Below are 111500 nucleotides of genomic sequence, written 5' to 3'. Positions count from 1 at the left end.
TGCAGCCGCTCCTAAGAAACGCTCATGTCGGTCAGCGGGTGGGGGGACCGGCGAGGCGCCAAAATGCTCATACCGCTCTTCCGGGTTGGCTGTCACTGCTTCAACCCAGGCCTCATCTCCCAGCCTATTCTCGATGTGAAAATCGGGTGATTCTTTAGGCTGGGTGACCAAGAGTCCCTGTTCACGAAAAATCGCTAATAGGTGGGCTTCCCAGAGGCGGGTGTGAAAATTCTCAGTCTGGCAATCGGGAACCCAATTTCTGTCTGGGGATGGCAGTGCGAGATACAGTTGATTCAGCGCCCACGCCCCAATACGGCGGCTTGGATCAAATAGTGATTTGAACACCACGCTTGGTGTGCGCTTACCCATTCTGCTTAGAGGAGCACGTCGTCGTTCACCTGAAGGGAGTGGAAGCGGATGGGCTTGGGTATAGAGAAAATGGCTGATTGAGGCGCGGGCTTCAGACTCGCCAGTGGTGCGCTCACTATGGCTGAGGAGCACCCACACGCTATCGACACGACGCCGCAAGGTGACAATTCCGAAGCTGCCGGAATGGATATTTCGGGTTAGAGCGGCACAAGAAATTCCGTCCTCACTAAGCCATGCCCCTACTGGCGGGCTGTCCCCAAACCCCAACCCTCGTGGAAGCGACAAAGCGATTAGATCGAACATCGGCGCAGCAATTTCTTTCATTCGCTGATCTCGGCAGCCGTCAAAATGCATTCCATCAATGCCTCGGAGCGTGCCCGCCGGCGATGGCATCGGTGGAGGTACCTATTGAAGAAGGGGGCCTTGTTCCACCAGGACATCTCGGTTGGTGAAGATGGTCTCAATGGTTGCAGCCTCGGCAGCCACATGAGTCTTTCGCGTGATCTCTTCAAGGGCCAGTTCGAGCCGGTAGTCTTGGAAATACTCGTACAGCTTTTCAGAGCTCTCGGATATCTCCTCCCCACCATTCTTCGCGAACAAGATGTGGATGATCGCTGCGAGTGGGAGAGAGATGTCGAGATCCTTCTCTTCTGCATCTGAATCCGAGTTCAAACCGTCGAAATACCTCTCCAGATGACTCTGGAGCTCCTCAAGCCAGAACTGAGATAGGTTGCTTGGAAGGGAGCTTTCAGGCCCGGTCAGAAGGACTTCATCTCTGAATAGAGCCAGCAGATTGGGGTTTGCCATGGAGGACCTCACGATTAGATTTGAGAGCAACTGGTCAGCATAGTCCACCTCAAGATGACCACCTCCTTGACGCCCATCCTGGTGCTCCTGAGCATCAGACGAGTGAATCGCCCCGAAACCTGTAGATATAAAATGACCGCTTCTCGCCGTTAGCTGCCTTTCTTGAAGGACAGCTTTGGGTCGATAGCGGCCTTCGTGGAGGTTGGTGTCTACGGGGTCGGTTTAGTCAATCTGAATCTCCGGTTTCACCTCCGTGAGGCCGGCCATCGTCATGCATCAGATCTTGATTGACACGCGTGCCGCTTTGGATAGCCTTGCAATTGAGGGCTGCAACTGCGCATTTGTCGGGCCTGGGTACCAGCATGAGCCCCCCGCAATTTTGGCAGCAGAGGAAGCTGGTTCCTCTGAAGTAGTGACGGCGGGCATTGCCAGTCGGATTCTGAACCCAAGGTCGCCAGACTAGGAGCTAAAGGATCGCTGCGACTACTCCTCATCCCTTACCGAAAAGTCACGCGTCGGTCGTAAACGGCCCTTTCCAGGCCAATCAACTTTTGTGATTGGTGAGTAGGGATTTCTCGGCTTTTCTGTGAAAAGCACCCCTTCATTTCACAAAAAAAATGGCGAAGATTCCAATTTCACGGGGTCTGGCCTATCACCTATTTTGTGAACCTACACGCATTGAGATCGGTACGAAACGGCGAAAGATATTCTGCGGAAGAACCGGTAGCGCGAGGAATTACTGCCTTGTAGCAGTGACGATAAAAGCGTACTCATCCCCATTTTCGTTGGATCTATATTCGCGCTTACCGCCTATTGGGAGAATTTCTGTCCCTTTGTACATATAGCCATCAGTATGAGGGTAATCGACGGTAAGATTACCAAATTTGTCGCTCTTCATTTCCTTCAAGCGTACGTAGTTGACGTCCATGGTCAGACGGATGTCTCCATCACTCATAACAACTGGCGTAAAATATGCGGTTGTGCCTAGTTCCAGGCGGCCGAGTCGCGCTTTATTCGTACCAACTAGCTCTCTGTATCTCATGTACTGAACGTCTTTATAGGGAGCCTGGATACCGTTTTCAGTAATCGCGTGTGGCATAGCTACAAGCTCACCATTGCGATAGAGCTCAGTGCGTATGTTTATCGATTCTGCGGATGCATGGATCGAGAATGCAGCCACAGCTGCGAAGATAAATGCTTTCATGAGAACGCTTGCACACTCAAATTAACCGAGATTCAACCACCCCGGCTTGAGGCCAGGGTAGGAGAAGAAATTGACCACTCGCATTTCTATCCAAGCCGAGGCAGGTCACGCAGCAAAGCTTTGAGTTCGTGCCACGGATGCTGTGCGCTTTCGGTTTCGTTCGAGCACCCTTCTTCATGAGTGAACGATTCGGCTGCCTGATCTACAGCTTGGCTGGAGTGGCAACCCTGGCAGCAGATAATCGAGTACTCGATAGACCATCTTTCGCCGAAAGCTTCCAGATCTTGGTCTAGCTGACTGTAATTCTCGTTCTCGCTCATTCCTACCTCACGTTGTGGGCGTGAAGCTCACGCCTCTCCTCAGACCTGGCCATTCGCTGGCCCTGCAGGAAGTGTAACTGGCCGAGAAGGATTTCTCACGACCAATCAGGGTGATTGGGATCAGCCAACGACTTGCCGGCGACTACCATCTCCTTAGCCTGGTCAGCACACACTCAGCCTCCATATTGCCCTGCCCTAAAGGCGCACCCGCTGAGGAGCGGCCGAGGATCAACCCTCCCGCCCCTCAGCCGAGACATCACTCGTTGGCTGCGTAAATCGCCTTACGAAGCCACTCGCCTACTGCGGCCGATCGAGATCCTCTCCGGGCATCGATGTGCCGTCCCCTGAAAGTGCCCCACGCTCGATAAACTCGCCCGTCGACTGCGACCCAGAACGTGACCTGATCTTCGTCCACCTGCCGATAAATTGCTTCTGGTACTGCGTTCATAATCGGACCTGCTTTGTGTATGAGGTCCTAGAATGGCGTCACGACCATTGGCAGTGGCAAGTCATGATCGGAACTGAAGAGCGTACTCCAGAAGCTGCGTATTCATTGCATCTCGGTTTTCACCGTAGTGAGCTTCCCGGTGGCAATTCGGGCAGAGTGCAACGCAGTTGTAGACGCGGTCCGACACGTCGGCACCTAGCACGTGATGCACGTCCAGGAAGCCTCGGAAAGTTCGACTCTCGTCGCATCTCTCACATCGGTACCGAGCTCGCTCTAGCACCGCGAGGCGCACCCGAGGATCTCGCTTCACATGCGACCGAAGAGTGCTCACCCTCTCCCCCTCGTCCCGCCCTAAAGACGAATAATCCGGCGTAGGACAATCGTCGAATGTATCGTCAAGGCCCGGCGAAAACGCGTCTGTAGGGATCAGCTTCGCGAGATCGACAACCCCTGGCCATTGCCACAAGACATCAGCTACCTGGTGGGTATCTGGCAACCGATCATCCTGTAACCACAGCGTTGGACTTGTTCCGTTCTGGGCATGGTTCTTCTTGATGCGGCCCTTCAGCCCCAGACGCAAGAGCTCATCGCTCACTTCCCGCTGACGATTCCAGATCGGATGCAAAGCACCTAGCGGGATAAGAGCCGCATAGGCCACCGCCTCGCCGTCGCGCTGAAATAGCATGGCGTGGCTCATGCCTTGGGCGAGGTCTCTCCCCACCACGTGCTCCAGGGTGGCGTCCCAGCCGCCAGGCCGTAGGTGGGCGGTCAACTGAGCAGCTGAGTACTTTTGCTCGTTCGGGTTACGACCATCACGGCGCCAGCAAAGGCGCACCCGGGCTTTGACATGCTGTCCTTCGTGGGTGTTGAAAGCGACAATCCGCTGGGATGCTGAGCCAGTTGGAATTCGGCGATCCTCGACAACGTTGAAGCCGCAGGCCTCCAAGAATGGCCGCACAGCGTCGCGAGAGCGCTGTTCTGCCGCGAGACTTTCCGAGCCCCGGAATTGACGGGGTGGTGAATTGGACAATTCAACTCTCCCTCGTAGCACGCGGCCGCAGTCCAGCTTATCCCTCTGCGCTGGCGGCCTGAGCTGCGCTTAAAATGGATCAGCCCCGGATTTCCCGGGGCTGAGTGTAGTCGACTTGGAACAACGGATGGTCAGCCCTTAAGCGGCACCCTGCTGACCTGCACACCGGGGCCTACTGCCGACTCAACCGGTTTGGCACGCCCGAAGTGATACTCAGCATACTGGCTGCTGCCATCCTGGATCACGCACACTGCCAAAATCCGCCACCCTTCATCCAGCAGGCGCTGCGCCTGAGTCTGACCATTCACTTGCTTCAACTCGGTTACATCTTCAATTGCCATCGGAGCTGCTCCTTGCGTGGATGATGGCTCAGTGTAATCACTGATCCGGCTTACTGTCCTCCTCCAATTCAGACATTGTTGCGCGCCCATGGCCGGGTAGCCCAATGGGGTATTGGGGGCAATCGTCCTTCATGATCCATATTTGCTTCGTGAACGACTGCTGCTTGAAACCACGAGGCAGCCTGTTTCCAGGCCCCAGCCTCGTCAGACGCCATTCCCACGCTTGTTTTCTCGACATGGTTCGTTGAACCTCTGCGTGGAGGTGCTGAGTAGCGGTGCGGATGCTTGCGATGAGTTGGCGGCCGATGTCCGCTTGTGATTCTGGCTTTACCGCTGGCGCTGCAACAGCTACGCGATGCGCTTCGGTTGATCGGCATGTCTTGCAGGTGACTCCATTGGGGTTTCTCGTCGACACCAGGTTGTGGTTGTTTCGACCGCAGGCGACTTGATCCTCGCCGGTTCCGTAGTGGGTGACCATCTTCTAGCTTGCTCGATAGGAAGGGTTACTTGGTGGATGTGTGCGGACCTCTAAGCGAGGTCCGGATGCTTCGTGCGTTAACTGGCTTTTGGCTTCGGTAGTCTTTGCGCAACTTCCTCTGGGGTAAGGTCATCCAGAGGAACAAGACAGGTCGAGCCACGACAAACCAGAATCATACGGACACCATCTGCTGACACACCCTTGTAATCGTTATGCGTACGGCGATAGATCAGGTCCAACTGTGCTTTGGTTGCGGTTGTCATGATCTACACCCTCAAGCCGCAGCCTTATCAGCCTGGGCCATGATCGCTTTGGCTGCATGGTTGATCATGTACAGTTGTGCGTAGAGGCTGTCACATGTCTCCGTAATGCGGTGCTCGTACCACTCTTCACCCAGGCACAACGTTTGACAATTGTCTCTCATGTAGATGTGAGCTTCCTCGGTGAAACCGATGTTCTCCGCAGCATCAAAGAGGTTGTCCCAGTGCATCCATCGGTCATCACCGTTCGATAGGTCACGACGATGGGTCAGGGTCAGAGCGCGGAATTCAGCCCAATGCCCACCTCTAACCAGGTCAGAGTCCTGCGCCCACGCTGGAAGAGTTTCCCAGATTTCCTCTGAGCAATCGTTGTGCAGCTCCCGGCAGATGCTCGATACCAACACCTGACGGAACAGGTCCGTGCTGAACACCTGCTTCTTGTGGGACTCATGTAGCTTGGTGTGCAAGTAATAGGTGACGTCATCGCCGGCCAGGAAATTCATTCCATAGCCCAGGCCAACACTGAACGTCAGATGGCCGATGTCGCCGACTACCGCGATACCGAAGCGGGTCATCATGATGTCGAATGCATAAGCCGTGGTGCCCTCAGCCTTGCAACGCCAGATCTCTGCGTCGTCCTGCTTCACCAGACAGGTGTATTGATGGTTCTTGAGCTTCTCGGCCGCACGGGCTTTGCGCTCGTCCTGGGTCTGCTGGCGCTGCTCAATGTAAGCAGCTCGGGATTTTGCAACATCCATCGTCGTCCATTCCCTGAAAGGGTGATTGAGTGCCACAGAAGTTAAACTATAGGGCAACAATTTGCAATGATAGGTTGTACCCTACGTTAACCTTTTTTCATCGCCATCAGCTGCTTTTTCGCTGTAGCTCCGTGTCCCTCGACCGGAGAGCTCACCGAACAGGTGGGTGACAAAGGGTCAACGACCTCTGATCTCCGTACACAAGCTTTGCTCTTCAGATTTTGGTGATAAAGTCATTTTCCTGAACCACCGGGGGCAGTCCGTATGACCCTCACTATTGATGCGAATGGCGGTCTTCGAGAATCCTCCTTTGCGACCCACAATGACGTTGATATGGAAGTGCAATGAAACGAATTGAAGAGCAGGAGCCACCGCAGAATTCAGTATCATTCCGCGAGATCTATCCAGCGATCGCAGACTCGATGGTTCAGACCTACTCCAACATTGCCGAAGACGCATTCGCTGGTTTTCTCGATGAAAAAGCGTCCCTTGCCGCATCAAAAGCATCGAGCAACAGCGAGAGAAGCAAAGCTTTTGGCATCAAAACCATCGTATTTGCCGCGATGGCCATAGAGGCGGCGGCCTTCGAATTTTTGCCTCCTACCCTGCTTCGTCAGGAGGACAAGGGTGAAATAGACAGCTGGGGCCTGGTACGCAAGTGGGTGAAAATGCCCGAGCGGCTTGTCGGTCAGCCGCTTGAAATAAAGGGCCCAGCAATCAAAGGGCTCGAAAATCTTGTGAAAGCACGTAATAGATTGGTGCATTACAAGTCAAAATGGGAAAATGACAAAGGTACTGTCAGGTTGGCCAAGGCGAAAGAGTGGGAAAAGTTTGAAACTGAACAGGTACCCAACGCCTTCATGACCCTGGTGCTGCTCTCCCTCGAACTGAACGCATCACCGTGCGGAATTTTTGGAGGCTTTCCGTACCACGATAGGACCATTTGCCCGCCCGGTTTCAAAAGTCGCCATACGCCACATCTCGGCGTAATGGAAGTCATTGACCGGTGTCTCGCGATCCATCACGAACATCACAAGAGGGCTTGAAGTGTACGCTCTGGCGTATACCCACAACCCGGGTATTCCCGTGTCCGAAGCTCAGCGTCTGCTCAGCAGCCCAGTGGCAGTCGAATGGTTTGCCAACATCATCAACCAGCAGGCCGGACGTCTCTACCTGGATAACCTGCGGGACTTCTGCGACATCTACTGCATAGCTGCAGCCGACTCAACTGCCTACCGTGAGCCTATCTGTGGCCGCCGTCGATAATCTCGATCAGACCTTCGACCCGATGCGCGACTTCTTCCATCGTCGCCAGGCCGCCCTGCTCGATGATCAGGCGGTCGGCGTGGAGCTGATGACCGAACGCAGCGTCGTATACCCAGGCACCTTCCTCGACCCTGCGCCGTCTATTACTGCCACCATCGAGCTCCACTCGCGGCCGGTTGGCGAGATCTGCTATGGCGTCAGCCCGCTGCTTGATCGCGTCTACCTTGATGACCTGGTGATCACCAAGGCATCGAAACGCCGTGGTCTGGGCCAAGCCGCCCTGTGGCAGCTGTGGTGCACGCACCGGCTGCCGCTCACTCCTTTATCTCAGGCATTGGGATCAGGACTATTTTGGGCCACAGTGCGCCGGCGATTTTCCGCGGCTGGCGCCACCATTACACAAGATCTGCGGAATGAAGAACAGGACGCCGAGCAATTGCGTTGGCAGAACCTGGTACCGGAATCGGCTATGGATCGGTCCATTCGCCGATATTGGGAATGGGTGGAAGCAGAGCATGCAGCTGGCCGCCCGGCCGGACCTGGTGTGCGATGATCGGTCCCCGGACCTAAGGGAATTCCGCCTTGCATGTCACCGTTTCCACCGGCTGCTGCTGTCCAAGTCCCGACCCTTTCAGATTGCCAACCTGGAGCTGGCCATGCACCTGATCAACTACTGTCGTCTCTTCCTCCAGCGCCGCAACATAACCCGCCTCGATGCGCAGGCGATCGGACTGCAGCTAAGCACTCTGCGCAGCGAATCAACTCGCGGACATTTCGTCTTCCCAGGATTGAACATAGTTGCAGCCATCGTGCAGCACGGGCAAAAAGTCGGCTGGATTCGCTACTGCGTCAGCCCGCTGAATGACCGTGTATACATCAGCGAATTTGAAGTTGCCTACGACCAGCAACGCCGTGGTCTGGGTCAGGCAACCCTGTGGAAGCTCTGGCAGCAGTACCAAGTACCGCTGTCCCCTATGCACGAAAAGGGCTCGTCCATTGGATTCTGGGCCAAAGCACGCAAGCGCTTCGCCGCCGCTGGGGTCGAATTGACCCCGAACATCAGCACCGCCCAGCATCCCGGTGAGCAGCAGCGATGGCAGCATCTGATTCCAGAATCTGAGTTCGAACGGTCAATGCGTGAAGCGATGGCCTCACCAGAGTGGCCAGCCATAAAGGCGCGGTTTGATGCGGAGTACGGCCCACACTGGGAAGGCTGACCCCGCTCACAATTGTGAATCTAGTTGACACAAGTGTGAGCGTAGACCCGGGGCCGAAGGTGCAGCTATTTTGCGATGATCTTTCGTTGCGCCAGCGTGGCAAAAATTGGGATTATCAGCCTCGCGACTGGAAGCATGAACCCACTAATTATAATAGCGCACAAAAGCACGAATACTTTGTCTTCGTACATGCCTTTTAGAGCGGACGAAACAAACAACGGCAGCAAGATTGCGGGAAGCATATAGACTACCGATGCAATCCAGCGAGCTTGAATTCTTTCCAAATATAAAGTAACAACAGCAGCAATGAGATTACCTGTTGTACCCATCAGAATATTGTCATCGCCCAGCAAAGACATGGCAATATGCATACCAGCAACATAGGAAATCGTTGCCAGAAAAAAAGCTAAGAAGCTTACTTTTCTTTCGCTCATGATGCTTTACTCTTGTGAGCCGGTGCAGATTGCCGTGAGGCATAAAACCACTACCCCGAGACCTAAAATTAAAAAGGTAAAAAATGCGATCCCAACGGCCATCTTATCTAGCATTGACACGCTGCTATCCAGTGGAAATTTTAGATCTTCGGACGCGGCAATCAATGCAAATGCAGCCGGTATAGTCAGAAAAATCAGGATAGCAACCATCAAGCCCGCAAACCATGCTGCTGCTCGAAATGCATCATTCCCTAGCTTAAAGCTCACACCGAAAGACCAGGCCGCGGCGATCAACGAAATGCAGTTGATCCAAAGCGCCGGAGTAACATCTGTGTAATTATGTGTGATAATTCGCGCCCAAGCATACCAAACTGGCGGTAAAGCAATCATTAAGGCGATAATCGCGGCGATACCCGCTAATACTCCCAGCCCAATCAGAACGTAAATTACAGATGTTCCCATAGCTGCAAGAACGCTAGGGCTCTGATTATCGTCAACCTTGAGTTGTTCATTCATCATACTTTTCCTAAGTGAATTACCTGCCCTGCAGCTAGGCTATCGCCTATCAACTATGCCCTTTTTTTATACTCACCAGAGTGAATACCGGCTTTGCAAGAATGGAAATGACACCTACAGAGATAAGTACAAGAGGAGTCGGCACTCCTACCAGATGCGAACCAGCAATAACCTCTACCAAACTTTCAAATGGAAGGTCAGGATTAGAGGGCGGAATGAGCTGCAGTTGGATTCCAGCTATCAGCCCAAACATTGCGGGGAAAAGCCAGCCCCCGTAGTAGTCGGCGAGGTCGCGCAACGCTACGAAGAACAAAATAATTGCAATTGCAGGCCCAAAGATGAAAACCATCAGCAGGCTAATTAAGATCCCCATATCAATCTTACCTTCAATAAATGTACTGATCTGGCCATCGGTTCATCCGGTCATCCGACCGCCCACCTCAAGCCTGATTGCGATTCATAACGCGTATGCATAATACAGCACAAGAGAGAAATACATCAAACTAGATCGATTGCCTGGGAAGGCACGATGCCCCGACCACCCCATGCCATACCCCACCAACCATCCATGCATGGCTGCACCGCTGGCTAGCTGGCTGTAGACGATTTGCGGAGCTCCCAACCTGTACCAGGTCAAGCTAAAGGGCACCATCTTGGAGGAGCTGTGACCAGAGAGCCTGTTCGATAAACTCGCCGTACCTTTCAGCAAGCTCTGCGCAGCCATTTCGGCCCAATTCTGTTGCGGCGCCACTCTCGTCATAGGCAATACCAGAAACCACGCGGAACTCCATTTCCCGGTACCCCGTGGCATCCCAGTCACTTGACCAGATACTTGGATTCGATACCGCTTCGATGATCTCAGTAATCTCACACTGGATCACGCATCCCTCAGCGTCGATATGGACCTCATACACGTCGACCTCCCAGCCTGCTCAAAGAAGATCTGTGTCTGTCTCCAGGCTGATTCCTGCGGCAGGCTTGTCATCACGAAGACCGATGAACACCGGGTGCCGTACCTTCCCGGCGGGGGTGAGCTCGGCAAATTGCACTTCGCAGACCTGCAGCGGCTCCAGCCAAACTACATTTTTGCCCAGTTGTGGCGGATTGCACGATGCAGAACTCTCTCGCGCCAGATGCACAAGGGATGCGCTAAGGATTTGCGCGCTGATTCTGTCGATGCCAGAACTCACACGGCCGGCATACACCAACCGCCCGTCGTCATCATGAACACCCAGCAGTAAAGAGCTGATACCGGCAGTCGACCTGGTCAGACCGACAATCACAAATTCTGCCCTGTTCCAGCACTTAAGTTTGATCCAGGTACCGTCCCGCTCGCCCGTGTAAAGGCTGCCATCGCGCTTTCCAACGATGCCCTCAGTTGCATGCGAGCACAGTTGGCAAGAAGCTGCAGTGGATAAGCATCGAGCGATGGACTGAAACGGATTTGTTCTAGGGGGCAGTAATCCAGCAATGCCTCAAGAGCCTGCCGCCGGAGCTAAAGCGGCTCACCACGCAAGTCCGCTCCGTTGAGGTAAGGCATATCAAAAATTGCGTAATGGAGATCGTCGGTTTGTCCGGAATCGAATGCAGGCTTCAACATGTGGAATGCCGGCATGCCGTCCTTTTGCTGGAACACCACCTCGCCATCCAACCAGGCCGAGTGGACTGGAAGCCGCGAAAGGCTTTTGGCAATACGTCGAAGCTTCTTTGTCCAGTCGTGGCCGTTCTTGGTGAACAGCTGGACGATCGGTCCATCAATCCGAGCGAGGAATCTATAGCCGTCTAGCTTCAGCTCGAAGTGCCAGGCCCCGGCCGGCGGCTTAGTCACCATGCGCACCAGCTGCGGGTTCATCCGCTCAGGCATTGGAGCTTTCTTGCCGGCCATGACAATCTCGCCTCACTGAACCTTGATTTCCAGTTGAGTGTTCAGCGGGCGGAAAGATCCGGCGTTGTAACCCAGTGGGTAGCTGCTTGACCTCCCCCGGGGGATGAGGGCTTTCCTGGTCGAAGGTTCTAGTCGAGCGACCTGCGGCTGAACCAGCTTTTTGTCCGCCAACATAGTCGCCTCACGAGCGACGGATTGCTGAACGAACGGCCACCGGCAATCCGTACAAAACAGCCTCCTACACCAGCGCTGTGTCGCTGGTACAAGTTCGACGGTGTGAGCGCCTGATGCAACTGGATCACTATTTCGGAACGAGCAGGGACGCGCTTGGGAAGACCTGGCCATGGGTCGGGCCCGTCAAACCAATCAGAAAGGCTACCGTCTGAGTTCACTGCCCCCAAAGACACGATTTCTACCTCATGGGGGCTCATATTGGTCACCCAAATTTCTTCATCCTTGTCTCGAAATCCGAGGGATACCTTTACAGAGGTACGACCCCGCCAAAGGGCCAGTATTGAAAGGGCTAAGCCCGCGTACGCTGGGATACGTGATCCCCAATCAATCTCATCCATGTCACTTTGTCCTGCTCAACCCTGGGGGAGCGAAAAGCGTCCCTATCTAAGTCCTCGGCCCCGACTTTTGATGGCCAGGGCTTGGGGTGCAGCTTGAATTACAGCTCTAACCGAAGGCTACTGCGGCACTACGACGATTGGCTAGGAAGCCTAGGAAATCAGCTATCGAGAGCCAATGAGCTTCAGCCATCCAAATTTCCTTTTCTAGCTCGCTCTCCACGACCTCAGCGATGCGGTCCTGATCATCAAGCATGTCCTGTTCGGTCCACCCAAAGGAGACTTGGATGCGACTGCAGCAAAACCCGCAGCTGCAAATACCGCGACTGCTCGTACCGGAACAAACCGCCACAACTCCAGCGCAGAAAATGCAGAGACAGTTGGGCATTTGCTGATTCCCTAGCTGATCGTAGCAGCGTCGCGTATGCGAACCACACACTCATGAATTAAATTGCGCTGAGGGTCGTCGTAGCCGAATTCGTTGGCAAAAGTCGAGTAAGAGTCGCCACGCCCATTATCCTGTAACCACTGCTCATATTCTGCAGCGACCCGGATAGCTTTGAGACGAAAAGCAACGGCCTGTGCTTTCCTCGCCTCCTCTGCTCTGTGCTGACGGATGAGCTCTTTTTCTTGGGTGCTTAGCTCTTCAAATTCATTTTTCATCGGGGTGTCCTCGGTCTTTTCCCTCAATCCTAGGAATCAGCAGTTTTCGCTGCCGCCCGCAGCACCGCTACGCGCTCTGCCCAGTAATCGGGGGTGAATGCCGAAGGCTCCCTTAAAGGGGTCATGGGATGTCTCCTCAAAGGTACTGGTACTGCGAAATGCCCTTTCAGGCCCGTGGTTTGCCGTGGGATTCAAGCGCGTCAGCGAGCTGGATGAACGCATCCGCAAGGCGCCGCATCTGGCCGATTTCCCCCTCCAAATCACCGTCGTGATAGCGATATTCCAACGTGCTACCGAATGGCCCGGTGGAGGGAAAAATCCCGCCATAACTCAACTGCTCATTGACGTGCTTTTCAGCCTGAATGATCCGCTCGCTCACATTCGCTTCTGTTGCCATGCTCATCTTCCTACCTGGATTCTTCTTCAGAGTGCAACTAGCAAGCTGAAGGCGCAGCAGATTGTCCCATTTATTCGGACTTGATCGCCGCACTGCATTTCGGACACTTCACCGGCACCAGTATGGGTGCCCACTCGTGGGAGCATTCTGCGCAGGTGAAGCGGGAGGTGTTGATCGCATAGCCCTGCTGTTCCAGCGTTGGCGCGGAGGCGAATTTGCCACCTTTGCGGTGCAAGACACGCCGATTGCTGTACTTCTCCATCACCCGCTCCTTGATAGCTGCTGCACTGGCCGATCCGGCGCTTTACGGCCAAAGCCCGCGACATTCGCGGGCTGATGGTGCAGCGGATAACTCCTAGCAGTGAAACACAGGTATGTCGATGTACACTGGGACGTTGATCGCTGCTTGGGTCTGCTCAGCTGCTCCACACCAGCCACCCTCTTCGTCACTCCATGCAGAGCGGTCAAAATCGTAGATCATCCCCTCCTCGAATTTGCGATCAGCATCACAGAAACCGACCAGCGACCCGTCAAGCAAGAACGCGATGTTGTATGAGTCGATGCGCAGGGCCTTGTCAGGGTGTAGCGCCAGCAACTCGCTATACGCAGCCGTAGCTTTTTCGAAGGTCAGCATGAGATTTTTCCTTGTTCAGTTGCGGCAGCGGCCTGGGCACGCTCTTGATAGTCATAAGCTTGGTGCATCAGCAACTCGGCAATCTGCTGACCCTGTTCACGCTCAGTTTTGTCATCAGTCCACTCAAGCAAACGCAGGTGGTCGGCGGCTTCTTTCAAAGCTACGAAGCGGGCGTACAGTTCATCTGGGGTTAAGCGCTTGGCCATAGGATATTCCTTGAAGGCCCGGCAAATCGGGCTAACAGGTGATCAGCTCTAAATCTGAGATAAAGATTATCCTATAGGACAACTTTATTCAACATTTTGTTATCCTATACGTTAACAATTTCACTTGCTGATCGCGCAGTTACCTCCACTCTTCACTCAGCGATGGCCGCCAGCTATCTACCGTGGCTCGGCGCGTTCAATGACCGCCAACCGATCAGCCGGATAGCGGCGCATGAAATCACCGCTCGCTTCAGCTGGCGCGTCTAGCCAATCGCGATACAGGCCCCGCGGCAGAATGACCACCATCCGTTTTTCGTCGTCGGGCCGGTGATAGTTACGCATGAATGCATGGGTATCAGCGTTAACCGTCAACATGGTGTACGAATGAAGCAGCTGGCTCGTTTCAGGGTCACGCCACTCCTCCCACAGCCCTGCAATGCCCATAATCTCGCCGTCAGCCCGGGCGATCCGAGTGGGCACTGCACGCCCCGATCGCCAGTCAGGCTCATAGATCGCGGCCGCAGGAATGATGCAGTGCTGAGCACGCCGCCACGCATTGCGAAAAGAGGGCTTCTCAGCCACGGTTTCGGACCTGGCGTTATAGGTGCGCCTGGCTATCTTGGTGTCCTTGCTCCAGCTGGGTATTAACCCGAACGACCCAGTGAGCATGTCCAACTCCGCTGGCTCATCATCCTGTCCAACCATCTCACCAGCTCGGCGTAGAAACGGACCGATGTAGCCTGGCCATAGGTCCAGTTTCCCCTGCTGATCGTCCTCGATGCCGAAAGCCGCTGCGAGTTGGGTTGGCGTCGGCGCCTCGTAATGACTACACATACCAGCCTCTCCTGTAAGCATTGTCGATTTGAGCGTGGCGGTACCAAGACTGGCAGTAGCTCCGGGCCCTATCAATACGACCGCCCGTGAGGCGACTCTACGCCTTGTGGAAAGGCCTTTTGTCGCGGCTACTCTAGCCGCGCCGTACAGCCTGCATTACTGTATATACAAACAGTACAGTCGGTGCTTCCATGAATGTTGTATCAATCCAGCCCCTTCGAGGCTCAAGCCAATTGCTTTCGGTGCTCGCCGGAACTGCTGCGGGCGGCTTTCCATCGCCAGCCTCGGACTATTATGAGCCCCCGGTCTCCCTGGACGAATTGTTGAACATCCGGGCACCGCATGTATGGATCGTACGTGTCCAGGGCGAAAGCATGCGTGATGTAGGAATCTACGATGGCGGGGTCTTGATCGTCGACCGATCGATCACGGCGAGAACCGGCCAGATCGTTCTGGCCTACGTGGATAACCAACCGCTGGTGAAACGGCTGGCCAAAGCCCCCGATGATCGTTGGCTGCTGGAATCGGCTCACCCCGACTACAAGACAATTACCCCAGAGCAGTACGGCTCGATTGAGGTGTTCGGCGTCGTCACGTGGGACTTAACCCAGCATGCGAGTTGATGAGCGTAGACCCGTCTTCGGGCTGGTCGATGTGAACGCGTTCTACTGCAGTTGCGAGCGGATATTCCGTCCCGAATTGCGGCAGCGTCCAGTCGTGGTTCTTTCGAACGCAGATGGTTGTATCGTGGCCAGGACTGCCGAGGCCAAAGCCCTCGGGCTGAAGATGGGTGACCCATACTTCAAGGTCCGCGGGTTCCTCGAACAAAACGGCGTAGCCGTGTTCAGTAGCAATTACAGCTTGTACGGCGAACTCAGTAACCGCGTAGGCCTGGCTATAGAGTCTTTGGTACCCGCTTGGGAACGGTATTCAATTGATGAACTCTTCGTACAGCTCGATGGCATCCCTGAGCCGATCATCGAAGTAGGCCGGGCAATTCAGGCCCGCGTGCTGCAGTGGACCGCCCTGCCAGTCGGCGTGGGTATTGGGCATACTAAAACACTGGCCAAAGCTGCGCAACACGCCTCAAAGGTGTGGAGGGAAAAAACAGGCGGCGTCGTTGACCTGCGCAAGCCTGAGGCGGTTGAATGGCTGCTGCGACGAATGCCGGTTGAGGACGTATGGGGGATAGGTCGCCGTATGCGCGACAACCTGGCTCGTGATGGCATCAGCACCGCGTGGGAGCTATCCCAAGCTGATGCGCGGTCAATGGGCCGTAAGTACAGCATCGTGCTAGAAAGGACCATCAGAGAGCTGCAGGGCGAATCGTGCATGGAACTGGAGCAATCAGCGCCCGCGAAGCAATCCATTTGCTCCAGCAAGATGTTTGGTCAACGCGTGCATACCCGCAAGGGACTGCAGGAAGCCCTAGCGACCTACATTCACCGTGCCGCTGAAAAGCTGCGGAAACAACGCTCCCTCTGCGGAGCTTTGCGCATCGGCATTCAGACGTCATTCCATGGCGACGGACCGAAGTACGCTAATGCAGCAACTATCATCCCAGCCTACCCAACAGATGATGTCCGCCAGCTCACCAGCTGCGCGCTCCGTGCCTTGGATGGGATCTACCGGCCGGGCTATGCATACAGCAAGGCAGAGGTCCTTCTAATGGATTTGCGCAAGCGAGGGGAGTACACGCAGGATCTGTTCACCCCCAGTCAGCCGGAGCGCACAGATGCATTGATGGCCACCATGGACAAAATCAACCGGCGCTGGGGGCATGATTGCCTGCGGACCGCTGCGGTGCCTCTGACCCCTGATTGGGGTATGCGCCGAGCACTCCTTAGTCCCAGCTACATGACCAGTTGGGAACAGTTATGGAAAGTACAATGCCGCTGAGAGCAATTGCTATTGCTGGCGTGATGTTTCTCTACCCTCGCTAGTAAGGACACACACCGTACCATTTTATTGCGCGGACAAAAAACCCGGCCACGTGGCCGGGTGGGTATTGCGTTGGTCTGGACCCCGCCACACCGCACGTTGCCGGCGTAGACGGGAGATGGAGTCAATAACCGTGACGTTTAATGAATCCGGTTACGGATTCTATAGTGGGTTGAGCCAGCTGATGGTATGCAAGAAATTCAAACCCTTCTAACTCCGTGTCCCATTGTGCCAACTGATCGGAATCGAACGACCAGCGCTTGCCACCGTAGGAGAATTCCGTCCAACCATCGGTCTCCTGAATTTCAGAGCGAGAATCCGTGGCAGACGTCTGTTGGCCGCTGATAGCAACCGCTTCAATCACCTCATAACTACTTCGGCATTCATCCAGTTCTTTCTGCGTCATAATGGCGTCACGTACTTTGTCACCACACTGGTAGGTCACTTTGTATTGCATATGGAAATTCCTGTTTAGACGGCGCGACGGAAGCGTACAAGCTGCACAGGCAAATAGCCCAAGCGGTAGCTGTCACCAAACAATGACGTACCCATGAAACCACCACGCTTGATGTCCGAATTGCAAACAGTGCGTAGTTCGCCGTTATGGAAAACTGTGTCTCCAGAGCGGATCATGTTGATGTGAGTATTAATAGTGTCGTAGCTGGTCATGGCGCCTGCCTTTTGGTGGACCGTTCGTTAATGGGAAACAAGAGCCTGGTCAGATAGCGGCTCGTCGAGCCTCAGACATCCAAAGATTTCGAATGCATTTACAGTCAATTGCTTTGTCGTGCTCACCCTGTTTTTTCAATAGAATTAGTACTCGATTCACACGACGGGCATGCTTTACGAAGTTGCTCACATAAGCTTTCATCTTTGCTCCCCTTACAAGCGCTACGCTTAATTCACTTCGGTCAAATCGAAATTCACACCGCCCTCATGGAGCAAGTGAAATACTTCGCAATATCGGTCGTTTACTTCCGCATGAGTCTTACCGAAATTCGCCGCCAACTTACATTTGATGCGTGCCGTTCTTAAGGGACCTTGAACTTTTGAAGCTGGAAGCTCTTCAAGTGCTTGGCCCAGCGAGTCAGCAGCGGCTTTACGATATGACAAAGTTTCTACTTCGTTTGAGAAGACACTTAATGCATCGTGACTCAGAGGGAGTGGCTCAAAATGCTCGCGAACCGAACGGGGTACGTGCTCCATTATCCTGGGATAACGATCTCCGATTAGACCTTGCTCTTTAAGAACGGATTGAACATGCATTTTCTCAGGAATGGTGCAGCTGGTTTTAATCGCAATGAAACCGGTCATGGCATACCTCGATGTTGTCCTAATGCCATGAGATGAGTCACACCCAGCATGAAGATCAGCCTCTCGCCCTAATACTGGAGAATGCAGGATCGGCTTTACCCGTTTGCGCGGCCCCAGAATCACCCCATAAAAAAACCCGGCCAGGCCGGGTTCAAGGTTGGTGATGACTTATGCCGCAGAGGCTACCCGACGCACCGGGAGCAAGCCGCGTGAATACGGCATGCCGACAAATACTGGATTTTCTACAAGCTGGCGCCAGGTAGTCGCGTCATCGGCCAAGAATTGGTCATCAGCACGCATCTTCTCGCCTGGCGTGAGCAGGCGATACCCAGTTGCCCGGATTCGATCAGCACAGGCAGACAGTGCTGCAAGCACATCGGCAAGACGGACAAATTCACCGTCCTCAGCTTGAAATTTTTCAAGCGCTGCAATGTACGCCGGCAGCTCATCCAGCTGGCCCCTCAACGAAATGCATTCGGCCGCGAGTTCGTTGGCACTTAATGCACCAGGCTCGTTGCGCTGTAAGGCCCCTATCGTGATCAGAGCCTCACGGAACTGGTCAACGTAATGCTCAGTGCTGGTCGCCGGGAATTTGTTCAAGAGGCACTCGTCGTCGATAGGGCCGCCTGCTTCCCCGTCCTCTTCCGACGATTCCCCGGGAACCATGAAGAATGCGTGCTCCACTGCACCCAGGTAGTCCGCGAAGCGCTTGATGTTACCCAGATTCGTCAGCAGCACACCCAAAGGGTGCCCATGGTGCAGGCCGATGACGTCGTATATGCGAGCCATGTCGCGCTGCTCTACTGTCGGCATGGCGGGAGCCCTCAGATATACCTCTCCACCGCCCTCCTCGTCCGTGATTTTGCCGTGGGCAATCAGCAGGACCTGGCCTGCTTGCTCCAGCGCTGCGATGCCGCCCTCCAGTAGCCATTCAAGCTGAAGGCCTTCCACATCGTCTGCACGGGTCACAGCGACAGCTTCAACCCGCACAGCATTGTCGCGGCACTGAGCACCTGAACCAATCTCCAGGAGCTGCTCACCTTGTTCGGTGACCTGCCAAAGGGCCGGGCTTCGCTGTACTCGCTTGAGCAAGCCCAGTTGGGTGAGAACATCAAACCACGGGGTTCCGATGTCCGCGTCCTGTCCATCGCTGGCGCATTCTTCGAAACGCTGCAACTTACGGATGACCAGGTAAGCGAAGGGTGGCAGGCTTGCGTGCTGTTCAGGGGTGCTCATGCTGCTGCCACCTCGATCGGTTGTGTAAGCGCTTGCTGAACTGTCTGGACGATGCGAAGCAGGTACATGTAGTCCGGGTTAGGCTCGGTAGCTCGATCGACGGGGTAATGCCATTCATCACCGAACAGAAGGGATAGGAGATCGGAATGACTCCAGCAGTCCCGCAACGACTCAACATCGCGGAGTTCGTCGAGCCGCCGGTACAGCGAACGAGCCTCTTCAGCGTCGAGATACCCCAGCTCCCAATCGGTACCGCTGCGCTCCCGCCGGCGATCGATGATGCACCTTGCAGAGAGCTGCTTGAGCGCCTTTGCGCTGAAACGGGTGCTACTCAGGCCTCGGTTTAGGCAATTCAGGATGTACTCATCACCACACTTTGCAACGAATTCAGTCACCGTCCTTGAACCCATGCCACCCCAGTAGGCAGTCCAACTCTCCCCTGCGCAAAGAATGGTGAGGTTACCCTGACAGCTGACACTATCTGGGCCGTCATCACGTGGAGACACACGGCTGCCGAGGTCCTCCAGAAAGACGGTGATCGGGTCAAGGTTTACACCTCCCCTGATGACAAGCTTTGTCACCACAGAACGCTCTACAGCTAAGCTCATGGCTGATGATCCATCGGCACTTTGATTCACCCCCATACAACTCTCCCTTATTTAGATTCATAACGCGTATACATAATCTATATGGAGATGCTCTGATTGCCTAGGCCCAACTGAGCCATGCTGGTTGTCTGTTTTTAGAGCCACGCTCTGGTCTGGTGTACTGCCAGAGCCCCGACTGGGCGGGCTGGTGGTGCACTGGATTCCGAGGTCCTGCGCAAGATCAATCGTGTAGTGGCGTTCTTGTTCCGTGGCTACGCCATCAGCCGCTCGGCCACTGCCCGACCCTCGGCCGTCAGGTGATACCAGGTGCCAATACGCAGAAACGCCGGCTCCCAGCGCAAGTAGCCTCGCTCGCTCAGGCGCTCGGCGACCGCAATGCGCACCGACTGACCATCCGGCCCGCCGATGATCAGCTCACCGCCAGAGTCGACGGCCAGACGCAGGGCTTTGATCTGCGCAGGGGTCAGGGGCGATTGGGTACTGGTAGCCATGGGGGCATTCCTCGGTATCGGGGGGTAGGGTTCGCTTACACGACGTCGATCGGGCCAAAGTCGCTCGGCTCGCCCAGCTGATGCTGCACATTCATCGCCAAATAGCCGGCCAGCGCTTCCGCTGCCTGGCGACGCGCCATGATCAAGCGCCCGCCTTCTTCCGGCTCGACGCCCTCCAACGAACTCAGGTATGCATATCGCGCCTGACGGTAAACATTCAGCTGCTGCAGGGCGTAGCCGTCCAAGGTGAAGGTCAGCGGCTCAGTCAACAGGGCCGGAGGCTCGGTACGGATGTACTTGCGTGATTTGGCCATGGGTGATTCCTTGGATGATCAGGGGGTGGGTTCAGGCGTCACACGCAGCGCTCGGTGGTTACGGACGCAAATGCTGCAGGCGCTTTCTGGCGGTCAGCGCCAGTTCCAGCTTGAGGTCGGGCAGGTCATCTTCATCGATCCTCCCGGCCGAGCAGCAATCAGTGATGAGGTCGTCGGCCAAGCGCGCCCGCCCCTCCAGCTCACGCTCATCTACGGCCTGAGCAACGGCCTTGATAGCCTGGCGAATGGCGCCCAAGGCCGCGTCACGGTTGTGGGGAACATTGAGACTCATCGTGGCACCCTCGATCACAAATGGAGGCGGGCCCGTAAAATCGCACCTGGCACTACGGACTATAGGCCCAGTTTACTGCAAAGCCCGCGACTGGGGGGGCTGTGGGAACGGCGGCGGTTTGCTATCAAATGGGAAGTTCTATTGGTGTCAGCAGCCGCAGATGGCACCAGGCGATGGCGGTTACAGGCCGATAGGTTTAGCTCGGCTTTGGTCGCCCCGGCGAGCCGATGCTTGGCTGGGAGACGTAGCGTGATCTGGGAGGAATAGCCGCATTGGGGTGGACTGTCCTGTGTGGGTATGGCTGCTCTGTGGCTCAGGCTATCTCAGCCCAGCGGCTGGCTGGGGTTGGGCGGTGCTTTATTCCTTTAGTCAGCGCTTCGCACGTCCAGCTGCCCTGCACGGGCCGCACCGAGGTCAATCCCCAAGATTCGTGATGCGTCGAGAATCGCCTGTTCGGCATGGCAGGCATCAGACATTTGGACGGGCCGATCTCCACCTTCAAGCGGCAGCCCTGCGGCCTGCCGAATCATCTTGATGGCAAAGCGCAGGCTGGCAGCGCCACTTTTCAGGCTGTCAAAAGGTACGGTGAATTGCTTGCTCGGGGCGTGGTAATTCATCGGTGTTGTCCCTGCTATTCAGGCTTGTTGGTCTGAGATTCGATAGAGTCCAGGAATGCGCGAGCGCCGGGCGATGGGGTTTCAATACCTTCCATGAGCTTGAATCGAGCCAGCGACTCAGGGGTAACACCAAAGCTTGGCGGCTGACAAAGCATGACAGTCTCAAAGGGCTTGAATTGGCTGTGGTCGTAGGGCTTTACGGCATTGGCCAAGCAGAACTCGTCCATGACAAAAAATGCAGCACCCGCCTTTTTGCCTTTGAAGAAGCACCCCCGTGGCAGTCGGTCGTTCGGCCGCAGCCGCTGACGCCATTCATCGAAGGCGGAGGTTTTCTTGATATGGCGTAGCCTCTCATGTGCAGCGGCAGTCAGTTCCTGCTTAACGGTGATGGATTGCATGGTTATCCTTCTGCGCCATGGCGCAGAGCTTCGTTATCAGCCTTGAGTTGATCAATCTCTGCAAGCAGGGCCAGGATGGCAGGCGCATTGGCTGCGGCGTAATATTCGGCCAGCTTTTGCGCATCTTCTTCTGCATCCCACTGCGCAGTGTTTACCGTCAACACCTGTGACTTGTCGTCATCCACGCTGACCTGGCCAACACACCAATTGCCCGTTACTTCCTCGCCATCTTCGCTCCCTTCCGGCCAGCACCCAGTCATGCAATCCCAGCCTTTTGTCGCTTCGGCCAGCGCCCTGAGTTTAGCTTTATCGACGATCACGGTTTGCTCCATTTTTCGATGATTTTTAGGCAGCGCTTACAGGTCACCTGATCCTTATACTGCGTCAGTTGCGCATCGCCGACTTCGGTGCCGCACATCAACTCCTCTGGTATGTCTTGGTCAGCCTCTGTGCCGCCGTCCCACTCGTTGTAATGCAGCTTCAGCTTGCTCATGGCTCGTTTTTCCTAAACACGTGGCTTTGACATCAGTGCCAATAGCGGATGCCCTTCGCTGGCACCGCAGGACGATCGTCAAGCCGAACGCTGAATGTCATTCACTGGATTTTTCTTGTTGTGGAACCTGCTGAGCAGGTTGAGGCTGATAAGCCTCGTTCTGCCATTTTTGCACCATCTGAGCCGAGTCGCCCCAGAGCCACATAACACCCACTACCAGCGGGAGCAGCAAGGTTGCCCTCAGCTGCTTATGGAAAAGGATTACATCAAGCATCATGCCGAGGCCCAAAGCGAAAGCGGCAATAGCCCAAACGCGGTCAACGAAAAAATCTATTACTGCCATTCCAATGCATCTCCACTTGCCCGATTTTCGCGGGCGCCAAAATTGATTCGTTTTCTGTTTTCTCGTCACCGGAAACGACGATACAGGGGAAATCGGTTGGACCAGTCTCAGAGCGACTTAGCCAGCCCCTGTTCATCATGTCTGGCCTTTACGTGGTCGCTCATGCGATCCGCCTGTTCATTCGCTGGGTCATAGTCTTCATGGTCCAGCGCCTTTGAAACGTAGTCCCACATGGAATGGAAAAGCGCATGCTCCGCCTCAGGTCTCCGAAGCGCTGGAGAGGCCGATCCCATGATTTTCCGTACCAACACAGCGGCTTTGCAGAAATCGCCTGCGGTAGCGGCCTCAAGGCGAGCTTCCCAAAAGCGCTAATTGGTCCAGTTGAGCCTCGCCAAAGCAATACGAGAATTACTAACACGTATGTATAATACCAGAAAGGTAAATTAAGCACCTCCCAGGATCGCCGGGGAGGCTGTGCTGACTTAGCCGCAGGGGCGACGACGACACGACCGACGAAGACCAATGCATTGTTAGGTCCCGTGTACCACCTAGTTCAGCGTCGTCGAAAAAAAAGGCCACCTCGTGAGAGGTAGCCTTCGTTGGGTTAAGCAAAAAGATCCGGGACCGTCGAGTTTTGAATGGCTGACTTAACCTTCATCGACTCCAGGATCTGTTCGTGCTCGGCGTTGCTGATCGAATGATGCCGTATGTAGGAACGCAGATCGGTACCGGCCAGATCGCGCTCCATGCGTTGCCAGAATTGCGCTCGGCGGGCCATTGCGTCGTACTCAGCAGCCTTGCCCTTAGCCAATTTGATCATGCCTTTGTTCAGGTAGAACTTGGCGCTGTCAGTCGGCGCCAGGTTTTTTGCCAAGGCATAGAACGCCTCATCGAACTCGCCTACGAAGCAAATTGCATCTGCCGGGTCGACTTCCATTTCGTCTGCTTCTTCGTAGTAGACGATGTTGCGATCCTTGCCCTCAAAGCGGTCACGGATCGTGCGCATGGCCGGACGTTCAGGGTATCGGTGCTTGTTGGTGGCTGCGAGGTAAGCGTCCTGCAAGCCCATCTCCTGCGCAGGGCTCTGCCAGTCATCGAACTTGAACCAACGCTGTTCTGGGATAACGCCTTTCTCCGTGGGTGCGACATCATCGATCAGGTAGCGCTTCCCTAATACCCGGATCTCATACCACTCCGACAAAGCAGGGAAGGCATGGTCGAAGCCGTAGCTCAGTGACCAGGCGAAGTCGATGGCCAGCAGGTTCTTCGGTGTGATGAATTGGAAGGTGCTCCCACGAAGGGTTTCGTTGGACTCCGTCTTTTCCAGTTCGCCGCGGAACATCCGCGCATCGTGCTCCTCTGCCCGCTCTTCCTCCAGCACATCCAGAGTCAGCAGGTACCGCAACAGCTCACGGCGCATCTCTGCGTTGTACGCTGTTCCTGTGACGTTGATGTAGCCGGCGTCCGAGGTTGTACGCCCGATCCAGTCTCGACGCCCCATGTCCCAGCGGGTGTTGATGAGATGGTTTCGGAAGCGGTTTATCCCGGCCATGTGCCCGTGTTTTTCGGGCGCAGACGCAATCATCGCCTCCATGGACTTGTCGCGTTCGCCGGTGACAGTGCACCAGGCACAGCCAAAACGTGACCCACACGCCGCCTTGTTACCACCGTCGCCGGTGATGATCGCGCACGTGCCTTCATTGGCTTCCTTGTAGAGCTCCAGGCACCAGTCGAAGTTGTCGACGAATGTCCGATAAGGACCACCGCGCTTCGCCTCGCAGGCCATGAGGAACTCCCACACCTCCTCCATCTCCCAGTCGGCGATGATCGAGCAGTTATACGAGCCATGCTCATTCAGCACCAGCCGCCCGGCCTCCTCCTCGCCTCGTTCTCGCATGTTGGCGGCACGGGTTTACACCTCAGCCCTGACATGATGAGGGGTTTGAGGATTTAGAGGCCGAGAGTTTCCTTGCGCGTCTCGGCCATCGATCCAATCAGCAGGTTCAGGGCAGAACATTCCTCGGCACTTACCAGGGTAGGATGGAGGGTACGCACGCGGTCATACAGCGCCGAACGCTGCTCAATCACTGCCATGTAGTCAGGTGCCTGGCCGAGAGCTGCGATTGCCTGATGCAGCGCGATCAGGTCCGCCAAGCGGGAACGCTCAAAGCTGTCAGGCGCAGCGGGATGATTATTAGACTGCATATATTCTCCTGCCTAATCATGGAGCCGTACTCTGGGCTTGTGTTGAAGCGGGGGAATTTCGTTATTCGGTCGGATTTACGACCAGCTCTACACCGCCATCCCATTCTGCCATCACCTCTGCACCACACCCAGAGCACACCGTCGACACTTCGGGTGCAGTCTCTTCTAGCTGGAGCTTGCCGTCATTGCCGCACTGAGCGCAGTGATATACATACAGGACAGTCAGCGTGGTGGTCATGGTCTGATTCTCCTAGTTGAATTACGCGTATACGCCAAAGATGCCGGTAACCAGCAAAAGCCACCAAATACCGCCGTATAACGCGAGTCGACTCTTTATGGCAAGTTGCGCATTCCGGTTACCGCCCGACCTGTATCTCGCAGCGACACTTTGGGGCCAAGGCTATGACCCCGAAGACATTGATAAAAAACCAGCTCTGGTCGGTGCCACCATGTGCCGCTGAGTATGCAGCGAGCTTGCTGACGAACCACGCCACAGCACCAAGCCAAGCCGCCCATGCGTAAAACCGCAAGGCACCTTTTTGAGCTACCTCCAATTTCGCTTCTCCTGAATGGACCAATGCGAGATGCCCCCTGGTAATTGGACGTGAAAGACGCCCTGCTTCTACAGCCCTGGCCCAGCATGCTGAGCTTGAGCGTGACTCTCCTACATCAGACTTCGGTGCTGCCGAGCCACTGGCCACCAAGGTAGCCATCGGCGCCGTCCCGGGTAACAGCTTCCTGCTCCCGGGCAACAGCCGACAGCTGCTCATGCGTCCAGCCGGATGCCGGGGCTGTCACCTTTGCCAGCACGTTGCCGGCGAGAGAACGGATTTCTAAGTCCAGGTGCTTCCCAGTGGTAAACAAATCCGGCTCTCCTGGCAGCTGATCTGTAATGAAATTCAACATGTCGGTTTCCTTTCGTTGGGGAGGTTCAGGAATCGCAGCTGAAACGGGGCTGGGCTTGGGCATACCTAGGCGGTTCTCTATGATTCTAAGCTGCCAGCCAAAAGTGAAAGCAGATTGTCTTTTTCGGCAATGTCGCTCGGCTGCGATTTGACGATTTTCTTCAGGGCTGCGCGATGCGCGAGCGATCTGCAAACCACTTCTTGAGCATGTTTCTTCGTGTTGCTCAAAACAACTTCACGCCGAAGCGCTTCACGGCCCCGCGCCCAGCAGGCAAGCCGATGTGCCCAGTTCCGGTAATGCGTCATCACCAAGGCCATCTTGTATGCAGCTACTGCGTTGCTAACCTCGCCTTCGACTGGATCGGTGGTGGTGTCATCCGCTTGTAACCAAGGCATACAGATTCCTACCGCTTCCGATTGAGCAGAATGACAGTGGCAGAAAGCTTCTCCATCAGTACGACCGTCATGCTCAAAGCCTCGGTCATGTCAGGGACGTTGAAGCACGTGTTACCAGCAAGGTTGTCAAAGTCGTACTCAGTGACATCAACACCGCCAATCCCGAAGGTAAGCGACACGTCACCGCCTTCTGCCCCTTTCATATCAACAGAAAGATACTCGTCACCGCGAAGGCGATAGGGCCATACAAGGGCTTCAATCTGGCCCTGCATATCAGCTCTGGCCAGCGCTGCAAGCTCTGTAGCCCAGCGATCAACCTCGGGAAGAAAGGTGCACCAGCTTGGGCCTACGTCGCTCAGTACATTGGTATTTGGCATGCAGCGTTCCTGATTATGTCCTGGGCTCGAACATCGCCCCTTCTAATGCCGCTGCCCAGCTCGATGGCTGGGCTTGGCGTGTACTTGGGCAGCGTTTTCCTCAACCTTCGTTGTGTCTGGTGAGGGCCACAGCTTTAGCCGTATCGAACATGCGTAGCAATCACGCCGGCTACAGCAACAGCCAATACCAAAAAGAGTATGGTAAGGGGTAGCCAAGAGCCATTAGGGTTTAGCCGTATACGTGTATGCTTCATCGGGGTCTCCTCGAACTTAGTACGGGTAGCCCCGTACCAAGGAGCTGATATTAGAGTTTTTCTTCAGCTTTCTTAAACTCGTCCAGTTTGAGTCGAGCAGCTGCGTAGAAGCACAGAGCGCAAAGGGCCCCCGTGCCACCCGCAAAAACTGCAAGTGACTCGATCGCCGCGAATGGAGTGCCGGCCAGGGGATGGAACGCCTTAGCAATCACTGCCATGCCTCCGGAAGTCAGGAGTATCCACGGCGCGATCCGACAGATCGTAGTCAGGCCGGCCTTGTGCTGTTCAATAGCCGCCTTTTGCTCAGATTCGATGACCCTTGCTGCAGCCACGTTGACATCGAGCTGCAGGCCCCAAGCATGCTGGAGGACAGAGCAATTGTCCTCGGCAACCTTCGCTGCGATCTCGCAGGGGATCCGACCCTTACTTGCTACAGCTTCCACGACCGCCTGCTTCCAATTGGCGAACTCATTCATCGGTAAATTCCTTCAACGGGTGTTGACGCCAAGTCGATCAGTCTCTCGACATCAGCAAGCGCGGTGTATGTTGCGCATGATGCTCGTAACTGAATCGTAACACGTACGCGTAATACTGGTAAATGAAGACACTATGATGCAAACGTATCGCGTGAGGAGAGAGCTGCTTTTTCACTGATAGCTGCTCGCACAAACAGTTGACCGCCCGCCAAGGCCCCAGTCCGGGTAACCAGAGCAGGCCAAACATAAAAAACCCCAGCCTTGGCCGGGGTGGGTGATGCGTTTACTGAAAGCTGATCACACAACAGGGGTACTCGTCAGAGCTGCGTGCGGTGATGGCTAACCGGAAAAGACCCTGAACATCTGTCAGCCGGGGTTTTCCCTTGATCGAGACCAGGACCAGCAGCCGCGGGCTCACTGGCGAGCAGCCAGTTCAGCGGCCCGTGCGGCGGGAGAAGGCGTTTCTTTGATCAGGCGGGCAAGGAAAGCGGTATAACTGGCCTGCTCGTTGATGTGCATGATGTGCTCAATGAAGTCTTTTCGCTTCCGCTCCAACCACTGCTCAGCAGCGACAGGCTCGCAAGGAAGGCGCTGCGTGTAGATCACGTAGTCGTCGAGAGCAACCTGTTGTGGCCAGGTCAGTTCGGATACGTTGAGGTTGTGCATGTGGCATCTCCAGGAGGATGTAGGCTTCGTACCTAGGAGATGCTCAACAGCGAGTATGAAGGCAGCAGCACATGACTGCGCTGGACCTCCCCTTACCCGCTTACGTCGTCATCACTCATCATCGTCGAAGTTGTACATGCCCGGCGCCAGGTTCTCGAAACGGGTGTACTTGCCAATGAACGCCAGCCGGACAAAGCCGATCGGACCGTTACGCTGCTTGCCGATGATGATCTCCGCCACGCCCTTGTGCTCGGTCTCGGGGTGATACACCTCATCCCGGTACACGAACATGATCACGTCGGCGTCCTGCTCGATCGCACCGGATTCACGCAAGTCGGAGTTCACCGGGCGCTTGTTCGGGCGCTGCTCCAGGGAGCGGTTCAGCTGCGACAGGGCGATGACAGGGCAGTTGAATTCCTTGGCCAGCGCCTTGAGGGAACGGGAGATCTCGGAAATCTCATTGGTCCTGTTGTCGCCGGCAGAGCCCGGGATCTGCATCAGCTGCAGGTAGTCAACCATGATCATGCCAATCTCGCCGTGCTCACGGGCCAGGCGGCGTGTGCGTGCTCGCATTTCCGAGGGGCTGATGCCGGCGGTGTCGTCGATGAACAGCTTGCGGTTGTTGAGCAGGTTCACCGCGGAAGTCAGTCGCGGCCAGTCATCATCGTCCAGCTGGCCAGATCGCACCTTGGTCTGGTCGATGCGGCCGAGCGACGACAGCATACGCATGATCAGCGATTCACCTGGCATTTCGAGCGAGAACACCAGCACCGCCTTCTCGGACCGCAGCACAGCGTTCTCCACCAGGTTCATGGCGAAGGTGGTCTTGCCCATCGATGGCCGGCCGGCCACGATAATCAGGTCGGCCGCCTGAAGGCCGCTGGTCTTCTCATCTAGGTCGGTGAAGCCGGTCGACACACCGGTGATGTCGCTGTCGGAGTTGAACAGCGTGTCGATGCGGTCGATGGCCATGGTCAACAGGTCTTTGACACCTACCGGGCCGCCAGTTTTCGGCCGGGCTTCAGCGATCTGGAAAATCTGCCGTTCGGCCTCGTCCAGGATCTCCGCAGCATTCCGCCCTTCCGGATTGAAAGCACTGTCTGCGATGTCCGTGCTGATGCTGATCAGCTGGCGCAGGGTCGCCCGCTCCCGGATGATCGCAGCGTAGGCCTTGATGTTGGCCACCGACGGAGTGTTCTTGGCCAGCTCCGCCAAATAGGCCAGCCCGCCGACCTGGCTACTCAGACCCTCCTTGTCCAGACGCTCGTGCAGCGTGACGATGTCGAAAGGCTCGTTCAGGTCCGCCAGCTTGGCGATGGCGCGGAAAATCAGCCGGTGATCATGCCGGTAGAAATCGCCGTCGGACACCTGATCGAGCACGCGCTCCCAGGCGTTGTTATCGAGCATGAGACCACCGAGCACGGACTGCTCAGCCTCGATCGAGTGCGGTGGCACCTTCAGCGAGGATGTCTGTAGGTCGAGCTGCTCTGGTGCGTAATCGTCGTTCATGTGCATCTGATTCCGTCAGTTGGGGGCGCTATCGAGTGGAGTGGTAACAGGAGGCTTCACGGGGGCTTTCTCACGCCTTTTCGGCGCCGCCCCCTGCCCTTCCCCTCAACCTTCTTCGCAGCCCCTTCTACGAGCTTCTGGACAGGCATACGGCCAAGTCGCGGATTGGGGTCAATTCTCTCAACCCCCATTTCTTGATCGGTGAAGTCGTGGGTACCCGGCTCCAAATTGACGAAGCGTGTGTATCGCCCCTCGAAGCCGAGCCGGACGAAACCGGTGGGGCCTTCTCGCTGCTTGCCGATGATGATCTCGGCGGTGCCAGCAAACCGGGAGTCGGGGTTGTACACCTCATCCCGGTACACAAACATGATCACATCAGCGTCTTGCTCGATGGCGCCGGACTCGCGCAGATCGGAGTTCACCGGGCGCTTATCCTTGCGCTGTTCCACCGAGCGATTGAGCTGCGAGAGAGCAATCACGGGGCAATCAAATTCCTTGGCCAAAGCCTTGAGTGACCTGGAGATGGCCGAAATCTCGTTGGTCCGGTTGAGACCGCCGTATCCGGGGATCTGCATCAGTTGCAGGTAATCCACCATGATCAGGCCTATCTCGCCGTGCACACGCCGAAGCCTCCGCGTGCGGCTACGCATCTCCGAAGGGCTCAGCGCCGGCGTGTCGTCAATGAAGAAGCGATCGTTCTTGTTGAGCGCGTTGGCAGCCTTGGTCAGCTTGGTCCAGTCCTCGTTCAACAGCTTCCCGGATCGGACTCGCGACTGGTCAATGCTACCCATCGAGGAGAGCATGCGCGTTAGCAGGGCATCGCCAGGCATCTCCATGGAGTAGACCACGACCACTTTTTCCGACCGCAGAACGGCCTCTTCCACAATGTTCATGGCAAAAGTGGTTTTGCCCATGGATGGCCGGCCGGCCACGATGACCAGGTCAGCAGGACGCAACAGGCTCAGTTTGCTATCGAGGTCGACGAAACCTGTCGATTGGCCCAGCGACTCAAGCCCTGACTCATGGGCGGTTTCGATCTTCTCGACGGCCTTCCTGAGCAGGGTTTCGATGCCAACCGGACCGCCCTCCTTCGGCCGTTGACCGGCCACAGACAGCATTTTCGCTTCGGCATCATGCACCAGATCTTCGGCGGAGCGGCCGGCTGGAGAGTTGGCGCTCTGCTCGATCTCCTCGCACACACCGATGATCTTCCGGAACTGCGAACGCTCGCTGACTACGCGAGCAAAGGACGCGATGTTGGCGACGGACGGGGTGTTATCGGAAAGCTCTTTCAGATAGGCCAAGCCACCTGCATTGGAGAGCTCACCTGCACGCTCTAAGGCCTCCTGTGCCGTGACGACATCAAGCGCCTGCCCCTCTTCAAGCAGCCTGGCAATAGCCTTGAAAATGAGCCTATGGTCAGCGCGGAAAAAATCAGATACGACGACCAGGTCAGAGACTCGGACCCAGGCACGCGGGTCATTCAGCAATCCGCCTAGAATGGCCTGCTCGGCTTCAACAGAATGCGGCAGCTCCCGGTTAGGGGGCTGTTCGTATTCAGCTGCTAGATGGATATGGTCGTTCAAGCCTCAGGCCTTACTGGTGAAAATGCTGGGTTGGATCAAGCCGCCAGCGGCAATGAGCCCCTATTGGAGGTCCTGGTCTGCGGCTGACAGCTGGGTTTCGGTCACGATGTTCGTTGTTTGGGGGCCTAGAACGCAACTACCACGCGCTGGGTGGCCGGCCGGATCAGAACGTAACTTCGATCATGGTTGCCCGGCCGGAGCGGGTTTGAAAGTCGCAAAGGCCCAGCTGCACGAGCCGCGGCTGCCGATGAGCGATGCAAGTAGCGACTTGGGCGCGAAATGCCGCCAACTCAAGCGGGAGCACTGCTCGACCAGTAGCGGCCTGGATCTTATCGCGGAATTCCTGCAACGCCGCCTCCAGGCAAGCATCATTGCCGGCCTGGCCTGAAGTTTCGGCACTCGGTGTTGGGATCGACATTCAAACTCTCCAGGATGGGGCCATGACAACGCCTGAGCTGACATGCACAGTCGCGGATAACGGCCGAAAGGCCGTAACACGTAACTATAATCCTGAAAGATTTACTGAATGTCAAACGACATGGAGGGTCAGTGGGGCGAAGTGTAAAGCACTGAATATCCTATGATTTCAGCGAAACCATGAGACCTTCATGACTGCCGAAAATACAGAACAAGGGAGGGTCAATAGCTCTTACGCCAATTCGCCATCGAGCTCTTTTGCATGGCTGCCCAGCAGCTCCTGGATGTCCGCAGTTATGCCGGTCTCGGTCTCGAAGGTAGCCGCGGGCACGACCCAACTGTACTGGGGCCCTGCCAGCAGCCGTGCTGTCTCTTTGTTCGACAGGGTTGATCGCCAGCGCAAGATCAAGTACTCCTCGACTTCCTTTCTCCCAAACGGGATTGCGCAGAAGGACAGCTCGTAGTTGCTCGAATATGTGCTGACCAAGCCCTTTTTGTCGCTGGCGCAAAGGCCAAACAAAGCGCAGGTTTTTTTGGCGAATGAATGATTTTTAAAATTCGTTAGGTCTCTCATCCTGGCGCGAAGTGCCGAACTCTCACCCACGTACACTGGGGTTTTTCCCTTCCAAATCACGTAGACCCCTGCGTCACGTGTGATGTCCTTTTTCCAGCTGGTGTCGCCAGCCAGTACACGCCGAGGTGCAGCGATGATCGCAGCCTCGTAGTGACGGAGTAACTTCTGGGTATTCAAGTGTCTCAGCTCCTGGTGCCGCTCTCTTGGGGGCCCAGCATCCTCAGCCGGCAACCCCGCCGAATACTGACTGAAAAGGGCGCGAGATTCACTACCGATTCGGCCCCCTCCCCGCCCATCGAGCGCTCAGGCCCCGAGGTCAGCTCATTTTAATTTCGTTCCGACTACGACTTCTCTTTTGACGCCACTTTCGGAGCACAGAAAATACATCACAAACCATCCCATGCCAGATCAAACACATGACTGTCAGCACGAAATAGTCCGACGGTCCCTCTAAGACCGCCAAACTTTGTGGGTAGAACGACTCAGCCGAATTGAAAATCTTGCCAATACCTGAAACCAGTAGCAAAAGCACTACTAACACTGCTGCGGAGCGTAATAGGCTCAAAATAGTTAGCAAAACAAACATCGTCAGCGCTTTGAGCGTGACGATAGTGAAGAAGCGGGGACGCTCACAGACACCGAGCCAGTTTGTCTTCCACCCAGGTGCATCATTTTTGAGTTTTCTTTTCATATTGACTCATCCTTCGCTTGGGAGGGTCCCGCATCTGCGCGACCAGCGTCACAGCATTCCTGGCCATCTACGCCTGAGGCTGCTGCCCGCTTTTTCTTGAATCCAAACCCATGCCCTGTAGCTAGGTGTACAAACGGCAGTGCTGCCCAGTACCCAACCACAAACGATGCAGCCTTTGCGGTGAGGCCGGGCAACGTATATGCGAACGAGCTCGCTGTAAAAGCTGCGATGCAGACGGTGCCAACTACATAGTTGCGACGAATCTGATTTGTGGTGGGCTGCCGGCAGGGCGTAATCATGGTGCCGCCCCCTCGAACGCTGCAGACTGACGATCAACTAGCGCGCAGCGCTCCTTGACCCTGTCCAGATCCCTAACCCGGATTTCCTGCGCGCTTCGGTTGGCATTCACCAGCAGCCGAGTCGCGCATTTTGAATCCATGGTCACCGCCTGAATTTCTTCAGGCGTCGCAGAGGAGTATCCAGTTCTCAGGTTGCTCAAACCAAGGCCTTTGTAGGCCATCGGCCCACCAACCAGGGCGAGCAACGCTACTCCCCAGTAAATCGTTCGTTTTCGAATCCTATTTTCTGTAGTCGCCACGGATCACCCCACATGGATTTCTGTCCGGAGAGAAAATACCACATAACGCGTACAGATAAGACACCAGTATTGATATGATCCTGCGTCCTGGCCGCTAGGCCTTAGACAAAAGGACACCAAAGAGAAATGAAATGGGACGACATGAACAAGCGGCAACAGTGGTGGATTACCGGCTTTGTGGCTTTTAAGCTCTGGAACCAGTGGCACCTCGTGATGATTTGCGCATTGGCAACGATAGCTGCGTTCTACTACCCAATGGTTCAAATCCGGGAGATGTACGGGAACATCGCGTCAGCAATTTTTTACGCCGCAGCCTATTTTCTCTGCGCCAAGCACATCGGCTTTTGGATCATCAACCCCATTTGCGGACTGATCAGCCTCAAGGCCGTAAAGCGAGCGTACGGCCCCCTCACCCGCCGCAATGTTCGGGACTGGGTCGTAGACTGGTGCTACCAGCCGGCCGGGTTCGCTGAAGGTTCACCACTGGACATTGCACAGCTCGCCCGTGCAAACGGAGAAGGCAAGTAAACACGGATCGGTTTACCCGCTCGGTCTCGACTCCCAGACTAATCGAGACCGAGCTTTATGAAGCTCATCACTATTCAAGCGGCTGCCACACATTCTCGCAGGCGCCCCGGCTCGCCCACTCTGCAACCAAGGGACGTCGGTCAATCATCGTCCTTGGCAAGGCCATATTCGCTATGCGCAGGGCCGGGACCCCCGCTAATGTCGTACAGCTCCTCTACCGTGAAGATTTGGCCCTTATCCCCGAACAGCTCATCATCACGATTGCGCGTAACTGCTGCGCCCGTCTGCGATTTGGAGCACCACACCGCAATATCACGGATGAAAAAACCCGCAGAGATAACGCCGAAGATCAGGAATGTGAACAGGACGCCCTTCGTCACGAGCACCAGTGCTCCTACGGCCAGGAACGCCAGCAGCCCTTTCGGAACAGTGTGATCAGGATCTCGGAGATGGCTCAGGCTGCAGCCAAAAGACAACATCACGAGTGCCCCGGCGAGAGCCACGCCGATTTCCGCTTCTGCACTCCTGTCGATAGTCCCCCAGACACCCGCTCCTACGGCCCCTGCAATTGCGGCCAGATGGCGCACCAGCGCCAGCGGAGTGCGACGAATCCTATCCTCAATAGCCCAAAGAGCGCGTGTTGGCGCCATCATCTGCGGTGCCCGGACCATACCGGCAAGTCTATCCACTGCGGCCACCATCTTGCGGACTGTCGTCTGACTCACCACCGGCATGGCAGCGAGATCCTGGATCAGCTGCACGCAACGTTTGAACTCTGGCCCTGCCCGTTTAACCGAGCCTGGGTTGAAGTCGGCGAGGTCGATGCTGCCGGCGTACAAACCAAGGTAAACAGCGATTAAGGCCTCGGCTCGTGCCACCTGTTGTGCAACAATTTTATTCAGATCCATCGCTCGTCCACTCGATTGCCCGCGCTGCCTACACGCTACAGCAGCATCTGAATTTGCAACCTCAACAACCAGAGAGCCCAGCTCGATGGCTGCGCTTGGAAGCACCTGGTGATTGCTCCTATTTCAAGACCCTGTTCAGACCGTCACGCAAACACCGGGCTTGATCTTCATAGCGATCGGAACGGGTCAGAACCTGCCCGCTCGCAAGGGTGGTTTGCCATACGCAGTCCCCTGAGTCGACCTCGTCCACCAGCAGCTCAAGCATCTGGCCGCTGTCGATCTGCACACTGTAAACCAGCTCGAAACCCTCTAATCCTTCATGCACGATGCCCATTGGTCGCTCACTCCATAGTTTCGGCAACGCTGCCTTGACGCTTAGTTCGCGTTCTCACTTGATCAAGGATCTCAGCAGCTGCAAGCTCTTTTGCAGCTTTTTTTCCGCCGGCGACTGTTTTGGCCATGAACTCATCCCCCCCAAACGCGATACACTCACATCGTAACCAGGGAGAAGATATGTAGCCTAATATGTCAATCAATCATGACTTATTATAGTTAATTCGTTTCATGCCGTTTTCGCAAATCTCTTTCGAGATCTATATCAGCTCACACTGCATGAGTAACTGGTTGCTATCCGGCGTGCCGGCGATTGTCATGCGTGGTCGCTAGGAGGTACTGCTCCAGTCGCACACTCTACACTGTGCAGTGCACAGTGTAGAGTGTGACGAATAGAAGCCACTACCGAGGGGCACGACTTGGCTGCAAGCCCCGTAATCACTGGCCTGTTAACCTCATTTTTGACTTGTAAACCACTGTGGTTTACAGTGAAAAAAAGTAGTTAACAAGAGGCCAGAGCATGCCGAATTTACACGAAGAAGCTAAGGCCTACATTGAGTCCATTTTAGGTGTGGCAGCGCAGATGACACCGGTGCCACTCCGGGTCCCGTACACCATCCGAGACAGCTACAAGACCTACGAGCTGAGCATCCCAATGGGGAACAGTTCGCCGCTCAACATGATGCTGCTGGTTTCCCGTGATGATGTTGCGTACCCAGGCATCGTGAAGCTACAGAAGCACATCGAGCTGGTGCGCAACGTCACCAACCAGGTAGTGGTGTACGTCTGCTGGTCCTTGTCGATTCCAGACCGCCGCAGCCTGATCATGCACCAGGTCAATTTTATCCAGCCCAGCTTCCAGATGTTCATACCGGAGTTGGCGCTGGACCTGCGTGAAAGCTTCCGTCAGCGGCGAGAGCAGAGCGAGTTAGCCGCCCTCCTCCCCGCGGCCCAAGCCATGCTTCTCTCGTGCCTCTATGCCGGGATAGCCGACGAAGCCTACTTCACCACGAACGCTCTCCTCGGCGATCTCGGCTACAGCCGCGTGACCCTCTCGAAGGCAGTGGATCAACTGACATCGCTGGGCGTAATTACACCGGCTAAAAGCGACCTTCCCTGGAAGACCTACGCTTTCAACGGATCGCCTGCAGAGGTGTTCGAAAAGGCCAAGCAACACCTACGGTCCCCCGTCAAAAAAAGAATAGGTATTACCCGCAATTCGTTCCCCATGATGCCTGGCGTGTTCATCGCTGGAGAGACTGCCCTAGCCAAGTACACGATGCTGGCGGAGCCAAAGCAGGCCGTATGGGGCATGACCAAGTATGTGTTCAAGAACATGCTGGCGAACCATGCGTTCGAGGTGATCGAGGCAGTGGACGCGATCGAAGAGTGGGTGGAGATCTGGGCGTATCCGTCGCTCACAGAAAGAGAATACATAGCAGATGCAGCGTCGCTGTTTCTGAGCCTGGAAGACAACGCAGACGAACGTATCCAGATTGCACTGGATGAACTTAAGGAGCAGGTCAATTGGTTAGCGTGAAGGGTTTAGATTTGTTCGCAAAGCACTTTCGCGATTTCCGCGATAGCTACGTCCTGATCGGTGGCGTTGCCTCTGCTCTGGCGATGGAAGATGCGGGAGAGAGCTTCAGGGCCACGAAAGACCTAGACATCGTGCTCGTGATTGAGGCTCTGGACTCCTCTTTTGTAAACAGGTTCTGGGAGTTCATAAAAGCCGGAGGCTATGAGATCAAACAAAGAGGCGGTGACAGGCCCGTATTCTACAGATTCCAGAATCCCTCCGATGAAACCTTTCCGGTCATGATCGAACTCTTTTCTCGTGCACCTGAAGGCCTGGAGCATGTAGAAAACGCAACACTGACCCCAATCCCCACCGATGAATCGGTTTCGAGCTTGAGCGCAATCCTGCTCGATGACGACTATTACGGGCTGTTGCGATCCGGCCGCCATCAGCGCGAGGAGCTGACCTACATCAGTGCTGATCGTCTCATCCCCTTCAAAGCTAAGGCCTGGCTCGACTTGTCTCAGCGCAAGGCGAACGGAGAAGCGGTCGACTCACGAAATGTCAGGAAGCATCGGAACGATGTCTTGGCCCTCGCGGGCCTGCTGACTGGAGAGGTGATCGAGTTGCCCGAAAGCATTGCCGCGGACATGGGGAGGTTCCTTGAGCGCCTGGCGGTCGAAGAGATCGACTTCAAAGCGCTAAAGATTCGAGGTGACCTCAAGACCATCATCGGTCGTATAGCAGAATCCTTCGGCCTTAAGCCGACCTTATAATCCAGCTAATTCCGCGAAGCCTTTTTCAGCGCCCGGCCCCAGTTCGGGCGCTGCGAATGCGACGACCGCGTTGATGAACTCCGTCCACTGATCAGGTGTGAAGCGCATCGGTTATGCAAGGCCGACGATGGGCTCCGCAAGGTATTGAGTCCAAGGTGGACCTGGCGGTTGAGAGGTGCATGCACTTGAATGAGGATTCAGCAGTAACCACTCACGGTTTAATGTTCTTGCGTGGGACCGCGGGTGTACGCAGAGCCGGATTCATTGTGTTTTGAATGGCGCACTGGAAAATAAAGAACCACAGGAACCCGGATACAAACACACAAGCTGCTATGAAGGCTAGCTCGGCGTCCAGTATGCCGGTGATGTTATATTGCTTTAGCACTATGGATCCCAGGACAATCCCGGTGCAGTACAGAGCGCCTGTAACCTGGTTCCCCAAGAAGCCAAGAATTCCGCTGAATGCATTATTTGCACTTAGCAACACTGCCTTTAGAATTGTCCAGGCAAGAAGAGGAAGGACAACTTTTACCATGATTAAAAATAGTGTAGCTGAAGCAAATAACTTCAACGGCCTTTCTGCCCACGGCTTGATAGTGCCGTCGTCGGCAACACCAAAAAACAAGATTATATTCAGACCAATTGCAAAGAGGCAGCAAACACCTAGGCGCATCATTTCGCGCTTCAGAGGGGCCATCATTATCACCGCGTGGATTTTTTTTGCGATGCGTCGGTTTAGTGACTTGATCATTGGTATTAGGCTTCCTTTGCTCTCGTAGCTATTAATGATTTTTTGAAAATTTTCGCTCTGCCAAAGTTAATTCGGCTTATCACTTTGGTCGCACTGGGCGACACCGGTCCCAAGCCGATCAGTTTTGTATCTCTGAGTATGACTTTCCCAGATTTCCTGTGAAAAGGTCTCCTTCGCTACAAAAAAAATCAGGGATTCTGGCCTATCACCTATGTTGTGAACCGACAGGAGACATATTGTCCTCCCCGTGCACTCCCGCTTGCTGCAGGCTCCTGGCTACATACCTTGCGTGTGTCCGAATGCGAGGAAGCGTTGGCGGGCCTCTTGCGACGAATCTTCAAGGTGCCACATAGAGCTTTGCGAAACGATATAGGCCGAAGTTTCCTCCTCCCATAGCACGGCAAAGGCGGTGGTCGAAATGAGTAAGCCGTCGCATTTACCGTCCATGACAGCGTTCTGCAGGGCGCTCCTATGACGCTCAATAAAGTCCAAATTGAACATGCCGAGGACAGCCTTAGCATGAGCTTTTGTAGGTACGCTAAGCACTTTCCCTACAGGTACCAGCTCGTCCAGATTGAGAGCAATGACCCCGCCATTATTGAACGGTGCCAGTTGCTTAGCAGCATGGCTTACACGCTTTCGGACCCCATTCTCTGACCAGATCTTTTTGCACGCTATCGGGTAGTCACCCATGCCGAAGTCAACCTGAATGTCTGGTTCTGCAGCCCTCGCCGTGAACCCGCGTTTTTTCAAGTCGGAGAGCAGAACAAGCTCCCAGAGAGCGTCCTTCCCTTGGTGGGAATCACTTCGATCGTCAGGCTGCATTACACCGCCGGCCATTCGATTTAGAGCCTCTTGAATTCCTTGTTCATCTGGCAGATTAGTGACTGCATCAGCAAGTCGATTTACGTACGCCGCTTCCCATACGACCCGGTCGTCCGGTTTTACCTGGTCAGCCCACGCCCGACTCAGCCTGTCCGCCTGGCTGAGCAACTGCGAAAGCGCACTGCCAGACCTCAACTTGACACTTCGCTGTTCCAATACTTCTCGCACTCGCTGAGCCTTTGCAGCAATTTCTTCATAGGTGTCTGTCCAAGCCTTACTCACAACATCGACGCTCTTCACTGCTCGAAGCTCCTTTGCAAATGGCTGGTGCCGCTATCACCAGAGAGAGAATGGCCCCTCACCCTGCAGCACTGTGCCAGAGAGCTCGCCAGCTCGCACGCTCCGCAGGCATTGGTGGCTCTATTCTCCTTGCTAGGTGCCCAGGATGGATGTGGAGAAACGGAGAACGATTCGCAGATAAAGAAGCCAGCAATGTTCATTTCACCAGGTGTTGATCTTGGTTTGCTGACCCGGCCGATACGCATCACTGATTTCATCTGCATGATTGCACGAAAGGGTTCGAAACCCTGCGTGGTCCAGGTCGACCGTCAAGCTGCTCTCTGTGAAAGTCTTCTCTACGTACTTCTGCGCCCAAGCCCGACGCTGCTCCGGCGTCCTGGTGGCACACGGCCGCTCGTGGCGGCTTAGCCAGGCCTTACATAGCCGCTGCATATCGCGATTGTGCTCTGTGACCAGTCGATACTTAGCGCCACAGTGCGAGCACTGAGCGGTGCCAGTGTTATGTGCCATAAGTCAGTTCCGAGGGGCCGTGTTGCTGATGATACGGATCCTGACGCAGGATCTCTCGTACCGCACGGGTCCGCGAGGTTTCAAATGGGTTATCCGGCGGCGCTTGCCGCAAGTCCTTAGCAGCGACGCTGATTTGCTTGATGCGCGACCTAAGCCAGTTTGCATCTGCGGTGTAAATGGCATTGGGATTGTTGATCAGCAGGGCACGCAGTTTATCGCCCAACTCGGCGTTGATCACTACTCGCCCCAGCAAGTGGAAGTCGTGATGGTGCAGGGTTGCACAGTCCTCAGCCCCCATTGCAGCTAGGTTGGACGGAATGCCCGCGCAGAATTGGTCGGTCTGAAAAATCCGCTTGGCATGCGCCAGCATCACGCCGGCGGACAGCTCCCCACGCTGCAGGGGAATGATCACACGAGCGCCGGCCGTGATCCACGTGCGAACGCGCTCGGCGTGCACAGCCCACAAGTCGAGGGTTGCCGACTGATCGCCGATGACGTCCGGCGCCACGATGCTCAAAGCCCAGGGGTAGTCTGTCCGCGCCAGTACACATTCGTAGGCGAAAAACACTTTCTCCCAGCTCACGAGCTCGCCCTTCTGGAATGCAGAAAAGGCTCCCGAGTCGATGAACACGGAGCCGCCTGCATCCAAATGTCGAGGAAGCGTCCGAATGAGTTTAAGGGTGTCCAGCAGTGTGGCAACAACACCTACTGGGACACCCTCATCAACGGCGGCCCGCAGGTCCTGAGAGCTGGACATCCCCGAGTAATAAGCAACGTTCCAGGTCAACGGCATGATCTTCCACCCCTGATGCGCACACGAAATCCGCGCCGCTTCCACGCCATCGACCCAGCTCGATGGCTGGGGATGCGTGGTTCAGGATCTGACCTAGATTCGCTTCGCTGATTGGAAGTAGACGTTGAAGACCTTGGATGACGCCTCGCTGATGGCGTAGTTGTAGCTGGGTGCGATCACTCGACGATAACCACCTGGCCGGCGTTATCGTGGTAGGTAACCCGCCAATTAGGCTGCTGGTCCATGTTGAGTCCTCTGCGTGCGCTGGCGCTGTTTATCTGACCTCTACCCACGCCCTGGCGGTGTTTCACGCCCGGGCGCAGAGAGGAACATCACTGAACAGAGAGAGCGGCCATGGCATCGAGCAACGCGCTTTTAACCTCGTCGGTGTCACCCTCCACCGATACGAAGGCGACGCTGTCCAGCTTCGCATATGCCTGGTGCATGGCTGCCAGCGCTTTGGGAGCGGATGTCACGGCGCGTGTGCAGGTATCGGCAAGGAGACGCTCCTGGTCAGGGTCGGCAGCCCGCACTGTAAGGTGCACGATGTAGTCTTCGTCGGCCCGGTCCATGCTCGGTACTTCGGCATGACTGTAGAGCTTGGAATCGCTGACATTTGCACGCTCGGCCGCCGGGAAATTGATCTGCAGCGCTTTCGGGCCCATGCCAGCTGCCAACGCGCTGGCCTGAAGCTGTTCCGCCAGCATCAGGCCTTCCCATGCCCCCCGCACCCACTCAACCGCGTAGCGGCCATTACGGTTGCGCTCGATCAGCATGTAGAAGGTGTTGTCATTGCCCGAGTAGCCAAAACGCTCGACGGCGATTGTCTTGATGCCCTGCTCAAATCCTGCACGCTTGTGCTCAAGCGTCTCCCGCGGATATACCTGATCCATCTCTATCACCTGTCCTATCTGGTTGGGGCCGCGAAGCTCGCGCCTAGACTGACGTTCGCCCGCACGATGCGGGCCTAGAGCACCTTTACGCACCCTTCACTTCCGCGTAATTCCACTCCACGTGCTCGAAGGCAGCCTGCTTAGCTTCGTATTCGATTTCGGCCTGGGTGGCGTTGTCTTCGACCTCGAACTCGAACTCCACTTCGGAGCCCTGAACGTCGGTCTTGATGGAACCTTTGTAGGTACGCATTGATTTGTCCTGGTAGATGACTACAGGCCAAAAGATTAAACCATAAGACAACCTTAAATAAAGGTAATGTTGTCTTATACGCTAACTTTATCAACGATTGAGCGTGCATTCTGAACCCTGGCAACCAAGGCAGTACAGGTGTAAGACACATCGCTATTTGAGAACTACATCGTTAAATGAGAAATCACCATCAATGGATGAGAAAGACGCCCCGCTCGCTGGCGAGCCCGAACGCGCATGGCTCAGCATTCACGTCAACCAGGGCGATTTCTCAATTACCGATGGAGAAGCCTGGGTTTTTCTCAACGATCGATGTTTTATACAACAGGGAGCACCGCACATGGCAAGGATTGAGCTTGGGCGATCGAGGGACATCGGCAGACCGCCATTTCGATCTGCCTGCGTGATCATAGGGAAGAACTCGTCATACCGGCATGAGGAACGGTCTTATGCCTCAAGCTTCATGTGGAACAACGAGCCATTTCTTGAACCGTGCCGGCGCCCCAGCATAGAGCGCGTTTGGCGGAACATCCTCGGTCACCACACTGTTGGCGGCTACCACGCTGTTGTGTCCGATGCTGACACCTGGAAGCACCACACTCCCGGCCCCGATCCAAGCATTGTCGCTTACTGTGATCGGTGCGGTGTAGTCGTTGCTCTTACGACGCTCTGGATGAACATCGTGACTGGTGGTGCACAAGCGCACCTGTGGACCGAGCATGGCGTGCCGGCCGATGCGAATGGGTGCCTCGTCCAGGAACACGCAGCCGCTGTTGATGAAGGCGCCCTCCCCCAGTTCCAGATTGCCCCGTTCGAAGTAGAACGGCGGACGAATGACCACCTTGCCTTCGGTTCGGATGCCCACCTTCGACATGAGGCGGTTGGACACCTTCTTGCCGAGATCGTGAGTGTCGAGGAGTCGGATGTACTGACGCGGAGTCAACGAACGTTTGAGTTTGGCGATGAGTAGGAGCACGCGAAGGATCCGAGGTCCGAAAATGATGTAGGAGCACAAAGTATCGGCAGGGATGCCCATGACTGAAGCTGCAGGTGAAGGTTGGGCACGTTGAGACTTGTGACGTCGTTCGAGGCTATTCCCCTTCGCCCTCATCCACCTCTCCGCCAATGGCGCCAAGGGTACGCAATGTGTCCAGGCGGAACCGATGGCCGCATTCGATGCACTTGACCAGGCTTCGGCTCACGATGATTCCGCTGTCGATAGACACGGGGGGCTCGCCCCATCCGGCGCCCATGATGTGCTTTTCAACCAGGTCGAACTGGTATCCCTCGTGGCCACCGCATTTTGGGCAACCTCGCTCGGTGTCGTACTGCGCCATATGTGGCGTCCTCGAACTGGTGAAGTGGTGATGCATGTTTCAGAGTGAGAGAGGTATTCAATCCAGGCCACGTAGACTGGCGAGCCCATAGTCATCGCGCAGGATCCGCAACTCTTCCTTGTCCATCTCATCCAGGGCAGAGCAGTTTGCATCGTCTAAGCCCTGCCGCTTCAGCAACGCAGCAGCATCGCCTCTGTCGTAGATGTAACGCGAGAGATCGGCAGCAGCGAGGAGAATACCGGTCTGCAGCTGAGTTGGTTTATTACGGGGTTTGCGGGGAGTCGGGGCCATGTGTAGGCTCTCCATCTTGATGAGCGGGCCTGGGTGCTAGGCACATGTGCCTAGCATGCGGCGAGTGCGGCGGTAGGCACATGTGCCTATTTACAGATGCATTGCTGGCGCCAGCTCGAACCAACAGTGCTGGCCAGCGCCCCATGATCAGCCGGTCAGTACATGGCCGATCAGCCCCCCAAATGCACCTGCCACCACGGTAAGCACCACCACAAGCGGAACGCCAAGTATGCGTACGCTCATCACTTCTCTTAATCCCATTTTGGTTGGCGCTGGTACTTTGGTGCGGTAAATGCTGCAATCGATCATGTCCAGGCGATCCACGACATTCAGGTTACAAGAGACCCGAGCAAAGCGCGGATCGTCGCCACATACATGCTTGAGTAGCTCCAGGACAGATGGAGTGACCGCGAAAGCGGCATTGGCGGCAGCGCCAAGCTCAAGGATAGAGACGACGGCACAGAGCCCTTCAAACAGGCCTCGGACATCATCGACAGACGTTAGGGTCAACGGACCCTCATAGCCTGGACCACCGGGGAACGGCGTAGACCCGACAACGAGATTTTCTGCAGGTGTGATCTGTTTCATGCCTTCGCCAGGGCCTCCACCAACAGCGATTCGAATTCGTCCACGGCCAGCGCTTCCCAGCGGTCATCCACCAGCTGCTCGTGGTACCACTTGAGTCCGGAGTAAGTAACACGCACGCACACACCGCCCAGCATCACGAGCGGCTGCTGGCGCACTGACGCAGGCAGGAAGAAGGCTGGGAGGTCGGCCACGGAAGCGCTGATCGCCAGGTTCTCCATCGCCTCACGCAAGGCAACGGCGCTGATCTTCTTGGCCTGCACCTTGGCGGCCAGGGCAGTGCGCAGGGTCTCGACAGCAGCGCAGGAGCCGCGATCATCCCCATTGCAGCGCGCAACAAAGTCGTCAAGCCACAGCAGCGACTCTTCAACCTCGCCAGCACTGGCGGCCGTTGGGATGGCATCGCTGCCCTGGTGCTGAGCAGCCAGCTCCTGTCCTTGTTCTGTGAGCCATACAGCTACCTGGTCGGCGCTCATGATGGCCAGGGTTTCCGAGCACTGATCACAGCCCAAAATCAGCTGGCAACGAATGTCGCTCGTGCGCAGACGGCCGTGCTGTGCATCGCTGATGTTCTTGTTGTGCGTCTGCCAAGTCAGGGACTTGCTACCGCACTCGCGGCATTCGGTGATCTTAGTGATGCTCATGCTTTGCCTCCTGCAGGCGTGCGGCCTCTGGCGGCAACTGCGCCAGCAGGTCATTGATGATTGTCTTTCTATGGGCTCGGCCCAGCTCGGAGACTGGGCATAGCGTGCGGTGATGCGCACGTAGGCGACCTACACGTCCGAAACGGGGGCGCGATGCCGCCGCTAGGCAGTCCTTCCAAAGATCTGGATCTGCGTACATGAAGTATCCAGGCTTGGCCGGGTTGGCCACACAACGTCCACCCTTTTGCCGGTACGATTGGTACGCCCGGGCAAAGCGAGACTTTTGCACCTCATCCAGCCGACGCATTTCCGCCTTGATCTCAAGGTCGAGCGTGAACCCCTTTACCGGCGCCATGGCGCAGGTAGTGCCGAAGTGGCGAATCTCGTTGGTCTCGCAGTCCTCAATCCAAACCACGCGCTTGAGACCCTGCTTGCCGCAACATTCACAGTGAGATTTGTCGTCGTTGATTCCGAGGAATTTGAAGCGGCTCATGGCCAGCGGGTCCGTTGAATGACTGAGCCACAACATTAAACTATAGGACAATCTAAATCAACAAAGATTGAACTATGCGACAACTATTTTCGGGAAATTTCGTATTCGCCTGCGACCAGAGGAAGTCAAGACAGTGGGCAACTCGGCCCCCTCAGCTCATCCCCCCGATTTACCCGCTGTGCTAAGCACTTGGCCGACTGCCAACATTGCAGCTGACCTAACTTCGGTCGGTGCCATGCCGTTTACACGGAGAAAAGTCATCAGCGCTTCCAGCGCCTCTGCACCGCCTGCGATGCCAAGCGCTCTTGCTGCAGCAATGCGGGTAGCGGGATCGCTTCGACCACTCTGCAAATGGTCGGCAAGGTGTTCGAGCGCGGAGTGGGCTTTATCAGCTGGGATGTTCAAGGTTGCCATTAGGGATTCCTATTTTACCTCGTGGACGAAGTGCTTCCGTCGCGACGCCTTCGGCCAAGCATGTGAGACGGCTCATGCGTGCACCGATCAGTGAGAAGCCCTGAACGCTGTCCAGGGCTTCAAGCGCCTGCCTTACTGGTTAAACGCCTGGTCAAGCACTGGCCGCGACTCGATGATCGCGGTGCCCAGTTCGTCGACGGTCGTAGCGCTGGTCAGTCGGTCCTGGACTGCAGACAGATCGGTCAGCAGTTCATCGTTACCACCTTCCTTGTAGAGCGTGTGCTGCAAGCCTTCGAAGGTACGCTTTACCTCGCGGTGCGTGTCCTGGAAGTTGTGTTCACTATTGGAGAGGGTTGCCTGAGACCAGCTGGTGAGCGGGTTGTGGCGAGCCTCCACCTTGCCGGCACCGAACATGCGGTCATAGGAACCCTGCACGAAGCCTTCAATCAGAAGGCCGTTGTTTCTGTCATCCATTTTCTACATCTCATCGTGATGACGTGATCTTCACGTCGTGGTGAAGATGCCAGGCGAACCCAGCATCGTTTTTGCCAATCAGTGGCAGCACTGTATCGGCGGTCTCGAAAGTGTCTACAGCCAAGTGTGCACCGCTCCGCTGGCGCCTAACCCGCGGATTAGCCGGTGCCGTGGGCCGATCATGATCATTGTGTCGCCAGCTGAGATACGCTCAGGCCTACCGCGACTGGCCGGACCCAGATGGGCATGCTGCTCAGCATGAAAGTCTCGCCTTGGGCGGCCAGCAGCAAAGTGGTGCCCATAACATGGCCGATCGCTTCAGCTGCCTTCGGGGGAACTGCGTTGCCAATCCGTTCGCGCCAGGCCTGATCGCTCAACCCGTCCAATTCCAGTTGCTCCTCTGGCTCAAAAAGGCTCTGGATCGCCGCCAGCTCCAAGGTCGTGAATGGCCGGTGCCAGGTCCCGTCGAGCGACTCGATGACGCAGGTGAGCTTCTCGTCAGCGCCTGGGAGATGGGTGTCGGCAACGTCCCACCGCCCGTCGTCATGCTGACTGCCCGCGGCGCCCTGCACCGGTACCACGCCGTAGTGCCCGCCAGGCAGATAGGGTTCGCCATTTGTGCGCATCTTCGCCGCTCGGGGATCAGCGACACTGAATGTGCCTTGCCCTGGGCTCTTGACGCCAATGATGGCGCCGCTGGTGTCTTGCCACCGGCGAACACCGTACTGCTGATACTGCAGGGCGCCGGCCCGGGCACGCGGGTCTGCCACCGAGAACGCCCCGTTTGTTGGGTTCGATCGTCCAGCCACCGTGCTCATACTTTCGTTCCAGCCATGCACTCCCATGTATCCCGCCCGATACCCTGGGACGATGACCAGGTCGCGCAGATATCCATCTTGTATCGCCAGGTTATTGAGACTGCGCCAGTCTTTCCCCGCCTCGACCAATGCCAGGCGGACCCAGGTTTTCCATTGCAGAGCTGGCACCCGGTGCATTGGTCCGGCTCGCTCGATGTCGCCGGCAAGAGGCATGCGGCTGAGGATGTCGCCTACAGAGCGCAGGCTCTTTTTCTCTGGTTCGTAGAGGAATGGCGGGACCTTCTCGACATGGCGAGCCACCAACAGGAATCGCTTACGGCTTTGAGCCAAGCCGCCAATCACCCCGCAGTCATGGGTGGTTTCGGCGACAGCGTACCCATAGTGGCTTAGCAAGGCGCCAATCTGGTCCAGCAGGTGCCGGCCGCGGTTGGCCAGACGCGGGACGTTCTCGAATACCAGCATCGGCACCGGATCATCGCGCCAGGTCTCCGCCATCAGCCAGATGCAACGCAGGGTGAGCTCGTTCAAGGCCTGGTACTTGGGGGTGGCGCTCATCTTCTCGGACAACAACCCGCTGGCGCCCTTGCATGGGGAGCTGATGAAGACGGTATCGGGCCGGCGGTTCTGGGCGGCACGGCGGATGTCATCTGGCGTTGCTTCCTTCCATCCGGCTGGCGGCTCCTTGCCGTGAAACCTGATGTACTGCTCGCGAGTGAAGAGATCCAACTGCGTGCCCTCAACACCGGTCAAACGCTTGAAGTCTGCAAGGCCGGCCGGATCAACGTCGACGCCTCCCAGGCACTCCCATTCAGCCTGCATGTTGCCGACGATGGGCTTCGCCTGGTTGAAGCCTTTGGCACCACCGCCCAAGCCGCAGCAGAAGTGGAAGTGAGTGAGGATTTTTTTGATCAGCATGCAGCCGTCCTAGAAGAGTTGTGTGGCGCCCGCCAGGTGGATCGATTCCCCTGGTTTGTGTACTTACAGGACACCGAAATTAAACTATAGGACAACCTTCATCAATGATTAATTAAACTATACGACAATTTATTTTGCTGACTCCCGGCGTCGGGCGAGCCGGCCGCCCCTTCTGCTGGGCCTAAAAAACTCCGGCCAAGCATGGCCGGAGTGGGTGTAGCGTTCATGCGGCCGGGCAGCGTGCCAGGCCAGAGTGCAGAGCATTCCATCCGATACCTAAAAGGGCGGGTTCCGCAGGTAGTCGCAGTACTGCGCGTCCAGCAGTGCGAAGGGTGAAGGCTCAATCGCAACCATGGTCCATTTCCCATCGACACACCGCCCCACCTCCCCGTAATGGAGCCCGGGCAAGGAGTAGCTTCGCTCGATCGTCGCCCAGTCCTCGGGGTACTGCACTTTGAAGGCCTCCTGGAAAGACCTGTTGCCATAGCTGCCCATGCTGGTTACGACAGCAGAGAACTTCTCGTCCCGGTCGGTGATCAGCTCGATTGAGCTGGCCATCAATCTGCGTGAAGCCTGTTCGTTGGGTGTGCACATCCATGATCTCCGTTGGCTGGCTTCTGCCAGCAGCAGGATTGAATCGGTGCGAGGCCAACAGCGCTATCGCGTTCACTGGTCAACTCGTTATGGGAAACACCTGCAGATAACGAAGCCCAAACCAGCAAGGCACACTGAACAAGAGGGGGGGATCCCCAGTACCAATCAGCGACTAGCTTTACCGCTGCCCCCTATTCTTCTCGATCAAGATCAGGGGTTCTGTACGTCTTCCAATGCAGCACCGTGTATCGACCGAGTTTCACCTTCGTCTCGGTGACCACCTGGCCAAAGGCGTAGTTGCCGATCTCAGTCACCCAGACCGAGATTAGGTTCTGCCCCAGTCCAGCGCCGAAAATCCGCTGCAGCAGCGTTCGCCGGGGTGATGCTTCAGGGAGTTGGGTTGTACTCATAGAACACCTCAATTGCCGGTTGTACCGATGGCGCCGAAATGTGCCATCGCTAGTGCCTGTTGCCGAACCTTCAATCCGTGCCCGGAAACACTGGGCTGGCGCCATCCGAAATGTGCCATCGTTAGTGCCTGGTGATTCGTATGGCACATTTGGTCAAGTCAGAAGCTGGCAGGCCTGCCCAAACTGCCGCCTGCACGAAAGGAGTACATCTGTACTCCTAGCGCCAGCAGCTGACCAGTCAGGTACCTGATCGCTCAAAGGAACACCGTAGGGGCATGTTCCTTGGCCTTTCCCCTTCTCTGCCGCTGGGAGCCCTTTTTCTGTTCGGTCTTGCGGCCGTTACCAGGACTGCTCAGGTTCACGCCGTAGAGCTCGCACAAGCTCGCAAGCTGCTCGGCCGGTATCAACCGGTGCATATTGCTGAGCCGCAGCAAAATGGCCTTGGGCGTGCGCCTGTGAGCCGTGGCCAGGGCGTCGATCGCGGAACCGTCACGGTAGCCCGCAACAAGCCGCTGATCTTCCTCGTCTGTCCATTTGCTGCCCTGGGCGGTCGACTCAGCGTTCCCCCCGGTACTGCTAGGAGCAGGAGTCTGCTGCTGGAACTGCTCAGCTGCCCGGGCTGGCGCTGGCGGCGTCTGCGCAGGTACCGCAGGGAGTTCCGAATCAAGGACCGTTGAGAGCATGGACAACCACCTGGTGCGATCAGTGTCGCGTGAGTGGTGGAAACCAACGCTGCCGATCACCACCATTGGGTTCACATTCAACGCTGCTGCGATCTGCCAGGCGTGGTAGTTGTCCAAAAGGTCCTTGCCGGTACGCCAGCGGGAGAACTGAGTCTGGCTGACACCGAGAAACTCAGCGGCTGAGACGTCCCCGTGGAACCCTTTGACCACTTTGAGCTGGTCGAGCCAATTAGCGGCGGTCTTGACCAACTTCACATGCGGACTACTCGTCTGGTTCGAGAACGGCGTCGACCGCTTGGCTCGCTGGGACAACGAGGCAGCTCCGGCGGCCGCGGCCAAACGCAAGTTTGCAGTGAGCGGCACGCGCTCATCGCCGCACTCGATGCCGGCTTCGTCCAAGCCCGCAGACAGATTGATCAGGATCGCGATGGATCGATTCGTCATCTCATCTTGTTTGGCCATGCCCCCTCCCCTGGATCCGCTGAGGATCGCTTCATGAGACCCTGGGATACCGAGGGCCGTCCTTCGAACTCACATGATAATGGCAATTGGATTCCGAACACGTATCTATACTTGGCAAGATGGTGATCAGCGTGGCCCTGGTTTTAGACATTAAAAACTGTCGCAGGCTATTCAAAGCTGTCGCGGGAGACCTTGGTCACGACGTGCGCAACCCGTAGCTGATCAGCGGTTAAGCTCGCGGCCGGCGTAACTCCCTATGGCCACCGGCGCGATGGCCACGTCTCACGGAAAGACACCAGGTGCCAGGCCCCCCCACGCGCAGCTCTGCGACAGTTTTAATTCTCTGATGATGAGCGTCGAAAGTGTTCCTGCTCTTACTGCCTAAGCCCTGCAGGTGCTTAGCTTGGTACTATGATCTGATTTCTCTTAGCTAAATCCGCAAAAAGTGGCAGCGCAGACTATCCTTAAGAACTGGCAAAACAGCTTGCATAGATAGCACCACTGGCGTGTAGCAGCGTTGGATCAGAGGTCCTTCGCTGTCTCCTCCCTATTTATTCAAGAAGACCGCTATGAACGTCACCGACCGCCTGAAGTTCTCGCCCTATGCTCCTGTGCGCTATCAGAAAGAGATCTGGTGGATCTTTGCGGTGGAAGCTGCTCGCGCCAGCTGCGTTCTAAAGGATGGGCGCATTGCGTACCACCTAATGGATAAAATTCAAGATGAGCTAGTTGAGCCGGCCTTGCGGGTTGGGATGGAGCAGCTTAGGCAGGAATTCCCAGGCTCGGCTGAACGTGGCCATTTGGCGTGCGCAATCGGTGCAAAGATGGCGGAGATGCGTCATTGGGTGCCGCTTGCCGCTCAGTTCTTCAATTGCGGACGCCAGATATTCGACCTTACAGATGAAGTGGTCGAGATGCTGGAGCAAACGGATTTCGGCGACTGTACGCTCGAAGGTTGGCACCCACCTTATGAGGCGTTCTTTGTTCATTTCGGCAAGCGGGATGCTATCCGTCTCCCTTGGGGAGAAGATTTTGAGTATCTAGATGGTGCTTTCGTTGCAATGACCCCATACGATGAACAAGGCAACGTGCGTTTGAAACTCGGGTTCTCGACGTGCAAGAAGGGTGGTGAAGGTGTGATGTCGCCGGGCTACTTTATGGATTTCACACCGGAGGAGCAGGCTATGCCGGTGGCGCTGGCCATTGAGCATGCTATCGCCCGTCGCGCCAGCAACTTTTTAGATCAACTCGATGACTCCGAGTCAGCTAAAGCGCTAAACGCTCATCGGCGTGCTGAAATCAATGACTGCGGAGAAATCTTAAAGCAGGCCTCAAGTTTGATCGTGAATGTCTTGTTCTACCTGGAGTCGCTTGGTACTCAGCGGCGTCTAGAGCCAGGTCGAGACGCCCCAACTGACTACACGGTACGTTGGGAGCAGTCCAACCCAAGACAACGTGAGAAGTTGAAATCAAAATTGCTGTCCGAGGGCTATACGGCGGTATACCTACTTGGCCGAGAATTCTCATCCTCTAATACAGCTGCGCACGGAGGCCACCGTCGCGCTCATTGGCGGCGGGGCCACTGGCGACGCCAACACCACGGTCAAGCCAACAGTCTTATCAAACGGAAATGGATAAAACCGCAATTAATCGGCGCTAGCTCCGCGGATGATTTAACAGGCCACATCTATGTTGTCGGCAACCCTGAAACCCCCGACACACAGCACTGATCCACAGAATGTAAGCGACTGGGGCTTTGCTCGCCGGTGACTGAAATACCTTGACTACCAGCAGCAAAGCGAGCATCACCCCACCAGCGACCATAACCAGTGAGCTAACAGGCAGCCTTCAGTAGGGCGCCGGCAGTGACCAACCTGCGTCACTCGATTTGAGCCTGAGTAGAGTCCGGGGTGCGGCGGCGCGGGCGGGTGACTACAACTGATCGAGCTATATGTTGCGACAGTTTTAATTCTCTAAGTCCAGCCCCAACATCTGGGCTGCGCGTCAAGTCCATTAAACCGTGCGGAGGACTTTAACGACAAAGCCCGCCAATGGCGGGCTTTGAGGATTGCGCGGGTGTCAGTGAGCTGGGTTGAAGATCAGCACGCCGATCCCAAGCATGAGGAAGGGCAAGCCTATCGCTCCCATCACCGCAGCCGCATCTAGCGCGAAGTACTGCTCACACGCAGCGCCCGAAATCAAAAAGCCCAGCATGAGCACCGCTAGGGCGGCGAAACCCCTGACGAAAACCACCACAGCTATGCCAGGTTCATTCGGGGAGGCCGGCGCCGGCCACCCCATCGCTGACTACTCGGCGTAGGCGTCCAGTTGCTTCTTCAGCTCCAAGCGCTGAGCATTGAGCATCTGGTTGAGCTGATCCGCTTTGAACACATCGAAAGGTGCCCGCAGGAAAGCCATCACCTCGATCGGTGCCGATGTCTTGCGTTCGACCTTGCTCGGCTGATCAGTCGTCGAACTGCTGGGCAGGCCAAGCATCTTGGTGCAGCCGCTGCTCGTGTAGTCGTAGCAGCCGACCTTCGCCTCACTGGCCAGTACGGCGCTGCGAAACGAGACACTGGGGAAGATGGTGGGAATACCAATCACACCAATCATGATGAGAATCAGGCCCAGCGCGCTGCCTCTGAAGGCTTGCAGGGCGCCCCCCATGATGCACATGAAGCTGAAAAATGCGCAGATGAACGACAGCGATGGCGGAACAACCAACCAGGAAGCGTTGTGCAGGTCCTCGGCGCTCACAGGAGCCTTGAAGTTAAGGACGGCGGTACTGATTGCCGCAAATACGACGTACACAACCACCGCGGCCATGAAGAGACTGGCGAAGATCAGTGATCCCTCGCCGGCGTTACCCGGTGTTGGATCGAAGTAGTCATTGGAAGAGTCGTGGTCACTCATGACGCTCACCTGCCTGGTTGGTGTTCGAGGAAGGCTGGGCTGCAGCTTCAAGTCCATGCGGATGATGTTCTTTCAGCACAAGCCGCTGCTCATCAAGCATCTGGTTAAGTCGATCCGCTTTAAACACATCGAAGGGAGCTCGAACGAAAGCTAGCAACTCGATCGGCGCCGAGGTCTTGCCCTCGATCTTGCTAGCCTGGTTGGAACCAGTGCTGTTAGGCAGCCCCAGCATCTCGGTACAGACACGGCTGGTGTAGTCGTAACAACCCACCTTCGCCTCACCCGCCAGAACAGCGCTGCGGAACGAGACACTCGGGAAGATAGTGGTGGCGCTCACACTCCCGGCAATGATCAGTACCAGGCCGAAGGCGCTGCCCACAAAAACGCGGAAGGCTCCAATGACGAACGCGAAGACGCTGGCACTGGATGCGATGAACGAGATGGTTGGCGGATTCACCAGCCAAGAGGCATACCTCAGATCCTCGGGGCTGACAGGAGCCTTGAAGTTCAGAACGGCGGTGCTGATGACAGCAAGTACGGTGTACAGCACAAACACGGCAAGGAACACTCCCACGACTACCAGGGCCCCATTGCCGGCCTTACCAGGTGCGGGTGCGGATTCGAATTGGTCATTGGAAGAAACGTGGTCACTCATGATGCTCACCTGTTTGGTGTGTAGTTAGGGGTGTAGGGAGGGTGTAGGACTGGTTCATCAAACCCTTGTGGATCTCTTCTGCCAGTTCCAGGCGCTGCCTATCGAGCATGTGGTTGAGTCGATCCGCTCTGAACACATCGAATGGCGCTCGAAGGAATGCCATCACCTCGACGGGGATGATTAGATGTCGAGCCGCTCGACCTGACTGATGAAGGCTGGCTGGACTGCTGGACAGGCCCTGAATGTCGCTGCAGGTATGGTTGGCGTACTCGTAACAGCCAATTTTCGCTTCCCCCGCCAGTACGGCGCTGCGGAAGGAGACGCTTGGAGAAGATGAAACGCCCGCAACAAAGCTGACCATGAGTACGCCCAGGCCGAGGGTCATCGGCCTGATCATTTGCATATAGAGCAGGAGCCACAAGCCGGACAATGCGCCGAAGATCGCGGTGTAAATGGGTGGGGAGAAGACCAACCAGGTTGCATGCTGAAGCTCCTCAGCACTCACGGGCACCTTGAAGATCAGAACGCCTATGCTGACTGCCGCAATCACGACGTACAACACCACCAATCCAAGGAACACCGACCTGAATGTCAGCCTCCCCTCGCCGGCCGAATCTGCTGCGCGAGCGAGGTATTCGCTGGATGAATCGAAGTCACTCATATTGCTCACCTACTGTGTTCGAATTCCGGGTATGGAATGGTCCTGAGCTCTAAAGCTTTAGGTCCCTGCGGATCTCTCGGGCCGACGGCATTGCGCGGTACCGATGCACGGAAACCCCCACGGCCCTCATCAGTTCGTCACGACGACGGTCCTTTGCCTTGGCCTTCGAGCTGTTGTGCGTGGAGTCGTCGACCTCGACCAGCGCCACCGGCTTGAGCTTCTTGTCGCAGAGCAGGAAGTCGCAGCGGTTGTGGGCCACCACATACCGTGCGTGGTTCTTGTCGGTCATGGCGGTGGCCTTCACCTTGATGAAGGCACCGAACACGACCTGGGGAGCGATGACCAGGTCGTTGCCAACTGCCTCCCTGAGTCGCCAGAAAAAGTCCTGCTCGCGCTCGGTGAGCAGGGGGATGCACTGGTAGTGCTTGGTTGAGTAGCCTTTGCGCCCCTTCAGCATCTTGAGGGCGACATACCCCATGGCGCAGACCACCAAGATCGGGACACCCAACCCGTCCAGGCCATTGAAAATTGACATCTTTCCTCCTGATTAGATTCTTTACGCGTACCAATACGCTTGCTGGTTAAAAAATGGCGAGTAGTCCGCCTGTGATGTTGGTCAAGTAAATCTAATTACGCATCCAAGCCGGGAGGAGCACCTCCGCCCCGTTCCTTCAGCAAACCTGCCCTGGGTATTGCTCGTTGGGCGTGAAACCGTTAGGGTGATTCAATCCCTCCTGGCGACACTCTCGTGTCGTGCACCACCTCCCTCCTGACCTCCTGTATCCGAAGCAAGTCACCTGCCTGCATTCATGCGCGCCGACTTGACCAATCATACAAACGAACCATTTGAAGCCTGCCCGCCAGGCACGTTCATGAGCGCCAGCGAAGCCGCTATCCGTGGTCTTCCAAAAGGTGTCCGGTGACCGCCGGCAGCTGATGCGAGGGCTCGACACTCACAACCCGCTTGCCACGTCGAGAACCCCGGCCTTTCCCGTCGCCCGCGGCTTCCGCCTCCTTCACCGCCCGAGCGGCCATGCCCTCATTGACCATGTCCAGGATTTCCTGAGACATCCGCTGCTGCACAATGCGAGAGTTCCCCATGCGGTAGTTCGCGTCGGTGCGCTCGGTATCCGCAGCCTTCGCCCACTCCCTCAGGGTGTCCCGTGCCTCGCCGATGCTCCCCTTGATCTTGACGAAGATCTCGAACATCAGCGGGTCAATGGAAACGGATGATTTCTTGGATTTTCCTCCCGCTTCCCGGCGGTAAAAGATCCGGATGAAATCGTCAGCCATGTCCGCCCCCTGCAACGATCAGTAGGTAGTGCATCAGGCCACTTCCAGGTGCAGGTCACTGACCAGGCGCCCGGTGATATCTGGGCAACTGATGAACAGGCCACCATGCAGGCGACCCTGACGCACCATCGAGGCAACGGTATCGGCCGCCTGGGATACGGAGACACCCACTACGCCTGCGATCGCCACCGCAGTAAGGGCCGCATGACGCAGGATGGCCAGCTCGATGCGCGACTCAACCTCATCGCCCTCGAACAGCAGGGCAGCATCGGCACCGACCAGCTCAGCCACTTTGGAAAGCGCCCCCACGCCGGTGATCGCAGCAAAGGTCTCGGCCTCTTGTTCAGGACTCACAACCAGCGATAGGCCCCCCACTTGTTCGGTGTGCTTCGCGACAGGTACCACCGCTTCACCCACCACCCCAGCGGTCTCGCAGTAACGCAAAACTGCCTGGATCTGCTCATTCACCTCAATGGATTCCATCGCACGGGTCAGCGCCACGTACAGCAGGTGGAGCTCTTGGCGCAGCTCAGGGGTATCCAGCACCAGCGGCAGGCCGGCATCGGTGATCAGGTTGAGGAAGTCGCTCAGCAGAACCACCTGCGGGAACTCCAAGCCTTTCGAGCGGTGGGCAGTACACAGAATGACGGTCGCGTCGTTGATGTCGCTGACGCAAGCATCCTTGATCCGCTGTACCAGGCTCGGGATTTGATCGCCGTACTGCTTGGCAACACTGATGAGGGCGTGAATCTCTTTGTCATCGGTGTCGTTGGCATAAGCCTCCAGATCCTGGAGAGAGCGGAACGCACTGAGCAAAGGATCGCGCAGACGGACACCCGTGTTGGCTCGCAGGTGGTGCACTTCAACGAGCTTGTCGAACGGGTACTCGTTGACGCCACCCACGAAGTGAAGACGCTGGCCTTCCAGCAACTGGACAGCACTGGCGAACAGCTTCGCATTGGTGCGCCCGATGATTGCGTACGGTTTGGTGCGGTCGACGGCGAAGCGGGTAGTCAGCTCATGACGTGAGCTGCGCACTGGATCCTGCTCGCCGGCGAACTCACGCAAGAGCATGGTTGCCAGATCGGCGATGCCGGCGCCATAACGGTGGCTCTCACTCAGCGATACGACCTGGTTGAACTGCGACGGCTCGAAGGTGTTGTAGGCACCACGGAAACCGAAGATTGCCTGGAAGTCGTCACCGGCCAAGCGCAGCGGGCAGTTCTGGCGCAGGATGACCGCAGCAAAGACAGGATTGGTGTCTTGGTACTCGTCCAGAAGGATCTGGTCGTAGCGGTGGCTCAGGTCAGGGTCACCCAGACTCCACAGTTTCAGGTAGCCATCATGCGGCATTCGCAGGTGAGTGGTTTCCAGGAACTCGGCACGCTCGGCTTGGCTCTCGCCGCACCCGCGAGACCATTGGCGCAGGCGCTGCAGGTCTTCCCAAACAAGCTTCGCCCACTCCGCAGCTTTCTGACGGTCATCGCCAACGATCTGTGCCGGCACATGCGCTACCAGGATCTCCCGGTCTGCCGAAACCATGTAGTTGTGCAGGGTGACGTACAGGTGGCGAGCAAACGCCATTGGGATCTTGTACTGCTTCGCCAGCTGGGATGGGTGGAGATCATCTTGCTTGCCAACCTTCTTGAACTGGCCACCGACTTCCCAAGCAAGCCCATGACTGGTCTTGGTGGTCACGTTGTCAGGGAAGCGAGCAGCTGCGTCTTCTTTGTTGGCCTTGCCAAAGGTGACATACAGCAGGCGCTGGGTTGGGAACCGCAGGGCGTGCTCGATGAGCAGCGAGGTCTTACCAGCACCGGCCTTGGCGCGGATCAGCAAGCGCTTGGCGGTACTGACCAGAGCAACAGCCTGGTCTTTGTTTGGGGTGAAAGCTTTCGCGGCCATTGCCGGCCTCCTTGAGGTGTGAGTGGTGAATCAGTCGTCGTCTTTGCGGAACATGTTGAGGCTGTCATTGAAGATGCAGTGAGGGTCTTCCTGATCCATCAGCCGGACCTTCTTGCTGCGCTTTGTATTGGAGTCAGCAAACAGGTTGAAGAACAGGACCATCGGGATACTGGCTGCGATGACCAAGAGCAAAGAGCCGGCGAAGGCCCAGCCACCAAAGGCGTGTCGAACGTATGCAGCAAACAGGCAAGCTGCCGCAGCCAGAGCGATCGACCCGACCCCCTTCCCAACCTGTTTCAGCACAAAGGATTTGTTCATCTCGGCAGCTCCTTGGCACAACCATTTATGACTCAACGATACCTGTAGATTTGTATAGATGCAAGGCAAATTATAGTTACGTGTTACAAATGCAGGCACAACCATTTATGGCTCTACTGCGAGAAAAGCGTTGGGCGTCAGCACAACCATTTATGCCCGCGGGGAGATAAAAGCGGGGAATCCATAGCACAACCATTTATGCTCATGCGAAGCCATAACAGCCGGCCCCATCGGCGCCGATACATCGCCCAGCAACCAAAAGGGAGGAGCTCGCGGGCAGATAGAGCCCGGGCCGAAATCGCCTATGGGCACGTATGCATGCAATGAGCTGAGAATAATGGAGGCGATGAAGTGCTTCCCACCCACGGGACACAGAACAGAGAAAAGCGGTCCCAAGCAGCCTGAGCAGAGACGAATCCGACCAGGCTAAAGAGGCACCACCCGGCACCAGGTGCTGACCACCGCCAGCCTATCGTCCATACCGGCCAGCCCGGGCGCACTCGGCACCAAAGCAGCAGGGTCCGCCCTCGCCAGGCAGATCTCATATCGACCCACCGCCAGCCAAGCATCACACGCTGCGAGCCGGATCGATCACCGCCATCGCAGATGTAACTCCACCCACCACCGTACGCCTGACATCGCACTCTGCCGGGCAGGTCCAGCTGCGCATCGGGCAAGTCAAGGATCGCAAGCCGCCGTATCAGATCCCACACCGCCAGCCACCGACCGCCGGGCATCACAATCTGCCGGCCAGGGCCAACTGCAGCACCGGGCAAGGTAAGGATCGCAAACCATCGCATCAGATCCAGCAGCACCAACCACCGGCCGCTACCGATCATCAGTGGCCAGCTGCAGACCAGGACCAAGACCAAGACCAGCATCCAGCGCCTGCACAGCTGACCGCAGTAACCCCCGTCGTATCCTTCTCAGCCCGTCGCTTTCCTCCCCTGTCAGATCCTTCTTAGGGTCGCCACCGACAGCCTGTGAGCTGTTTCGCTGGACGCAGCCTCCGGGAGCTGGTGGTCGAGCGCCGGCCGCGGCCGCAGAGAAACAGGCACAAATGGTTATGCTGCCGGCGGTAGCAAAAAGCGCAAATCCGCGGCAGCAGAACGATCGCCAGCACAATGAAATGCCAATGCAACAGCAGCACGACCGAAACCCCAAACTAGCGATGGCACAACTCAATAGTTAGAACTGGCGCGAGAACAATAAGAGCCCACTACTCATGCTCTCACGCGCAACAGATGACGTAGAAGGCGCAGTGAAAGAATGGAGATGAAGAAGAGAAAAGAGAAAAGAGTATCTACAGCGGAAGAATGAGCCAACTTCGGTAGCAGCAGGGAGCCGGCGGGCGCAGAGGCAAAAGCAGCACAGACGGAACTGACAGGTGCACAATCGCCGCCGCGATGAACAGAAACTCAAACCAAGCTTGCAGAATGAGGTGCGACACAACGAGCAGCGGGAAAATAGATTCCGGCACAACGAGCAGCGGAAAAAGAGATTCAGCCACATGAAGTGCCGCCGCCAGAATGAGATTGATGGTGCGACCGGGAGAAGAGAAAATGAATGAAGAGAATTAAATTAGATTAAGGGAATGGGCGCGAGGCAGTTCGAGTCAAACACCGCCAGGCCCAAGTAGAAGTCAGCTCATCACCGTATGCAAAAGCAATTATCAGCGGCCTGATCACACTACGCTCAGAAAGAGCTCGGATAATACTTCACAAAATCACCGGTAGGCTTCTGGTCGGCTTTACCAAAGCCGCGGGATTCCACTACGCATAACACCGGTACGCTTCTAGTCAGCTGCGCCAACGCCGGTGGTCACACTGCACATAACATCGGTAAGCTTCTAGTCAGCTTCGCCAACGCCGCAGAGTCACACATCGCATAACACCGATTTGCTTCTAGTCCGCTTCGCTCATAGCCCGGTTCCTACTTGGCCTGTCACCGAATAGTTTCTGGTCTCGCTCAGCCACAAAAAAGGCCCTGCCGACGTTGATCGACAAGGCCTTCACGAGTTTGTTTAAGGATTACTCATCCACGTCGAGCTCTCCTTCAAACTTTGTTTCTACCTGGTCTAGCATGCTGCCCACCAAAGCCTCAAGGGATGCCAGATCATCTTCCCTAGCCTTGAGCGTTAGCTTTACGCCATGGCTCATATTCCGCACGCGCTCATGCATTTCGGCTCTGAGGTCAAAGAGTTTGGAAACCCTTTCACACAGGCTCAGAACCAGCTTGTGATTGGGCTCGAACTCTCGCGCTCGCTTCACTCTCTTCGTGAGCCCTTTGTGACTTACGTTCGTGGACATCCATTTCCCCTTGCCAGCCTTGAGCTTTCGGTAGACCCGGACAAAAGGCCTCGATTGGCCCCGGTGCAGGTTGAAATCAATCCCTATGCGCCCCGTCTGGAACGGCTGCATGACGTAGAGCAATTCGCCCATGCGGACCAGGAGCTGATCGATGCGAATTAGGTAGTCGACGGCAGTGTCGACCGACTCCTTACCTTTGCGCCGCAGCTCTTCGAAATCGTCGATGGAGGGGGGGTTGTGTATAGCCATTGTTTAAGCGTTCGCCGGGGGGTTGTGTATAGCCGCGCCGAGGGGCGCATTCTGGCGAATTCTCTTTGTGCTTATACAGTATTGTCAATACGTGTTATGTATCTTAGACTCCCAGCAGTGCATACAGCGCAGTAGGTACTTCGCACTGCACTGTATGCACTGCACACTGCACAGTGCGCATCGTCAACCCTTCTAAGTCACTGGTTTATAGAGGTTTTATTTCATGAAAGGTCGCGTCGCAATCGGTTTGGATGCGGGTCGTAGCGCCATTAAAGTCGTCGCTTACCACGACGGCAAACGAACTGAGATCATGTACCCCACTCTGGCGGTTCCAGCCGTCGAACTCACCGACCCGACGACTGCGGCTCGCGCCCAGACCGAGACCGAGGTTGTCGATGGAAAGGCATACTTCACTGGCGATACCGCTCGCCTCCAGGGCAACCTCACATCCTCTATTGGGTTGAACGACAATTGGACGGATACCCCGGAATACCTGGCGCTTATTCAGTCGGCTTTTACCAGGCTCCGTGCCAAGGGCGTTCAAGGAATTGATGACGCATTTGTCATCATCGGCACACCGTCCAAGTTGTTCGGCTCTCGCAAGGACAGCTTGGTCGAGCGCACTAGAAAAGCACTCCCTAAAACTGTCGAGTTGAAAGCACTTCCTCAGCCAATGGGCGCTTACTGCGACTACATCCTTGATCAGTCGGGCATGCCCATTGAAAATTTGATCAATGGTGCTAACGGAAGGCCAAAATCCTATGGCGTCATCGAGGGAGGTCATTACTCGACTGACTTCCTTTTGATGAGGGAGGGTCAGTACATTGAACGGGGCGCTGATTCTTGTGCCGGGATGAGTGCAGCGGCTGAGCAGTTGCGCCGCATCTTGGGCAAGCGCGAGATTCAAGCAAGCCTGGTGGAGTGCGAGGAATCGTTCAGCACCAAATCTCTTTTCCAGTACGGCCAAGAGGTAAACATTCAAGAGCAGGTGACCGAAGCTCAGCAGCACGTGGTTCAGGAAGTTATCTCTAAAGGTAACTCTTTGTTTTCCGATGATGCACGGTCGCTCAATGGGATTTTGGTTGCGGGTGGTAGCGCCGAGGCGATCTATGCTCGTGCCAAAGATGTATGGCAACACAGCATTCTTGTAAAAAATCCTCGCTGGGCTGTTGCTGACGGTTTTGCTCGCTATGCCCTTGGACAAATCATCCGGAGCATCGTAAACGCGAATGCCAAAAGGGTGTCTGCTGTAAATGGCTAAGTTAATTCGTGTATATGACCCTAATGAAACTGAGCGCAAAATAAATCTGAATATCCCAGAGGACGTTTGCCCAGGTTTGCTGGAGTTCATGTCCGAACTGCCATACGGTAAAGACACGCCTCTTATCAGGGGTGTCTTTTATCAGTGGTTTTTGAGCCACAGTGAGGCCGGCACCCTAGACCAAGCTCTGAATGACGCTCTTGCTGGCCCGGGGGGAATGATTGCGACGGGCCGCCAATCCAAGCGTGAAAGTGCAGCTCCACCGACTCGAAAAAAACGGGTACCACGGCAGCGAGAGATCACCGCAAAACCTGGGGCTGTCAAAGCTCCTGCAGTCGAGCCACCCTCAGAGCCCCTAGCTCCCGCTGAACCGATGGAGCCGGCCTTGGTTGTCGAGGAGGTTCGCCCTTCCCTGCAACCTGAGCCGGTGTCCCTCCAGACAGGTGCTCCTTTGCACACTGGTGCTGTCGAGGTTCACGTAGAGTCTGTACCTGTCGCCACACCACCTGTCCACGGTATGGGTGCTCAGGACTCACTCATCGACCAACAGCCTCAGATGCTCTCAAGCGCAGATGCCCTTGATGAGGCCAGCCCATCGCATGACTCTCAAGATGCGACACCGGCCGAACCTACAAACGCGCAAAAGGCAGCACTCGACGCGTTGGGCACCATGTTCTAGCCCTCCACAAAAAAATCAGGTGAATGATGAAAATTGGCTCCAAACTGCTGAATGTGGCTCAGCGCTTAGCGGCAACCATGACCGACTTTGTCCTGGTATCGCTGGTTTTGGGAGTATCGCTATCACTACTGGCTCTCGTCATGGCTCATACCGCCCATGTCGATACGGAAGGTCCCTTCGACGTATCTACTCCCGGCCTGAGCTGGACAGAAGGCGCTGCGCTTAGCTTGGCACCGTACTTCCTTGTACTGTTGCCTTTGGTGTGGTTGATCTACGAGGCAACACTGACCAGATTCTGGCGGGGCACCACCGCCGGCAAGCTGTTGTTCCGTGTCAGGACAGTCTCGCTCAAGGGCAACCTGTCCATCTGGCAATGCATCTTGCGCACCACTTTGAAAATCATGTCCGTCTTGCTTTTGCTCAGCATCGGGCATCCGCTCGTGCTAGTCGTTGTGCTTGCAGCCTTCGTCTCAGTTCCGGTTTTCACTGTGAAATCCCAGTTCATCTTCGACCTCATGGCCTCCACCACCGTAGCTAAACGGGGCACATGACTACTCGGCAACAAACGCATGACCGGCCTTAGGGCCGGTTTTTTTTTGGCCCAGGGTAATCGTGTTTATCAGCCCATGTTGAACATCACCTTAGGCAAAGTTAACGGATACTCCCACTGGAGAAGCCAGTCAGGTCCGAGGTCGCGAAGCCTCCTTTGTAGTCAGCCACACGGTAACGGGTTAGCGCACTACCCACATACCGCCTGATATCTCCGCTCCCTAATGCATCCCCTGTGTTTGCCTCTGTGTTCTCGACTCGGTGATGCACCGCCAGTCTTTGAGATCAGACAAATTCGTCGAGTCCGGGCTTCTCCCTAGGAACTGACAACACAGCTGGACGATTAGGTCGAAGCGGTTATCCCTCAGGTCGCTCACCACTACGTGAGCAGCGCAAATGACTTCCCCGGACGCATGTCCTTCACATAGCAGCCAGGTGCAACTGGTGGGGATTCGCAAGCTAGCCAAGCAGGACGTCGTACTGCTGTCGACTATCCTAATGGCGATAAAGAGGTGAGCTCAGTCTTGGTAACGGTGGATTCTCCACCTACAGCGCCGCGGCAGCTGTGGTTACCAGGACTGGGCTCTTTTGTATATCAAAAGGCCCAGTTTTTTTATCTTCCGTTCGCGCCCTCGTGTGGCGATCTCTCTGGTGATGTCGGGATTTTGCCCGCCGCCCCTCTTTCAGTGACGTCTGACCATCCAAAGACCTACTCCGATACCACCTGATCCTTGACTGGCCGATCGTTGGTCAAGGCGGGGGCCACCATGAACACTGAACTACTCCTTTCAGGCTTGTAAGTCCCCGCGTCCTACTGGTGGATGTAGTCCTGCCAGCCCTCGGCAGCATGACTATCTACGATCGTGACATGACCCTACGCTTACAGCCCGCGCTTGAGGCGGTCGCGGCTTGCTTCATCCATTGCATAGATGGTTATCCAATAGTGCCAATTCTCATATGAGCATTTTGCCACTAGCCTTCATGCTCGCCCGCCAGTATTATAGTTACATGTTATCGACCACTCCTGAGGCACACGTGATCAACAAAGTAATCGCCGCATTAGCTGCCACCAGCGTCATCATGGGCTTATCTGGTTGTGCCGCGAAACCTATCACCGTGGAAAAAGGTCCTGTACGCGTTCAGGCGGCTCAGATCAACGGACGCCTCGTATCCGGCGTGACTGTAAAGGCTGTGACCGAAAACGCCGCATTGGCTGACATGACTGCATCTGTGAATGACGCCCTCAAGAAAGCTGGCTATAACCAGACCGCGGGGGATGCCAAGGTCACGTACACAATCAGTGAGGTCTATGCGGGCCCTGCCTCACAGTACAAGGAAGCTCACACTGCAGTGGGCAACGCTGTGGCCACGGGTGCCTCTCTGGCTGTATCCCTCGCGACCTGCTCACTGCTGAGCAATTGCACCGACTCTGGGATGGTTGGGAACAACGTCGCCTCAGGCCTAACAGCAGCATCCGATGCTGCACAGACCACCAACGGCCAGAACGTCGACAAACTCGCCGGTACGAACCTGGTGATTCACACGGTTTGCTTAACCGGCCGTGGTTGTGCCAGTTCAGCTGCAGCTACGTCTGACCCCTCGATTTCGCTGAATGACCTGCGTATGCAGAACGCCATGCTGGGCCTTCCCCGAACGATGAGGATTGGCGAGTAACGCCGTTATCGTATGCGGCCGGCTGCCAGGCAGCCGGCCTTCTCGGTTAGCGCCCTTCCTCCAGCCCCTTCTCCACAGCCCATCCTTCATCCGCCCTCCCATTCACGCCAGTCCAAGGCGTCCAGTTTCAGCAAGAACGTTACGCATCTCCCGTTATCAGGCCGTCCACCGTTCCGGTGCAGGTCATTTTTAAAGGAGATCGCACCATGGCAATGCGCATCATCACGGGACCAGCTGCTCAGCAAAACTCCGCCGCCTGGTACGCATGGCGTAGTGAAGGAATCGGTGCTAGTGAGGCGCCCCAGATAATGGGTACGTCAAAATTCCGCAGTTCATATGAGCTTTTCAGACTCAGGCTAGGGATCGGGCCTCCCCCGCCGCCGAACCCTTTTGTCGATCGAATTCGAGCCAGGGGTCATCAGCTGGAACCCATCGCAAGGGCTGCATACGAGAAACATACCGGTACCACGGTAACGCCCATCATTGCTGAGAGTGACTCGATACCATTTATCCGGGCATCGCTAGACGGCTTCAATCCTTTCCTTGGGATCCCGGTCGAGGTCAAATGTCCAGGGGATACAGCTCATGGGCTTGCGCTCAAGGGCATCGTCCCACCGGAGTATGTGGACCAGGTTCAGCACCAGATCTTTGTTGCCGAAGCCAGCTTCGCCCACTACTACTCGTTCGATGGGTCTAAAGGCGTGCTGCTCAAAGTCATGCGTAACCAGAAGCGGATCGATCAAATCCTAAGGGGTGAGCTCGACTTCTGGCACCGGCTTCAAACAGGCAAATGGAGTACTGATGAATGGGAAGCCGCAGCGGCCGCCTGGCGGAAGTCAAACCAACAATTACAGGAAGCCACAGCGCGGGAGGAAGCAGCACGGGGTGTTTTACTATCGCAGATGCCGCCAGGTCGCAAACGACATGAATGCGACGGCGTATCTGTCCTCCACTCCACTCGTAAAGGGCAAGTCGACTGGCGTGCGTTGCTCAGTGCACACGGCGTTAAGCTGACTGAAAGCCAAATCGATGCCTACAGGAAACCCGCTGTAGAGAACGTGATAATTCGCGATCAGCTCGGTCCCCGCCTGTCAGAACCCGCGTTACCTGCGGCACAGTTGCTTCAGTCTGGCCCATCCGTGCAACCTGCACAGCTAGCTCCTAAACCAGCGACACGAAACCTGAAGAAAGACTTCGTCTTTTAACGCCACACATCCCCCGGAAACGGGGGATTTTTTTTGCCTTTTGCATATCCGTGTGCGGCATCTCCTTTCATGAAGCGAACCGGGGAGACCGAATGAAACGTATTAATAGGCATGTATCCGCTTGGCTTGTAGCAGTTTGTATCTACATCGCGTTGCTAGCGGCTACCGGCGTAACGCACAAACTAGCGCTATTCACATTGACGCTGCTTATTTGCCTACCAACTATTGCTTGGTGGAAAACAGGGAGTTTCACCTACTGGCCAGTTCTGCTGTCCAAAATTGACAGAGCGCCATTCAAGCGACAGATAAACGAGCACGAGCGCGCTAGACAAACTCCACGCAAGCGCGATACGCCCAAAACGTATGACCTTAGCGACATTCCGCACCCACCAAAAAGAAGAAACGATGCACATCTCAAAAACCTTCCTCAAGGCAACGGCATTACTCCACCCGCCAATAAAAAGCGGCTAGAAACAGTGCAATGTGCACTCGTATCAAAGCTGCCGACCACGGAAAATGCGGCACCTACTTTTGGATCCATGGGAGACCTATTCGAGGATCAAACCCGCATAGTAGACACGTCAGGAGATATTCTTGTTGTTCCTGATGGAGACGTCTTTCTATAACTGCATCACATAAACCAGCGCCTACTCTAAGGTGCTGGTTTTTTTATTCATGAAATAGATTACACTTGCCAAATTCAAACCATGAGCGAAATTTTTGCATACGAAAAATCGTGCATACCAAATTTTGCACGCATTAAAGTGCTTTTTCAATGGAACTTTTCTGGCGCCGATTTGTTGACCCTCACAACAACACGTCCCTATAATTTGTCCCGCATCGCCAATCAACGGATTAGATAGGAATTAGGGACACAGCATGTCTTTCAGCTTTGACACATACCAGGGAGCTACGGAAATAGGTCTCGCGTCGCTGGGTTGCTTCTCAACGGATGGCAAGCCACATTGCCCCAAATTCAATAAAAGCTGCTCCAACAAGTGCGCTTCAAAGTGCATGCTCAAAGCAATGACAGACTTCCCAGAAGCCAAGACCGAGATCCTGCTAGCCGGCGTCGTTATTGCGTCTACTTTTGCATCAGATATGACTGAGGTTCACTTGGCTTTGTCCGGCTTCGAGCGGGCAATCCAGGCTACCTGCATCTGATCCCCCCCCCTGCATCACCAATCACATGCCTGCGTAATGCACAGTACAACGATTTGAAACGGCACAGTCTTCCACTTACGCGTTATGGATTCGATTGACGTTCTCTGTCACGTACGTATAATCAATAAAGGCGGCCCTTTGTGGTCGCTACCAGAGGTAATGTTTCATGATCCACGAGTACTCCCCAATCGAAATCGGCCTGGACGCCCTTGGTGTGGAACCTGGTCAGAACCCCAGCACAGTGTTTGGGGTGGATGATCTAAGCCAAGCGGACCAGATCCGAAATGTAGGTGAGCGGATCGAGCACGCGATGAGTGCCTACCCTGAGATCAAGACTGAGATCTTGGCCGCCGGCATCAATGTCCTCCTCGATGTGTCCAGTTCGCTGGCGCTGTTCAGGAGTGTCGCTCTCCCTCTCCTGGACCGATCAGTGGATACCGTGGCTGCGTAGGTTTGATAAATCAACGAGCCCTTTATGGCAGTAGAAAAGATTGATGCCCTGGAGCAGGAGACTGCTTCAGGGCCTGAGCAAGACACCGACATCGAGTTACTCCCCCCCTCAGAGCCCTCCGGCCCCCCCTCGACCTTCGAAAAGCTGTGCGGGACCTACATCTCGAACATGGACCGCTCACCCCAGTTTGTGAATCGACTGGCCTTCGAGATGAACCGCGATGAGCGCGTTCGCAAAATCTGCAGAGTCAAGCTCCGTCAAAACAAGTGCGAACTCACCGACTTTGATGAGGTCTTGCAAAGAACGCTGGAAGTGTTCTTTGGTTCCATGCTGGCGAAGATTGAAGATCAGGATGCCGTTTATGCGGTGGTCTACGCTGTGGCACACAACGTCAGTCGAGAAGTACTGAGGGATCGCCAGAAGCTGTTGATCAATCACCGCTCCATTGAGGACATGCAGGAGAAGGGTGAGGAGCTTGAACAAGTCGGGCTAGCCGACCAGGTAGAAGTAGACCACGATCGAGATATCGATACAGAAGCTGCCACCATCAAAATGGCCGCAGCACTAAAACGGGTGATCAACGGAGAACAAACAGTGGCCAGTTCCGGCATCTACGCCATGGATCAAGATCCAATGGTGCGCCTTGTACAACCTCAGCCTTCGGACGACCTAGAACACGAGATGGACACTTCATCGCGAACCAAACCAGCTGAAGCTGGTGCAAAGCGTCCCCGCGGTGGAAGCCGGGCCGAGCTTTCGGTTGATCAGCAAGAACTGGTGAAGATCGGCTCTGACCTGGGCCTGCGCAATCAAGACTATGCCTTTGCCCTGGGCATTGGTCTCCCTCGACTCTCCTCGTACATCTATGGCCGTACAGCGTCGGTGCCAATGGAAGTAATGGAAAAGGCTCGTGGTCTTCTAGCGGAGGAGCCACATCGGAGGGAACGCCTTAAGCGCTTCGACCGAGACATGAGCGTTATCCTGGCTGATTGGATGACTCGCCTCGCCATTGATGTCGAGAAAGACGAAGACATGGCCACTATACTTGGGGTGACCAAAATGACGATCTACCGGTGGCGTAACAACGAAACCAAACCAGATGCAACGGCTCTGGCTCGCTATGAGCAATGGATCGACGACTACGAGCATCGCATCAAGAAAGCAGTCGAGCAGCGGCTTCAAGCAGAGCGCTCATAAGGTTGAACCCGCATTTATGCGGGTTTTTTTGGGGCGTAAAAAACCGGCTGTAGCAGCCGGTTTTGTGAAGAGCTCAATTAGCTTTTCCAGGATTCGACGACGTCACCACCATACTGAGTTTTCCACTCTTTCAGCTGCCGGTGATTGCCACCTTTGGTCTCGATAGTCTCACCGGTATGCGGGTTTTTGTAGACCTTAACTTCGCGTGGCTTACGCTGCTGCCGATCACCTTCCGATCGTGCGTTGATCTTCCGCAGACTCGAAGCCGGATCGAGGATAGCGATGATTTTTCCCAAATTCGCATCGTACTCTTGCATCAGGCTTTTGAGCTTATTCTCGAACTCAATTTCACGTTGCAGCCCAGAATCATTTTTCAGCGCCTCCAGAGCAGAAAGTTGCTCTTGCAGCGCCTTCTCTGCAGCACGAAATTCAGCCAACTTGCTCATGTTTAACCCTCATTAATGTACAATTCAACAAACAAGCATCGATAACTAATTTGCAAAAATACTATACCTCAGGTGCTGCACGCTTTCTACTGACTCGACGGAAATCCCATGATTTGCAACGCTGATGAATATGCAAAAACCGGTCGCCACCACCACATTGCAACACTGATAGCTGGTCGTACGTTCGAAGGCGTTTACTTGGTTGCAGAACCACCCAAGACTGCATGCATAGAGGGGGACACGTGGTTGAGCTTCACTGCATCCGACCTCACCGGCAGCATCGATTGCATCGTGGACCCAGCAAAGGCAGGCTGGGTAGAGGGTGACCGCTTTTCGAGCTTTAGGGTTTTACTGAGAGGTCAGGTAACCCACTTCCAAGGCCAGCGGCAGGCGCGCATCAGCGAGCTACACCAAGTGATAATGCAGTGGTAAAAAAAAACCTTCTGGAGGGTATCCAGAAGGTCTTTTTTACACCAAGGCCCGAATGCAGGCCTTACTCAATGCAACACGGGTGATGCTCGCCATCTCCAGTACCTGATAAGCGGCTGCAGCCCTCCCCTCCCCCAGTGCCACGGTAGCCAGTGTCAACAGAGCATCTGCTGGCACGAGCGCAAACTCAGCGGAACTGGAATCTTCGAAATCAAGGGTAATTTCCTCATCATCCGCTACCCGATCGCCGGAGCACAGCCCGTCAAAGGCATGAGGGGCCTCGGATAGGATGAGGTCGAAGAACTCAACATAGGCGCTCAACTCGCTGGTAGAACCAGCTGAGAACGTGCGGCCATTGTTGAGGGAATTTTGAACGGTGTGAATCACATACTCGACAGCCTCTACTTCGCTGAGGAGGTCCTGGCCAGCCGACAACAGCGAATCCAGTACAGATGCCCCAGTGGCAACATCTGTCAGCCCTGTGACATCCAGGTCACCACCCAAATCGCTGTAGCGACACTGGGCGAGTGCCTTGATCTGGGCTTCATAGGACGAATCGGCTTGGACCTCCCCCGCGAACGGGTCCCCGTTGGGGAACAGTCCGGAAATCAGCAGGGAGCGAGTTTGCGCTTGATTATGTTGTGGGTACGAAATCATGTGAGTCTCCTGAAAGAGTGTGCTGTTGAGGCTTCTCGCCTAACTGCCTTGCTTCAGGGGATGTGTCACATGCATGTGTAAGATGAAATCATGAACCAATAACCAAGAAATACTCAACTAGTGCAAATCAATTCTATCAGAGTACAGATTCGTGATGTGGTTTCCTGGAATCGCTTTTTTTGGGCCATTTGACACTATCGGCGCAGGATTCCAACTCTTGAATCATTAATGACCATGCTTGTTCAAGACGTTACAATTTGACTTTCTACCTACGGATAGATGGCTCAAATTTCACTGAGACTTTTTATGAAAGCCCTGGCAAATATTTTCAAGAATCCCGCAGCCTTACCCACGATTTCTTCGGTGGTTATGGAGCTACTAGAGATGTCTAGGGACCCCTCAGTGCCGTTGTCCAGCATTGTGAAATCAGTGAGCATTGACCAGGCTCTCGCCGCAAAGGTACTACGAACGGCCAACTCTGCATATTTCGGACGCAGCGGAACTGTTTCCCGTCTCGAAGATGCGATATCTACAATTGGCATACACAATTTCCGTACCACCATTATCACGACAGGTCTATTGAAAGCGCTGCCGGACGCACCAGGCATTGATATGCCGACCTACTGGAAGATGGGTTTGCATACCGCGTTCATGGCATCTGCCCTGGCAGAGAGCATAGGTACTGAACGGGATATCGCTTTCACTACTGGTTTGATGCAAGGCATTGGCGCGCTTCTCATTCACCTGGTAATGCCCGATGAAGCCTGCACTGTTGTTCAATCCGTTGATGCATTCGACCTTGCCGGCCGGCGTGCTGTCGAGCAGGCGCAGCTTGGATTTGACAATGCTGAGGTTGGTGCAGAGCTGCTGAAGCGCTGGAAATTCCCTACCCCAATTCAAAAAGCGCTGCTCACGTATTCCAATAGATCCCCCCTACCCGATATCCTTGGCCAATTGCTATCAGTATCCTCGACCTACGCATATGGCGTGGTTATGGGGTTGGATATATCATCACTCGCAGACAGGGTTGACCCAGAGATAGCAAAATCTCTCGGCCTCTCTCATGATTTGTTGGATAGCTGCCGACAACGTGTGTCTGAATCAGTGCTGATGATCGGTTAAGAGAGAAGGATTTTTAGTGAACCCAGGGCTCCGCCTATATCAGGCCATAATCGATAGATCTGAACTGCTATCGCTCCCCTTCCAAGAGGCTAGCAAAGCCTGTGGTTTCACCGCAGACACGCTGGCCAGTTGTTTTGGGGATGAGTCAAAAGCCAAACCGCGTGCCCTCCACGACGTACTGGATCGAAAACGAATCGACCTGATCGCTGCATTTCTTCATTGCTCGGGGTTCCGAGTTCTGCAGATGGCGGACGTTTTTCGCTGGTCGGACTACTGCCTGATCCAGCAGTCCGCGATGTTTAATGCAAAAGCCGTGAGCAAAAGCCATGAGACCGCTGCCTATTTCGAGGATGTCACGAAGGCAGACGTCGCCTCATCCCCAATTTTCATCCTGGATGAACTGATCGCAGCTACTTGGTCAGAAGACCTGAAAGAAGCGGCAGAAAAAATCCAGGTCCCGTTTGAGACGCTTAATTCCTGGCGCACGGGGCGCCCAAAGCCGTCGCTCCGAGATCTTACTGTTATCAGGGCCGTAGCGAAGCGTATTGATCTCGGGACCCCACTGATCATGATGTCGTTGGGAGTACTAGCGAAATCTGATTTCCTGTTGGATGGATGCTCCGTCGATATTGAAGACGAACTGAACAAAGCCCTCGATATAGACATTCTATAGTTATTGCTGCTTTTTTATTCCAAAAGTAGATATAACACGTATTGATAACGCAAGACCCTATTGCTAGTATCCGCTAGGTTACGAACGGTATTTTACTGAGCCAAGGGTTCTTCCTTATGCATTTCGATGCCCAGTCTGCATCAGCCAAGCTCACTAGTTTGCGAATCCCAGTACCCGCCATCGATGTGCTCGGTGAGGTCTACAAAACAGAGGGTGATGACCTCAGCGATGCGATCGAACGGGCGCAAGCGGGCGACAACTCAGCCCTGCACTATCTTCGTGGAGTCTTCTTCACGATTCTGCCTGGATGTGCTGAGCGCATCCTCCAAGCCAACCTCCCTCAGCCTTCACTGCCTGTGCTGATCGGCATCGGGAAAGCTCAGGGTCCACAGTTCTCTCAACAGCTCAAGCATTGGTCTGAGGGTGGATACGCAGACTCTGATGTTGGTAGGTCTCTGTGCGAGACCTACCGAAACGCTCACTCGCAGTTCTCCTCATCGCAGGAGCCAGAGGTGCTGATCGAAGCAACTGACATTGAGGCTGCCGAGGAGCCAGTCACCTTTGACAGTGCCTGCGAGCCTGCAGGCGAAAAGACCTTTGTCAGTCGGCATGTCTATGGCGGAAAGGTCGCAGTGTGCTTCCAATCCGATACGACCAGGGGGGGTGAACACACGATTAGAATCGAAGCTGCGGAGATAACTGCATCCAAAAAATTTAACTGGTCTGACAAGATCAGCATTCAGCTTTCTGGACGCGAGCTGCCCAGCGTGTTGGCGACCTTCATGCAGATGCAGGGCAAGTTCGATGGGAAAGGGCATGGTGCGCAAAACGAAAAGTGGTTCACTATCGAGAATCAGCCCGGGAAGGTTTTTCTCTCGGTGAATACGAAAGGTAGGCCACCTCGATCGTTGCCTATCGGCCCGGGCGACTGCTTTGGCGTGGTGACTCTACTCATTGAGCAGATGCTGAAGAACTCCCCTTTCCTCTCCGCAGATACCCTACTGAACATAGTCCAGCGTACCGCGCAGATAACCCCGCAGCCGTCCTCGGACGTCCACAGATAGCTTTAGATCTTCGCACTACCCAGCAAGAATTGCAGGAGTGTTTCCGAGCTTGGGGTCTCAGGGAAACGCTCCTGGAACTGGATCGCTACCAAGCAATTGATCACCATGGTGTTCAAACCCTTCGACCGGTATTGCGAGTAGGCCAGATCATCTTTGCGTAGCTCGGTCTCATATTTCTCCGCGAGCTCTTTCTTCTGCTCATCCGACAACACCATGAACTGGGCGCGGATTGCTTCACGCTGAGCAGCACCCCACTGTTCCAACAGATCTGCCATTTGGTTCGACGGTGCTGCTTTTGGCGCTTGCGAAGGCGCTGGTGCAGGCTTTGCCTTATCACCTGATTTTGAGGCGGCCGGCTTTTTGCCTTTGCCTGTCTCCGCGGCTTTCTGTTGAGTTGGCGCCTTGGCGTAGTTGTTGGCTACCGCGGCCTTGAAATATGCCGCTGGACTTGCAACGTTAGCCCCCTCTTTACGCATCTGTGCCTCGGTGTAGTCAGCTTGCGCTAGCAGATACTCTTCGTCATGGGTCATGCCAAGCTCAGCGATATCCTTTTGACTCAAGGACAGAGCTTTAAGGCGCTTTGACACATCCTGGCTAACCAGCTCTGGTGATGGTCCAAGGTCTAAGCCAGGCTGAATCAGGGTCTCCAGCTTGAACCAAAGCTTGTCCATCTTCCGGTTTAGCTTGGTGACGTGCGGCGTGATGCGAAATCTCCGTTCAATGCTGTTGACCTGGTCGATTGCGCGACCCAGCATTTTGTTGAAGTCGCGAAACTCGGCATGTGGTGTAGCAGATCCAGACAGCACAACGCTCCACTCGGACCAATGTGCACGGTAGGTCTCCCCCATGGGTGAACCGAGGTAGCGAGATGTGATCTCGTGGAGAGTGAGCGCAGAAAAACTGGAGAAATGGTACTGCATCCGCAAGTCGATCAGGTTGAAGATCGCGGGGTCCAGTAGTCGGCGTTTCAGATCAGGCGGGAACGAAAAGCGGAGGGTCTGCCCATCTTCCAAGATGTAGGCTTCAGCGATCAGGTTTGCGATGCCCCATTCGCTCTTCCGCCCAGGGCTTTCACCCTTGTAGTCAAATTCAACCTGCGTCTGAGACATGCTCACGAGTACCTTTTTGAGGTAATCACGGCTGTTCGAGGTGGTGTGCCCAATGTTGTCCTCGACCTGCTTGATCGGGATCTCGTGAACCATCTCCTCCCTCGGCCGCTGCTGAGCGAATTGAAGGAGGGTGTTATAGAGCTTTCGCTGAAGGAATGTGAAGTCACTGGCGGCAGAGACGTTTCGCATCGAAAGGGCTTCGGTGGCCTTTTTCAGCTCGACGGCTTTGGATGGTTCAACATCACGAACGACTTGGAGCTTGGGTGCTCTCTTGCGTTTTGCTGGACTAGTATCCGTTGTTGCTCCGGCTGTACGCTTTTGTCGCGTAGCTCGCGGTGTGGGGGTTTCTGAGTCCATGTGAATTGTGCCATCGGTGACTGTGGTGGCACATTACTCGAACGTATGACACCTGGTCAACGAAAATACGGTTCCAACGTTAGTGCCCAATTGTGCCATCCCTAGGGACTGCTTTTGCCCTTCGCTTTTGACTCAAAAAAAGCGATAGCAAAAAACCTACAACAGCTTGTTTCTGTTTTCACTGCTTTTTTAAAGCTTTGTTAGTGAATCCCTCGAACCCTTGAAATACAAGGGCTCTAGCCATTTTTGTGTGCCATCTCCAGGGGGAACAGTGCCATCCTCCGAGACTAATGTGCCGGCGGTAGATGGCTCCGGTGCCATTCTTAGAAACATGTGCCACCTTTAGACCCGTACTGTGCCATCGCTAGGCGATCTCGTGAATTGTGCCACTGGTAGGCATGTGGCTTCCTAGCGATGGCACAATTGGATCTAGCCCAGTAAATACGGGCCCTCCAGCCATTACTGATGATCGATATCGCATCAGCACCTTCACTAACGATGGCACTCTTCATCACGATTCGTGGCACGCGAACCCCAGCGATCTGCCGAAATTGCTTTAGCAATGCTCTAACAATGGCACATTACGTTTCTTTAGGCTTATCAGACACCTACAGAACCCCTCCTGCCCCTGACGATGGCACAATTGATGATTCAAGGGGGGGGCGACTCCCCCTTCACACCCCCTAGTACTGGCTTGACACGACGCATAATGACTCAACCTCTTTGAACTAGTTGAACGGAGCTCGCGATCGGCATCGTTGATATAGTTTTCACTGTGAAAAGTGGCATAAGACTGATGGGGAGGTACTCGAAGCGTGGCACATTTGGCTGGGTGGCACTGCCCCTACCCCATCTAGAGATGGCACATTTCGGTCATGATCCCCATCTTGCCCACTAGCAATGGCACATTTGGGAAAATTCGAGCTGTCGCGCCTCTAGAGATGGCACATTTCGCTGTTTCGCCCGGTGATCCGCCAGTCAGGTCCAGGGAGGCTCACGCCTACGAAGGTCTCCACCTCTAGCCATGGCACATTTGGCGGCGTCAGGTTTTCACGTGAAAACATTGCTGGCGGGGCCCAGCAATCCCCCTCGATCAAGAGGCCTGGGTCGCTGAAGTCATGGCAGCGAAAATGCGGTGCGATCGAGTCGACCAGGCTACGAAACAAGATGTCAGGCTGCATCCGCGGTGCCTGGCCGTACCTGTCCATCATCGATACGTCGCAGTCATCATCGATTCCTGCCGGCGAGATGGCTACGCCTGATGTAACGAGCATGGGCGATAACGACGGAATAGGCCGCCATTGCCAGAGTACCCGTGGCCTTATCGGGAAGAGCCGTGTTGCCGGCCTAATTGGCGGGAATAATGTAGCTGCTCGGCCTGGCAAGGCCTCCTAAAAGGCAGTCGCACTGAGCGAGCCCGCCCGCAGCTAAAGCCCGTGGCGGTAACCAGGTGCGCAGATCACGCTCTCTCTATGGGTATGGGCAGCATGGCCCAGGTCTTGATCGGTTGCAGTCTTGACTGACCTAAAGCCCCGATTTTTTTGTGTTGGCTGGCCTCGCCCAGGCATGCTTGCCTGCTTCGACGTCGCTTGCTGCCCGGGGAAATGAACAGGATCGAGTAGGGTGAGGGATTTTTTTTCCCTCAGCCCTCTCACACCACCGTACGTGCGGTTCCGCATACGGCGGTTCAACTAATACGCTGGAGTCCCTGCACAGTGCTGCGCAGCGAGACCAGCCCCATTTTGGCGAAGTACAACGTCGGTACTGCCTGATTCATGTGTTTGGATGCCGAGTTCCACCAAGGCCCTCGCCCGTTTACACTCGACTTCCACGCCCGCTCAGGCCTAAGCCCAAGCAAGATGAGTCGTCGTTCGCGGGTCTTCGGGGTTTTCCACTGTCGCCAGAGCAGGCAACGTAGTTTTCGACGCAGCCACCAATCGAGTTCCTCCAGCATCCGCATGTTCGCGGTAAGCCGAAAGTAGTTTGCCCAACCCCGCAACACGGGATTTAGCATCTCTATAGTGTGAGACAAGGACCGTCCTCGCCCCTTGCGCAGCAACTCACGAACTCGATCCATCAGTCTTCGCAGGCTTTCGGGGGCAGGTCGCACCCGTGTCTCTTGGCGATAGATCGTAATCGCGTAGCCCAGAAACTTTCGCTTCCAAGGCCGTGCTACTGCGCTTTTCTGCTCGTTGATACGTAGCTTCAGATGACCCTCCAGGAAGGCTCTGATGTTCGCCATCGCCCGTTGCCCTGCGCCTTCACTGCCGATGTAGATATTGCAGTCGTCAGCATATCGGCAGAACTTCAACTGCCGCCTTTCCAGCTCTCGATCAAGATCGGTCAGCAGGATATTCGACAGTAATGGGGACAGCGGCCCACCCTGAGGCGTACCCTCGCTGCGGGGTTGAATCACGCCATTAGCCATCATCCCCGCCTCTAAGAAGCGCCGGATCAGCTTGAGTACGCGACCATCCCTCACTCGATAGGCGAGTCGAGCCATCAACACGTCGTGGTTGACCCGGTCGAAGAATTTCTCCAGGTCGATGTCCACTACCCAGTGCTTTCCTTCGGCCACATACTCTTTCGCCTTGACGACCGCATCGAGCGCACTTCTCTGCGGACGAAAGCCGTAGCTGCCATCGGAGAAGGTTGGCTCGAAGATCGGTTGCAGTACTTGATGGAGCGCCTGCTGGATAAGCCGATCCACCACCGTGGGTACGCCGAGTGTTCTAACCCCGCCATTAGGCTTGGGAATGTCCACTCGGCGCACCGCCCGTGGCAGGTACCGATCCTCCAGCAGTGCCGCCTTCACACTTGGCCAGTGCACCAACAGCCAGTCCTTCAGTTCCTCAACCGTCAAGCGATCAACGCCTGGCGCGCCTCGGTTCTTCAGGACGCGCTTGTACGCTCGTCGCATGTTGCTGGGTTCGACCACCTGCTCCATGAGCCGGTAGTCCTCCGATTTCGTTCGCCCAGCCGTCGCCGCAACCCCCTCAGCACCTTGCGGGCTTCTTTCCGGATTCCGTCCGGCCATGGCAGGCAGGCCTCCCGTGTCGGGAGCTTCTGCGTCATCGTGGGTTGTCGAGATCAGCTGTTCTACTCTCGGTATTAATCGTTCAGGCCTTCAGTCTCGCGACCTACTATGCCCTCTGCTGACTTCTGCACAGTCATTCCAGCACCTCGCGGTGCCGGTAGCCCTGACGGGCAACCGTGCAGATCTCCCCGGGTATTGCGCACCCACTTTCACGCTTATGCCTGTCGGATCTACGTCATGGCGTTCTGTGCAAGTATTGGGTTTCGCAGATTTCGGACTGCTTACCCCGCCATGCCGCCTCGTATCCGCTTCCTGTTCGTCAGGCCAGCGATTTGCCTCGGGCTTCCTTCAGACTCGCAGTCGCCCGCGAAACCCTTGCCTCTAGCTAGCACTTCCCCTTGCCGGGTGTGCGGGGGACTTCCACCCCTGAGTGAGCGCGCCCTGCCGGGCGCACCAAAAAAAAACCCCGCTAAGCGGGGTCTGGGGTTATCAGAATTGGAACCGAGGATCACCTGTATCCACTTGACCATCCTGAGACGGGGTTCCTTGCGTTGTAGCGTCAGCTGCTGGCGATGGCTGGCTTACAGGCCGTACCTTTGTTGTAACCGAAAGGCTGATGAATGGTGCTCCACCGTCCACGCCCTCTTTGCGCCAGCCTGCGATACGCATTTCGTGGTTGAAACCGAAGCTACCCGCATAGTCCGGGCCTTTATCCTTCTTGTCAGCTTCCTTGAACAGGCTGGCATTGATCCCGCCTACTGACAGTGAGTAGAACTTCTCGTTCGAGCCATTCTTCTGCTTGAGCCAGACCGCTACCTCAAGCTTCAGCTTCTGATTGCGCTCCTTGTTCAGCGGGAACTCCATATAGCCAATCATCACGGGTGCTGCATCAGATGTGCGGTTCTTGTTCTCGAAGATGGTGCCGGAGCCTTCGCTCAATACCACTGCAATAGACATGCGTTTCTCCTGATCGGTTGGGGGCGTATGCGCCATAGCTTGCACTGCTGTTATGTAGCACATGGCTTTATATTCGACGCATAACACGTAAACGTACTCATGTTGAATCTGATGGTAACAGATTGATGTGGGTGCCCATGCCTTTGATCTACTAATCAAAGAGGTCGCTATGCTAGGCCAAGCACATGCACTGGCTATGTTGGGGGCTACGGCGAGAACGTTTTGGCGGTTCCTCTATGCACTGCACCAATGGTCCTCGATGAACCGGGCGCCAGAATTTTCACTGTGAAATGGATAATTTTTGAGCTCGTTTCATCCCGACGTTTCACAGTGAAATCACCACGTGAGTTGATGGACGGCCGGATGCCGGAGCCGAACCTGGAGACCGTGGGACTGCGTAGCAGCGCGCAGATAGACTTAGAGACCGCCTAGCGCGAATGCCTGACATTCGCCAGCTTTACAAGTGCATCGGCATGGTCCAGGAGCACCCGATCATCGTCGGCACTGGCCAGGTTGTGGCCGACCAAATGCAGGTCTGGCCGACGAATAAGCCGCTGATGGCTACAACATCGCGCCCACGCTCCTGTCCCATGGAATCGATGACTTCGTCGGGTGCGCCGCCGGAGCCGCTTCCGCGAGGAATAAGAAGGCAACACGGCGCGAGAACCTTGGCCTAAACAAATGCCGAATAGTTGCTTCGCCTGACCTGCCCGGGGAGTCGTCACATGCGCAGACCCGGATTCTCACCGAACCCACCGCGGAAGCGCTGTAACCCAGTGATCCGGCCGGCGACTCGCGCTTATTCCGCTGTTGCCTGGGGTAGTACGCCACGGGGGCCCTGGCGGTGGACACCGCGCAGCAGGGCACTGCTCAATGGAATGGACCATCGACTTGTGTGCCCTGTTGTTTTTCGCATTTCCTTTAACCGCTGGGAATGTTGATGAGCAGTTCGCGGTAACCGCGATATGGGGTGCTACCCCCGAGGGTTTTCACTGTGAAAAGGTCGGAAAGCCGCCAGTGGCGCCAATTACACACGGGCTGATTAAGCCTGGCAGTTCGATTCCTGTTTACGTACCGAGCTGCGTTTTGAACCCAGGCTCATCGAGGTGAAGGTTTTCACAGTGAAATAGAGAAACCGGACCCTGTCCGTACATGGGGGCGTGGCATTTTCACCGTGAAAAGCTCGACGCTAGGTTGAAGCCAAGCACGCTGCCGCGGATCACTCATTCCCATTAACGGACGGAGATCCTGGTCGGTTCCTAGTTGAACCTTTTGCCTTTTGGCCTCGTCAGCGTGAAGGGGTGCCTTTTCACAGTGAAAGCGGATGACACACCGTTCCGGCAGTGGGTGATGTGATCATCAAAGATGTAACGCGCATCCTATTATCTGTGGGCACTACCCAAGACCAGCCAAGTCATTTCACCGTGAAAAGGGAGGCGGAAATCTATGGGTATTCACAACAAGCACATTCCTGACACTGGTTATTGGTCTCGGCCTTGGCTGCCCCGCATAGCCTGGATCTTCTAGACAATGGCCGGTGCAGCACCTGTCTTGGTAAGGAGTCCCCATGTCGAAATGCCCGAGCGCACTTTCACCGTGAAAAGTTGCCATGATCGGTGCTTGGAAAAAATCGACCTTTCATTGTGCTGATGCAACTTGCCGGCGGCGCCGGTGATGTCAGTATCCCAGGAGCAGAACGAGACTTCTGAGCACGGCTCAGAGAAGGAAGAGATCAGTTGGAAGCCGATTACCTTTTCACTGTGAAACGACCCGTTCTTAGCTCCAGGGCCACGGCAATCGGCGGGAGCGCGTCGTGCTGTGAAATGGTGTGGCTTGGGAAAGAAGGGCTGATTGAGCGTTTCACAGTGAAAAGCATGACCCCGTGATTTATGCAGCATAAGGGCTATGCAGTGCGCAGTGAGCAGTGAGCAGTGAGCAGTGAGTAGTGTGAGGTGTGCACTGCATAGTGCACAGTGCGCAGCGTGCAATGAGCGCGGATAGAGAGCACTGGTGCCTGGTAGTCATGGGGAATGCGGCTTGTTTTCACAGTGAAACGCCGGAGGCAGGACGGAAAATTTTCACTGTGAAAAATAGGCAAGAGAACAAGAAGTGATGTGAACCAGGACGGAGCCTTTCACAGTGAAACTGAGAAAAACCCAACAATATCAGTGGATTAATAAGGGAAAGGCGAGGGCAGCCTTGCCGCCGGAGGGACCGGCGGCGGAAGGGACATTAACTACGCGTTTTGAGCATCTCCTCGATGTATGCGAGGACCTCTGCAGGATCAATGCCTTTGGGAGGGGTGAGAATCAACTTGCGCCCATCAATACGAGCGTCTAGCTGGGTACGCTCTTTGTAGTCGATCTGCCGCGGTGGGATTGGAGCTTGAGGTGACGTCTTGCGCCGAACCTCACCCTTGGCCCAGTTTATTGCACTGTCCTGGGAAGCACCTTCTTTAATTCGATTTGCTGCGGCCAGAACTGTCTCAATATGACCCTTGTCAGCCAATGCAACCATTTCGGAGACAACCCTGTTACCAATCAGGTCAGGATCTTCTTCCAGCAATGAAATGACACCCTCAGGCAGCTTGAAATAAGCAAGGCAGCGGCTGATCGTGGCCATGCTTCGACCGACACGGCGTGACAACTCCGCCTGGGACTGTACTACCTTGTCATCGAGAAGCTTCTTGTAACTTGCACCACGCTCGAATTCAGTTAGGTCTTCCCGGGCGTCGTTGTCCGTAACCGACAAGATCGCCGCTTCAGCATCCGACAGATTCCGGATGAGCGCGTAGATGTAGTCTTTGCGGAGCAGCTCATGAGCTAGGAACCGGCGCTCACCAGCAATGAGCTCGTATGTACCGTCAGCAAGAGGGCGAACGATAATCGCGTTGTTGAGGCCTTTATCTTCAATCGTGTTCGCGAGAAGGCCAAGTTTCTCGGGGTCAAATTTGCGGCGTGGCTGATACTTCCCGCGGCGTATGAGCGTCAATAGCAAGAACTTTGCCTCGCCTGGCAAGCGCTCGCCGCTCAAGAAAATGTCATCCAAGCCCGGCTGGTGCACGTGATCAGCATCAGCAACAGGAGCTCGTTCCAGCGGTTCCGCTGAGATGTCCCTTTCTTCATCAAGGTGCAGAGAACTGAGCACCTCACTCATCGGCCGGAGGTTAGCTTCCGGAATGACCTTCGGAACATGTACGCCTTGGATGGTAGCCGAGCCCTCAGCCGGCGCGATCACAGTAGGCTTGCCGATAGGGCTAGAACTCCTCATTTACCCTTCTCCAGGACTGTTTTGATGCGGCCAACCATTTCCTCGAACACATTGCGGAACGCGACCAAAGAATTCTCACCACCTTGTTTCCAGAGAGAAAGAGGTACGCCGTCTTCTAGGCTTTTCGAGTAGTCCTCGGAGTGGAAGAGCGGTTGTTCCGTAACCTTCCCTGGGAACAAACTGGACAAGCGAGCGAGGTTCGCTTGTAGGCGGGGGCGGTTGCGCATGTACATGGTGGGAACTGCAACGATCTCTGGAGCCCGACCGAAATCGGTGCTCATTTCATTGATCTTGTGCGCCAGTCGAGAGAGCGCACGGAAGGAGAATTTGTCCATACGGATTGGGCACAGCAGGAAATCAGCTGCGGCCAGGCTGTTCCGGGATAGCATGGTTCCAGAAGGTGCGTTATCCATGATGATCACATCATAGCTTGATAAGTCGCAGTGAGGGAGCTGACCTTTGCGAGCTCGTTCGATGAACAGTGAATACCGGAAGTCGGCACCCTGGGCGTTACGGAGCACAACGTCCATATCGTCCAAGGAATCGTAAGCTGGGATGAGGTGGGGGCCGTGCTCCCCAAATGGTTTTTTGATCACCTGGTCCAGGGTCATTTCTGGGAAGTTTCCGAGACGTATCAGGTTCCCGAGGTGGCCCTCTACTGCTCTGTCAGCAGGAAGGCCAAGCTCTACAAGCTCCTCGGTAGTCTGGTCAGGGTCATAGCCCAGCATGCTGGACACGTCGGCTTGAGGATCGTTGTCAATGATCAGGGTCTTGAAACCTGCCAAAGCGAACTCGATGCCGATATTGCAAGTGGTGGTAGTTTTCGCGGTCCCACCTTTTTGGACGTAAGTCGAGCAGGTGATTGGTCTCGAAAATCCTTTAGTGTTCCCATTTGCACGACGAATCGACGCAATCAGGAACATGTCAGCTAGCGTGTAGCTCCTGACCTCTACGGATCCGCGTGCGACACGTGCGATGTTGAGGTCGTGTTCCTTCTCGATGGCTTTGAGTGTCTGCGTGCTGATCATCAAGCGTTCAGCCACAAATTGTGGGGTGAAGGTTAGCTGAGTGAAATCAGTGAAGATGTACTGATCGAGTGGCGCAGCAGCTGAAGTCATGTGGTTTACCGAGGTCAGGTAGGTAGGATGACCGCATTTTCATACGAATCCATACGGTCAGACAAGAAAAAACGCATTTCTACCTGATAGAGATAGACCACTTACTGAAATCTGTCATCTGGTAGTGTCTGGGTTCAAACGCTGTCAACCAGATGATTTTGGGTAATTAACTGATTTAGCGACAAAAATATCGAGGGTAGGGCGCTCAGATGTCCGTAACGGAGAGGGCTCTATGCTGAGGACGTACACTGCAGGTATGAGAGTTGTTGGTCTCAAATGGTCGGACGATGCTTCATCCCTCACAGCAGCCGGGCCATCAGCGAAGGGTGGCCTTGGCTGCCACCGTCACTGATTCAACAACACTGAGGCCTGGAGAGATTTACCGGTGTAGTCGAGGGGTGCTTAGGGTTTGAACGACACCCGCATGCAAAGCGTCGTCCTCCGTATGCAGGTAACGACTGGTGGTTTCGATTTTGCTGTGACCAGCCAGAGCCTTGATCATCACCAGGTCACCAGTAGCTTTGGCAAGGTGACTGAAGCACGAGTGGCGGAGCCAGTGCGTTGAGGCCTCCTCAAGTCGATCGGCCAAATCGAACTGGCTGCGCTCTATTGCCAGGGCTGCAGCACGATGCATGATCTCTTTGACTGCTTTCAAAATGGTGTCGTTATGCGCGCGTTTGAGCTTTGAGTTCGAGGCGAGGAGGAGGGGGGTTGTGTCCTTCACTGGCACCTCACGTGACAACCCGAACGCGTGGCGATACTGCAACAAGTCCTCATAGAGGTCTTCGGATATCGGCACATCTCTAACCTTGTTTCGTTTGCCCAGCACCTCCAACCACAGAGTACCGCTTGCAGATCGCCGGATTTTGCCCATGGTAGCGCCGGTCGCTTCGAACGTTCGCACGCCGGTCATGTAGAACAAGCTCAACATGAAATGGTCGCGAGCTCGTTTGAGTGGGCTTTTTGTAGCTGCGATAGCCTCAAATGCCAAGCCTATGGCTGCCTCGGGAAGCAGCCGTTTGATCGTCAAGTCGACGTCGACTTGGGGCTTGGCCACGAGCGACACTGGGTTCGCTTTAAGGCGTCCACCCTGGATCATCCACTTGTACATGCTGCCGATCTGGATCAGGGCGTACTGCTGCGACGCTTTGCTAAGTGGTCCAGCGAACGGTCTCCAGTCTGGATCAGAGCGCTTGTGCTTTGTATGAGATACCCAAACCTCAGCCGGCTGTGGGTCAGCCATAAAGCCGATGTACTGGGTGATGTCCATCACAGTTATTTGGGAGAGCTGTTTACCCAGGGTGTGCAATGCCCAGAGGATGAACCGCTCCACTTCCTTCCGCATAACCCGTTTAGTCTTAGGGTTCGTTCCTTTGGCATGGAGCCACATCCAAGCTGCTTCGATGTCGTTATCTGCCTGGATCACATCGACCTGGTCAATGACGTCGACAGGCTCGCGATCAAGCAGCGCAACTTCTGACTTGGCCTGGAGGTACGGAATTCTGTGTATGGCTGGAGTGTTCGTGTTCATCGTAAGTCTCGCGTTTTGCCGTTGTAGACAAGCCAGTCGTCAATCTCATCGGGCTCGAACCATCGCTGCGAGCCTGATGGTGCTTCGCACTGGTACTCTTCCTGTACGCCTCCAGCCGAATCGACACCTTCCCGTGTTGCAACCACTACCAGAATGGACCCGAACGTCGCAAAGTTGTCGATCTCGCTGTCGACGACCAACTCGGCACCGCGGGATAGGTAGCGCCTCCAGCGATAGCCGTCTGTGGCGACCCCTGCGAACTCTTCGTCATCTTCGTCGTCATCATGATTCCAAGTGAAGGGCTTATCATCAGCTGCAGAGCTTGCGACCGCTACTGGCACCTCGATCGGTGCCTCTTGTACCTGAGTGAACTTGCGTTGCCGTTTGGCTGGTGGCGCCAGCACCATGCGAGCTGCTTTCACCGCAGCCTGTTCGTTTGGGCTCAGCGTTGGTAAAGCCCGGGCCAGGTCGTCCCATTTGAAGTCCCTGTCCTCGTCGGCAGCGATGCGGCTCATGTGCTCTGGACGAATTGACCAACGGCATGCCACATCAGCCATGCGCCAACCCTTATGTAGGATCAGTTGCTTGAAGTCATCTCGGGACAGCTTCCCAGGGCGCAAGAGCAGCAGCCCACGAGAAATCTTTGCATTTTTGGCTTGATCCACAGCGCAAGTCTTTTGTTGTGAAAGCCCTGATTTTAGGGGCATTAACGATGAAATCAAGTAGTTGGATGAGCCAGGTTGGTTGCGCCCGTTGAATCCTGAGATGAGCCCAGAAGATGGATTTTTTACGTGCTCCTGTGTGAAATCTGGCGATGTTAGCCCCTGCGAATTGATCAGAATCGACGTAGGAGCGTCTTCGGGGTCCGTACATCCCAGTGGTCGCCGCGGCTTATGAGCAAGGTACCGTGGGGCTCTGTCCTCGGAAGTAATACTGAGGACGTTTCCGGAACTGATTCCTGGACCGTTGCGTTCATCCTCCAAGTTCACGAATTACTTCCCGCCGTTGGCAGCCATGCCTCAGACGTCTGGATCACCGCCGGCGCACAGACTGCTCAACAAGACGGTTTTGCCTGGGCGTTTGACCCAGGAGCATCAGTGAGGCTTTGCCCATACAGCAGGTTTTCTGCAGCTGATCGGGCAATGATCGGGTTGCGGCCGCTCTGTGCTAGGGTTTGAAAGTGTCCATGGTTCGTTTCAGCTATGGTGCCCCGCAGATCCGGTGCTGCCTTGCTTTAGCATTTTTGGCCGTGGCTTCGCATTTATGGCTGACGTTGATACTTGATCTCCAGCGCAAGCAAATTTGCCAGAACCCCCTTGTTCATAGGGGTTAACGAGTAATCAAAAACGCCTCTTTGAAAAGCCAGCTACTGATAGCGATGCGCTTTTGGAGGGGCGTTTTTTCTTGCTTGAAAAAACTCGTGATAATCGGAGATATTCACGAATTTCCCAATTTTTTAATAAGAATCGTATGATAATCAATAAGAAATTGATTTTAACCCGGCGTCGCACTATGCTGCGATTTCCTCTGCAGCACGCTGTGCGCCGGCGCGTTGCGCTACAAATGATGCCGCCGTGGCCGGGGTTATCCCGCCACACCCATCACAGATTAAGGATTCGCCATGACGACCGCCGACGGAGTTCAACCTGACAAGCGCCTGGGCACACGTGAGCTGGTCCACCGTTATGCGAAAGAGTTGCTCGATGCTGGGCGTGAGGTTCGCCAGGCAGATATCCGTGAGTGCATCTTCATCCACCACGACCTCAAGGCCTCGCCGAACCTGGTCAACGAGGAGATCAAGAAATTCTGGAGCGAAATTGGCCCCGTGCTGAGTGCCAGATTGCGCAGACCTGGCATTCCTGACGCCGTGTGCGAAAAGCTCGATGAGATCTGGGATGTAGCCCTGAGCGCAGCCACCAGCTCTCACGAGGTTGAGCGCAAGGCGTTTGAGGCCGCCACTGCTGCAGCTGAAGCGACAGCCAAGGAATCGCGGGAGAATGAACTGACTGCTGTGTCAGCCCTTGAAGCTCAGCGCCGAGAGCTGGCCGGCCTCATCGCAGACAAGGAGCGCTTGACCGATCAGCTTGAACAGTCGAGTGCTGATATTCGGCAGCTTCGAGCTGAGCTAGCAGATCTGAACAAGAAACTAACTGCCTCAAGCCAGGCCCATGGCGAGGAGATCAAGCGCCTGCAGGACGTGCACAACGGCGTCATTGAGCGTGCCCAGGACATGCATCGTGGGGAACTTGAGCGCCTACAGAAGCAGGTTCAAGCAGCAAACGATGCGACTGAATCCGCACGTGTGAAGGCCGAGTCTGCACGGATTGCCGCAGAGGAGCATCTTGAGAGAACCGAAAATCACCTGATGATGGAGACCGCCAGGGTTCGGGATGAAGAGAGAGGCAAAACAGAGAAGGTCAGCAAGGAGCTGCAGCATGCGTTGACGCTCGCTGATCAATTAAGAGTACAGCGCTCCAAGGCCAATGACGATGCTGCAGAGACCCGCGGTCGGTTGGAGGTTACCCAGCAGAATTTGAGCGCCCTAGAGGCGCAGAACAAGGAGCTGCGTGAACTGAACAGCACCCTGCAGGCTGCGCTGCTAGAAGGCTTTAGAGGTGGTAAGGCAGGAGCGACTGGCGAGGGTAAATAGTTTGCTGAATTGACATTTTGTCAATTTGTCAAGTACTTGTTGAATTTTTCTGATGAATGGTGTTACCGTATTAATGCACCTCCCTGGTGCGCCCATTCTATGAGGAAAAAATTTATGTCAGCGACGCGTATGACCAACAGGGGCTCTCATTTGAGCTCCATTCTCAAACACCTCGAAGAAGCTGCCACTCGCAAGGTTATCTTCTTCGCCACTCCCAAATCGGGTGGCTCCTGGACCGATGGTGCGGAGAATACTTGGCCTCTGATGGCAGCATTGGTCGAGGATTCTGGGGGCAATTACAGCGTTTACGATGGTGTTTTTCTGACTGTCGCTTCTCCCCACCGCTACGCGGAAGTCGAGCAAGTGATGGATGCTGCTTTGAAGGCTGATCCCGGTAAGGTGTACTACGCACCTGAACCCATTCCCTTCACGTCCCAGATGAGTGAAGCCGCAGCTGCTGATGTGATGCTGTCGGTACAAATCAAGGAATTTAACCAGGTGTCGCGGGTGCAGTTCTTCAAACTGCTCAGCAACATGAGCGAGCGGCAATTTGCTGAAATGAACGAGTGATCATGGCTCCCTGGCTTTCTTGATGTCGGCCAGGGAGTCATGATCACAGCCGGCAGCTCATCAAAGGTCCAGCTGCATCGGCGCCACCGGAATGCCCACCATTACCACGCCTGGCTTAGCCTCGACAGTAGGCAACTTCTCCGCCCGAACCAGCGTGCTCAATTTCAGTTTTGGGTCGTAGGCCATCAGGTCCGACTCCAACACGTAATCAAATCCATCCCTTGTCCCACAGATCGGTATTTCTGCCGCTTTTATTGCTGCGCGGATACTCTCCAGCTGTTCAGCAGGGCCTGGCTTTTTCTTCCTCGGTGCTACGAATGCGGTGAAGTTGGCGCCCGCTTCTTCAAGAGCCCTGAGCGCCGCGGCTTCGGCAGCAGGGCTAGTCCTTTTAGTTGGAGTTGCATCAGGATCAGGTATGGCTACCGCCACCGGCGTCGGTATGCCTGGATCAGCATCGGTCTGTATGAGCGAAGCGCCCGGCCCTTCCTTTCCTGCAGTTGCATTCACCGTGTGCTCGGCTGTGTCCACGTTCGAGGACTCACTGAGCGCGAAGGCGCCGAACACATCATCCACATCATCGACGTCATCACTCCCTGAGTGCCCAGGTACTATGGTGAGGAAATCTTCCTCCAGTTCCACCTCCTGCCCAGGGCCGAACGAGCTGAGCGACAAGCTCTGCAGGTCCTCTTCTAGCAAGTCGTCATCTGCACCACCACTCATCAGCGGGTCATCATCATCCTGCGCCGCTAGCGATTCAGCGGACATACCGAGTTGCGTTCCTGGATCGTCACTGTGCTCGGACTCACTGCTTGCGGCGCCGACCAGCGCAGATGTTGAGTGTTCGGTTGAGTCGATTGTTGGAGCATTCGGTTGTGGGACGCTCGCGGTATCAGCTGCGGGTTGACTAATCCCTTCATCAGGCCGAGCTTGAGGTGCAGGTGCAGGTGCAGGTGCAGGTGCAGGTGCAGGTGCAGGTGCAGGTGCAGGTTGTGGCTTCGGCTTTGGCTTCTCTTCTTGCTTGCCGGCGATGTTCATCTTCGCGGCGATCTCAGCGCTGAATCCACGGGCAACGATCTCCCGAAGCGCATCTGCTTCAGTGATTCCCAAATTGTGAGTGAACAATGGGCGCTCGATATCCAGCTTTGTACCCATACTGGGTAGTCCACTGAGGCCCGCAAGCTCGGGAGTGGTGGCAACTGGCACGACAATGATGCAAGGTTCCCAGGTAGTCAGGTGAGCTCCCGTTTGTGCGTTGCGCAACGATACCGAGTACATCGGCAAAAACCGGCTCATATCGGCGTGATTATGTCTTGAGTACAGCAGCCCCTTCTCCTGGAGCGTCGTCATCAGGTTGAGGGTCATTCGGTACCGGCCATCACCCTCCTCCAACGACCAACCCATTTTTGCCAAGATGAGAGATCGAAGCTCCTTTTCCCGGATGACGATAAGTCCATCGTGTTTCTGAGCAATTTTCAGCGTGGAATCTTTGGCCTGGTCACCGGTGCCGTTAACTCTGCCGTACTCCGTCATGATCTCGACGAAGCTGTGATAAATGGCGTTGGACTCGTCCTCAGAGATCTCGTGATCACTCAACGTCTCAGTGATGCACGACTCGGCCATGCCGGTCTTCTTGTCCGCGAGGATTAAAAACTCCATGAGGGCTGTCATGCGGTCATCCAAGCTGAGTCCATTGCGGTCAACAGGGAAGTCACTTGGGTGGTGGTAATGAGCGATGACCAGGTTCACGGCTTGTCGATCGCGTGCAGGCAGGGCCCAGTATTCCGGGAAGCGAGCAAGAATTCTCGCACCCAGCGCATCGTGGGAGATGCGGTTGTCATCCTGCGGGGTGAGCGCTCCACCCTCCTCCTGTGTCATAACACTGCCGTCTGGTAGAAGCTCATAGGCCTCCAGCTTACCGATGTCGTGCGCTAGGCCCAGAATGGGGATCAGCGGATCGGTGGCGTCAAACCGGTATTCCTTGTTCTTCAGATCGATGATTTTGAATTTGGGCTTGCCTCGGGCCTTTACATAAACTCCATCGAACACGTAAGCGCCAGCATCCTCCAGTGCGGTGTCTGCCACGGCCAGACAGTGCTCCCAAAGCCGGCGATTACCGTGTCCCCCCTTGCGATGAGATGCGGGGAAGTCCGCATGTGCGGAATAGGTATCCCAAATGGCCCAAAAAAACGCTACATGGGCTGGCCACTTTTTCTCATTGGCAGCAACCCAAGTCAGCACTTTTTTACTGTTGATGGGTAGACGTTTTGACGGTGCCTCGATGCGAGGTAGCGCCGAGGTGGGCATAGGAACCTTGCCGAGCGTAGATCGGGCGCCGTTGAGGATGTTTCCTTTCTTGCCGGCGTATAGCTTGTTCAGTGCTGACAACCTGGTGAACCAGATAAACCAGACGCCGATGAACAGGCCGGAAACAACTCCCAGGATCCAGTGTGAGATGTTGTAGCCCACCAGCGGCCAGCTCTCTAAGAACTCCATCGGAGAACCGCCAAAGGCCCGGGCAGTGAGTAACAGCCACCAGAAACCGAACACGATGGCAGTGGCGCGAATGACCTTGTTGTTGGCGTTCAAAGGAAAGCTCCGCTCTCTTTCTGGATCGTTGGTAACGGCGCTCCGTCAGAGCTGGCTTGTTGGTCCTTAGGTACCGGGGTGCCGTTATTGTCCTTCAAGGTTTGAGAGCACCCTCCGCCCCCTTTAACGAAGCCACTGCACCCCCAGAAAGGCGACTTGCCGGCGTTTCGCAGGTACATGGGTTTGCCGCAGAGGTCGCATGGAAATGACTTTGGCCGCTCAACTGGATCGCCGTCCCGATCGTTCATGGTGTGATTGCACTGTTCTCGATCGACGCAGGCCCAGAAGTGCCCTTTGGCGACTTTGATTTTGCGCATGCCTCCTTGGCATTTCGGGCAGGACACGACATTCCCTTTGGAGTCTCGGGTGTTCGCGGTGGGGTCGAAGTAAAACTCTACCTTCCCGGTGTCGAGCAGCTTCAGGCCGGCCTCGAACTTGGTCGATTTCTTTGGATTGACAAAGCCCTTGAGCCCAAGCACCACCTTGTCGCGGAGCAAAGTTTCGGCTTCCGATACCTTCAACATGCGACTGGCAATCTCTCGCCATATAGAAAAGCCACACTGGCGCTCGCACATGAACGTTCGGGCCTGGATCTCAATTGCACCGCCGCAGGTGGGACAAGGGGCAACCAGCTTCTTGACCTGGACACCTGCATATTTGTTTTTGATGGTGTCGAGGATCCCTGTCGTCAGGTCTGCAAGCTCGGACTTGAATACATCTCGGTTGTATGCGCCCTTTTCCATCTGACGGAGCTTGTGCTCCCATTCCCCGGTGAGGACTGGCGACGTGAGAGCATCGATGCCGTTGTCGACCAGGAAGCGGTAGACAGTCATCCCCTTCGCACTAGGAGCGAAGTACTTCTTCTGCTGGATGAGATAGGGTTCTTTCTTTCGGCCGGCACCGTCCTTGGTGGATTGGAGCGATTCGATCATTGCAGAGCGCGTGACCGGTGTTCCTAGCCCCCGCTCTTTCATCGCCTCACGAAGGTCCTCCTCCTCTACCAGGCGCCCTGCCGTCTCCATCGCGCCCAGCAACGTATCCTCGGTGTACCGTTCTGGAGGCTTGGTTTTGAGCATCTTCAGCTCGATGCCCTGAGGAGTGACTGTTTCACCTTTGACGTACCGTGCGAGCTCCTTCTTGTCGTCGGAATCACCATCTCGATCGGTTGCGTCCTCGACGATCCCTGCCCCGTAAACCACCATCCAACCTGGGGACACAAGCACACGACCAGTCGACCTGAAGATTTCGTCAGCCACCGTGGTAAGCCGGACCGTAACCGAATACTCTGCTGCTGGATGAAACACGGCAAGAAAGCGTTTGACGATCATGTCGTAGATTTTCTGAACGTCCGGCTCAAGGTCCCCAGCTCGCTTTCCGGTTGGAATGATAGCGAAGTGGTCCGACACCTTCGTCGAGTCGAAAATCTTCTTGTTGGGCCGGACCCAACCTTCATCGAGCACGCGCTGCGCGTGATCTTCATATGGGGTACCACCAAACATCCCCATGACCTTTTTCGTGTCGCTAATAGCGTCATCGGGTAGGTAAGCAGAGTCAGTTCGCGGGTAGGTGGTGAGGCTGAGCTCCAGGTAAAGCTTCTGGGCAATCTCCAGTGTGTAAGCTGCAGAAAACCCAAGCTTGCGGTTGGCCTCACGCTGTAGCGAGGTGAGGTCGTACAGCTTCCCGGGGCCTGTCTGGGCTGGCTTGACCTCATCCACAACACTGCTCGGAGCTACCCCAGAGCACTTGCTGATCAGCGCATCGGCCTTTGCTCGATCCATGACCCGGTGCTGGTAGCCGCCTTTGGCCTCGGACGTCTGTGGTGCCAACCACTTACCGGTGTATTTTCCAGCCGCAACCCCAAAGCTCCCATGGACCTCCCAATAGGGAACCGGCCGGAAGGTCAAAATAGCCAGCTCCAGAGCACAAACCAAAGACAGCGTCGGGGTTTGCACGCGGCCAAGCGGGAATATCTCGGCTTTTGCGGTCTCTCGCTCATAGAGGCGGGAGATGCCCCGACTCGCGTTGATGCCGACAATGAAGTCGCCTTCGCTTCTGATCTCAGCTGCCATGGCGAGGTTGTCGAATTCTGCGCCTGGCTGCATGTTCTTGTATGCCTGCCGGATGGCGTCATCGACCATCGATCTCATCCACATCCGGAGCATTGGCTTGGTGCATCCAGCCATTTTGTATATGAGCCGAAAAATCAACTCGCCTTCCCGTCCTGCGTCGCATGCGTTCGCAACAGCGGTGACGTCCGGGCGGCGCATCAGGCGTTGCAGTACGTTGTAGAACTTCGCTTTCGGCTCGATAACCCTGAGGTCGAATTGATCTGGGATTACAGGCAAATTGCCGATGTCCCGCCCGGCCTTGGCCATTTCCTCGGAGTGGATTTCAACCAGGTGGCCGGCCGCGGGGGCGAGAATTGCATTCTCGCTCTCAAGCCATGTTTCCACTTTACTGAAGCCTCCGACCGCTTGCGCGATAGAGACCGCTACGGTTGCTTTTTCAGTGATGATCAGTGTCTTGCCCATCGCGGACTAGCCTTCTAATGCAGAATTACATTTCTCGTGCAGTAGCCGGCATGACTGGACAGCTGCTGCGCGAGAAACAAAAAAGCCACCGACTCCAGTGCTGGATCTCGATGGCTTCGCGAAACGAGGAGAAGCAGCCGCGGCCTATGCGCCCTGCTGCTCATCTGGGGTTGCAGGCTTGCTCGCCGAGCCGGAACCAAAGGCCGAGGCGAACATTGCGCTGCGCTCGGAATCAGGTTTCGGCTGAGGCGCCTGGGTGCCGTGGCCCTTGAAAAGTTCTGCGGCCCAGCCAGGTACGATCTTGATGTGGCCCGAGTCCGGGGTCACTGGGCCAGGCATGTCTTTGGCTTGAATGAAGGGCAACTTGGACACAGCGGCGACCCCGGTTTGCTCGTCCGGCAGGGAAATGGCCTTGACGTCCATTCGGAATTCGCCGTTGACGATGATGGGCATTCCGCGGGCGAGTTTCTCGGACAGTGGTTGCAGGTTACGGCCATACCACCGAACAGGGATGCAGGCATCGGTGTCTTTCGATTGCCGAATTAGCACGACCAGGCGGTCGTTGATCGGCGTGCCGTCTACTGGGTGTTTACGGTTGCGCTCCAGTGACTTTGCCTGAATGAAGCCAGCGATACGGATCTGGTTCGAGGCGTTCTTGTTGAGCTCCATCGCTTTCCAATCGAACGAATCGCGACGGTCTTCAGTGCCGGAGCCGGGCTGTTTCTCCAGCTGTGCTACAGAATCCGGGGTGCCGGAGTCCTTTGCGGCGGCATGCACAACAGCATCCCATTTCCGCATGAAGTCGTCTCGAAAACGCCCACCGAGGTGCATCAGGTTTGGGGCTTCGAAACGGATGCTCTTCACCCGGGCGATACGGTCATCCCCCTGAATGGCGCCGTCGGTGTGCACGAATGCCATGATGAGGTCCCACTCCTTGATGTCCTTAGGAATAGGCGACTTTTTGGGATCGTAGTGGACAGGGAGCATGTGGTTTTCCGACCGGGTCTGCTGGATGTAGCAGATTCCGTTGACCGGATCATTCAACCGCAGGACGCCGGCGATGTAGCCAGAGTTGAGCATCCCGTTTGGATACGAATAGGAGTCAGGCTTCCGCTTTGCGTCCTGGGGCAGCATTGAGTACCTCGATACGTTGAATGGCTTGGTTTTCTAAAGAATACGCAACACGTACCAATAATACAAGGTGAATCATATTGCACTCATGGTGCCCGCCGCGGTCAGAGAGCTACGGTCATGGGGGAGAAATCGAGCCAAAAAGTCTCTTTTTCCACCGGAACAAGAGATTTGAATCTTGTTGTTAACTGTGTAGAATCTTTTTTCAATTTATACTGGATTTCTCTGCTTTATTTGTTTAGAGAGCGTCCTGAATCGTGTTAGACGCCGCGACCAAACTGGAGCCGCACAATGCCCAAAGCTAGCGACAAGACCGCAAATGAATCGACAGGACGGCGGTCTGCGCCCGCCAAAGCACCGGCAAAGCCACCTGCTAATGCTGCGGCGAAGCCGGTAGCTAAAAAATCTGCTGCAAAAACGCAAGCCAATCAATCTGCCGCTGCGCCTACGAGAGCTCGTGCATCTGCAAAGGCCAAAACAGCAGCACCAGAAGATAAGGCAGTTGCAGCCATCAAGACTCGGAACACTATGCCAGGCTCCCGCCTCGTCAAGATGATCAAGAAGGTTATCGTTGATCGTGGGCTACCTGATCGTGAAATTGCAGATGTCATGGGTATCACGGTCATATACTGGAACTCCCTGGCTAACGGGAATCGGCAGATACGATCGCTCGGTAAGGAAAAGCTGCAACTGGTAGCTGACTTCCTTGGCCTCCCCCTCATTCAGGTTTACAACCTGGCTGATTTCTTCACGCCAGAGGATTTTGTTTACAAGAAAGATCTTGATGAGCAACTCTGGCTGTCAATTGAGAAGATGGGTAGCGATCCTACCTGGGCTGGTTACATCCCGAAGAAGGAAGAATGGGAGCAAACCCCTCTCTCTGTTCGCATGACCATGGTGTTGCTCTATGAGCAGCTCTCTGGACGCCAGTTGTTGGCTAAGGCAGAAATTGAGCTACCTGGTATTCAAGCCCCACCTTCTGCATAAATTCCAGAAATAAAGAAACCCCGGTCATTGACCGGGGTTTTTTGGAGGTTAGAAAATGAACGTAGCCGCTGGTGGCTGCGACGTTGTTTCTGATGGTTCGGCCTTTTCCGGCTCTACCATGGGTTTTTCAGGTGCAGTCTCAAAGAAAAGATTCTCTTCTGTTTTGCGGGCAGCTGGAAGTGGCGGGACCACAGAGACCTCAGGAACGATAGTCACCTCATTTTGATCTGCCTCAGACGGAATACCTTCAGATGTTGATGTACTGAAGAAAACGTTTGTTTCAGAATGTGGTGGCGCTAAATCGGCAGTTTCTACAGTCAACGGATCAAACTCGGTGGCGTGTTCTCCAAGGATTTTTTCAGGATCCATGCAGAATGACAGCAAGCTAGATACTTGAATGTATGCAACTCCTTCAATGCTAGGACCGGTAGGTACAGCAGACAAAACCGACGCGCACATTTTCTCCAAGTTGGAAAATTTACTTGAAAGCACGCTCATGGCTTCAGCCTTGTCCTGAACCCGACGGATCAGCCCCAAGATTCTTGAAGTGGTTTTACCGTTGCCCTTACGAGTCCAAGAGCGATTTACGTCCTCGGCAATCTCTAAAGCTGCCTGCCCGACCAACCCTTTGACCTCCTTTTGAAGCGCATCGCCTTCACCAAAGTAGCTGGTGTTACTGATGCGAATAGCCGAAGTGTCGAAAGTTAGCAGTCTCTCCAGTACAGAGACCTGTGGAGCATGCTGACGGATCAAGTCCGCACGAGATTTGCCGCCTTGCGTTGCAACAGAGTTAGCTGGAGACTCAGCCCAATCCTCCACAAGTTTTGGAAGAGCCTTGAGGAAAGTTGCTTTCTCCGCTAGATACTTTTCTTTGATCGCGTTGAGAACCTTTGCAAGCTCTTGGGCGTGTTGAGTAGGAACGAAGTATCCGCGAATTCGGTTGTTTACTTTTCGTGAGACCCCTACTTTCAGGATCTCCCGCTTTGCCTCCGATCGGTACTTGTTCACCCAAGCGAAGGACCCTGATGGCAGCATACGTCCAACCTCACGAATGAAATCGTCCCCATCAACTGTCTTCTCACCGGTGCTACCTCCAATGATGTAGTCAAAAAGCACCACGTCCTGAAGGATGCTGATGCCCAAGTCATCGGTTTGATTGGTCGTGCTCATGGTGGCTCTCCTGAAATTGAAAGAACGGGTCCCTTGCGAAAGACCCAGTGACAGGAGATGCCTCACAGGCACCCATAAACGAAAAAACCCCGGCGAGCCGGGGTTTGGTGGAGCGTTAGACAGTTCCGACAACGGTGGACCAAGCCGCCAAGATCGACGCAGCCTCATCATGTTGAGCGAAGTCAAGAACAGTCACTCGGAGTGCCATTTTCTGGCTTTCTTCAGTGGTTTTCCCCATTTGCATGAGCAGCCTGTAGTTCATGGCCCAATTCAGTACATTCCGAGTGGTGATCGTGAAGTTAAAGGCCATACCGCCGGCGCCGGCATCCTCCGTGAGCGCAATAAAGTTGGCTCTGATCTTGCTGGCCAGGGTAGCCATCGCATTCGCGATTACCTCTGGGGTGCCAGTTTGCTCAACAATGAGTTTGGCCTCGCGGCTTTCCTCCATGTAGGTGCAGTACATGACGTTGAAGCGGTCCATTGTGGCGATGTTCATCCTCTTGGTGCCCCTGTAACCGGAAGCGCTGCCCCCTTTACCGCCGGCTGACCCGTTGCCATTCGTATTGCCGGTTGCCGCGATCAAGCAGCCCGGAGAGATCTGAATCACCTCACCAGTCTGATCGAGGACAATTGGCTTCCCGTCAAGGATGCCGTTGAGACCCATTTGAATCTGCGGCGGCAGCTGATCGAACTCATCCAGGAGCAGGATGGAATTCGGAGTTTTAGCCCATTTACACACTTTTCCGTAGATCCATTTCATACCCTCAGGCCCGCACAATTTCCAGCTCCCAAAGAGGTCAGAGATCGTCGTTTCTTCGGAACACTGGACGGTGAAGACCGATCTGCCCGTACGGGATGCAAAGGCCTCCACCAACGTGGTTTTACCGGCGCCGGTTGGTCCATAGATATAGGTCGCTTTCTTGATGGAAGCCTTGAAAAAGTCCTGTGGAAGCCCTGCTGAAGCGGCCCAGAGGATCAACCGCGTGAGCAGTTCTTCGTCGAAGCTGTAAGGAACGACTTTTGGCGTGAAGGGGGTCTTAGCAAAGATTTTGGTTTGCATACCATCAAAAAATGGTGCTGTTGTACCGAAAACCTGTGGTGCTAAACGAACCTCTATCGGATTGAGGGTGTCGATTACAGCGTTGAGTTGTGGGTCATTGATGGAGTGAAAAGCAGTCATGGTCGAATCCCCAGTAGGCAATGGATGGCCTCTTGCGAAGGCCTGGTACAGAGGGATGCCTAACACGCTAGTAGAAGCATAAAAAAACCGGACTCCAAGGAGTCCGGCTGGTCTTTCGTTTAGGCTCTATACAATCCCTGCTTCAGTGCTGCAAAGACAGCTGTCGCAAGGTCGGTATCAGATTTTGCTACCCCGCAGGCCATGCCTGCATCCAGATAGCGTTTAACATGATCATCACCGATCAGGACGAAGCGTACCTCGATCCCCATCAATGCAGCCTCCTCAACGGCTGAGCGCAGCACGTCGCTGTTCCCAGGATCCCCATCAGTGACCACAATCAGGATTCGTCGAGCTTCCGGTCGATCGATGAGTTTCTTGAGCGCCCAAACCACTGCAAGGTGGGTTTTCGTTCCACTTTTGGGAATTGGCTTGTACCGCTGCAACGTGCCGGCCCAGCTTTCTTCAAATGCGTGCCATTCCCGTACCACCGTGTTGTACGTAGCAATTCCAAAAGGGATGGACGAATTGTTCAACACCTCACCAACTGCAACCGAAACACGGTTGCAAGCTTCCTGTGCAGTTATCCTATTTTCGCTCTCATTCTTTTCAGGGATCGAGCCGAACTTATTACCCATGGATGAACTTTCGTCACCTAACAGGTAAAAACAAGTATCAATCTCCTCTGCCAACTTTCTTTTAGTGAATATTAAATCATCACCTACAGCGGTTCGCCATAGTTTCCGGGTGTTGAGTCGCCCTTCACTTGCAGCCCATACCTCGTTTTGTGTGATTGTTTCAATGAGATCTTCAAAAGTTACTGACAGCATCGCAGCAGTCTTCTGAGCGCCAGCCCGAAGAAGGCTTCGATTTTCAAATGAGCCTCCAGCCTTAGAAAGACTCAATTCCTGCATCTCGTTTGAAGCATCTGGTTGATAGCCCCCCGACCGATTCTGGCCGACTCCAGGCAGACTAGAGCAGATGACATCTTCCAAGCCTTTTGCATAGCTTCCACAATCACTCTGACTCGCGTTAAGTACATGATTGATTGCGTCGGAGATATCTCCAGCTTTGGACGGTTGTCCATTACTACCTGATTTTGCTGGTGAGCCGGGTTCTCCTTGTGGTTCGGACTGGTTATCAGATCCTGGTTGCGGTGCACTCTGTTGTTGGTCCTTCGTTAATTTGAGCAGCTCGACAATTTCGTTAGCGGCATTATCCGCACCCTGAGTATCTGGTGCATTGCAGCCCTTTATAGCAATTGCCTTTACTTGCTCAACCAGAGGCGCACCGAATGTTGCAACAGCCAGGGCGCGATACTCAATAGCGAAATCCTTTAGGCAGGTTTGCTCAAGAAGCTCACTACGAAGCTCAGTGACCAACCAGGAGACCAAAATGGACTGAGGTGTTTCCTGACCTGCGACTGGGCCATGAAAAGTCCCTCTTTTCACCAGGATTTTTAAGGTGTTGTGTATGTTGTTGTTGGCTCCACGGAATCGCGGCTTTGCCAACAGCTCGCCGCGTGGATCTTCCAGGACGTTCTGCAACGTTCCAGAGATATCCGGTTTCATCACAACGGAGAAGTCGGTGTGAAGGCCATGGCACAGGATTTCATGATCGAGTAGACCTTGGATAAGTTCTAGATCTTCATCAGTACCCATGGCTGCGGTCAACGGCAAGGTAAGGAGCAACCCACCAGCTGCCTTATGATCCGGGCCAATTGAAGCAGTTGTGATATTCGCCCAGATGACACGTACCCGCCGACCCAGCTTGTTCGCTTCCGCGATCAGCAGATGGGTGTAGAGGTAAATGTGACGCATCGAGACGTTGGACGTTGCAGGAAGCTGCGCTTGAACGAGAGTCATGGATTTCCCCTTTTTCGAATGACGGCATCGGCTATGCCTACGCCTTACAGAGGGGAATGCTCGACACGTGACTAGAAGATCAATCTTCGGCTAATGGCAGCTCGATGCCATGCTTTTGCAACTGTTCGCGAAGTGCGCCCTGGAGGTCCTTCATGAGTGCCAATCCGTCGAGGGTAGGCGCTGCTAGCACTGCTGGCGCCGGCGTCTGTGAATGATGGTCGAAACTCGGCTGTAAGGTCCGGTCTTTGGCTTTGTAGCGGGCCACGTATTCCTCAACGATGTCACGCAAAAGCGCTGACGATGTGAGGCCTGGGTGGGATGATTGCGACATCTCAGCAACGATCGCCTGGAAATCTTCCTCTGTTGTACGACTCACCCTAGTCGACAATGGCTGATCAGCACTCTCACGGCTTGCGAAGTTGATTTTCTCTGCCTGGCCGAGGTAGGGCTCCAAAATCGGTGCCATCAGGTCTCGTACTGCCTCGTCATCCACGTACTGGAAGCATTGGATCTTGACGGTGCGACTCAAGAAGCCAACGAGAATGGGAGAGCTCTCCACGGCCTGAAGCAGGCGCAGCTCCGCAACAGCGTCATTAGCATACTTCCAGATGGTAGGCAGACTGATGACATACATGCGGCCGACGTCGCGGGCTATGTCCCCGGAGAGCAGTCGCTGGTAAATCGCTACCTTGACAGCGAGCGGTGTTGATTTCGCGGCCAATTTGTCACCCCCTATCCTATTGCTGACCCGGAATGAGGCCCGCTTTTACTGCACCAAACGTTATGTCACTGTTGCTGAGCCGCAAGCCCCAGAACAGGGCACGCGTTGCACCAGACTGCGTTTCACCATCTTGGCTCAGATCACCATAGCCGCGACTTTCTGCATCCATTTCCGCCAGCACAAACCCGTCATTGCACTCCGTCAACAACCGCAAGCGAGATGAGGCTGATTGTTTGATGGGGTTGGGAAGATACATGATGAAGTAGCCTCGGCCACCTTTACGAGCCACTCGGCCGCGAAGCTGGTGCAACTGTGCGACGCCGAAGTGCTCCGGGTTAACTGCAATCAGCAGGGTCAGGCCCGGAAAGGTTACCCCTACCTCAATCACCGTTGAGGCGACTAACAGTTTGATCTGCTTGGCTTTCATCCTGTCTATGATGTCAGCTTTGGCTGTCTCTGGCAGCCCACCATGAATCATCGCGGCATCGTCACCAAGGATTTTCCTGAATCGTTCGTAGGCGTTCTCCACAGCGTTGCGAGTGTCAGCCTCACCATTGACGACTGGGTAGATGAATGCGACCTGCCCACCTTGCTTGATGATCTGCATCACCAGTTCATGCAGCTTCTGCCTGGCGTTGTGGGTGATGATCCTGGTGACGATTTCCCTCGGTACCGGCGTAGTTCTCAGGATTGAGATCGGAAGCCCACCGAGCTTAACCAGCGCGACAGTTCGGGGAATCGCGGTTGCAGTTGCTTCAAGGTAGTTGGTGTGGGCCGCGATGAGTTGACTCCGCTGGGCCACAGAGAAGCGTTGTTGCTCGTCAGCGATGACCAGGTCGAAGACTATCCCTGCCTTTTTGGCGGCTGAAAGAACTGCAGTTGTGCCGACCACGATTCCGGCAGTCAGGTCAATGTGGGCCTTTCCAATCGGACCAACAACAGTGACAACCGGGATCTCGTAAAAGAGGCTGCTCAACTCGGCCGCCAGTTGCTGCGCCAAGATTTGTCCGGGCGCGATAATCGCAACCTTTGCCCCCGCGAGGTAGCTTGCCGCAGCTGGAACCATGAAAGTGAATGACTTGCCCGTGCTGACATCGCCCGACAGGATGCGCTGCATCGGATATGGCGACCTGAGGTCTGACACGATCTCGTCGATGGCTTGAAGCTGATCGGCGGACGGAGAGAAAGGAGCACGCTTGATTAGGTCAGCAACTTGGGCTCGGTCGATTCGCAGGAGGGCACCTTTGACTGCTGGTCGGTTGCGATGTGCCTCAACGCGATTAACAAGCGCCTGTATGCATACGGCCTTGGCAATCCTCACCGCCTCCTCTCCCTCCCGCACTGACAGAGGGGTGTGCAGGTTACGCAGCAAATCAGCAGGGTCGACAAGGCCTGTCAGCTTCCGAAAGTCATCTTCGTGCATGAGTGCCTGTTCTAGAAGTAGGCAGGCTGCCTCGTTGATGTGTGCCATAGCCGCAGTGATAGCTTCACCAAGAACCTCAGCACTCACCTGATTCTGCTTTCCCTGGTAGACGGGCATCACACGTCCAATCATCGAAGAGGGTATGACCATTGGGTTGGACATTGAGAGTCGGCCCTCATAGGTGACCACCTCGCCGTAGGTGTGCACAGTGGCGCCAAATTCGTACCCCATCCAGGGTTCGATCGAAGGCTTACCAATCAAGTTGATGTGCAAGCGCTGACCCCGCCCGTCGACCAATTTGACGAATCCGCGGAACGCCCCCTTGACCTCATGCAGAGCAGCGCCGGCACGGTCATAGATAACTCGCTCGATCAAGGTCAGCGACATGTACGAGGCAAGCCCAGTGTCGGGCAGGGGGAGCACCTCAATGGGGTCATGAAAATCCCTGTATTCCTTCGGCACCGTCAAAAGGCACTCGGGCAGCGATGTGAATCCCAGGCGTGTGAGTCGGCCTATGTCATGCATAATCAGATTTCATGAGCTTATGATCGAATATGGATAGTCACGCGTAACTATAACCCATGAGTATCAAAAAGCGCTCCCCTAGGTCCAGGATAGGCACAAAAAAGCCCTAGACGATGGATGTCGTCTAGGGCTGTGCGGAACATTCAGTGGCTGACCCGAGAGTCGCCGTTATGGCCCGTGATCAAGCGAACCGAATCACCAGGAGAGAAGGTTTCAGCTGCGTCTTTGGCCTGGGTGACCGCCTGCAAGCTGCCGTCACTGGTCATTTTAACGGTGATCTCGATCCCATCAGCATCGTGGGCCTTTTTGTCGACCGCAGCACCAATAGCAGCGCCAACGGCACCAGCGACAACCATGACGGCCAGTTGTCCCAGACCACCACCGCCATTGCTGCCGGCGATAGCGCCCAGGGCACCACCTGCCATGCCACCGATCGGCGAAGGCTTCCCATTGATTTTGACATCACGAACAGAGTCGACGACTCCCAGTTCAACCTTCATTTTCTGCATGGCAGTTGACTGCGAGTAATCCCGGCTCGTCATGTTCGATGCGCATCCAGACATTGCAGCAGTAGTAACGATCAGCACAGTCGCGATGAATTTTTTCATATTTAGCATCCTTGAGAGTGTTTCGCTTTTGTAGGGCGAATTAGAGAGACGGCATTGGCCGTGAGGTTTTGGTTATCTGTACACTCTCGGTATGTGCAACACGCGCTTGTAAGCGACTGAAAATAATCAACCCTACGTTTATGGAACCGTGTTGATCATCTCTTATGCCCTTTGCTCTCAATTTAAATGCACACAATTATGGTTGGCACGGGAGCGCGACCCAAAAAAAGCTCCGCCTGGGCGGAGCTTAGAAAGAGCTTCAATTAGTTGTATGTATTGTCACCAGCCTTCTTCGAGATATCTTCTTGAATATTCTTGACTTCAGGAAGGACGGTCGCGTTCATGATGTCAGTTACAAACTCAGATAGATCGAGTGCTGAGAAGTCAATTCGCTGGAACTCTTCAACCGTAAAGCCACCACAACTAGGGCTTTCGGCCGTGCCCCATCCCTTCCCTATTTGCGGTTTGCCCTGCTCGTTGATTATCTTCGCAAGCACAGAGTTGTAACAACAGTACGCTTGGGTGGTTTCCAGGCACGCGCCGAAGACTTTCTTGGAGCAGTAGCTGCCGACGAAGTGGCAAAGATTTGCGCCGCGGTGCATGCCCAGTTGCTGTTCCTCTGGTTCACATGACTTAAGCTCCATCACCACTTGAATTGCCACAGCAGCCGCAAAACTGTATGGATCAAAATAGAACCCGCCGCCAAGGCCGTACACGGGGCCGCCAAGCATGCCGGTAGCTGGGATAGTACCGCCAACTGCATAACTCAATCCGTAAACACTGAAGCTGAGTGTTGGTGCAGATGGTGCAGCGGCACCCAATGCAGACGCGCCTTGTTTAACCCACTCTACGTTGTTGTACGCGAAATCGTACATATACTTCGAGCCGTAACTAGCTAGGCCGCCTCCTACTGTAGAAACGGCTTGCCCCATAATGGAGTAGTTTGTTTCAGCGCCGCTGCTCTTACCACAGCAGTTCTTGATACCGCCGTAGCCTTTCCGGCAGGACTCATCTTCACCACCGAACAACTCCCCGTCCGAACCGTACACCCCAGCTTCTCGGGCAGCTTCTTTAGCTGCAACAGCTTTGGCGAAATCACTATCCGAAGGGTAACTTGTATCCCAGCAGACTCCCTCGTAACAGGAGACCTTTGTGCTGCAGTCCTCTGTGGTCGTGGTCTCGCCTTTTTTTGTGATGCAACTATAGGTCACCTGAGACATGACACACCCGATCGGGTCGGTGCTCTCGATACAGGTCTGGTCGATTTTTTTGCACCCCTTGTCCTCGAACTGCTGGCAGTCATTCTCTTTGTTCGGATTGATGCAGGAGTAGTCGTCTTTGTATTTCCAGCATGCCTTATAGACTGGCAGTCCGTTGATTACACGGGTTTCAGGCCCTTCGACGCAGGTGTGCGCTGCTTTGTAGCACAACGGATTTGTGGCGAGAGGATTGCACTGACTGGTATCAAGTTCGTCTCGGATGATCGTATGGGTATCGTCCAGCTGGACAGTGTCCGATGGTTTCGGAGTTGCAGGGTTATCGCAACGATAGGTTCGCTGCTCAACCAGGCACGTACCATTCCAGGCTGTTGAAATGCATGAGGTCGACGTTTGATAACAGCCCGCTACCTTTGAAATCGCAGCACAATAATCAACAGAATCAGGCTTGATGCACTCATAAGTAGATCGGTAGCGCCAGCACTCTTTATAGATCATATTGCCGGCAATATTACGGGTCTCAGGCCCTTCAACGCATGCTTGGCCTGTGATCCGGCAATCTGCCGCATACACAGTTGCGGATATAGCAAAGAAAATAGCTATAACACAAAAGGCTGACTTCAGCGCTAACAGTCCGTGCGCTGCAGTTGTTCGAAGTATTTCTGTTAATTTTAACATCCCTATCCGCCAAATCAGAGCAGTATTATGGTTGGTTGGTCAGTTTGGTCATTTACAAGTTCTATCACTGAGATCTAGCCTGAAGTGAACTGCATTGGTCCGTCCATGTTTCAGTGCAAGCGCCTGGGCAAACCATTCGCGCATTCATCGTAATGTAAGTTTCCCCTGAGCCGCCAACCGCTGTTCTGGTTTCTAAGATGTTGTTGCCTGCGACCAAATAGGGCCTTAGATCAATGTTAGGCCGGGTCTCGTTGCTTTCACCTCTTTCAGGATCGCGCAATACACCATCACCCACATCAACGCGATAGCAGGCTCGGCCTTTGTTGCAAGTAGTTAAAATCCAATCAAGTGTTGCACCACCAAATGGGCCACTAAACACGGTATGACCATTTATCTTTATTAGGATATAGTCATCATAAGCAACAGATGCTAGGACAAAATCAGTGATCAATGCCGGGTCTTTAATGGAAAATTGCAATGAGCGGTCGTAAAGGCCTTCGCTCCAGTAGTTGTCGCCGATGGAGCCAAATTGGAGCGCATAAGTACCAGAAGCTGCATTGGCCAGGGACCAGCTTGTATACATGTCTGCCTGGGTGGTTCCGGGAATAATCCCGCCATTATCGCACCCGGCCACTGGGGGTTCGCATACAATGGCAAGAAACTTATCGCAGGTTACGTTTTCAAGAGAATTGTATGTTTTGTTGCATTGGAAGTTGGCTTTTGTGTCGACATTAACTACCTGCCCCATTGTGCAACTGTTGTTTTCGCTGAGGTTGTACTCGTTGCAGACCTCGGTCGAGTAAATGTCAGGGGTTGTAGTGGTTTTTGTACCGCAGTTTTCGGTAATGTCTCCGGGTTTAGCGTTATTAATGATTTCCCCGATGCCGCTTATGATAGGGTCGTTCTCATCTACATCAACTTTTACACGCTCGTACGGGTTCTTAGCAAGGAAGTTGACTGCATCGCATTCTTGGTTGGCGATTTGGTCGGGACCATCGGCCTCTGTCTTGCAGGTGTTAATCCGTGAGGTGCCGACGTTGAAGAGTGATGAGTTGCCAAATTGCGAAGACTGCGATGGCGTATCGGTATAAAACGGCATCGCCTTTGCATTGGAGGAAGTCACATTAGAGGAAAGTTTACTGAGGTTCGACTTGCCGAGTGCAGTCCCCTCAGAGTGTGGATCAGCCACAGCAGTGCTCGACAACAGCAGCATTGCGGCCAAGGTCAGCAGGCCATTGGCTCTTAGTTTCATTGGGATTGGACCTCGTTGACCTTGGTTGGCGAACTAGCATCCTGAGTAAACAGGCTAGGATCCGCCGGTGGAGATCCGTCCTCGCAAACGTTCATGCCCCAACCGACCTCAAGAGGGCCGGAACCGCCGTTGACCTTAGGTACCATCTGCTGTGTGTACTGAATTGCCACACGTGCACAGCCTGGTTGTTGGAGCTGTTCAACGACCTTTGCCTCAACCATGATCGGTTCGCGAGATTTTGATGTAGCCATCCACACGTCAGCCTGGTCACCGGTTAGCTCTGCTGACGCATGCCCAGATTTGACCGTTTCAATCAGAATTTCTTTTGAGGTCTGGGCCTGCGCCGTGGCAGAGGCAGTGGCGAGGACGATGATGGTTGTACACAGGGACAACAGTTTGGCTTTGAAATGCATTTCAGCTTCCCGGATACTGACAGTATTTTACACGTAACTGTAATCAGCTTGGTCTGGGAATGCAATCTGATAGATTTGCGCCTTCTGCTAGCGATTGCTGACCTTCAATCGATGCATATGAATAATTTTTCCGAGATGGAAGCAATGGTCGAGATCTATAGAGACGCAGAGAAATGGTTTCTAGCGAGCCCCTCAGGCTATCTGGCGCCGATGCTTGCGATGGCAGTTCTATTGAGAGCACTGCCATCACACTGGCTGGTAGTATCACTACTCAGATTTATCGGTGTCGCGTGCCATGAGGCATTGCATCTCACAGTCGGGTTCTTCACGAGGGCAAAGCCAGTCCGGATGTCCCTGATACCCAGGCGAGAGGGAAATCACATTATCCTCGGGTCAGTGGAGTTCGAGCGCCTGACATGGGCGAATGCTTGGGCAACCGCCCTCGCACCCTTGGTAGCTTTACCCGCCCTTTACGCGGTCGCCATTTGGCGAACATCAAACCATGCTGGCGAACTGGCAATGGAGGACCTCGTGGGGTGGGCTCTTGCAGGTTCAACAATCCTGCACTGCTGGCCATCAAGGGCTGACTGGCGGCTGGCGCTGATCTCATGGCCAGTGCTTGGGGCGGCGTTGCTATCCGCGGCGCTGTACGTCTGGACTCAGGATTTATCAGTTCTGTTGGCCTGGAGAAGTGTGGCATCGTAGTCAGGACGCTTCATGTGTTTGTGTGTCGAAAGCCAGTTGGTTGCGAAGCTTGTTGCGTCGCTTTGCTCTTTTGCCGTGAGCCCGAATGACGATAAGCCAGATGAGTTCATTCCAGGCTTCCCTTTGTTAAGACCGACGTATATCAGCCACCATGATGCCGCCATCTTCGCGTTCTGATCCATGCCGTGGCCATTTCGGTACATGGCCGAGAGGATGGCTGGGGCATTGGGCTCACTTGCCTGCGCTGCTTTCGTCAACCAGTTGTACGCTTCTTGGTATCCCCCGCTTTCGTAGAGCATCCGCCCAAGCAGATAGTAGGCCGTGACGTTGCCGCGGTTTGCACCTTCGTTTGCCCACGTCCAGGCCCTGTCATGGTCGCCCTTGTTGAGGTAATAGAGTGAGAGGCGAACCGCTGCAAGATCGACCGAGGCGTCCTTCATGGAAGATTCGAACATTTCCATAGCCTTGACCTCATCTTTCGCCACCCCGCGGCCAAGCAAAGTGAGGACAGCCAAGTTGTACCGAGCAAGGGGGTAGTCTGCACTTGCGGCAGAGAAATATGCCGCCGCCGCTGTGCTGTCCTGTTTAACGCCTTCCCCGTGATCCAAGAGATAGCCCACCACATTCTGTGCTCGGCTATTCCCCCCCTGAGCGAGTTCAAACAGCTTCGGCAGCGCAGCTTTGTCCCCTGCTTTGTAGGCAGCCCAGGTCCGAAGTACGTTGCCACCCTCCCGCGCGGTTGTAAGTAGCCCCTTCATGGCAGTTGAGATGTCTGGAAGGCCGGTGCCCCCTGCTGCTGCTTCGTTGCTGAAGTAAGCAGCTGCGGACGTGTCTGGGGCGCTGCCTGCAGCACAGGTGAGGCTCGCGAACGCTAACGGGAAAGCCAACAAAGCCGGCAGTCGATTCAGTAAAGGCATTTTCTGATACACCTTGTTTATTGGTACGCGTAATGTATTCTTTAGCGCATGAAAAAACTATCCCTTCCTTTTCTCCTGGTAGGTGCATTGACCGGGTATCCCACTGCAGGACACGCGGACTGCTTCGCCGAGGCAGCTGAGCGCTATAGGGTTAGCGAGAAGCTACTTCGCGCCATCCAGGTCACCGAGAACCGGCCGGGCAAACCAGACGTAGTGAGCCCAAAAAACAGCGATGGCACCTGGGATATTGGCTTGATGCAGATCAACTCATCGTGGCTCCCGAAGCTTTCGCAATTTGGCATTGGTGAGAAAGAGCTTCTAGATCGTTGTGTTAGCGCGAATGTTGGAGCTTGGATCTTGGCGAGCAACATTGCCTCTCACGGTCCCGTTTGGAAGGCTGTGGGTGCATACAACAGCCCTAATGCGGAAAGTCAGCGGATATATATTCAGAAGGTAATGAATACCTATGGCGGTTTGTAAATGAAGCAGCTATTCAGCAGTTTTTTTGCTGTTCTACTATTTGGTTGGATTTTGTACACGGTATCCCCGGAGGAACCGTGTGAACGCGTCGAGCGTGGCGCTTTACCGGTCCGAGTAGTGTTTGACGCAGTCCGTTGGGCGGGCACGAACTACCTCAGCACGGATTCTAGGATTGACTTGCTGATTTGGAGCGTTTCAGCTGATAAATCCGTGCAAAGTTTCATCTCTCGTTTGTTCTACGGACCAGAGCTCAACTGCACTAACAGCCAGGCGTAATAGGAGCTTACTGTGGCAAGGGAACCAGATCTTTTTATTTACAACTCTCCGGCAGATAAACCTGCGGCCACATATTTGAACGACTTGTTCCGGATGGCCGCCCAAAATAAGATTCCGGATATTCATTTTCAATGGGTTCAAGGTGACGTGCACATCCAACTCAGGGAAGACGGTAAGCTGAGACACTTTGAAACCATAGAGCCAGCTATGGGCAAAATGATCGATACGAAAATTCGATCGCGGGCCACCATGGACCTTTCGCAGCATCAAATCCCCCTCGATGGCCGGATCGGATTGAGATACCCAGGGTTGGAGTTGGAAGTCCGTGTGAGCTTGGTACCGAGTCACAACGGACAAAAGATCGTATGCCGGTTGCTCGACCAGCAGAACGCATCGATGAATCTTGAACGAATCCGAATGCCGCCTTTGGTTGAGCACGCGTTCCGCGAGATGATCAACGAACCTCAAGGGCTGATCCTTGTCACCGGCCCAACGGGCTCAGGTAAAACAACGACCCTGTACGCAGCACTCAATGCCATCAATGACGGAACGCTCAATATTTGTACGATTGAGCATCCGGTGGAGTATGTAGTTAAGGGCTTTGTCCAAATCAACGTTACGCCCCAGCTCAGTTTCGCGCTGGGTCTACGCGCCCTGCTGCGTCAGGATCCTGACGTAATTCTGATCGGGGAAATTCGTGACCAGGAAACGGCGCAAATTGCCATTCAGGCAGCGAACACGGGTCACCTGGTCTTCGCCACATTGCACTCCAATAGTGCAGCTCAAGCCGTCCCTCGCATCATTGATCTTGGGGTTGATGCCCAAACACTTGCTTCTGTACTCATTGGCGTGATTGCTCAGCGACTAGTTCAGACTCTGCGGTCTGATATCGATCACGAATGGGTGCCCATTAATGATGTAGAGCGTATGTGGCTGAGGAAAAACGGGCTGCCAGCTATCACCGGCAAGGTACCCTTTGCACCATCGAAAGAATCGTTCTCAGGTAAGTGCCCAATCATTGAACTAATCAGATCTGACAAATCTGTACGTACAGCAATAATCGGTGGCGGTGGCGAGATGACAATCCTGAACGCTGCTGCTCGGCAAACCCAATTCGACACTCTTGGCCAATCCGCTGTGCGGATGGTGACTGACGGTATAACCACCATGGCACGGGTACGGTCGCTAATTAAAGATGATTCCGTAAAGCCAACTGTCAGGCGCATCGGTGATGTTCTAATCGCTCAGGGTCTTATTACCTTTACGCAAGCAAATCAGGCCGCTGAACTACAGTTACGTTGCACTATTGAAGGCAAAGTGAAAAAGTTCGGGCAAGCTCTCATTGATCTAGCGCTAGTGTCACAAGATGACGTAGTGAATGCCCTTGGTTTCACAGAGGGGGCAGTGGAATTTCTAACTGAGTTGGCCGCGGCCCGAAAAATCAACTTCAAGGCACTGAACGACACGGTCGAGCTGTGGCGCACAGAACGAAATCAAGAGTCAATCTTCGACATGCTCATCGAGCAGAACCTGATCAGCAAGGATCGTTTATATGAAGAAGTTTATTTCGCGGATGGCTATGGCAGCCCTGCTGGCAACTCCAATTCTCTCCTTAGCGCAGGAGGCGTTGCCGTCGCTGCCGTATAGAGAGGTTGCGGCCCAGGCAGAAGACAGTCACAAGGTCATCGTTTTCTTTTCCTTTGCGTGTCCCGTCTGTGCTTCGTACGATCAGACCTTTGCTCGGTGGGCCAAAACAATGCCGCCTGGCTGGTCCGCAGAGTTCCTTCCAGTAGCGGTGCCCGACAAAGGCAATTACATTGCTGCTCGTGCATTCTTTGCTGTCCAGGACGCAGATCCAGCCCGCCTTGATGCCTTCATGTCTGCGGCCTATACGTTGATCCAGCAGAATGGCATGACGATGGAGAGCCCTGATACCTGGTCGAAAGCTGTAGCGATCGCAAACGTCCGGGGATTCAACGATGCCTGGCTCAACGTCACTCAGCAACGGCTGGAGAAGGCTTTTGCCAAGCTCCTCACATATGGCGTCGATGCCACACCTTCCATGGTCATCAGTGGGAAGTATGTGATCACACCTGACGATGTATCCGGTGATAGTGCGCTCTACATGAATTTGGCAAACGGCATGATTTCTAAGGTGATGCAGGAGCAATAGCCCAGTCCACGGTTTGCTCTGTCATAGCACGAACCCCCGTTTAAACGGGGGTTTTGCATTTATGCGGCTAGGGTGTCTGGGTGCCCCGCTACAGAGAAGATCTGTCTAGTCCGAATGCAGGCAGTGTTTCACAAAAAAGCCCGACGTATAGTCGGGCTTTCTTTAATCCTATGAGGTTAGCTTTTGCCCCCTCTAGTCGTCGGCGGCTTGGCGTCGTCGTCACCCTTGTCTTCCGGGTTCACAACGGTTTTTTCCAGGGTCATTACTCTCGTAACGGGGGCTGGCTTCCCTCCTCCACTGAATGGCGACTCGTAAGCATCCGCAGCCCCCATCATGCCATCTCCGTATGGGCTACCAGACCCATTGTCTGAGCTGGACAGTTGTGGCTCACCTGCTGAGAGTCCAGCGCTAGCATGCGATTGCTCACCCGCGCTCATCAAACCAGCACCCGATGCCGTCATCATTTCACCAGCTTGTTCTGTATGAGACTCGGCGAGGGCTGGTTGCGATCCAACATGGAGTTGTCCGGTATGAACTGAGGTGGCCCCGAGTTCAATGGGCTCCATTAGGTTCTGATTAGCCCCCGCTGTCATGAGTCCCTCACCTATCCCCGCTCTTAGCTCCCCGGCGTGGCCCCCGGTCGGCGCCTGTGCCTCGGCTCCGGTAAGCGCTGCGGCCGCCTCGGGCTGGCTGACTTGAAAAGGTGCAGCGTCCTGGCGGATCGGTGCATGTGTCTCGGCGCCAGTCAGCGCTGCGGCCGCCTCGGGCTGGCTGACTTGAAAAGGTGCAGCGTCCTGGCGGATCGGTGCATGTGTCTCGGCGCCAGTCAGCGCTGAGGCCGCGGCGAGCTTGCTGGCTTGAAAAGGTGCAGCATCCTGGCGGATCGGTGCGTGTACCTGGTCCCCGGACAGCGTTGCCGCTGCCCCGGGCTGGCTGGCTTGTACAGGTGCAGCATCCCGGCGGATCGGTGCGTGTGCCTCGGCGCCGGTAAGCGCTGCGGCCGCCACGTGCTGGCTGGCTTGAGCGGGTGCAGCATCCTGACGGATCGGTGCCGGTGCCTGGGCTTCGGTCAGGGCTGCCGCTGCAGCGGTCTGGTTGGCCTGAGTAGGTGCAGCATCCTGGCGTATCGGTGCATGTGTCTCGGCGCCGGTCAGCGCTCCGGCCGCCACGGGCTGGCTGGCTTGAGCAGGCGCAGCATCCTGACGGATCGGTGCGTGTGCCTGGGCGTCGGTCAGGGCTGCCGCTGCAGCGGGTTGGTTGGCCTGAGTAGGTGCAGCATCCTGGCGTATCGGTGCTTGTGTCTCGGCGCCGGTCAGCGCTCCGGCCGCCACGGGCTGGCTGGCTTGAGC

Annotated in this window: 120 protein-coding genes and 1 pseudogene (1 of these 121 running past the window's edge); 27 read left to right on the top strand and 94 right to left on the bottom strand. The window is 55.1% G+C overall.

Annotated features, from left to right (window positions below):
- The 6 genes from ACIP1G_RS16575 to ACIP1G_RS16550 form a co-directional block, all read right to left on the bottom strand.
- On the bottom strand, positions 1-693 hold the 5' end (the start) of the coding sequence (locus tag ACIP1G_RS16575) for a hypothetical protein (protein ID WP_224765890.1). Its footprint begins 705 nt before the window's first position; only the first 693 of its 1398 coding nucleotides appear in the window; it begins with the start codon at positions 691-693; its stop codon lies off the left edge, out of view.
- An 81-nt stretch (positions 694-774) separates the two neighbouring features.
- A complete protein-coding gene (locus ACIP1G_RS16570; protein WP_012269857.1) occupies positions 775-1176 on the bottom strand; it encodes a hypothetical protein in 402 nt (133 codons plus the stop codon).
- 736 nt (positions 1177-1912) lie between these two features.
- Positions 1913-2380 (bottom strand): hypothetical protein, encoded by a 468-nt coding sequence (locus tag ACIP1G_RS16565; protein WP_181131364.1) that lies wholly within the window; start codon positions 2378-2380, stop codon positions 1913-1915.
- Between the two features lie 829 nt (positions 2381-3209).
- Entirely contained in the window at positions 3210-4178 is a 969-nt protein-coding gene (locus ACIP1G_RS16560) for an HNH endonuclease signature motif containing protein (RefSeq protein WP_181131363.1), read from the bottom strand.
- Between the two features lie 131 nt (positions 4179-4309).
- Positions 4310-4519, bottom strand: coding sequence for a hypothetical protein (locus ACIP1G_RS16555; RefSeq protein ID WP_181131362.1), 210 nt, complete (start codon positions 4517-4519; stop codon positions 4310-4312).
- A 752-nt stretch (positions 4520-5271) separates the two neighbouring features.
- On the bottom strand, positions 5272-6015 hold the full coding sequence (locus ACIP1G_RS16550; protein ID WP_181131361.1) for a hypothetical protein: 744 nt from the start codon (positions 6013-6015) through the stop codon (positions 5272-5274).
- Positions 6016-6359: 344 nt separating this feature from the next.
- On the opposite strand from ACIP1G_RS16550, the gene ACIP1G_RS16545 reads away from it, so the two are divergent.
- From ACIP1G_RS16545 to ACIP1G_RS16530, 4 genes are read left to right on the top strand one after another with little or no spacing between them, the layout of a single operon-like run.
- Positions 6360-7061: a hypothetical protein gene (locus tag ACIP1G_RS16545; protein ID WP_181131360.1), complete on the top strand. Its 702-nt coding sequence runs from the start codon at positions 6360-6362 to the stop codon at positions 7059-7061.
- A 1-nt stretch (position 7062) separates the two neighbouring features.
- On the top strand, positions 7063-7281 hold the full coding sequence (locus ACIP1G_RS16540) for a hypothetical protein (protein ID WP_181131359.1): 219 nt from the start codon (positions 7063-7065) through the stop codon (positions 7279-7281).
- Entirely contained in the window at positions 7265-7834 is a 570-nt protein-coding gene (locus ACIP1G_RS16535; RefSeq protein ID WP_308813333.1) for an N-acetyltransferase, read from the top strand. Before ACIP1G_RS16540 ends, ACIP1G_RS16535 begins: the two co-directional genes overlap by 17 nt.
- Complete coding sequence (locus ACIP1G_RS16530) at positions 7797-8498, top strand: N-acetyltransferase (protein WP_258197976.1); 702 nt, start codon at positions 7797-7799, stop codon at positions 8496-8498. Before ACIP1G_RS16535 ends, ACIP1G_RS16530 begins: the two co-directional genes overlap by 38 nt.
- A gap of 65 nt (positions 8499-8563) precedes the next feature.
- Here ACIP1G_RS16530 and ACIP1G_RS16525 read toward each other — a convergent pair whose 3' ends face one another.
- From ACIP1G_RS16525 to ACIP1G_RS16470, 12 genes are all read right to left on the bottom strand, one after another.
- A complete protein-coding gene (locus ACIP1G_RS16525) occupies positions 8564-8932 on the bottom strand; it encodes a hypothetical protein (protein ID WP_181131358.1) in 369 nt (122 codons plus the stop codon).
- 6 nt (positions 8933-8938) lie between these two features.
- A complete protein-coding gene (locus ACIP1G_RS16520) occupies positions 8939-9448 on the bottom strand; it encodes a hypothetical protein (protein ID WP_181131357.1) in 510 nt (169 codons plus the stop codon).
- A gap of 49 nt (positions 9449-9497) precedes the next feature.
- Positions 9498-9821, bottom strand: a complete 324-nt coding sequence (locus ACIP1G_RS16515; RefSeq protein WP_181131356.1) for a hypothetical protein — start codon at positions 9819-9821, stop codon at positions 9498-9500.
- A 265-nt stretch (positions 9822-10086) separates the two neighbouring features.
- A complete protein-coding gene (locus ACIP1G_RS16510) occupies positions 10087-10362 on the bottom strand; it encodes a hypothetical protein (RefSeq protein WP_181131355.1) in 276 nt (91 codons plus the stop codon).
- A gap of 18 nt (positions 10363-10380) precedes the next feature.
- Positions 10381-10731 carry a hypothetical protein gene (locus tag ACIP1G_RS16505; RefSeq protein ID WP_181131354.1) on the bottom strand — a complete coding sequence of 117 codons (351 nt, stop codon included), beginning with the start codon at positions 10729-10731 and terminating at the stop codon, positions 10381-10383.
- Positions 10732-10943: 212 nt separating this feature from the next.
- Positions 10944-11333 (bottom strand): hypothetical protein, encoded by a 390-nt coding sequence (locus ACIP1G_RS16500; RefSeq protein ID WP_181131353.1) that lies wholly within the window; start codon positions 11331-11333, stop codon positions 10944-10946.
- Between the two features lie 968 nt (positions 11334-12301).
- Positions 12302-12565, bottom strand: coding sequence for a hypothetical protein (locus ACIP1G_RS16495; protein WP_181131352.1), 264 nt, complete (start codon positions 12563-12565; stop codon positions 12302-12304).
- Between the two features lie 166 nt (positions 12566-12731).
- A complete protein-coding gene (locus ACIP1G_RS16490) occupies positions 12732-12962 on the bottom strand; it encodes a hypothetical protein (RefSeq protein WP_181131351.1) in 231 nt (76 codons plus the stop codon).
- Positions 12963-13032: 70 nt separating this feature from the next.
- Positions 13033-13224 (bottom strand): hypothetical protein, encoded by a 192-nt coding sequence (locus ACIP1G_RS16485; protein WP_181131350.1) that lies wholly within the window; start codon positions 13222-13224, stop codon positions 13033-13035.
- 93 nt (positions 13225-13317) lie between these two features.
- Positions 13318-13596 (bottom strand): hypothetical protein, encoded by a 279-nt coding sequence (locus ACIP1G_RS16480; protein WP_181131349.1) that lies wholly within the window; start codon positions 13594-13596, stop codon positions 13318-13320.
- Positions 13590-13802: a hypothetical protein gene (locus tag ACIP1G_RS16475; RefSeq protein WP_181131348.1), complete on the bottom strand. Its 213-nt coding sequence runs from the start codon at positions 13800-13802 to the stop codon at positions 13590-13592. Before ACIP1G_RS16475 ends, ACIP1G_RS16480 begins: the two co-directional genes overlap by 7 nt.
- A gap of 177 nt (positions 13803-13979) precedes the next feature.
- A complete protein-coding gene (locus tag ACIP1G_RS16470; RefSeq protein WP_181131347.1) occupies positions 13980-14636 on the bottom strand; it encodes an SOS response-associated peptidase in 657 nt (218 codons plus the stop codon).
- A gap of 191 nt (positions 14637-14827) precedes the next feature.
- Between ACIP1G_RS16470 and ACIP1G_RS16465 the strand changes: the two genes are divergently transcribed.
- Both ACIP1G_RS16465 and ACIP1G_RS16460 read left to right on the top strand, forming a co-directional pair.
- Complete coding sequence (locus ACIP1G_RS16465; RefSeq protein WP_181131346.1) at positions 14828-15259, top strand: LexA family transcriptional regulator; 432 nt, start codon at positions 14828-14830, stop codon at positions 15257-15259.
- Positions 15249-16535: a Y-family DNA polymerase gene (locus ACIP1G_RS16460; protein ID WP_181131345.1), complete on the top strand. Its 1287-nt coding sequence runs from the start codon at positions 15249-15251 to the stop codon at positions 16533-16535. The genes ACIP1G_RS16465 and ACIP1G_RS16460 overlap by 11 nt, the downstream gene beginning before the upstream one ends.
- A gap of 166 nt (positions 16536-16701) precedes the next feature.
- On the opposite strand, the gene ACIP1G_RS16455 is transcribed toward ACIP1G_RS16460, so the two are convergent.
- The 23 genes from ACIP1G_RS16455 to dnaB (ACIP1G_RS16345) all read right to left on the bottom strand — a co-directional run bounded on the left by ACIP1G_RS16455 (position 16702) and on the right by dnaB (ACIP1G_RS16345) (position 31057).
- Complete coding sequence (locus tag ACIP1G_RS16455; RefSeq protein ID WP_181131344.1) at positions 16702-17034, bottom strand: hypothetical protein; 333 nt, start codon at positions 17032-17034, stop codon at positions 16702-16704.
- Between the two features lie 14 nt (positions 17035-17048).
- Complete coding sequence (locus tag ACIP1G_RS16450; RefSeq protein WP_181131343.1) at positions 17049-17246, bottom strand: hypothetical protein; 198 nt, start codon at positions 17244-17246, stop codon at positions 17049-17051.
- A 228-nt stretch (positions 17247-17474) separates the two neighbouring features.
- Positions 17475-17891: a hypothetical protein gene (locus ACIP1G_RS16445; protein WP_181131342.1), complete on the bottom strand. Its 417-nt coding sequence runs from the start codon at positions 17889-17891 to the stop codon at positions 17475-17477.
- A 168-nt stretch (positions 17892-18059) separates the two neighbouring features.
- Entirely contained in the window at positions 18060-19127 is a 1068-nt protein-coding gene (locus ACIP1G_RS16440; RefSeq protein WP_219856646.1) for a hypothetical protein, read from the bottom strand.
- Positions 19124-19771 (bottom strand): hypothetical protein, encoded by a 648-nt coding sequence (locus tag ACIP1G_RS16435; protein WP_258197975.1) that lies wholly within the window; start codon positions 19769-19771, stop codon positions 19124-19126. Before ACIP1G_RS16435 ends, ACIP1G_RS16440 begins: the two co-directional genes overlap by 4 nt.
- A gap of 215 nt (positions 19772-19986) precedes the next feature.
- Complete coding sequence (locus ACIP1G_RS16430; RefSeq protein ID WP_181131341.1) at positions 19987-20226, bottom strand: hypothetical protein; 240 nt, start codon at positions 20224-20226, stop codon at positions 19987-19989.
- Between the two features lie 35 nt (positions 20227-20261).
- Positions 20262-20540: a hypothetical protein gene (locus ACIP1G_RS16425; protein WP_181131340.1), complete on the bottom strand. Its 279-nt coding sequence runs from the start codon at positions 20538-20540 to the stop codon at positions 20262-20264.
- A gap of 58 nt (positions 20541-20598) precedes the next feature.
- A complete protein-coding gene (locus tag ACIP1G_RS16420; RefSeq protein WP_181131339.1) occupies positions 20599-20832 on the bottom strand; it encodes a hypothetical protein in 234 nt (77 codons plus the stop codon).
- Positions 20833-21197: 365 nt separating this feature from the next.
- Complete coding sequence (locus ACIP1G_RS16415) at positions 21198-21449, bottom strand: hypothetical protein (RefSeq protein WP_181131338.1); 252 nt, start codon at positions 21447-21449, stop codon at positions 21198-21200.
- Between the two features lie 14 nt (positions 21450-21463).
- The gene (locus ACIP1G_RS16410) at positions 21464-21847 is read right to left on the bottom strand and encodes a hypothetical protein (protein WP_181131337.1); all 384 of its coding nucleotides are present in this window, start codon (positions 21845-21847) and stop codon (positions 21464-21466) included.
- Between the two features lie 2 nt (positions 21848-21849).
- Positions 21850-22167: a hypothetical protein gene (locus ACIP1G_RS16405; RefSeq protein ID WP_181131336.1), complete on the bottom strand. Its 318-nt coding sequence runs from the start codon at positions 22165-22167 to the stop codon at positions 21850-21852.
- Positions 22164-22340: a hypothetical protein gene (locus ACIP1G_RS16400; RefSeq protein ID WP_181131335.1), complete on the bottom strand. Its 177-nt coding sequence runs from the start codon at positions 22338-22340 to the stop codon at positions 22164-22166. The genes ACIP1G_RS16405 and ACIP1G_RS16400 overlap by 4 nt, the downstream gene beginning before the upstream one ends.
- 97 nt (positions 22341-22437) lie before the next feature.
- Positions 22438-22683: a hypothetical protein gene (locus ACIP1G_RS16395; protein WP_181131334.1), complete on the bottom strand. Its 246-nt coding sequence runs from the start codon at positions 22681-22683 to the stop codon at positions 22438-22440.
- A gap of 604 nt (positions 22684-23287) precedes the next feature.
- Positions 23288-24580 carry a hypothetical protein gene (locus ACIP1G_RS16390; RefSeq protein ID WP_181131333.1) on the bottom strand — a complete coding sequence of 431 codons (1293 nt, stop codon included), beginning with the start codon at positions 24578-24580 and terminating at the stop codon, positions 23288-23290.
- Positions 24581-24633: 53 nt separating this feature from the next.
- Positions 24634-24888, bottom strand: a complete 255-nt coding sequence (locus ACIP1G_RS16385; protein WP_181131332.1) for a hypothetical protein — start codon at positions 24886-24888, stop codon at positions 24634-24636.
- Between the two features lie 61 nt (positions 24889-24949).
- Positions 24950-25126 (bottom strand): zinc ribbon domain-containing protein, encoded by a 177-nt coding sequence (locus tag ACIP1G_RS16380; RefSeq protein WP_181131331.1) that lies wholly within the window; start codon positions 25124-25126, stop codon positions 24950-24952.
- Positions 25127-25557: 431 nt separating this feature from the next.
- Positions 25558-25794, bottom strand: coding sequence for a hypothetical protein (locus ACIP1G_RS16375; protein ID WP_181131330.1), 237 nt, complete (start codon positions 25792-25794; stop codon positions 25558-25560).
- A 77-nt stretch (positions 25795-25871) separates the two neighbouring features.
- Complete coding sequence (locus ACIP1G_RS16370) at positions 25872-26189, bottom strand: hypothetical protein (RefSeq protein ID WP_181131329.1); 318 nt, start codon at positions 26187-26189, stop codon at positions 25872-25874.
- 8 nt (positions 26190-26197) lie between these two features.
- A complete protein-coding gene (locus ACIP1G_RS16365; protein WP_181131328.1) occupies positions 26198-26566 on the bottom strand; it encodes a hypothetical protein in 369 nt (122 codons plus the stop codon).
- 304 nt (positions 26567-26870) lie between these two features.
- Positions 26871-27296 (bottom strand): hypothetical protein, encoded by a 426-nt coding sequence (locus ACIP1G_RS16360; RefSeq protein ID WP_181131327.1) that lies wholly within the window; start codon positions 27294-27296, stop codon positions 26871-26873.
- Positions 27297-27710: 414 nt separating this feature from the next.
- Positions 27711-27962: a hypothetical protein gene (locus ACIP1G_RS16355; protein ID WP_060514676.1), complete on the bottom strand. Its 252-nt coding sequence runs from the start codon at positions 27960-27962 to the stop codon at positions 27711-27713.
- Between the two features lie 111 nt (positions 27963-28073).
- On the bottom strand, positions 28074-29471 hold the full coding sequence (gene dnaB / locus ACIP1G_RS16350) for a replicative DNA helicase (RefSeq protein WP_060514675.1): 1398 nt from the start codon (positions 29469-29471) through the stop codon (positions 28074-28076).
- Positions 29472-29527: 56 nt separating this feature from the next.
- The gene (gene dnaB, locus ACIP1G_RS16345; protein WP_181131326.1) at positions 29528-31057 is read right to left on the bottom strand and encodes a replicative DNA helicase; all 1530 of its coding nucleotides are present in this window, start codon (positions 31055-31057) and stop codon (positions 29528-29530) included.
- Between the two features lie 205 nt (positions 31058-31262).
- Between dnaB (ACIP1G_RS16345) and ACIP1G_RS16340 the strand changes: the two genes are divergently transcribed.
- Positions 31263-31445, top strand: coding sequence for a hypothetical protein (locus ACIP1G_RS16340; RefSeq protein WP_181131325.1), 183 nt, complete (start codon positions 31263-31265; stop codon positions 31443-31445).
- Between the two features lie 261 nt (positions 31446-31706).
- On the opposite strand, the gene ACIP1G_RS16335 is transcribed toward ACIP1G_RS16340, so the two are convergent.
- The 3 genes from ACIP1G_RS16335 to ACIP1G_RS16325 all read right to left on the bottom strand — a co-directional run bounded on the left by ACIP1G_RS16335 (position 31707) and on the right by ACIP1G_RS16325 (position 33283).
- Positions 31707-32225 carry a hypothetical protein gene (locus ACIP1G_RS16335; protein WP_181131324.1) on the bottom strand — a complete coding sequence of 173 codons (519 nt, stop codon included), beginning with the start codon at positions 32223-32225 and terminating at the stop codon, positions 31707-31709.
- Between the two features lie 139 nt (positions 32226-32364).
- Entirely contained in the window at positions 32365-32739 is a 375-nt protein-coding gene (locus tag ACIP1G_RS16330) for a hypothetical protein (protein ID WP_181131323.1), read from the bottom strand.
- 295 nt (positions 32740-33034) lie between these two features.
- On the bottom strand, positions 33035-33283 hold the full coding sequence (locus ACIP1G_RS16325; RefSeq protein WP_177335362.1) for a hypothetical protein: 249 nt from the start codon (positions 33281-33283) through the stop codon (positions 33035-33037).
- Between the two features lie 180 nt (positions 33284-33463).
- On the opposite strand from ACIP1G_RS16325, the gene ACIP1G_RS16320 reads away from it, so the two are divergent.
- On the top strand, positions 33464-33865 hold the full coding sequence (locus ACIP1G_RS16320; protein ID WP_060514669.1) for a hypothetical protein: 402 nt from the start codon (positions 33464-33466) through the stop codon (positions 33863-33865).
- A 140-nt stretch (positions 33866-34005) separates the two neighbouring features.
- Here the strand turns inward: ACIP1G_RS16320 and ACIP1G_RS16315 are convergent, their stop codons facing one another.
- Together ACIP1G_RS16315 and ACIP1G_RS16310 are read right to left on the bottom strand one after the other, a co-directional pair.
- Positions 34006-34773 carry a hypothetical protein gene (locus tag ACIP1G_RS16315; RefSeq protein WP_181131321.1) on the bottom strand — a complete coding sequence of 256 codons (768 nt, stop codon included), beginning with the start codon at positions 34771-34773 and terminating at the stop codon, positions 34006-34008.
- Positions 34774-34891: 118 nt separating this feature from the next.
- Entirely contained in the window at positions 34892-35107 is a 216-nt protein-coding gene (locus ACIP1G_RS16310) for a hypothetical protein (RefSeq protein WP_181131320.1), read from the bottom strand.
- Positions 35108-35626: 519 nt separating this feature from the next.
- Between ACIP1G_RS16310 and ACIP1G_RS16305 the strand changes: the two genes are divergently transcribed.
- Both ACIP1G_RS16305 and ACIP1G_RS16300 read left to right on the top strand, forming a co-directional pair.
- Positions 35627-36646: a hypothetical protein gene (locus ACIP1G_RS16305; protein WP_181131319.1), complete on the top strand. Its 1020-nt coding sequence runs from the start codon at positions 35627-35629 to the stop codon at positions 36644-36646.
- Entirely contained in the window at positions 36643-37401 is a 759-nt protein-coding gene (locus ACIP1G_RS16300) for a hypothetical protein (protein WP_308813334.1), read from the top strand. Before ACIP1G_RS16305 ends, ACIP1G_RS16300 begins: the two co-directional genes overlap by 4 nt.
- A 211-nt stretch (positions 37402-37612) precedes the next feature.
- Here the strand turns inward: ACIP1G_RS16300 and ACIP1G_RS16295 are convergent, their stop codons facing one another.
- The 17 genes from ACIP1G_RS16295 to ACIP1G_RS16215 form a co-directional block, all read right to left on the bottom strand.
- A complete protein-coding gene (locus ACIP1G_RS16295; RefSeq protein ID WP_181131317.1) occupies positions 37613-38152 on the bottom strand; it encodes a hypothetical protein in 540 nt (179 codons plus the stop codon).
- A 276-nt stretch (positions 38153-38428) separates the two neighbouring features.
- A complete protein-coding gene (locus ACIP1G_RS16290) occupies positions 38429-39277 on the bottom strand; it encodes a hypothetical protein (protein ID WP_181131316.1) in 849 nt (282 codons plus the stop codon).
- A gap of 499 nt (positions 39278-39776) precedes the next feature.
- The gene (locus tag ACIP1G_RS16285) at positions 39777-40580 is read right to left on the bottom strand and encodes a hypothetical protein (protein WP_258197974.1); all 804 of its coding nucleotides are present in this window, start codon (positions 40578-40580) and stop codon (positions 39777-39779) included.
- Positions 40581-40912: 332 nt separating this feature from the next.
- Positions 40913-41473 (bottom strand): hypothetical protein, encoded by a 561-nt coding sequence (locus ACIP1G_RS16280; RefSeq protein ID WP_258197973.1) that lies wholly within the window; start codon positions 41471-41473, stop codon positions 40913-40915.
- Positions 41474-41558: 85 nt separating this feature from the next.
- A complete protein-coding gene (locus tag ACIP1G_RS16275) occupies positions 41559-41723 on the bottom strand; it encodes a hypothetical protein (protein ID WP_155741805.1) in 165 nt (54 codons plus the stop codon).
- A gap of 454 nt (positions 41724-42177) precedes the next feature.
- Entirely contained in the window at positions 42178-42699 is a 522-nt protein-coding gene (locus ACIP1G_RS16270) for a DapH/DapD/GlmU-related protein (protein WP_256213739.1), read from the bottom strand.
- A gap of 115 nt (positions 42700-42814) precedes the next feature.
- Positions 42815-43060 carry a hypothetical protein gene (locus tag ACIP1G_RS16265; RefSeq protein WP_060514661.1) on the bottom strand — a complete coding sequence of 82 codons (246 nt, stop codon included), beginning with the start codon at positions 43058-43060 and terminating at the stop codon, positions 42815-42817.
- Positions 43061-43117: 57 nt separating this feature from the next.
- Positions 43118-43351 (bottom strand): hypothetical protein, encoded by a 234-nt coding sequence (locus ACIP1G_RS16260; RefSeq protein ID WP_060514660.1) that lies wholly within the window; start codon positions 43349-43351, stop codon positions 43118-43120.
- A 147-nt stretch (positions 43352-43498) separates the two neighbouring features.
- Positions 43499-43939, bottom strand: coding sequence for a hypothetical protein (locus ACIP1G_RS16255; protein WP_181131315.1), 441 nt, complete (start codon positions 43937-43939; stop codon positions 43499-43501).
- On the bottom strand, positions 43936-44580 hold the full coding sequence (locus ACIP1G_RS16250; protein WP_181131314.1) for a hypothetical protein: 645 nt from the start codon (positions 44578-44580) through the stop codon (positions 43936-43938). Before ACIP1G_RS16250 ends, ACIP1G_RS16255 begins: the two co-directional genes overlap by 4 nt.
- Entirely contained in the window at positions 44567-45073 is a 507-nt protein-coding gene (locus ACIP1G_RS16245; RefSeq protein ID WP_181131313.1) for a hypothetical protein, read from the bottom strand. The genes ACIP1G_RS16250 and ACIP1G_RS16245 overlap by 14 nt, the downstream gene beginning before the upstream one ends.
- A gap of 156 nt (positions 45074-45229) precedes the next feature.
- Complete coding sequence (locus tag ACIP1G_RS16240; protein ID WP_060514654.1) at positions 45230-45487, bottom strand: hypothetical protein; 258 nt, start codon at positions 45485-45487, stop codon at positions 45230-45232.
- A gap of 132 nt (positions 45488-45619) precedes the next feature.
- Positions 45620-45961, bottom strand: coding sequence for a hypothetical protein (locus tag ACIP1G_RS16235; protein WP_060514653.1), 342 nt, complete (start codon positions 45959-45961; stop codon positions 45620-45622).
- A 185-nt stretch (positions 45962-46146) separates the two neighbouring features.
- Complete coding sequence (locus ACIP1G_RS16230; protein WP_181131312.1) at positions 46147-47694, bottom strand: DNA cytosine methyltransferase; 1548 nt, start codon at positions 47692-47694, stop codon at positions 46147-46149.
- 276 nt (positions 47695-47970) lie between these two features.
- A complete protein-coding gene (locus tag ACIP1G_RS16225; RefSeq protein ID WP_181131311.1) occupies positions 47971-48288 on the bottom strand; it encodes a hypothetical protein in 318 nt (105 codons plus the stop codon).
- Positions 48289-48479: 191 nt separating this feature from the next.
- Positions 48480-48698 carry a hypothetical protein gene (locus ACIP1G_RS16220; protein WP_060514650.1) on the bottom strand — a complete coding sequence of 73 codons (219 nt, stop codon included), beginning with the start codon at positions 48696-48698 and terminating at the stop codon, positions 48480-48482.
- Positions 48699-48952: 254 nt separating this feature from the next.
- Positions 48953-49843 carry a hypothetical protein gene (locus ACIP1G_RS16215; protein WP_181131310.1) on the bottom strand — a complete coding sequence of 297 codons (891 nt, stop codon included), beginning with the start codon at positions 49841-49843 and terminating at the stop codon, positions 48953-48955.
- A 569-nt stretch (positions 49844-50412) separates the two neighbouring features.
- On the opposite strand from ACIP1G_RS16215, the gene ACIP1G_RS16210 reads away from it, so the two are divergent.
- Positions 50413-51573: a hypothetical protein gene (locus ACIP1G_RS16210; RefSeq protein ID WP_181131309.1), complete on the top strand. Its 1161-nt coding sequence runs from the start codon at positions 50413-50415 to the stop codon at positions 51571-51573.
- A 577-nt stretch (positions 51574-52150) separates the two neighbouring features.
- Here the strand turns inward: ACIP1G_RS16210 and ACIP1G_RS16205 are convergent.
- The 8 genes from ACIP1G_RS16205 to ACIP1G_RS16170 form a co-directional block, all read right to left on the bottom strand.
- Positions 52151-52756, bottom strand: coding sequence for a hypothetical protein (locus ACIP1G_RS16205; RefSeq protein ID WP_181131308.1), 606 nt, complete (start codon positions 52754-52756; stop codon positions 52151-52153).
- On the bottom strand, positions 52749-53411 hold the full coding sequence (locus tag ACIP1G_RS16200; RefSeq protein WP_060514646.1) for a hypothetical protein: 663 nt from the start codon (positions 53409-53411) through the stop codon (positions 52749-52751). Before ACIP1G_RS16200 ends, ACIP1G_RS16205 begins: the two co-directional genes overlap by 8 nt.
- Entirely contained in the window at positions 53404-54072 is a 669-nt protein-coding gene (locus ACIP1G_RS16195; protein ID WP_181131307.1) for a hypothetical protein, read from the bottom strand. Before ACIP1G_RS16195 ends, ACIP1G_RS16200 begins: the two co-directional genes overlap by 8 nt.
- Positions 54073-54121: 49 nt before the next feature.
- Complete coding sequence (locus ACIP1G_RS16190; protein WP_400738762.1) at positions 54122-54607, bottom strand: DUF2726 domain-containing protein; 486 nt, start codon at positions 54605-54607, stop codon at positions 54122-54124.
- Positions 54608-54963: 356 nt separating this feature from the next.
- Positions 54964-55365: a hypothetical protein gene (locus ACIP1G_RS16185; RefSeq protein ID WP_060514642.1), complete on the bottom strand. Its 402-nt coding sequence runs from the start codon at positions 55363-55365 to the stop codon at positions 54964-54966.
- 33 nt (positions 55366-55398) lie between these two features.
- Positions 55399-57270, bottom strand: a complete 1872-nt coding sequence (locus ACIP1G_RS16180; protein WP_181131306.1) for a UvrD-helicase domain-containing protein — start codon at positions 57268-57270, stop codon at positions 55399-55401.
- Between the two features lie 30 nt (positions 57271-57300).
- Positions 57301-57588, bottom strand: a complete 288-nt coding sequence (locus ACIP1G_RS16175; RefSeq protein ID WP_060514640.1) for a hypothetical protein — start codon at positions 57586-57588, stop codon at positions 57301-57303.
- A gap of 2030 nt (positions 57589-59618) precedes the next feature.
- Positions 59619-60146 (bottom strand): hypothetical protein, encoded by a 528-nt coding sequence (locus ACIP1G_RS16170; protein WP_060514639.1) that lies wholly within the window; start codon positions 60144-60146, stop codon positions 59619-59621.
- A 223-nt stretch (positions 60147-60369) separates the two neighbouring features.
- Here ACIP1G_RS16170 and ACIP1G_RS16165 point away from each other — a divergent pair, with 223 nt between their 5' ends.
- The 7 genes from ACIP1G_RS16165 (at position 60370) to ACIP1G_RS16135 (ending at position 68326) form a co-directional block, all read left to right on the top strand.
- Entirely contained in the window at positions 60370-61407 is a 1038-nt protein-coding gene (locus ACIP1G_RS16165) for a ParM/StbA family protein (protein WP_060514638.1), read from the top strand.
- Positions 61408-62112: 705 nt separating this feature from the next.
- Positions 62113-62637, top strand: a complete 525-nt coding sequence (locus ACIP1G_RS16160) for an RDD family protein (protein WP_060514636.1) — start codon at positions 62113-62115, stop codon at positions 62635-62637.
- A 1033-nt stretch (positions 62638-63670) separates the two neighbouring features.
- On the top strand, positions 63671-64309 hold the full coding sequence (locus tag ACIP1G_RS16155) for a hypothetical protein (protein ID WP_060514680.1): 639 nt from the start codon (positions 63671-63673) through the stop codon (positions 64307-64309).
- 206 nt (positions 64310-64515) lie between these two features.
- The gene (locus ACIP1G_RS16150; protein ID WP_060514635.1) at positions 64516-65514 is read left to right on the top strand and encodes a lambda-exonuclease family protein; all 999 of its coding nucleotides are present in this window, start codon (positions 64516-64518) and stop codon (positions 65512-65514) included.
- 92 nt (positions 65515-65606) lie between these two features.
- Positions 65607-66140, top strand: coding sequence for a hypothetical protein (locus ACIP1G_RS16145; protein ID WP_181131305.1), 534 nt, complete (start codon positions 65607-65609; stop codon positions 66138-66140).
- Positions 66141-66844: 704 nt separating this feature from the next.
- Entirely contained in the window at positions 66845-67129 is a 285-nt protein-coding gene (locus ACIP1G_RS16140) for a hypothetical protein (RefSeq protein ID WP_060514633.1), read from the top strand.
- 24 nt (positions 67130-67153) lie between these two features.
- Entirely contained in the window at positions 67154-68326 is a 1173-nt protein-coding gene (locus ACIP1G_RS16135; protein WP_060514632.1) for a hypothetical protein, read from the top strand.
- 77 nt (positions 68327-68403) lie between these two features.
- Here the strand turns inward: ACIP1G_RS16135 and ACIP1G_RS16130 are convergent, their stop codons facing one another.
- Positions 68404-68772, bottom strand: a complete 369-nt coding sequence (locus tag ACIP1G_RS16130; RefSeq protein ID WP_060514631.1) for a histone-like nucleoid-structuring protein, MvaT/MvaU family — start codon at positions 68770-68772, stop codon at positions 68404-68406.
- Positions 68773-69240: 468 nt separating this feature from the next.
- Complete coding sequence (locus ACIP1G_RS16125; RefSeq protein WP_122228166.1) at positions 69241-69858, bottom strand: hypothetical protein; 618 nt, start codon at positions 69856-69858, stop codon at positions 69241-69243.
- A gap of 306 nt (positions 69859-70164) precedes the next feature.
- Between ACIP1G_RS16125 and ACIP1G_RS16120 the strand changes: the two genes are divergently transcribed.
- The 3 genes from ACIP1G_RS16120 to ACIP1G_RS16110 all read left to right on the top strand — a co-directional run bounded on the left by ACIP1G_RS16120 (position 70165) and on the right by ACIP1G_RS16110 (position 72717).
- On the top strand, positions 70165-70980 hold the full coding sequence (locus ACIP1G_RS16120; protein WP_181131304.1) for an HDOD domain-containing protein: 816 nt from the start codon (positions 70165-70167) through the stop codon (positions 70978-70980).
- 16 nt (positions 70981-70996) lie between these two features.
- Positions 70997-71653: a hypothetical protein gene (locus ACIP1G_RS16115; protein WP_060514627.1), complete on the top strand. Its 657-nt coding sequence runs from the start codon at positions 70997-70999 to the stop codon at positions 71651-71653.
- Between the two features lie 116 nt (positions 71654-71769).
- Positions 71770-72717 carry a hypothetical protein gene (locus tag ACIP1G_RS16110; RefSeq protein WP_060514626.1) on the top strand — a complete coding sequence of 316 codons (948 nt, stop codon included), beginning with the start codon at positions 71770-71772 and terminating at the stop codon, positions 72715-72717.
- 2 nt (positions 72718-72719) lie between these two features.
- Here the strand turns inward: ACIP1G_RS16110 and ACIP1G_RS16105 are convergent, their stop codons facing one another.
- The 7 genes from ACIP1G_RS16105 to ACIP1G_RS16075 form a co-directional block, all read right to left on the bottom strand.
- Positions 72720-74183, bottom strand: coding sequence for a RepB family plasmid replication initiator protein (locus ACIP1G_RS16105; RefSeq protein WP_177335359.1), 1464 nt, complete (start codon positions 74181-74183; stop codon positions 72720-72722).
- 1687 nt (positions 74184-75870) lie between these two features.
- Positions 75871-77130: a group II intron reverse transcriptase/maturase gene (ltrA, locus tag ACIP1G_RS16100; protein WP_020190400.1), complete on the bottom strand. Its 1260-nt coding sequence runs from the start codon at positions 77128-77130 to the stop codon at positions 75871-75873.
- 579 nt (positions 77131-77709) lie between these two features.
- Entirely contained in the window at positions 77710-78177 is a 468-nt protein-coding gene (locus tag ACIP1G_RS16095) for a hypothetical protein (protein WP_060514623.1), read from the bottom strand.
- A gap of 2232 nt (positions 78178-80409) precedes the next feature.
- The gene (locus ACIP1G_RS16090; protein WP_060514621.1) at positions 80410-81447 is read right to left on the bottom strand and encodes a ParB/RepB/Spo0J family partition protein; all 1038 of its coding nucleotides are present in this window, start codon (positions 81445-81447) and stop codon (positions 80410-80412) included.
- On the bottom strand, positions 81444-82565 hold the full coding sequence (locus tag ACIP1G_RS16085; RefSeq protein ID WP_023383511.1) for a ParA family protein: 1122 nt from the start codon (positions 82563-82565) through the stop codon (positions 81444-81446). The genes ACIP1G_RS16090 and ACIP1G_RS16085 overlap by 4 nt, the downstream gene beginning before the upstream one ends.
- 379 nt (positions 82566-82944) lie before the next feature.
- Complete coding sequence (locus ACIP1G_RS16080) at positions 82945-84096, bottom strand: tyrosine-type recombinase/integrase (protein WP_181131302.1); 1152 nt, start codon at positions 84094-84096, stop codon at positions 82945-82947.
- Positions 84093-84761 carry a hypothetical protein gene (locus tag ACIP1G_RS16075; protein WP_177335358.1) on the bottom strand — a complete coding sequence of 223 codons (669 nt, stop codon included), beginning with the start codon at positions 84759-84761 and terminating at the stop codon, positions 84093-84095. The genes ACIP1G_RS16080 and ACIP1G_RS16075 overlap by 4 nt, the downstream gene beginning before the upstream one ends.
- A gap of 956 nt (positions 84762-85717) precedes the next feature.
- Here ACIP1G_RS16075 and ACIP1G_RS16070 point away from each other — a divergent pair.
- A complete protein-coding gene (locus tag ACIP1G_RS16070) occupies positions 85718-86746 on the top strand; it encodes a DNA-binding protein (RefSeq protein ID WP_181131301.1) in 1029 nt (342 codons plus the stop codon).
- Positions 86747-86860: 114 nt separating this feature from the next.
- Entirely contained in the window at positions 86861-87316 is a 456-nt protein-coding gene (locus ACIP1G_RS16065; protein WP_181131300.1) for a hypothetical protein, read from the top strand.
- 60 nt (positions 87317-87376) lie between these two features.
- On the opposite strand, the gene ACIP1G_RS16060 is transcribed toward ACIP1G_RS16065, so the two are convergent.
- From ACIP1G_RS16060 to ACIP1G_RS16050, 3 genes are all read right to left on the bottom strand, one after another.
- The gene (locus tag ACIP1G_RS16060) at positions 87377-89902 is read right to left on the bottom strand and encodes a hypothetical protein (protein ID WP_400738748.1); all 2526 of its coding nucleotides are present in this window, start codon (positions 89900-89902) and stop codon (positions 87377-87379) included.
- The gene (locus ACIP1G_RS16055) at positions 89899-92433 is read right to left on the bottom strand and encodes a DNA topoisomerase (protein WP_181131299.1); all 2535 of its coding nucleotides are present in this window, start codon (positions 92431-92433) and stop codon (positions 89899-89901) included. Before ACIP1G_RS16055 ends, ACIP1G_RS16060 begins: the two co-directional genes overlap by 4 nt.
- A 144-nt stretch (positions 92434-92577) precedes the next feature.
- Positions 92578-93567 carry a hypothetical protein gene (locus tag ACIP1G_RS16050; RefSeq protein WP_258197970.1) on the bottom strand — a complete coding sequence of 330 codons (990 nt, stop codon included), beginning with the start codon at positions 93565-93567 and terminating at the stop codon, positions 92578-92580.
- Positions 93568-93855: 288 nt separating this feature from the next.
- Here ACIP1G_RS16050 and ACIP1G_RS16045 point away from each other — a divergent pair, with 288 nt between their 5' ends.
- The gene (locus ACIP1G_RS16045) at positions 93856-94551 is read left to right on the top strand and encodes an XRE family transcriptional regulator (protein WP_256213738.1); all 696 of its coding nucleotides are present in this window, start codon (positions 93856-93858) and stop codon (positions 94549-94551) included.
- A gap of 48 nt (positions 94552-94599) precedes the next feature.
- On the opposite strand, the gene ACIP1G_RS16040 is transcribed toward ACIP1G_RS16045, so the two are convergent.
- The 10 genes from ACIP1G_RS16040 to ACIP1G_RS15995 form a co-directional block, all read right to left on the bottom strand.
- Entirely contained in the window at positions 94600-95721 is a 1122-nt protein-coding gene (locus tag ACIP1G_RS16040) for a DUF3150 domain-containing protein (protein WP_181131298.1), read from the bottom strand.
- Positions 95722-95836: 115 nt separating this feature from the next.
- Positions 95837-96901 (bottom strand): AAA family ATPase, encoded by a 1065-nt coding sequence (locus ACIP1G_RS16035; protein ID WP_060514613.1) that lies wholly within the window; start codon positions 96899-96901, stop codon positions 95837-95839.
- 119 nt (positions 96902-97020) lie between these two features.
- The gene (locus ACIP1G_RS16030) at positions 97021-98763 is read right to left on the bottom strand and encodes a VWA domain-containing protein (protein ID WP_181131297.1); all 1743 of its coding nucleotides are present in this window, start codon (positions 98761-98763) and stop codon (positions 97021-97023) included.
- 79 nt (positions 98764-98842) lie between these two features.
- Positions 98843-99484, bottom strand: a complete 642-nt coding sequence (locus ACIP1G_RS16025; RefSeq protein ID WP_181131296.1) for a hypothetical protein — start codon at positions 99482-99484, stop codon at positions 98843-98845.
- A 16-nt stretch (positions 99485-99500) separates the two neighbouring features.
- The gene (locus tag ACIP1G_RS16020; RefSeq protein ID WP_400738805.1) at positions 99501-101369 is read right to left on the bottom strand and encodes a helicase-related protein; all 1869 of its coding nucleotides are present in this window, start codon (positions 101367-101369) and stop codon (positions 99501-99503) included.
- Positions 101370-101575: 206 nt separating this feature from the next.
- Positions 101576-102040 carry a hypothetical protein gene (locus ACIP1G_RS16015; protein WP_060514587.1) on the bottom strand — a complete coding sequence of 155 codons (465 nt, stop codon included), beginning with the start codon at positions 102038-102040 and terminating at the stop codon, positions 101576-101578.
- Positions 102041-102303: 263 nt separating this feature from the next.
- Positions 102304-103935 carry a conjugal transfer protein TraN gene (locus tag ACIP1G_RS16010; RefSeq protein ID WP_258197969.1) on the bottom strand — a complete coding sequence of 544 codons (1632 nt, stop codon included), beginning with the start codon at positions 103933-103935 and terminating at the stop codon, positions 102304-102306.
- 64 nt (positions 103936-103999) lie between these two features.
- Positions 104000-105187 carry a hypothetical protein gene (locus tag ACIP1G_RS16005; RefSeq protein ID WP_082425728.1) on the bottom strand — a complete coding sequence of 396 codons (1188 nt, stop codon included), beginning with the start codon at positions 105185-105187 and terminating at the stop codon, positions 104000-104002.
- Positions 105184-105600 (bottom strand): hypothetical protein, encoded by a 417-nt coding sequence (locus tag ACIP1G_RS16000; protein ID WP_060514586.1) that lies wholly within the window; start codon positions 105598-105600, stop codon positions 105184-105186. Before ACIP1G_RS16000 ends, ACIP1G_RS16005 begins: the two co-directional genes overlap by 4 nt.
- A 659-nt stretch (positions 105601-106259) precedes the next feature.
- Positions 106260-107222, bottom strand: coding sequence for a tetratricopeptide repeat protein (locus ACIP1G_RS15995; RefSeq protein WP_181131294.1), 963 nt, complete (start codon positions 107220-107222; stop codon positions 106260-106262).
- Between the two features lie 48 nt (positions 107223-107270).
- Between ACIP1G_RS15995 and ACIP1G_RS15990 the strand changes: the two genes are divergently transcribed.
- From ACIP1G_RS15990 to ACIP1G_RS15980, 3 genes are all read left to right on the top strand, one after another.
- Complete coding sequence (locus ACIP1G_RS15990) at positions 107271-107702, top strand: lytic transglycosylase domain-containing protein (RefSeq protein ID WP_181131293.1); 432 nt, start codon at positions 107271-107273, stop codon at positions 107700-107702.
- A gap of 288 nt (positions 107703-107990) precedes the next feature.
- Positions 107991-109625, top strand: a complete 1635-nt coding sequence (locus ACIP1G_RS15985; protein ID WP_060514582.1) for a GspE/PulE family protein — start codon at positions 107991-107993, stop codon at positions 109623-109625.
- Entirely contained in the window at positions 109531-110151 is a 621-nt protein-coding gene (locus ACIP1G_RS15980; RefSeq protein WP_256213733.1) for a thiol:disulfide interchange protein DsbA/DsbL, read from the top strand. Before ACIP1G_RS15985 ends, ACIP1G_RS15980 begins: the two co-directional genes overlap by 95 nt.
- Positions 110152-110327: 176 nt before the next feature.
- Here the strand turns inward: ACIP1G_RS15980 and ACIP1G_RS15975 are convergent.
- Positions 110328-111500: pseudogene (locus tag ACIP1G_RS15975) on the bottom strand (conjugal transfer protein TraG); the annotation flags it as partial.

The organism is Pseudomonas sp. NPDC089392 (assembly GCF_044749595.1).
GTDB lineage: Bacteria > Pseudomonadota > Gammaproteobacteria > Pseudomonadales > Pseudomonadaceae > Aquipseudomonas.
The sequence above is the reverse complement of the archived record's forward strand: the minus strand, read 5'-3'. Positions and strand labels throughout refer to the sequence as shown.

Bases quoted from the DNA above. Each gene is read 5' to 3' on its own strand.
- ACIP1G_RS16280 (WP_258197973.1), bottom strand. From the start codon at position 41,473: ATGGATCAGGTATATCCGCGGGAGACGCTTGAGCACAAGCGTGCAGGA.
- ACIP1G_RS16000 (WP_060514586.1), bottom strand. From the start codon at position 105,600: ATGCATTTCAAAGCCAAACTGTTGTCCCTGTGTACAACCATCATCGTC.
- ACIP1G_RS16240 (WP_060514654.1), bottom strand. From the start codon at position 45,487: ATGGCAACCTTGAACATCCCAGCTGATAAAGCCCACTCCGCGCTCGAA.
- ACIP1G_RS16005 (WP_082425728.1), bottom strand. From the start codon at position 105,187: ATGAAACTAAGAGCCAATGGCCTGCTGACCTTGGCCGCAATGCTGCTG.
- ACIP1G_RS16145 (WP_181131305.1), top strand. From the start codon at position 65,607: ATGAAACGTATTAATAGGCATGTATCCGCTTGGCTTGTAGCAGTTTGT.
- ACIP1G_RS16285 (WP_258197974.1), bottom strand. From the start codon at position 40,580: ATGCCGTTGACCTGGAACGTTGCTTATTACTCGGGGATGTCCAGCTCT.
- ACIP1G_RS16230 (WP_181131312.1), bottom strand. From the start codon at position 47,694: ATGCTGATCAAAAAAATCCTCACTCACTTCCACTTCTGCTGCGGCTTG.
- ACIP1G_RS16015 (WP_060514587.1), bottom strand. From the start codon at position 102,040: ATGAAAAAATTCATCGCGACTGTGCTGATCGTTACTACTGCTGCAATG.
- ACIP1G_RS16010 (WP_258197969.1), bottom strand. From the start codon at position 103,935: ATGTTAAAATTAACAGAAATACTTCGAACAACTGCAGCGCACGGACTG.
- ACIP1G_RS16465 (WP_181131346.1), top strand. From the start codon at position 14,828: ATGAATGTTGTATCAATCCAGCCCCTTCGAGGCTCAAGCCAATTGCTT.
- ACIP1G_RS16255 (WP_181131315.1), bottom strand. From the start codon at position 43,939: ATGAAACAGATCACACCTGCAGAAAATCTCGTTGTCGGGTCTACGCCG.
- ACIP1G_RS16080 (WP_181131302.1), bottom strand. From the start codon at position 84,096: ATGAACACGAACACTCCAGCCATACACAGAATTCCGTACCTCCAGGCC.
- ACIP1G_RS16315 (WP_181131321.1), bottom strand. From the start codon at position 34,773: ATGGATCTGAATAAAATTGTTGCACAACAGGTGGCACGAGCCGAGGCC.
- ACIP1G_RS16435 (WP_258197975.1), bottom strand. From the start codon at position 19,771: ATGGGGGTGAATCAAAGTGCCGATGGATCATCAGCCATGAGCTTAGCT.
- ACIP1G_RS16135 (WP_060514632.1), top strand. From the start codon at position 67,154: ATGGCAGTAGAAAAGATTGATGCCCTGGAGCAGGAGACTGCTTCAGGG.
- ACIP1G_RS16565 (WP_181131364.1), bottom strand. From the start codon at position 2,380: ATGAAAGCATTTATCTTCGCAGCTGTGGCTGCATTCTCGATCCATGCA.
- ACIP1G_RS16050 (WP_258197970.1), bottom strand. From the start codon at position 93,567: ATGCTGCCCCAGGACGCAAAGCGGAAGCCTGACTCCTATTCGTATCCA.
- ACIP1G_RS16205 (WP_181131308.1), bottom strand. From the start codon at position 52,756: ATGAGTGACCACGACTCTTCCAATGACTACTTCGATCCAACACCGGGT.
- ACIP1G_RS16355 (WP_060514676.1), bottom strand. From the start codon at position 27,962: ATGCACAACCTCAACGTATCCGAACTGACCTGGCCACAACAGGTTGCT.
- ACIP1G_RS16125 (WP_122228166.1), bottom strand. From the start codon at position 69,858: ATGATTTCGTACCCACAACATAATCAAGCGCAAACTCGCTCCCTGCTG.
- ACIP1G_RS16415 (WP_181131338.1), bottom strand. From the start codon at position 21,449: ATGAATTACCACGCCCCGAGCAAGCAATTCACCGTACCTTTTGACAGC.
- ltrA (WP_020190400.1), bottom strand. From the start codon at position 77,130: ATGGAGCAGGTGGTCGAACCCAGCAACATGCGACGAGCGTACAAGCGC.
- ACIP1G_RS16195 (WP_181131307.1), bottom strand. From the start codon at position 54,072: ATGAGTGACTTCGATTCATCCAGCGAATACCTCGCTCGCGCAGCAGAT.
- ACIP1G_RS16385 (WP_181131332.1), bottom strand. From the start codon at position 24,888: ATGCAGTCTAATAATCATCCCGCTGCGCCTGACAGCTTTGAGCGTTCC.
- ACIP1G_RS15990 (WP_181131293.1), top strand. From the start codon at position 107,271: ATGAAAAAACTATCCCTTCCTTTTCTCCTGGTAGGTGCATTGACCGGG.
- ACIP1G_RS16275 (WP_155741805.1), bottom strand. From the start codon at position 41,723: ATGCGTACCTACAAAGGTTCCATCAAGACCGACGTTCAGGGCTCCGAA.
- ACIP1G_RS16090 (WP_060514621.1), bottom strand. From the start codon at position 81,447: ATGAGGAGTTCTAGCCCTATCGGCAAGCCTACTGTGATCGCGCCGGCT.
- ACIP1G_RS16260 (WP_060514660.1), bottom strand. From the start codon at position 43,351: ATGGCCCCGACTCCCCGCAAACCCCGTAATAAACCAACTCAGCTGCAG.
- ACIP1G_RS16485 (WP_181131350.1), bottom strand. From the start codon at position 13,224: ATGGAGAAGTACAGCAATCGGCGTGTCTTGCACCGCAAAGGTGGCAAA.
- ACIP1G_RS16245 (WP_181131313.1), bottom strand. From the start codon at position 45,073: ATGAGCCGCTTCAAATTCCTCGGAATCAACGACGACAAATCTCACTGT.
- ACIP1G_RS16185 (WP_060514642.1), bottom strand. From the start codon at position 55,365: ATGGCTGACGATTTCATCCGGATCTTTTACCGCCGGGAAGCGGGAGGA.
- ACIP1G_RS16375 (WP_181131330.1), bottom strand. From the start codon at position 25,794: ATGTTGAATTTCATTACAGATCAGCTGCCAGGAGAGCCGGATTTGTTT.
- ACIP1G_RS16180 (WP_181131306.1), bottom strand. From the start codon at position 57,270: ATGGCCGCGAAAGCTTTCACCCCAAACAAAGACCAGGCTGTTGCTCTG.
- ACIP1G_RS16160 (WP_060514636.1), top strand. From the start codon at position 62,113: ATGAAAATTGGCTCCAAACTGCTGAATGTGGCTCAGCGCTTAGCGGCA.
- ACIP1G_RS16150 (WP_060514635.1), top strand. From the start codon at position 64,516: ATGGCAATGCGCATCATCACGGGACCAGCTGCTCAGCAAAACTCCGCC.
- ACIP1G_RS15995 (WP_181131294.1), bottom strand. From the start codon at position 107,222: ATGCCTTTACTGAATCGACTGCCGGCTTTGTTGGCTTTCCCGTTAGCG.
- ACIP1G_RS15980 (WP_256213733.1), top strand. From the start codon at position 109,531: ATGAAGAAGTTTATTTCGCGGATGGCTATGGCAGCCCTGCTGGCAACT.
- ACIP1G_RS16225 (WP_181131311.1), bottom strand. From the start codon at position 48,288: ATGTGCACACCCAACGAACAGGCTTCACGCAGATTGATGGCCAGCTCA.
- ACIP1G_RS16425 (WP_181131340.1), bottom strand. From the start codon at position 20,540: ATGGCCAAATCACGCAAGTACATCCGTACCGAGCCTCCGGCCCTGTTG.
- ACIP1G_RS16515 (WP_181131356.1), bottom strand. From the start codon at position 9,821: ATGGGGATCTTAATTAGCCTGCTGATGGTTTTCATCTTTGGGCCTGCA.
- ACIP1G_RS16545 (WP_181131360.1), top strand. From the start codon at position 6,360: ATGAAACGAATTGAAGAGCAGGAGCCACCGCAGAATTCAGTATCATTC.
- ACIP1G_RS16450 (WP_181131343.1), bottom strand. From the start codon at position 17,246: ATGACCAGCTACGACACTATTAATACTCACATCAACATGATCCGCTCT.
- ACIP1G_RS16420 (WP_181131339.1), bottom strand. From the start codon at position 20,832: ATGAGTCTCAATGTTCCCCACAACCGTGACGCGGCCTTGGGCGCCATT.
- ACIP1G_RS16430 (WP_181131341.1), bottom strand. From the start codon at position 20,226: ATGGCTACCAGTACCCAATCGCCCCTGACCCCTGCGCAGATCAAAGCC.
- ACIP1G_RS16190 (WP_400738762.1), bottom strand. From the start codon at position 54,607: ATGTCAATTTTCAATGGCCTGGACGGGTTGGGTGTCCCGATCTTGGTG.
- ACIP1G_RS16530 (WP_258197976.1), top strand. From the start codon at position 7,797: ATGCAGCTGGCCGCCCGGCCGGACCTGGTGTGCGATGATCGGTCCCCG.
- ACIP1G_RS16390 (WP_181131333.1), bottom strand. From the start codon at position 24,580: ATGCGAGAACGAGGCGAGGAGGAGGCCGGGCGGCTGGTGCTGAATGAG.
- ACIP1G_RS16175 (WP_060514640.1), bottom strand. From the start codon at position 57,588: ATGAACAAATCCTTTGTGCTGAAACAGGTTGGGAAGGGGGTCGGGTCG.
- ACIP1G_RS16400 (WP_181131335.1), bottom strand. From the start codon at position 22,340: ATGAGCAAGCTGAAGCTGCATTACAACGAGTGGGACGGCGGCACAGAG.
- ACIP1G_RS16490 (WP_181131351.1), bottom strand. From the start codon at position 12,962: ATGGCAACAGAAGCGAATGTGAGCGAGCGGATCATTCAGGCTGAAAAG.
- ACIP1G_RS16235 (WP_060514653.1), bottom strand. From the start codon at position 45,961: ATGGATGACAGAAACAACGGCCTTCTGATTGAAGGCTTCGTGCAGGGT.
- ACIP1G_RS16170 (WP_060514639.1), bottom strand. From the start codon at position 60,146: ATGGCTATACACAACCCCCCCTCCATCGACGATTTCGAAGAGCTGCGG.
- ACIP1G_RS16440 (WP_219856646.1), bottom strand. From the start codon at position 19,127: ATGAGCACCCCTGAACAGCACGCAAGCCTGCCACCCTTCGCTTACCTG.
- ACIP1G_RS16555 (WP_181131362.1), bottom strand. From the start codon at position 4,519: ATGGCAATTGAAGATGTAACCGAGTTGAAGCAAGTGAATGGTCAGACT.
- dnaB (WP_060514675.1), bottom strand. From the start codon at position 29,471: ATGAACGACGATTACGCACCAGAGCAGCTCGACCTACAGACATCCTCG.
- ACIP1G_RS16320 (WP_060514669.1), top strand. From the start codon at position 33,464: ATGAAATGGGACGACATGAACAAGCGGCAACAGTGGTGGATTACCGGC.
- ACIP1G_RS16035 (WP_060514613.1), bottom strand. From the start codon at position 96,901: ATGACTGCTTTTCACTCCATCAATGACCCACAACTCAACGCTGTAATC.
- ACIP1G_RS16110 (WP_060514626.1), top strand. From the start codon at position 71,770: ATGCATTTCGATGCCCAGTCTGCATCAGCCAAGCTCACTAGTTTGCGA.
- ACIP1G_RS16105 (WP_177335359.1), bottom strand. From the start codon at position 74,183: ATGGACTCAGAAACCCCCACACCGCGAGCTACGCGACAAAAGCGTACA.
- ACIP1G_RS16040 (WP_181131298.1), bottom strand. From the start codon at position 95,721: ATGAGCACGACCAATCAAACCGATGACTTGGGCATCAGCATCCTTCAG.
- ACIP1G_RS16220 (WP_060514650.1), bottom strand. From the start codon at position 48,698: ATGAGTACAACCCAACTCCCTGAAGCATCACCCCGGCGAACGCTGCTG.
- ACIP1G_RS16570 (WP_012269857.1), bottom strand. From the start codon at position 1,176: ATGGCAAACCCCAATCTGCTGGCTCTATTCAGAGATGAAGTCCTTCTG.
- ACIP1G_RS16305 (WP_181131319.1), top strand. From the start codon at position 35,627: ATGCCGAATTTACACGAAGAAGCTAAGGCCTACATTGAGTCCATTTTA.
- ACIP1G_RS16500 (WP_181131353.1), bottom strand. From the start codon at position 11,333: ATGGCCGGCAAGAAAGCTCCAATGCCTGAGCGGATGAACCCGCAGCTG.
- ACIP1G_RS16210 (WP_181131309.1), top strand. From the start codon at position 50,413: ATGAACGTCACCGACCGCCTGAAGTTCTCGCCCTATGCTCCTGTGCGC.
- ACIP1G_RS16085 (WP_023383511.1), bottom strand. From the start codon at position 82,565: ATGACTTCAGCTGCTGCGCCACTCGATCAGTACATCTTCACTGATTTC.
- ACIP1G_RS16380 (WP_181131331.1), bottom strand. From the start codon at position 25,126: ATGACCACCACGCTGACTGTCCTGTATGTATATCACTGCGCTCAGTGC.
- ACIP1G_RS16095 (WP_060514623.1), bottom strand. From the start codon at position 78,177: ATGTCTATTGCAGTGGTATTGAGCGAAGGCTCCGGCACCATCTTCGAG.
- ACIP1G_RS16480 (WP_181131349.1), bottom strand. From the start codon at position 13,596: ATGCTGACCTTCGAAAAAGCTACGGCTGCGTATAGCGAGTTGCTGGCG.
- ACIP1G_RS16495 (WP_181131352.1), bottom strand. From the start codon at position 12,565: ATGAAAAATGAATTTGAAGAGCTAAGCACCCAAGAAAAAGAGCTCATC.
- ACIP1G_RS16520 (WP_181131357.1), bottom strand. From the start codon at position 9,448: ATGAATGAACAACTCAAGGTTGACGATAATCAGAGCCCTAGCGTTCTT.
- ACIP1G_RS16370 (WP_181131329.1), bottom strand. From the start codon at position 26,189: ATGCCTTGGTTACAAGCGGATGACACCACCACCGATCCAGTCGAAGGC.
- ACIP1G_RS16365 (WP_181131328.1), bottom strand. From the start codon at position 26,566: ATGCCAAATACCAATGTACTGAGCGACGTAGGCCCAAGCTGGTGCACC.
- ACIP1G_RS16030 (WP_181131297.1), bottom strand. From the start codon at position 98,763: ATGACTCTCGTTCAAGCGCAGCTTCCTGCAACGTCCAACGTCTCGATG.
- ACIP1G_RS16550 (WP_181131361.1), bottom strand. From the start codon at position 6,015: ATGGATGTTGCAAAATCCCGAGCTGCTTACATTGAGCAGCGCCAGCAG.
- ACIP1G_RS16265 (WP_060514661.1), bottom strand. From the start codon at position 43,060: ATGGCGCAGTACGACACCGAGCGAGGTTGCCCAAAATGCGGTGGCCAC.
- ACIP1G_RS16395 (WP_181131334.1), bottom strand. From the start codon at position 22,683: ATGGCAGTAATAGATTTTTTCGTTGACCGCGTTTGGGCTATTGCCGCT.
- ACIP1G_RS16295 (WP_181131317.1), bottom strand. From the start codon at position 38,152: ATGATCAAGTCACTAAACCGACGCATCGCAAAAAAAATCCACGCGGTG.
- ACIP1G_RS16330 (WP_181131323.1), bottom strand. From the start codon at position 32,739: ATGAAAAGAAAACTCAAAAATGATGCACCTGGGTGGAAGACAAACTGG.
- ACIP1G_RS16065 (WP_181131300.1), top strand. From the start codon at position 86,861: ATGTCAGCGACGCGTATGACCAACAGGGGCTCTCATTTGAGCTCCATT.
- ACIP1G_RS16055 (WP_181131299.1), bottom strand. From the start codon at position 92,433: ATGGGCAAGACACTGATCATCACTGAAAAAGCAACCGTAGCGGTCTCT.
- ACIP1G_RS16250 (WP_181131314.1), bottom strand. From the start codon at position 44,580: ATGAGCATCACTAAGATCACCGAATGCCGCGAGTGCGGTAGCAAGTCC.
- ACIP1G_RS16525 (WP_181131358.1), bottom strand. From the start codon at position 8,932: ATGAGCGAAAGAAAAGTAAGCTTCTTAGCTTTTTTTCTGGCAACGATT.
- ACIP1G_RS16460 (WP_181131345.1), top strand. From the start codon at position 15,249: ATGCGAGTTGATGAGCGTAGACCCGTCTTCGGGCTGGTCGATGTGAAC.
- ACIP1G_RS16455 (WP_181131344.1), bottom strand. From the start codon at position 17,034: ATGCAATACAAAGTGACCTACCAGTGTGGTGACAAAGTACGTGACGCC.
- ACIP1G_RS16070 (WP_181131301.1), top strand. From the start codon at position 85,718: ATGACGACCGCCGACGGAGTTCAACCTGACAAGCGCCTGGGCACACGT.
- ACIP1G_RS16360 (WP_181131327.1), bottom strand. From the start codon at position 27,296: ATGAATGAGTTCGCCAATTGGAAGCAGGCGGTCGTGGAAGCTGTAGCA.
- ACIP1G_RS16200 (WP_060514646.1), bottom strand. From the start codon at position 53,411: ATGAGTGACCACGTTTCTTCCAATGACCAATTCGAATCCGCACCCGCA.
- ACIP1G_RS16310 (WP_181131320.1), bottom strand. From the start codon at position 35,107: ATGGGCATCGTGCATGAAGGATTAGAGGGTTTCGAGCTGGTTTACAGT.
- ACIP1G_RS16470 (WP_181131347.1), bottom strand. From the start codon at position 14,636: ATGTGTAGTCATTACGAGGCGCCGACGCCAACCCAACTCGCAGCGGCT.
- ACIP1G_RS16140 (WP_060514633.1), top strand. From the start codon at position 66,845: ATGATCCACGAGTACTCCCCAATCGAAATCGGCCTGGACGCCCTTGGT.
- ACIP1G_RS16475 (WP_181131348.1), bottom strand. From the start codon at position 13,802: ATGGCCAAGCGCTTAACCCCAGATGAACTGTACGCCCGCTTCGTAGCT.
- ACIP1G_RS16130 (WP_060514631.1), bottom strand. From the start codon at position 68,772: ATGAGCAAGTTGGCTGAATTTCGTGCTGCAGAGAAGGCGCTGCAAGAG.
- ACIP1G_RS16410 (WP_181131337.1), bottom strand. From the start codon at position 21,847: ATGCAATCCATCACCGTTAAGCAGGAACTGACTGCCGCTGCACATGAG.
- ACIP1G_RS16045 (WP_256213738.1), top strand. From the start codon at position 93,856: ATGCCCAAAGCTAGCGACAAGACCGCAAATGAATCGACAGGACGGCGG.
- ACIP1G_RS16120 (WP_181131304.1), top strand. From the start codon at position 70,165: ATGAAAGCCCTGGCAAATATTTTCAAGAATCCCGCAGCCTTACCCACG.
- ACIP1G_RS16445 (WP_181131342.1), bottom strand. From the start codon at position 17,891: ATGACCGGTTTCATTGCGATTAAAACCAGCTGCACCATTCCTGAGAAA.
- ACIP1G_RS16215 (WP_181131310.1), bottom strand. From the start codon at position 49,843: ATGGCCAAACAAGATGAGATGACGAATCGATCCATCGCGATCCTGATC.
- ACIP1G_RS16165 (WP_060514638.1), top strand. From the start codon at position 60,370: ATGAAAGGTCGCGTCGCAATCGGTTTGGATGCGGGTCGTAGCGCCATT.